Genomic DNA, 115,343 nt, shown 5'->3' on the forward strand with positions numbered 1-115,343 from the left:
TGCTTGCCCGCGCCGCATGCGCGTATGGCGCCGCGATCCGCTCCTTGTAGAAGCCTGATCGCGGTGGGACCAGTTACCCAGGGTCCATGGGGTGTGCCTCGCACACGTTGTCGGCCCACGAGGGGCAAGGTTGGCAAGCAGCGTTCTGCTGCGCTGATGGCGGTAGATCCGCTGTCACTGGCCGCCGTCACTGAGAAAACAGCGGCGCAGCCCATATAGCGCTTGGTTGCTAGCGCGTCGTCACTGGCAGCAGGCCGCCAGTAACGACGCGCGGTTTGCGCCGCGGACTAGGGCGGCGTATAGGACATGCACGCGGCGGCAGATCGCCGCGTGAGGTGGGGACGGTGCGTGAATGCGCACGATGTGACGCGCAGCTCCCTCGAGGGAAGGATGCGCAATATGGATGCAGCCTATCCAGGCTGATCGCGGGCTCGCTCAAAGGCGAAGCCAATCTAAAAACAAAGGTGGAGACTAAGGGCGCGTGACGAGCGCTACGCCTGGCGTGATGCCAAGTTGCGCGAAGGGCGATCCCTTCGCGTCGAAAAGCATATTGTCCTCCACCTGGCATCGCGCCGGCATCACCTACCTAAAATTCTCATCGATTTATTTGTCGGCGAAGCTAGCGAAGAATCGACGCCAAAAACCGGGCCCATTTCGGGTCGCACTTGCGCGGCAGTTGGAGGACAGTGCAGGCAGCACACAGCCAATGGAGGAAGACATGAAACGATCACCCCTGCCCCGCACCACACGAATGATCCGCCTGCCGGAAGTGATGGCGATCTGCGGGCTGTCGCGCAGCACCGTCTACGCCTACACCAAGCGCGGCGAATTCCCGGCGCGGGTTAAGATAACCAGGCACGCTTCGGCATGGGTTCGGGAAGAGGTGCTGGCCTGGGTAGAAAGCCGTATCCACGCCAGTCGCAGTTGTACCCCAACACCGGCAGAAAATCGTGAGACTGGGGTTTGACCGCTAAAAGAAGTTTGTTGGGGTATTTGTTGGGGTACAGACTTGTAAAAACAACAAAGGCCAGTCCGAAGACTGGCCTAAGCTGTTGATTCTATTGGTCGGGGCGAGAAGATTCGAACTTCCGACCCCTTGCACCCCATGCAAGTACGCTACCAGGCTGCGCTACGCCCCGACGAATTTGGAATTATAGCAGCGGCTTTAAGTATTTGTCATGTTTGCTTTCACCTTTGACGCAACATCCCCTTCCCTGCTCAGGAGTAAGATAAGCAATTCTGCTCGCCATCGAAAGCCTGCATGTCTTCCTCAGCCCTCAGCCAAGCCGCCGACCTCGTCAAACAGGCTGACGCCCTGATCATCGCCGCCGGCGCCGGCATGGGCGTCGATTCCGGCCTGCCCGATTTTCGCGGCAACGAAGGCTTCTGGCAGGTCTACCCCGCCCTCGGCCGCGCGCGCATGGAGTTTTCCAGCATCGCCACGCCCTACACCTTCCGCTCCGACCCAACGCTGGCATGGGGCTTCTACGGCCATCGCTTGCAGCTCTACCGCAACACCACGCCGCACGCCGGCTTCGCCCTGCTCAAGGCTTGGGGCGAAGGTATGGAGGCCGGCTACGGCGTCTTCACCAGCAACGTGGACGGTCACTTCCAACGCGCCGGCTTCGACACGCACCCCGTCCACGAATACCACGGCTCCATCCATCACCTGCAATGCATGGAGCCCTGCGGCCCGGATATCTGGAGCGCCGACAGCTTCGTCCCCGAAGTCGATACCGAAGCTTGCCGCCTGCTGAACGCGGCCCCGCTCTGCCCGCACTGCGGCGGCATGGCGCGGCCGAATATCCTGATGTTCGGCGATTGGGGATGGAACGAGCGCCGCACGGTGATGCAGGAGGCGCGCCTGCAATCCCTGCTGCAAACGGCGCAACGTCCGCTGGTGATCGAGTTGGGCGCGGGCGCGGTGGTCCCGTCGGTGCGCCACTTCGGTGACCGCGTGCTCCGCAATCACAACGGTCGCATGATACGGATTAATCCGCGCGAACCAGACGTCGCCAGCCCGCTCGATGTGGGCCTGGCGATGGGCGCCCTCGCCGCCTTGACGGCGATCGACGCCCTGCTATAAACGATTTATACCAATTTGACGGCGATGCCGGACAGGCCGTCCACCTTACCCACCAGCGTCTGACCGCGCACCACGGCGCCCACACCTTCAGGCGTTCCGCTGAAAATCAGGTCGCCCGGCGCCAGCGCGAACAGCGTGGACAAGTTGGCGATGGTCTCGCTGATCGACCAGATCAGATGGTCGATGGTGGCCGATTGCTTGGTCACGCCGTCCACTTCCAGCTGAATCGCGGCGCGGTTGATATCGCCCGCTTCTGCCGCGCGATGGATCAAGCCCACCGGCGCCGAGTAGTCAAAGGCCTTGCCGATTTCCCAAGGACGACCGGCGTCGCGCATTTTGAATTGCAGGTCGCGGCGCGTCATATCCAGCCCCACCGCGTAGCCGAAGATATGCCCGGCCGCGTCTTCCACCGCGATATTGCTGCCGCCCTTGCCGATGGCGACCACCAGTTCGCACTCGTAGTGCAGGTTACTGGTCACTTGAGGATACGGCAGGTCCAGCACCGCGCCAGGCGCCACGGGGATCACGGCTTGCGCGTCGTTCGGCTTACAGAAGAAAAACGGTGGTTCGCGGTCCGGGTCGAAGCCCATCTCGCGCGCGTGCGCCGCGTAGTTGCGGCCGACGCAGTAGACGCGGCGTACAGGGAACAGATCGGCGGTGCCGGCAACCGGCAGGCCAACGATGTCATGGGCGGGAATTACGTAGGATGTCATGATGCTCCGATAGGCTGGAATGGGAGATCGATCATGGTACAACAGCCTCCGCCCGCGTGCAGCGGACGGAAACAATACGAGACAAATCAGGTCATCAACAGCGCGCGCATGGCGACGCGGAAAGCATCCGCCAAACTGGCGCGGTCCATGTTCGGCCGATACAGCGCGCGTATCGCCAATCCATGGAAGTAGGAGATCAGCGTATCGAGACGACCATCCAGCAGCACGTCGTCCACCGGCAGATTGCGCTGCTCGCGCCCACGCTTGACCAGCGCGCGCAACTGCGCGCGCGAGACCTCTTCGTTTTCGCGCATCTTGGCGGCGATGACCGGATTGCGCGAGGCCTCAGCAAACATCTCCAGCGGCACACTCCATGGCTGCGGGTCGAGCGACTCGTCGATGTGGATGGGCGCATCTTCGAGTATCGCTTCCAACGGATCTTCGCGCGTCGCCAGGTCGCGCAACAGGCCCGATACATGCTCGGCCTCGCGGGCGACAAAGGCCAGGATGATGGCATCCTTGCCGTCGAAGTAATTGTAGATATGGCCTGCGCTCATGCCGGCCTGCTTGGATATCTCGGACATGCTCGCACCATGGAAGCCGCTGCGCGCAAAGCAGACGGCAGCCGCCTCCAGCACCTGGTTGCGCCGGTTCTGCGCGCGTTCCGGGTCGGTGCGTCGTTTTACGATGGGTGCGGTCATGGGGTCTTCCTTGGGTAACTGACTTGCCTGAGGCGGTACTGTGGCGAAGCGGACCATTTTTGTCAATTTATCAGGAGTCGAAGGCGGCGGGCGCGCAACACTCTGCGCCCGCCGCTCCGGCCACCTTAGCCGCGCTGCTGCGCGACTTCCGGCTGCCAGCCGCCGCCCAGCACCTTGTACAGCGTGACGGCGTTGCTGGATTTGCCCAGCCTCGCCGAGATCAGGCCCTGCTGCGCCGCATACAGCGCGCGCTGCGACACCAGCGCGTTCAGGTAGGAGTCCGCGCCCTTGCGGTAGCGCGCCTCGTGGATGCGGAAGCTCTTGTCGGCCGCATCGACCAGCGCCTGCTGCGAGGCGATGCGCTCATCCAGCGTGCCGCGCTGGGCCAGCGCATCGGCCACTTCGCGGAACGCCACCTGGATCGCCTTCTCATACTGTGCCACCGAGATGTCGCGATTGGCCTTGGCGATATTCAGGTTGGCGCGATTGACGCCGCCGTCGAAGATCGGCAAATTGATCTGAGGGATGAAGCTCCACGTCGACGATCCCGCCTTGAACAGGCCGGACAAATTGCTGCTTGCACTACCGCCCGAGGCCGTCAGCGAGATGCTGGGGAAGAAGGCGGCACGCGCCACGCCGATGTTTGCGTTGGCGGCGCGCAGCGCGCGTTCGGCTTCCTGCACATCGGGACGGGATTGCAGCAGGTCCGACGGCAGGCCGGCCGGAATCGCGGCCAGCTGGGTTACCGCATCCAGCTCGCCGGCCGGCAGCAAGTCCGCAGGCACGCCGCTGCCAACCAGCAGCGTCAGCGCGTTCTGGTCCAGCGCCACTTGCGCGGTGTAGACCGCCATGTCGCTACGCGCCGATTCCACGCTGGTCTGCGCTTCGTACATATCCACGCCGGACGTGACGCCGGAATCGAAGCGCTTCTTGCTCAGATCATAGGACGTCTGCTGGCTGCGCAGCGTTTCCGCCGCCAGCTTCAGGCGCTGCTGGTCGGCGATCAGCGTCAGGTAGGCGTTGGCCACTTCGGCCACCAGCGTAATCTGCTGCGCGCGGCGCGCTTCCTCGGTGCCGAGGTAGGTCTGCAAGCCGGCCTCCGACAGGTTCCGCACCTTGCCGAAGAAGTCCAGTTCATAGGACGCCATCGCCAACCCGCCGCTGTATTGGCGGTTGATGGCCGCCTCGCCGGTGCCGGTCATGGTCGAAGGCGTGCGCGATGCGCTCTGGCTGGCGTTGGCCGACAGCTTCGGCAGCAAGGCCGCGCTGTCGATGTTGTACTGCGCCTTGGCCTTCTCAATATTGAGAACAGAGACGCGCAGGTCGCGGTTGTTGGCCAGCGCCAGCGCGATCACCTTGCGCAGACGTTCGTCGGCAAAGTATTCGCGCCACTGGATTTCGGATACCGGCTTGGCGTCGGCCGCAGCTGCCGGCACGCCCTTGTAGGCATCGCCGGCAGGCCAGGCTTGCGCCACCGGTTGCGCCGGACGTTCGTACACCGGCGCCAGGCTGCAACCGGCTAACATCGCCAGCGCAGCAATGGTGAGTAAAGATTTTTTCATGATTAATGTGCCTCCACAACAGCGGCAGGAGCGACGGCCTTCTTGCTGAAGAAGCCGCGCACCAGTACAAAGAACACCGGCACAAAGAAGATGCCCAGGAAGGTAGCCGACAGCATCCCGCCCAACACGCCAACGCCGATGGCGTTCTGGCTACCGGAACCGGCGCCGCTGCTGATCGCCAGCGGCAGCACGCCGAGGCCGAAGGCGATGGACGTCATCAGAATCGGACGCAGTCGCAGACGCACGGCCTGCAGGGTCGCCTGTTTCAGCTCAACGCCCTGCTCCTGCAGCTCCTTCGCAAACTCGACGATCAGGATCGCGTTCTTCGCCGCCAGGCCAACCACGGTCAGCAAGCCGACCTGGAAGTACACATCGTTCGACAGCTTGAACACATACGTCGCCAGCACCGTGCCGATCACACCCAGCGGCACCACCAGCAGCACCGAGAACGGAATCGACCAGCTTTCATACAGCGCGGCCAGGCACAGGAACACGATCAGGATCGATATCGCATACAGCTGCGTGGTCTGCGAACCGGAGTCGCGTTCTTCCGTCGACAGGCCGGTCCATTCGAAGCCGATACCCGGCGGCAGCTTGGCCGCCATCTTTTCGATTTCCGCCATCGCGGCACCCGAGCTCTGGCCCGGCGCCGGCATGCCGAGGATCTCGGTCGACGGCAGGCCGTTGTAGCGCTCCAGGCGCGGCGACGCATAAATCCACTTGCCGGTCGAGAAGGCCGAGAAAGGCACCATCTCGCCGTCGGCATTGCGGACAAACCATTTACCCAGATCTTCCGGCGACATGCGCGAATCCGGCTGGCCCTGCATGTACACCTTCTTCACGCGGCCACGGTCGACGAAGTCGTTGACGTAGGCGCTACCCCAGGCGGTGCTCAGCACCTTGTTCACATCGGCGATGGACAAGCCCAGCGCGGTCGCCTTTTGCTGGTCGACGGTGATCTTGTACTGCGGCGTATCTTCCTGTCCGTTCGGACGGACCGCCATCAGCACCGGATTCTTGGACGCCATACCCAGCATCTGGTTACGCGCGGCCATCAGCGCTTCGTGGCCGACGCCGCCCTGATCCTGCAGCTGCAGGTCGAAGCCGCTGGCGTTACCCAGTTCCAGCACCGCAGGCGGCGCGAAGGCGAACACCATCGCATCCTTGATCTGCGAGAAGCTGCCCATGGCGCGGCCGACGATCGCCTTGACGCGCTGGTCGGCGCTCTTGCGCTCGGACCAGTCCTTCATGCGGACGAAGGCGATACCCGTGTTCTGGCCATTGCCGCTGAAGCTGAAGCCAGCCACCGCGAACACCGACGCCACCGAATCCTTCTCTTCGTTCAGGAAGTGCTGCTCGACTTTTTCGATCACCTTCAGCGTGCGCTGCTGGGTCGCGCCGGTCGGCAGCTGGATTTGCGAGAACAGCACGCCCTGGTCTTCCTCCGGCAGGAAGGAAGTCGGCAGGCGCACGAACACGAAGGCCAGCACCGCCAGCAGCAACGCGTACATGATCAGCGAACGTCCGCTACGGTTCAGCAGCGCGCCCACCCAGCCCTGGTACTTCAAGCTGCTGCGGTCGAAGCTGCGGTTGAACCAGCCGAAGAAGCCGGTGTTGATCGCCGTGTGGCCCTTGGCCACAGGCTTGAGCAGAGTCGCGCACAAGGCCGGCGTGAAGATCATCGCCACCAGCACCGACAGCACCATCGCCGAAACGATCGTGACCGAGAACTGGCGGTAGATCACGCCGGTGGAACCGCTGAAGAAGGCCATCGGCACGAACACCGCCGACAGCACCATCGCGATACCCACCAGCGCGCCGCTGATCTGGCCCATCGATTTGCGCGTCGCTTCGACCGGCGACAAGCCCTCTTCCGTCATCACGCGCTCGACGTTTTCCACCACCACGATGGCGTCATCGACCAGCAGGCCAATCGCCAGCACCACCGCGAACATGGTCAGCGTGTTGATCGAATAGCCCAGCGCCGACAGGATCGCGAAGGTCCCCAGCAGCACCACCGGCACCGCCATCGTCGGGATCAGCGTGGCGCGGAAGTTTTGCAGGAACAGGTACATCACCAGGAACACCAGGATCACCGCTTCCACCAGCGTCTTGACCACTTCCTCTATCGACAGCTTGACGAACGGCGTAGTATCGAAGGCGATCACCGCCTTCATCCCGGCCGGAAACTGCTTCTCCAGCGATGCGATCCGCGCCTTGACGGCGTTGGCGGTATCGAGCGCGTTGGCGCCGGTGGCCAGCTTGATGGCGACGCCGGTGGCGGCCTTGCCGTTGTAGCGGGCCAGCACGTTGTAGTTCTCGCTGCCCAGCTCCATGCGGGCCACGTCGCGCAGGTGCACGGTGGCGCCGCTGGCGGCGGTCTTCAGCAGGATCGCGCCGAACTGCTCGGCGGTCTGCAAGCGGCTCTGCGCCGATACGGTGGCGTTGAGCTGCTGGCCCGGCATGGCGGGCGCGCCGCCCAGTTCACCGGCCGAGACTTCGGTGTTCTGCGCGCTGATGGCGGCGGTGACGTCGGCCGGCGTCAGTTGATAGCTTTGCAGCTTGGCCGGATCGAGCCAGATGCGCATCGCGTACTGGGCGCCGAACAGCGTGACGTCGCCCACGCCTTCCACGCGGCTGAGCGGATCGATGACGTTGGCGGCCACGTAGTCGCCCAGGTCGGCCTGCTTCATGCTGCCGTCTTCGGACACGAAGCCCAGCACCATCATGAAGTTCTTGGTGGCCTTGGCCACCACTAGTCCTTGCTGAGTGACGATGGCCGGCAGCAGCGGCGTCGCCAGTTGCAGCTTGTTCTGCACCTGCACCTGGGCGATGTCCGGGTTGGTGCCGCTCTTGAAGGTCAGCGTGATGCCGATGCCGCCGGTGCCGTCGCTCGACGAGGACATGTAACGCAAGCCGTCGATGCCCTTCATCTTCTGTTCGATGACCTGGGTGACGGCGTCTTCCACCGTCTTGGCGGAGGCGCCTGGATACGAACCGCTGATCGAAATCGACGGCGGTGCAATGCTTGGATACTGCGCGACCGGCAGGCCGAGAATCGCGATCACGCCCGAAAGCATGATGACGATGGCGACGACCCACGCGAAGATCGGGCGGTCAATAAAGAAACGTGACATGGCTATGATCCTTTACTGGGCGCTCTTGGCGTTAGGCGGCATGGCGCCGCCAGCCGCCACGGCGGTGGCTGGCTTGGCGGCGTTGGCCGGTGCGCCCGGCTTCACCTTCTGCACGCCTTCGACGATCAGCAGGTCGCCCGCGTTCAGGCCGGACTTGACCAGCCACTTGTCGCCCATGGTGCCGCCGGTGACCAGCACGCGCTGTTCGACCTTGCCCTCCTTGTTCAGCACCAGCGCGGTCGCTTCGCCTTTGGCGTTGCGCGTCACGCCCTGCTGCGGCACGGCGATGGCCTGCTCGTTGACGCCCGATTCCACCACCGCGCGCACGAACATGCCAGGCAGCAGATCGTGCTTGGGGTTCGGGAACAGCGCGCGCAAGGTGACGTTGCCGGTGCCCGGATCGACCGTCACGTCGGAGAACTGCAACTTGCCGCTTTCCGCGTACTTGCTGCCGTCCGACAGCAGCAGCGTAACTTTGGCCTGGCCGCCGGCTTGCTTCAAGCCGCCGTTTTCCAGCTCGCGCTTCAGGCGCAGCAGGTCTTCGCTCGATTGCGTGACGTCGACGTAGATCGGGTCCAGCTGCTGCACGGTGGTCAGCGCGCCGGTCTGGTTCGCGGTCACCAGCGCACCCGGCGTCACGGCCGAGCGGCTGATACGGCCGCTGATCGGCGCGTCGACGTGGGTGTATTTCAGGTTGATGGCCGCCTGCTCCAGCGCGGCGGCGGCCGATTCCACGTCGGCCTTGGCCTGCTCGTTGGCGGCGACGGCGTCGTCGTAGTCCTGGCGGCTCACGCCTTCGATCGCCACCAGGTCCTTGTAGCGCGCCACTTTCGGGCCGCTGGTCATCAGGTTGGCTTTGGCCTTGGCCAGCGCCGCCTTGGCCGAGTTGTAGGCCGCCTGGTAGCTGGCCGCGTCGATCTGGTACAGCGCCACGCCGGCCTTGACGTCGGCGCCTTCGACAAACAGGCGTTTTTGTATCAGTCCGCTGACCTGTGGGCGCACTTCGGCCACCTGGAAGGCGGCGGTGCGGCCCGGCAGTTCGGTCGTGATATGCAGCGCTTCCGGCGCCACTTTAAAAACGCCCACTTCCGCCACCTGCATATGAGGTGCTTCGGTCGTGGATTTGGAGCAGCCGGCGACGAGCGCGGCTGCGGTGATCAGGGCTGCGGTCCTGCAGAAAAGAGCTTCCATGGTGGGACTTTCTGTATAAAAAATGTGCATAAGTACGTAGAATGAACGATCATTCTAATTAAGTCAAGCGCGCTTTTTGTCTATGGCACGGCAAAGCGTGGCGCGCGGTCGTGAATTTCTCTCGGGGAAAGAGGTGTGCGCCGCGCCCGGTGCTACAATGAATTTAATTTCTTTCGGACATCTTTTCTGGCCCGTGCCATGACCTCGCAGCCCACCCCACGCACGGCCCGGCCGCGCCTCACCACGCTGGTGACAGTGGGCGTGGCCGCGACGGTGCTGATGTCGGTGCTGTCGCTGCTGGTGCTGGTCGATCACTTCGCCATCGACTACGCCGAGCGCGAAGCGGGCCAGCGTTTGCAGCAGCTGTCCTGGCAGATGCGCGACTCGCTCAACCGCGTGGTGCAGAAGGCCACCGGCGACGTCCAGCTGTTGACCGAGCTGCCGCAGATCCGCGACGCCAAGTCCCCCGCCGAGATCCGCCAGGTGCTCGAAAGCCTGCAAAAAACCTTCCCCGACTACGCCTGGATCGGCCTGGCCAATCCCGACGGCAGCGTCTACGCCGCCACCCAGGGCCTGCTCGAAGGCCAGGACGTCAGCGGGCGCGCCTGGTTCAAGGGCGGCCGCGACAAACTCTATGCCGGCGATTTCCACCCCGCCACCCTGCTCGGCAAGAAGCTGCCATACAGCGCCGACCCATGGCGCTTCGTCGACGCGGCCGGCCCGGTGCGGCGTTCGGACGGCAGCTACCGCGGCGTGCTGTGCGTGCATATGAGCTGGAGCTGGGCGCGGCGCATGGTGCAGACCATCCTGGCGCCCGCCGACCAGCAATACTCGGCCGATATCTTCGTGGTGCGCGGCGACGGCACCGTCATGCTCGGCCCCAAAGGCACCGAGGAAAAGACCATCGACAGCACCAGCCTGGCGCTGTCGCAATCGGGCGTGCCGGGATCGCTGAAGGAAACCTGGGCAGATGGCCACAGCTACCTGACCGGCTTCTCCCGCACCGGCAACCTGAACGATCCCGCCACGCTGACCTGGTCGGTGCTGGTGCGCCAGTCCGAGGACGTGGCGCTGGCCGGCGCGCGCGCGCTGGAACGCCAGATCCTGCTGCTGGGCGCCATCCTCGGCGTCGCCATGGCGCTGGCGGCGTCGGCGGCGGCGCGCCGGCTCACCAGCCCGCTCAACGCGCTCAGCAAGAACATCGAACAACGCTCGGCCGCGCCGGCCGATACGCCGCCCGGCGCGCTGCCGCCGATCCCGCTGGTCGACAGCTTCCACGAGGCGCAAGTGCTGTCGCAGGCGCTGGCCGAGCTGGTGCACAACGAGCAGGACCACCTGGCCACGCTGCGCGGCATGAACGAGAAACTGGAATCGACCGTCGGCGAGCGCACCCGCGAGATCGCCCGCAAGGCGCTGCTGCTGGAACGCGCGCTGGCGCAGGAGCAAAGCACGCAGCTGCTGTTGCAGGAACGCGCGGCCGAGCTGCGCGCCATCCTCGACAACGCCCACGATGCCTTCATCGCCCTCGATCCGGGCGGCGTGGTGCTGGACTGGAACCGCCAGGCCGAGAAGCTGTTCGGCTGGAGCCGCGCCGAAGTGATCGGCCAGCCGCTGGCGGCGATGGTGTTGCCGCCGCTGCTGCGCCGCGCCTACGAACGCGACATGCGCCAGCTGGCCGACTGCGGCGCCGACACCGTGCTCAACCGCCGCATCGAACTGACCCTGTGCAACCGCGCCGGCCAGGAGCTGCCGGTGGAAGTGTCGCTGGCCTACGTGCCGCGCAGCAGCGGCCACCTGTTCATCGCCTTCCTGCACGACATCAGCGAACGCAAGTCGCTGTTCGAATCGATGGAGGCGATGGCGCTGCGCGACACGCTCACCGGCCTGCCCAACCGGCGCGCGCTGATGGCCGCGCTGACCGAGGCGATCCAGCGCGCCAGCCGCCTGCGCCACAGCTGCGCCGTGTTCTTCCTCGACCTCGACCGCTTCAAGCAGGTCAACGACCGCTTCGGCCACGAGGAAGGCGACGAGCTGCTGCGCCAGTTCGCCGCGCGGGTGCAGCACATCGTGCGCAAGACCGATACCGTGGGCCGCCTGGCGGGCGACGAATTCATCGTCATCCTGGAGAACCTGCACAGCGACAGCGCCGCGCAGGAGACCGCCGACAAACTGCGGCCGGCGCTGCAACAGCCGTTCCGCCTGAAGACCGCCACCGTCTCGCTGAGCGCCAGCATCGGCATCGCCATCCATCATCCGGACGACCCGCAGGACATCGAGATGCTGCTCAACCGCGCGGACCGCGCGATGTACCTCGACAAGCAGCGCAGCGCGCAGCAGCGCCTGCAGGGCTGAGCCGGCCGCGCACGTTTGCTATCGAAAATCCCGCTTCCTCCATTTCAGGTAGTATCAGCCGAACATCAGCCGCGCCCCTGCGACCGGGGCGCCAACTTTTCGGACTGGGCCCATGCAAGCACAGAACAGCGTTACTCATCTGTTTCTCTCGACCGGCGTACCCGGCCTGAATGAGGTGCTGGCCGGTGGCCTGACGCGCGACCGGCTGTACCTGGTCGAAGGCGAACCGGGCACGGGCAAGACCACGCTGGCGCTGCAGTTCCTCAACGAGGGCGTGCGCCAGGGCGAGCCGGTGCTCTACATCACGCTGGCCGAAACCGCGATCGAACTGCTGAGCGTGGCGCAGTCGCACGGCTGGACCATGGACGGCATCCATATCGAAGAGATCCTGCCCAACGAGGACGTGCTCGATCCCGAACAGCAGTACACCATCTTCCATCCGTCCGAAATCGAACTGGGCGCCACCATCCAGCGCATCGTCGCCGCCATCGAGCGCCACCAGCCGCGCCGCGTGGTGCTCGATTCGCTGTCGGAGCTGCAGCTGCTGGCGGAAAGCCCGCTGCGCTACCGGCGCCAGGTGCTCGCGCTCAAGCAGTACCTGAGTAGCCGCAGCTGCACCACCATCTTCCTCGACGACCGCACCGCCTTCAGCAGCGACTTGCAAGTGCGCAGCGTGGCGCACGCGGTGCTGACGCTGGAGCTGGCCGACCAGGCCTACGGCGCCGAGCGGCGCCGCCTGCGCGTGGTCAAGTACCGCGGCATCGCCTTCCGCGGCGGCGCCCACGACTACAAGATCATCAGCGGCGGGCTGCAGGTCTTCCCGCGCCTGGAGGCGGCCGCCAGCCGCGTGGTGAGCGAACGGCGCCAGTTGTCGAGCGGCCTGCCGGCGCTGGACCAGTTGATCGGCGGCGGCCTCGAAGAAGGCATGAGCACGCTGATCTCCGGTCCGCCGGGCACCGGCAAGTCCACGCTGGCGGCGCAGTTCGTGCACGCCGCCACCCAGCGCGGCGAGCCGTGCGCGATGTTCCTGTTCGAAGAGGCGCGCAACAATATGCTCAACCGCGCGGCCAGCGTTGGCATGCCGCTGGCCGAGGCCGTCGACCGCCAGCTGCTGACGATCCAGCAGATCGATCCGGCCGAGCTGGCGCCCGGCCAGTTCTCGCACGCGGTGATGCAGGTGGTCGAGCGCGGCGTGCGGGTGGTCGTCATCGACAGCCTGAACGGCTACCTGAACGCGGTGCCGGACGAGCGCTTCCTCACCGTCTACCTGCACGAGCTGCTCACCTACCTAGGCCAGCGCGGTGTGGTCAGCATCGTGGTCGGCGTCCAGCAGGGCATGCTGGGCAGCGGCATGACCACCGCCATCGACGCCAGCTACATCGCCGACAACGTCATCATGCTGCGCTACTTCGAAGCCCAGGGCGAGGTGCGGCAGGCGATCTCCGTGTTCAAGAAGCGCGGCAGCGCGCATGAGCGCACCATCCGCCGCTTCCAGATCGCCAAGGACGGCATCCACGTCGGCCCGGTATTGAACGACTTCCACGGCATCCTGACCGGCGTGCCCACCTACAACGGAACGCTGGCCGCCGGCGGCGCTCCGCCGGCCATCTGACGCCGATGGAAACGCGCATCCTGATCTACGCGCCCACCGGCCAGGACGCCACGCTGGCGGCCAAGGTGATGGCGATGGCGGCCATCAACAGCCACGTCTGCCGCACGCTGGCGGAGCTGGCGGCGCAGCTGGAATGCGGGGCGGGCGCGGTGCTGACGGTGGAGGAAGCGCTGGCGCCGGGCGGCTACAAGCTGCTGCAGGAGCACGTGGCGCGCCAGCCCGACTGGTCCGACCTGCCGATCATCCTGCTGACCCATCGCGGCGCCGATTCGCCGACGGTGCGCCAGGCCGTGGCCGGCCTGGGCAACCTGAACCTGATCGAGCGGCCGGTGCGCACGCTGACCCTGATCACCGCCGTGCACGCCACGCTGCGCGCGCGCAACAAGCAGTATCAGGTGCGCGAGGCGGCGCGCCGCAAGGATGAATTCCTCGCCAGCCTGGGCCACGAGCTGCGCAATCCGCTGGCGCCGATCCGCACCTCGGTCTCGCTGCTCACGCATATGTATCCGGACGCGCCGCCGGTGGCGCGCATCCGCGACATGGTGGAGCGCCAGGTGCGGCTGCTGACGCGGCTGGTCGACGACCTGCTGGACGTGGCCCGCATCACCAGCGGCAAGATCACCCTGCAACGCCAGCAGGTGAGCCTGGCCGCCGTGATGAACCATGTCGGCGAGCTGTGCCTGCAAGCGGCGGACGCCAAGCGCATCACCATCGGCTGGCAGCTGCCGGCCGAGGACGTCATGCTGGACGCCGACTATGCGCGCGTGGTGCAGATCATCGCCAACATCGTGTCGAACGCGGTCAAGTTCACGCCGCAGGGCGGCCAGGTGGCGGTCTGCGCGCAGTGCCATGGCGACGAGCTGCTGGTGACGGTGCGCGACAACGGCATCGGCCTCGACACCGAATCGATCGCGCGCATCTTCCGCATGTTCGAGCAGAGCAAGACCGTGGCCGGCCAGTTCTCCAGCGGCCTGGGCATAGGCCTGAGCCTGGCCCGCCGCTTCGCCGAGATGCACGGCGGCTCGGTGGAGGCCAGCAGCGCCGGGCCGGGACAGGGCAGCGAATTCGCGATCCGCCTGCCGGTGCTGGGCGGCGCCGCACGCGACCCGGTCACGCCGTCGGCCGCCGGCGCCGCCGACGGCCGCAAATTGCAGGTGCTGGTGGTGGACGACAACCAGGACGCCGCCGATTCGCTGGCGGCGCTGCTGGAGATCGACGGCTTCGACGCGCACGCGGTGTACGACGGCGCCAGCGCCATCGCCGCCAGCGCCGAACATCCGCCGGACCTGATCATCCTCGACCTCGGCATGCCCGGCATGGACGGCTACGAAACCGCGCGGGCGATCCGCCAGCGCCCCGGCGCCGACGGCATCCTGATGATCGCGCTGACCGGCTGGGGCCAGGGCGACGCCCGCCGCCGCTCCGGCGAAGCGGGCTTCGATCATCACCTGGTCAAGCCGGTGGAGCTGGACCAGATCGTGCGCCTGGCCGGCGCGCGCCAGAACCGCGAGCAGGTGCAGGCCGCTCGCTGAACTAACTGCGCTAAAAAGCTGCGCGTGCGCTCACTTCCAATCGCCGCGCAGTTCCAGCACGCGTTCCTGCAAGCCTTCCGGCGTCACGTCCTGCGGCGGCACCGGCACGCCGACCGCCAGCGCCAGCCGCGAACGCAGGCCGGTGCGGAAGGCGCGCTCGAACACATTGGCGCCGCTGCGGCTCAGCAGATGGCCCCACAGCCCGCGCAGCGCCATCGGGATCACCGGCACCTTGGTGCGCTCGACGATCTTGGACACGCCGCCCTTGAACTCGTTGATCTCGCCGGTGCTGGTCAGGCGGCCCTCCGGGAAGATGCACACCAGGTCGCCCTCGTGCAGCGCCTGGGCGATGTCGACATAGGCCTTCTCCATCAGCCACGGGTCTTCCTTGGCCGGCGCGATCGGGATCGCGCGCGCGGTGCGGAAGATCCAGCCCAGCAGCGGCAGCTTGAAGATGCGGTGGTCCATCACGAAGCGGATCGGCCGCGGGCTGGCCGCGCCGATGACGATGGCATCGACATAGCTGACGTGGTTACACACCAGCACCGCCGCGCCTTCGGCCGGAATGCGGTCGGCGTCGATCAGGCGCACGCGGTGCACGGTGTGGATCAGCATCCAGGCCAGGAAGCGCATCAGGAACTCCGGCACCAGCGAGAAGATGTAGACCGCCACCACCGCGTTCAGCGCGGCCGTCACCAGGAACAGCTGCGGAATGGTGAAGCCCTGTCCCAGCAGCACGATGGCCAGGCCGGCCGCCGCCACCATGAACAGCGCGTTGAGGATGTTCATGCCGGCGATGGTGCGCGACATGTGCGCGGGATCGCAGCGGGTCTGGATCAGCGCGAACAGCGGCACGATGAAGAAGCCGCCGAACATGCCGATCAACAGCACGTCGCACAGGATGCGCCACATGCCGTGTTGCAGCATGATGGCGAAGGCGTCCAGGTGCGGGCCGGCGGCCAGCGCGGCGGCGCCGGCGGAAAATCCCTGGCTGGAGAAATACAGGTCGGCGCCGAACACCGACAGGCCGATCGAGCCGAACGGCACCAGGCCGATCTCCACCTTGCGGCCGGACAGGCGCTCGCACAGCAGCGAGCCGCTGCCCACGCCCAGCGAGAACACCGTCAGCAGCAGCACGAACACGCTGTGGTCGCCGTGCAGGTAGTCCTTGGCGTAGACCGGGAACTGCGCCAGCACCAGCGCGCCGTAGAACCAGAACCACGAGTTGCCCAGCATGGACAGGAACACCACGCGGTTCTTGCGCGAGAAGTTGATGTTGCGGAACGATTCGCCGATGAAGTTCCAGCTCACCTTCAGTTCCGGCGCCGGGGCCGGGGCCAGCGGGATGCGATAGCTGGCGATCAGGCCGAGCAGCGCCACGGCGATGGTGGCGACGGCTTCGAAGGCGATGCCGTTGGGCTTTTGCACCACCAGCACCGCGCCCAGGATCTCGCCCAGCAGGATGCCGACAAACGTGCCCATCTCGGTCACGCCATTGCCGCCGATCAGTTCCTCGGGCTTGAGCTGCTGCGGCAGGTAGGCGTATTTGACGGGGCCGAACAGGGTCGAGTGGACGCCCATGCCGACCACGGCGGTGACCAGCAGCCACAAGGTGTGCGTCATCCAGCCGAGGCCGGCGATGCACATGATGGCCACTTCCAGCCATTTGACGAAGCGGGTCAGGCCGGACTTTTCGAACTTGTCGGCCAGCTGGCCGGCGGTGGCCGAGAACAGCACGTAGGGCAGAATGAACAGGCCGGGGATCAGGTTGGTGATCAGCGACGGCGACAGCGTGGTCCAGCTCATCGCGTCGAAGGTCAGCATCACCACCAGCGCGGTCTTGAACAGATTGTCATTGAACGCGCCGAGGAACTGGGTCCAGAAAAACGGCGCGAAGCGGCGTTGCGACAACAGGGAAAACTGATTGGGCTGGCTCATGTCTGCGGCATCCGTTCTGATGGGTGTTACGGAAAGGTTGAACGGATTATAACCCCATGCCGCCAGATCCAAACATGCCAATAAGCAACAAGCTAGCGCCAGATCAATCCAGCTCAGGACATGGACGCTGCCTGCGGAATGAAGATGGCGATGCGCGTGCCGGCGCCGATGGCGGTGCTGATGTCGATGCGGCCGTCGAACGCGGCCACCCGCTCGCGCATGCCGACGATGCCGATGCCGGGCGAGGCCAGCGCGGCGTCGTAGCCGCTGCCGTTGTCGGCGATCTCCATGCGCAGCCCTGCCCCGTCCAGCGACAGGCCCACCGTCACCTGCGTGGCGCGCGCGTGCTTGGCGATGTTGGACAAGGCTTCCTGCATGATGCGGTAGGCCGAGATGCCGATGCCGCTTTCCAGCTGCGCGAACTGTCCGTCCGCGCGGAAGGTGTAGCGGCAGCCGGCGTGCGCGCGGTCGTAATGGCGCACCATCTCCTCCACCGCGCCGTCCAAGCCCAGCATGTCCAGCACTTCGGGACGCAGGCGCCGCACCAGCGTGCGGCCGCTGTTGTAGAGACCCAGCGCCAGCTTGATGATGGACTGCGCGCGCTCGCGCACCTCGCCCGGCGCGCTGACGTCGACGATGCGCTGCGCCTCCAGCCGCGCCGCGATCAGCGTGGCGTTGAGTTCATCGTGAATCTCCAGCGCGATGGTCTTGCGCTCATCCTCGACGGCGGTGTTGACCTTGCGGATCAGGCGGCGCTTTTCCGCATCGGCCGCGCGCAACGCCTGCATCGACGCCTGCAACGATGCGTTCAAGCCGGTCGACAGCTGCCACGCCAGCAGCGCGCAGGCCAGCAGCCCAAGACTGGCCACCAGCAGTTCGACGTAGAAGCGGCGCGTCTGCTTGACCAGCAGCGCCGACGGCGACATCGTCACCCGCACATAGCCCATTGTCTCGACCGCCACGCTGCTGGCGCCGGCCGGTTTGTCCCTCAGATAGGGCTTGCCGTCGGCGGCCAGCATGGTCACGAACATCAACCGCTTGAGCACCGGCGCCTCGTAGTAGCGGGCGTCCGGCTGGCCCGGCGCATGCGCCGAGGCCTGCACCAGCTCATGCCGCTGCGCGTCCAGCACCTCGATGCGATAGATGCTGGCGTCCGAGCGCAGCAGGCCGTTGATGGTCAGCCGCAGGTCGTCGTAGCGGCCCGACAGCAGGCTGAATTCACTGCTCTCGGCCAGCACCTTGGCCACCAGCGGGCCGCGCTCGGCCATCTCCTCGCGCACCTCGGACAGCCGCGAATGGTAGGCGTACCAGACGAAGGTGCTGAACATATAGGCCAGCGGGATGACCGTGACGCACAGCAGCCGCGCACGCACGCTCCAGTGGCGCCAGAAATCCAGCCGCATCGCGAGCCGCATCCGCCTACGGCTCGATCAGGCCGTGCTTGACGGCCAGCCGCGTGATGTAGGCCGGCCGGTGCACGCCCAGTTTTTCCTTCACCGCCTGGCTGATGTTGCTGATGGTTTTGGTGGAGACGTCGAGCTTCTCGGCGATCTCCGCGTTGGTCAGGCCTTCGGCCATCAGCGTGAAGATCTCCAGCGCGCGCTCGTCCAGCTGCGACTGCGGCGACGCGTCGCCGCGCACCGACAGGTTGGCCAGCCGCTCAGCGATCTGCGGCAGGAAGTACAACTCGCCGTCGTGCGCGCGCCGCACCGCAGCCGCCAGGTCGGCCGGATCGCAGTCCTTGGTCATGAAGGCGCGGCCGCCGAGACGATAGGTTTCCTTGATCAGGCTGTCCTGGTCGAACTGGCTGAGGAAGACGATGGCGGCGTCCGGCGCCTGCACCAGGATCTGCTTGGCCACGTCCAGGCCGGTCAGCTGCTCGCCGAAGCGGATATCCAGCACCGCCACATCCGGCTTGAGCTGCAGGTACTGCTCCAGCGCCTCTTCCGGCGTGCGCGCCTGCCCCACCACGTGCAGCCCCTGCCCTTCGAGCGACATCGCGAAGCCTGTCATCACGATGGGATGATCGTCCGCCAGCAAGACCCGTATCTTCTTCACTACTACCTCCTGGAATATTTGCTACCCGATGGTGGAAGCATACCACACCATCGCCACGCAAAATATTCCCTGAATTTCCTTTTATTTTGCTATTGCATGGAATAGTATACTTCCAGTATATAGCAATTCATACCACCACAAAGGAGCAACTATGCATCAGAAAAAGAATCTCACCGGTCTCACCGTCGTGGCCCTGTTGCACGTGGCGTTGCTGGCGGCCTTCCTGCACGGCTCCAAGCTGACGGTGTTCCGGGTGAAGGAATCGGTGATCGACCTGACGCCGACCGTGCCCGTGCCGCCGCCACCGAAAGTGATGCCGCCCGACGTGCCGCTGCCCAAGCTGGCCCCGCCGGACATCTTCGTGCCGCAGGTGGAAACGCCGGTGCTGCCGTCCAACCCGCCGCCGGTGACGGCGCGGCCGCTGACGGACCAGCCGCCGTCGCAGCCGTCCCAGCCGGGGATCGCCGAGCCGGGCGCGAAAACGGTGGTGAAAGCGGCGCCGCAGCTAGTGGCGGCGGTGGTGGACGCCAAGGCCTGCGCCAAGCCTGACTATCCCAAGTCCGCGCTGCGCAACGGCGATACCGGCATCGTCACGCTGGCACTGCTGATCGGCACCGACGGCCGGGTGGCCGATTCGAAGGTGGAGAAATCCAGCGGCTTCCGGGAACTGGACCGCGCGGCCCAGACCGGCCTGGGTCTGTGCAAATTCAAGCCCGGCACCGTGGACGGCGTGCCGCAGCAATCCTGGACCAGGATGCAGTATGTGTGGAGCCTGGACGAGTAAGCCCGGAAGCGCCCGGGAGCGGGGCCGCTCCGGCAAAACCACGTACAATATCGGTCCCGCTCCACACGCCATGCCAACTGCCCGTGTCCAACCATTTTTCCCGCCTGCTGCTGGTCCTCTGCTCGCTGCTGCTGGGCCCTTGCGCCGTAGCCCAGGATGCGCCGCCTGCTCCGATACGCTTCCTGCTGACGTTCGACGACGGCCCGGCCGCCGCCGACAGCAACAATCCGACCGTGCATATCCTCGAAACGCTGGCCAGCAACCCGCTGCAGGACCACATCAAGGCGGTCTTCTTCACCCAGACCCGCGCCTGGCATGGCGGCGGCACGGCGGTCGGCCGCACCCTGATACGGCGCGAATACGACGAAGGCCATGTGGTCGCGCTGCACAGCGCCACCACCTTCCATTCGAACCACCGCCTCATGAGCCGCGCAGCGCTGGACGAATCGATGCAGCGCGGCGTCGACGACCTGATCGCCACCACCGGCGTCGCGCCAAAGCTGGTGCGACCGCCCTTCTGGGCCTACAACGCCGATACGCTGGAGTCCTACCACCAGCACGGCATGCGCATGCTGCTGACCGACCTCAGTGCCAATGACGGCAAGATCTACGGCGTCAACTTCAGCTGGCACAAGCGCTCCAATATGCTCACGCATCTGGCCGAAACCCGCAAACGCTGGGCCGCCGGCGCCATGCCATCGGTCGACGGCAGCACGCCGGTGGTGGTCACCTTCCACGACGTGAACACCTACACCTCGCGCCACATCCAGGAGTACCTGGAGATCCTGCTCGACGTCGCCCGTGAACTCGACGTGCCGCTGGCCGCCAAGCCGTTCTACGACGAGCGCGCGGAACTGGAGCGCGCGGCGCTGGCCCGCACCGTCGACGATGCCGGCACCGATCAACCCCTGCCGGGTCTATGGAATTGGCTGTGGCGATGACGGCAGCATAACGAGCTCCATCCGTGGCGGCGCCGCCAGCGGCAAGGCGCTGTACAACACCACCGACAATTCCTCGTGCGGCACATCGCGACGATGCGCATGCGCCGTCCCGCCCAGCTTGAAGCGCGCTTCCTTCCCGCTCCACAAACCGTAAAAGCCGGCCACGCGCTGCGCCTCATCCAACGCCTGCAAACGCGCCCACTGCGCCATCTCGTCCGCATCGAAAGCCTGCGCCGCCAATGCCGCCAGATCGCGCTGCGGATCGCGCATTTCGATATCCAGTCCCAGCGCCGTCTGCGCGCTCACGGCGCATGCCACCCAGCGGCCGCTGTGCGAGATGCTGAAGCCGGGTACACGGCCGCGTACCTTGGGCACCTTCAGCAAAGGCGCCCCGCCGGGGATGTCTTCCAGCTCGATATCGCGCGGCGCCACGCCCAGCAAGGAGCCCAGCGCCATGCGCAACAACACCCGACCCGCAACGAACTGACGTTGCCGCTGCGCGCGCACGAAGCGCCGGTAGCGCGCCATCTCGCTCGCCGACAACCAGTCCAGCAGATCGCCATCCGCCACGGCGTCGGCGTCGGTCATCCAGAGCGAGGCCGCGACGCTCATGCTACTTGACGTACCGTTTGAAAATCAGCGACGTGTTGATGCCGCCGAAAGCGAAATTATTCGACATCACATACTCGCATTCCAATCGACGGCCTTCGCCGGCGATGTAGTCCAGCGCCGCACACGCCGGATCGATCGCATCCAGATTGATGGTCGGCGCAAACCAGCCCTCGCGCATCATCTCGATGCTGATCCAGGCTTCCAGCGCGCCGCAGGCGCCAAGCGTGTGGCCCATGTAGCTCTTGAGGGAACTGATGGGCGTGGCGCCGCCGAACACCGCCAGCGTCGCCTGCGACTCGGCGATGTCGCCCTGGTGGGTGCCGGTGCCGTGCGCGTTGATGTAGCCGATATCCGACGGCTGCAACCCGGCGTCCTGCAAGGCCAACTGCATCGCCTTCTGCATGGTGGCCGCATTCGGCTGGGTGACATGGCAACCGTCGCTGTTGGTGCCGAAACCGACCAGCTCCGCGTGGATCACGGCGCCGCGCGCCTGCGCGTGATCCAGGTCTTCCAGGATCAGGCAGCCGGCGCCTTCGCCGATCACCAGGCCATCGCGGCCGCCGTCGAACGGCCTGGGCGTGGTGTGGCCGGCGTCGTTGCGGGTGCTGGTGGCGAACAGGGTGTCGAACACCGCCGCCTCGGTGGCGCACAGCTCCTCGGCGCCGCCGGCCACCATCGCCAGCTGCTTGCCGCCGCGGATAGCCTCGTAGGCGTAGCCTATGCCCTGGCTGCCGGAGGTGCAGGCGCTGGAGGTGGTGATCACGCGGCCGGTGATGCCGAAGAAGACGCCGATGTTCACCGGCGCCGTATGCGCCATCATCTTGATGTAGGTGGTGGCGTTGATGCCCTTGGTGGTGCGCTCCTCCATCATGCGGCCGAAGTCGCCGATGGCGCTCGGCGTGCCCGCCGACGAGCCGAAGGACACGCCCATGTCGCCGCCCTTGAGCAGCGGGTGCTCCAGCAGGCCGGCGTCGGCCAGCGCCAGTTCGCTGGCGCGCGTGGCCATCAGGGCGACGCGGCCCATGCTGCGGATCGCCTTGCGGTGATAGCGTTCGTTCAGTTCGAATGGCGCGGCCGGCGCGCCCAGGCGCGTGTTCAGGCCTTCGTAGTCCTCCCAGTCCGCCATGCGCACCACGGCGTTGCGGTACTGGCCCAGACGCTCGCGTATCGTGGCCCAGTCGTTGCCGATCGGGCTGATGCCGGCCATGCCGGTGACGGCGACGCGGCGGCTCATGCCAGGCCGCCGTTGACGGAGATGACCTGGCGCGTGATATAGCCCGCCTCTTCGCCGATCAGGAAGCTGACGGCCGCCGCCACCTCCTCCGGCTTGCCGACGCGGCGCGCCGGTATCATCTTCAGCGCTTCTTCCATCGGCACCTCGCTGGTCATGTCGGTTTCGATCAACCCCGGCGCCACGCAGTTGACGGTGATGGCGCGCTTGGCCAGTTCCAGCGCCAGCGCCTTGGTGGCGCCGATGATCCCGGCCTTGGCCGCGCTGTAGTTGACCTGGCCGCGATTGCCGATCAATCCGGACACCGACGCCAGCGTGACGATGCGGCCCGGCTTGCGGCGCTGGACCAGCGGCATCACCAGAGGATTGAGCACGTTGTAGAAGCCGTCCAGGTTCGTTTTCAACACGATGTCCCAGTCCTCGCCGGACATCGCCGGGAAGACGTTGTCGCGCGCGACGCCGGCGTTGCACACCACGCCGTAGTAGCAGCCATGCTGCTCGATGTCCGCTTCCAGCGCGGCGGCGGTGGCGGCGCGGTCGCCGATATCGAACTGCAGCACGCGCACCGCGCGGCCCATTTCGGCGATCTGCTGCGCGACCGCATCGGCCTCCGCGCGCTGGCTGCGGCAATGCAGCACCACGTCGTAGCCGTCGCGCGCGAGGCGCAGCGCAATCGCCTTACCGATGCCGCGCGACGATCCCGTCACCAGCACGCTCATGGACTTGTTCTGATTCATACTACGTTTCCATCTTCGAGAAATTGTTTGACATTAGCGGGCTGGTACACCGTCACCGTGGCCGTCGCCACGCCGCTTGCACCGCCGACGACATCGATGCGGCAGTCGAACGCACCCAGGCCGTTTTCGCCCTGCAGCACACGGTGCACGTGCACCCGCAGCACGCTGCCCGTGGCGAACAGCGGCACGCCGCAGGCATATTTGCGCGATCCGAGCAGCAAGCCCACCTTGACCGCCTCGCTGCGCTGCCAGGCCACCCAGCCGGCGTGCGCGGCGATCGCCTGCGCCATGTATTCGATGCCTACCCAGGCGCCGACGCCGCCCTCTCCCGCCAGCGTGCTGCCGGCGTGGATGGTCACCTCGGCGCAGAGGTTGTCGGTGTCGGCGCTCAGCACCCGGTCGAGCAGCAGCATCGTGCCGGAATGCGGCACCAGTTCGCGCACGTCCGGCATCGTCATGCGGTCCTCCCCAGCAGCAGCGCCGCATTGGAGCCGCCGAACGCGAATGAGCTGCTCAGCACATGGCGCAAGGGACGGCCCAGCGCCGCGCCGCGCGCCACCAGGTTCAGCGCCGGCAGCGCCGGATCGGCCATGCCGTCCCACAGGTGCGGCGGCAAGCGGCCTTGCGGATTATCGTCCTGCATGGCGAGCCAGCACAAGGCCGCCTCGATCGCGGCCGCCGCGCCCAGCGTGTGGCCGGTGAAGGGCTTGGTGGAACTGACCGCAACCTCGTGGCCGAACAAGGCCGCGATCGCGCCCGACTCCATCGCGTCGTTCTGGCGCGTCGCCGTGCCGTGCATGTTGATATAGTCGATCTGCGCCGCCGCCACGCCGCCGCGTTCCAGCGCCTGCGTCATCGCCAGCCGCGCGCCCACGCCGGCCGGATCGGGGGCCGACATGTGATGGCCGTCCGACGATTCGCCCCAGCCCAGCAAGGCGACTATGGCGGCATCAGCGCTCATCAGGAACAAAGCCGCGCCCTCCCCGATGTTGATGCCGTCGCGATTGGCGCTCATCGGATTGCACTGCGCCGCGCTGACCGACTCCAGCGCGGCGAAACCGGCCACCGTGAAGGCGCACAGCGAATCGACCCCGCCGGTCAGCACCGCGTCGCACAAGCCCATCTTGATCAGGCGCGCGGCGCCAGCCATGGCCTTGGCGCTCGACGAGCAGGCGCTGGAATGCACATAGGCCGGCCCGGCCAGGCCCAGCTCCCACGCCAGCATCTCGGCGAGCGATCCCATCTCCTGCTGGCCGTAGTCGAAGTCCTGCGGCAACGCGCCGCCGGCCGCATGGCCGGCCATGGCCCGTTCCGCCTCGCCTATGCCGGAAGTGCTGGTGCCGAGCACCACGCCGACGCGGCCGGCGCCGTAGCGCGCGACCGCCGCATCCACCTGGGGACGGATCTGCGCCAAGGCCGCCAAAGCCAGCGCGTTGTTGCGGCTGCGCTGGCGCTGCGGCAGATGCGCCACGGACGGCAGTTCCTCCTGCACGCGCCCCAGCGGCAGCTGGCGGCCGGGCGAAAAGCTATCGGTGGCCGCCAGCCCTGTCTCGCCCGCGTACAGGCGCGCCTTCACCTGCGCCGGGCTGTCGCCCAATGCGCAAACAATGCCGCAAGCGTTCAGATAAAATTTCAACATACGTCGGTCTCAGTCGGTAGGCGCCGCAAACTGTATTGTCAGCTTATAGTGATATCGTAAATTGTCCAGCACCACGGTGCCGCTCCAGCGCGGTGTGCCGCTGTAGGAGATCTGCATGATCGGTTGATCGTCCAGCAACAGCGTGCGGTGCGCGCCCTGCTCGGCAACGCGCCAGCCCGGCGGCAGCGCGGCGGCGATCGCCTCGGCCGGCCACAGGGTCAGCTGCATATCCTCCAGCACGTCCTCGGCGCGTACCTGCGACGGCAGCATCACGTGCCGCCACGAGGTCAGCTCCTTGCCGTCGTAATGCAGCGTCAGCACGCGCTGGCTAAACGCCAGGCCGACGACGTCGATCGCGTCCGGCTCCACTTGCAGTGCGACGTCGAGATCATCGGTGCGGCCATTGCGCTCGACCTTCAAGTGCTGCTGCACGCTGATCGAAGTGCCCAGCGCCGCCGGCGCCAGTTTCAGTCCCAGGCGGGCCTGCGGCGGCGTGGTGGCGCAGGCGGCCAGCAACAACGCTGCAAGCAAGGGCGCGCAGCGACGCATCAGCCTTGCGCGCATACCGCCTCCAGTGCCGCCAGGCGGCGCGACGTCTCCTTGACGAACGGATTGCTCAGGTCCCAGGCATAGCCGGCCAGGATGGCTGAAATCATGCGTTTCACTTCCGGCTGTTGATTCTCATGGAAGATGATGGTCTGGAAGCCGCCGGCATACCATGACTCGACAAAGGCGCGGAACGTATCCACCCCCTTGCGCAGCGGCGCGCCGAAGTCGGCTTGCCAATCCACCTGCTCGCCGGCGAACTGACGCTCCAGCACCGCGGCGGCCAGGCTGGCCGACTTGAAGGCGATGGTCACGCCCGACGAGAAGACCGGATCGAGGAACTCGCCCGCATTGCCCAGCAAGGCGTAGCCCTCGCCCCACAGCTTGTCGACGTTGGCCGAGTAGCCGACGATCTGGCGCGCCGGCGTATCCCACCTGGCATGGGCCAGCAACGCCGACAGCGACGGTTCCTCCGCCACGATCGCTTGCAGGCGCTCGGTGGCGCTGCCCTGGTAGCGATCGAGGAAGCTGGTCTCCGCCACCACGCCCAGCGAACAACGGCCGCCGGCAAACGGAATGGTCCAGAACCAGACGTCGCAATGCTGGGGATGCACGGTGACGCGTATCTTGGTGCGGTCGAAATCACCGCCGTGGATACCGTCTGCAATGTGCGTGAAGATCGCGCCGCGCACCGGGAAGTTGGACGGCGTTTCCAGTTTCAGGAGGCGCGGCAGGACGCGGCCAAAACCGCTGGCATCCAGTATGAAGCCGGCGCGAACCTGATACTGCTCGCCATCCGCCCGCTTGACAGTGACCAGGGCGGGAACTCCTTTCGTGCCCAGTTCGATATTCAGCACTTCATGACGATAGCGCACCTCGGCGCCGAAACGCTCCGCCTCCTTGGCCAGAATATGATCGAAGTCGGCGCGCTGCACCTGGTAGGTGGTGCCCCATCCGGCCGAATGCTTATCGCGGAAATCGAAATCGGTATAGCGGCCGTTGCGCATGAACGCCGCGCCGTTCTTGAACTGGAAGCCCGCTTCGACCACCGCCTGCAGCATGCCCGCCTGCTCCAGATAGGCCATGCTTTGCGGCAGCAGGCTCTCGCCGATGGAAAAGCGTGGGAACTGTTCGCGTTCGATCACCAGCACCTGGCGCCCCTGCTGGCGCAGCAGCGCGGCGGCCACCGAGCCTGCGGGGCCGGCGCCGACGATCAGGATTTCAACGGCTTCGATGTTCATTGCGTCAGTCATATGTGCTTTCGTTGGCGGAGCCAAAACAGGGAACAATCAACCAGACCAGCGCGGTCCCCAGCAGCATCGTCAGGCCGAACGCCTGCAACGCCGGTGTGGAACTCAGTCCCAGCAGACCGAAGGACAAAATCGTATTCGCCGCCGACATACCGACCGCCAGCCACGGCGTGCGGTCGCTGCGGTCGGGATGCTCTTGCATGAAGATGCCGTAGTCGACGCCAACGCCCAGCAGCAGCATCAGCGCCAGCACGTGGAACAGCTGGAGGTTTTGCGACGCCATGCCGAGCAGGGCCAGCGTGGCGATGCTGGCCAGCGCGGTCGGCGCCAGCACGCGCCAGGTGCGGCGGCGGTAGCGCGGGAACAGCAGCGCAAACACCACCACGTAGGCACCCAGCACCACCCAGCTCATATACTGGCGATAGCGGCCCAGCACCGACGAAATCTCGGCCACCTTGTCGACCCACTGCACGCCCTGCAATCCGTCGGCGGCCTGCAGCACCTGCGGCACGGCGGCGCCGGACAGGCCGCGCAAGGCGACGATGCTGGCGTAGACGCCTTTGACGTCGCCCAGCCAAAGATGGCGCCACGGCTCGCTGGCGGGGGTCTTCAGGAAATCGTCCAGCGTCAGCGGCGCTGCGGCGCTGCGCAAACCGGCGGCGGTGGCGGCCACCCATTGCGCGTCCTCGCCGGTTTGCGCGGCGATCGCGTGCAGCGGGCCGCCCGCTGCCAGCAGTTTTTCTTCGATCAGCTGGCGGCGTGCGGCCTGCGTGCGCGCGGACGGCACCCAGTTCGACATCGCCTGGTAGCCGGAGATGCGGTGCGTCGCCACCATCGGATCCAGCCGCGCCTTCAGCGTTTCTTCACGTTGCAGCACCATCTCGGCGGAATCGCCGCGTACCAGGAAATACTGCACCGGCGTCGGCGCGTCCAGCAGCTTGCTCAACTTGATCTGATCGGCGATCAGGTGCTTGGGCGGATTTTGCAGCAGGCGGATGTCGTCGTTGGCGCCCAGGCGGCTGACGCCATAGCCCGCCGCCAGCGCGAACGCCACAGTGGCCAGCAGCGTTGCGCGGTTCATGCGCAACAGCGGCCAGCGCTGCAAGGCCGCGCCATAGACACGTACCAGCGCCCCGCTCTTCAGCGTGCGGCCGCCGATCAGCGCCGGGAACCAGCACACCACCGTCAGCCACGCGAACACCAGGCCGAGCGCGGAAAACACCGCCATCTGGCGCAGGCCGGGGAACGGCGTCAACGCCAGTCCCATGTAGCCGATCACCGCCGCCAGCAAGGTCAGGCCCAGGCCCGGCAGCAGGCGTTTCAACAGCGCCGGCGACGCCAGCTTTTCATCGGCCGCGAGGCGGTTGCACAGGAAGTAGATGCCGTAGTCCTGCGCCACGCCGATCAGGCTCGCGCCGAACACCAACGTCATCAGGTGGACGCGGCCGAACAGCAGCCAGCACACCGACAGCGCGCCGAGGCAGCCGATGCCGATCGACAGCAGGATCAGCGAAATCGGCTTGAACGAATGGAAGGCAAACCACATCAGCAGCACGATGCCCAGCAGCGAGCCAATGCCGATGGTGGACACCTCGCCGCTGGCCTGGGCGCTGGCGTTGGCCGCGTGCAGGATCACGCCGGCCTGTATCAATTCAACTTGCGGCAGCGCCTTGCGGGCGGCGTCGCCGGCCTGCTTCAGCAACGGCAGCACGGTTTCCTGCGCCGTCATCGACAGCGCCGGCACTTTCAGCGTTAGCGGCAGCAGTACGTACTGGCGCTGCCCGTCGGCGACGTACAGGTGGCCGTCGCGCGGACGCACCGGCGTTTCCTGCGCGCGCTCCTGCAGCCAGCCAGCGAACAGGCCGAAGGGATCGTCGCGCCACGAGCCCAGGTTCGGGCCACCGAATGGGGCATACAGTTTTGCCAGCGCCGCTTCGAGCCAGAACTGCGGCGGCTGCGCGCGCAACTGCGCCTCCTGCTGCGCCGTCATGAGCGTCAATCGGTGGCGCTGGAACAGGGACAGCCAGTCGTTCTGGGTCTGTTCGTTGATCGGCGTCGCTTCGAATACGTCCGCGCGGGCGGCCAGCACGGCGCTGTAGGCATCCGCCGCGCGCTGAGCGTCCTGCCAGTCGTCCGCGCCGACCAGCACCACCAACCGCTGCTGCGCCGCATCGACCATATGGCTGAACGATTGCTGCAGCACGGGATCGCGCTCCTGCACCGGCAGCAGCGCCATGATGTCGGTATCCGGCGCGATGCGCTGCACCAGCCACAGATAGGCGTTATGCCCCAGCAGCAGGCAGACCACCAGGGCCCACAGCAGCGCGAGTTGGCGGGTACGGATCAAAACAGCGCCGCCTCTTCCTTGGTCATCGCGGCCTCACCGGCCTGGATCGCCGAGAACACGATGGTGGTGCGGTCGCCGGCGGCGTCGCCCATGACGATGGTCTTGACGTAGGCGCCGCCATCGAGCTTGATGGTGCCGATGGCCTTTTCCAGCCCCGGCTGGCGCGGCTTGAGCATGACGTTCCAGCTGTTGGCGTCAACCGTGCCGTCCACCTCGAACAGCGCCTCCAGCTGCCCCAGGTCGCCGGACAGCAGCGAGAACAGCACGTTGTTGATCATGCGGACGGTCGGTTCGGTCTTGGCGTCCAGGCGCATCGCCACGCGGTCGCCCTGGTAGTTGACAATCTCGTCGCGCGTCAGGCGCAGCGTGCTGGGGAAAGGCTGCAAGGTGCGCCACAACACGCCCTTGCCGGCGACCACGCAGAAACGGCCGTTGGCGGCCAGTGGCTTCTTCATGCCGGCCAGCTGCTTGCTCTGGTCGAAACGGCCGCACATCACCGGCGGCTTGGCCAGCATGGCCTGGATCTTCGCCACCGGAGCGGCGGCATGGGCCTGGCCCAGCGCAGCCAGCGCAACGGCCAGCAATATCGATTTCATGTTCGGCTTCATACAGGCTCTATCCCCAATTTTTCAAACAGCACGGGAGGCGACACGTAGCACATCTCCTTGGTGGCGATATCGACGGCGACCATGGTGGTGCTGGCCCGGGTCAAACGCTTGCCGGTGACGGCGTCGGTGATCAGGTAGTCGATCTTCAGGCGGTTTTCCCATTCGACGATGTCGGCGCGCAGCTTGAGCGTCTGGCCGAAGGTAGCCGAACCCACGTAGCGCAGCTGCATGTCGATCACCGGCCACGCGTAGCCGGATTCCTTCATCTGCGGATAGTTATAGCCTATCTTGTCCAGCAGCGCGCAGCGCACCACTTCCAGGTACTTGACGTAGCGGCCGTGCCAGACGATCTCCATCGGATCCAGGTCGAAGAACTGCACCTGCATCTCGACTTCCGCGAACCAACGGCTTTCCTTGTTAGCTCGGCGCATACAGGTCCCATGCCTTGGCGCGGATGCGTTCCAGCAGCAGGCGCAGGTCCGGTTCCAGCCGGCGGTCTTCCTCGACCGGCTTGATGTCGGCGCCCAGCGCTTCCTGCATCGCCGCCAGCGCGGCCTGCGGCTGCAGTTCCGGGTTGACCTGGCAACGCAGCCATACGCCCTGGCGCACGGTGATCAGCAGCGCGGCCACGACCTGCTCCGTCAGTTCCAGCACGCGCAGGCAGTCGCGCGCGGCGATGGTGCCCATGCTAACCTTGTCCTGGTTGTGGCACTCGGTCGAACGCGAAAACACCGAAGCGGGCATGGTCAGCTTGAGCGCTTCCGCCGTCCACGCCGAAGCGCTGATCTGCAAGGCCTTCAGGCCATGGTTGATCGGCGCGCGCGCGCCGGTGGCGCCGGACAGGTTGGCCGGCAGGCCGTGGTTGTAGCGGCTGTCGACCAGCAGCGCCATCTGGCGGTCCAGCAGGTCGGCCAGGTTGGCGACCGCGTTCTTCATGCCGTCCATCGCGAAAGCGATATGGCCGCCGTAGAAATGGCCGCCGTGAAGCACGCGCTCGTTGTCAGCGTCGATCAACGGATTGTCGTTGGCGCTATTGAGCTCGTTCTCGATCGAGGACCGGAAGAACGGCATCGCGTCGGCCAGCACGCCGATCACGTGCGGCGCGCAGCGGATCGAGTAGCGGTCCTGCAGGCGCTTGCCGTTGCGTTCCCACTGGTCGGTCGGTAGGTCGCTGCGCAGCCAGGCCGCCACCTGCTGCATGCCGCCATGCGGCTTGACCGAGAACAGCACCTCGTCGAAGTGATGGGCGTTGCCGTCCATCGCGAACGAGGCCATCGCCGTGATGCGGGTGCTCAGCCGGACCAGGTATTCGGCGCGGTCATAGGCCATGCAGGCCAGCGCGGTCATGACGGCGGTGCCGTTCATGATCGCCAGCCCTTCCTTCGGACGCAGGCGCAGCGGCGTGATGCCGGCTTCCTGCAAGGCCTGCGCGGCCGGCACCTGCACGCCGTCGCGCCACACTTCGCGTTCGCCGCACAGCACCGCCGCCAGGTAGGACAGCGGGGTCAGGTCGCCGCTGGCGCCGACCGAGCCTTCGGATGGAATCAGCGGCAGCAGGCCGGCGTCCAGCAGTCGTGTGATTTGCAGCAGCAGCTCGACGCTGACGCCGGAGTAGCCCTTGCTCAGCGACGCCAGGCGCGAAGCCAGGATGGCCCTGGTCTGCGCCGGCGTGAAGTACTCGCCCAGGCCGACGCCGTGGTAGGTGTACAGATGGTGCGGCAGCTCCGCAATCAGTTCCGGCGGCACCACCACGGTGCAGGAGTCGCCGTAGCCGGTGGTGACGCCGTAGACGGTGCCGTCCTCGCGCAGCAGGCGGTCGAGGAAGTCGGCGCCGCGTGCGATGGCGGCGCGGAAGTCCGGATCGTCCGACAGCGCGGCAATGGCCCGGCCTTGCGCGATGTCGACGATGTCTTCGATCGTCAGGCGGTCGCGGTCGAAGCGCACGGTACGCGGCGCGGAATTGAGTTGGGCTAGGTCAGCGAGGTGCATCGGATCGTTCCAGTTGGGCTAAGTGCCAGAAATCGTAAAAGTTAAACCACTGCAGCGGCGCGCGCAGGCAGTAGTGCTCCAGCCGCCGTGCGTAATCGCCGGCCAGTTGCTGGAATGCGGCGTCGCGGTCCTGGCGCGGAATGCGCACGGCATCGCGGAAGGCTTCAAAATACAGCGCCGAGCGGCGCCCCTGGCGAATCGAGAACAGCAGGAAGACCGGGCATTGCAGGAGGTTGGCCAGCACATACGGGCCGACCGGGAACGGCGCCGGCGCGCCCATGAAGTCGGCCAGCGCCACGCGCGGATTGTGCGAGACCGGGATGCGGTCGCCGGCGATCACCACAAATTCGCCGCGCACCACGCGCTCGGACAACAGCATCGCGGTGGCCGGTGACATCTCCGTCACCTGCAACAAATTCAGCTGACTCGCCGGGTTGAGGCGGGCCAGCATGTCGTTGAAGGCCTGCGCGTGCTTGGTGTGCACCAGCACCGTCAGTTTGATGTCGTGGCGCCGGCGCGACAGCACGCGGCACAGCTCCAGGTTGCCCAGGTGGGCGCAGATCACCAGCCCCCCCCGTCCCGCCGCCGCCGCGTCGACAATCAGGTCGCCGCCATGCACGTCTACCGTATCGAGCTTGAACAAGCCGCTCCACAGCAGCATCTTGTCGAGGATACTCTCGCCGAAGGCGGCGAAGTGGCGCAGCACACCCGGCGCCGCGGTTGAGGTATAGCTGGCCACGCGGCGCAAATACGCCTGCGAAGCGCGGCGCGGCCGCGGCTTGCTCAATACGTACCAACAAAGCACAGGATACAGCACCACGCGAAACGGCCAGCGGCCGAATACCCGGCAGATCCAGAACATCAAGCGCATGCCCGCCACGAAAGTGATCTCGTTGATGGAGGCCCAGTGCAAGCGGCGCGCGATCATCGGCCCTGCCTCTTGCGCGCCAGCAGGCGGGGAATGCGCGGCAACATGCCGAAGAACAGTTTGACATGCATCCACGTGATCAGCACATTGTCGCGCCACATGCGGAAGTGCGAAACGCCGTCCGCCGGATAGCGGACGCCGGTCGGCAGGTTCACCACTTGCAGGCCTTCCCAGAACAGCCGTACCAGGATGTCGGTATCGAAGTTCATGCGTGCGCCGATGGGGGTGCGAGCCGCCAGCGCATTGACCGCCGCCACCGGATAGACGCGGAAGCCGCACATCGAATCCCTGATGTCGAACGACAGGGTATTGATCCAGACCCAGATGTGGGTGGCGTAGCGTCCGTACAGGCGCACCTTCGGCACCGACTCGTCATAGACCGGATGGCCGGCGATGATGGCGTCCGGGTGTGCGGCGGCTTGCGCCAGGAACTTCGGCACGTCGCCGGTTTCGTGCTGGCCGTCGGCGTCGATTTGCAGCACATGCGTGTAGCCCAGTTCCGCCGCGCGGCGAAAGCCGCTCAGCACAGCGACGCCTTTGCCCTGGTTCTGCGCCAGGCGCACCAGCGTTACGGCGCCGGCATGCTGCTGCGCCAGCGCGTCCAGCACGGCGGCGCAGGCGGCGCCGCTGCCGTCGTCGACCAGGATGCATGGCGCTCCGTGGCGCAGCAGCCCGGCCAGTACTGCGCCGATCGCGTGTTCGTGGTCATAGACCGGCACCACGATGCAGGGTTTGAAGTCAGGCATCCGCCTCTCCCAGTATGACGCGGCCGCTGGCATGCTGCCCCGCATCGGATACATAGCGGAATTGCAGGCAGCCCTTGGCAATATCATGCAGCAGTTCCAGCTGCACCGGGGTCTCTGGCTGGATCACCTGCTGGAACTTGAGCGCATTGATGCCCTTGAACTGCGGCGGCAAGCCGAAATAATGGCGGCCGTAATGGATCGCCCAGTCCACCTGCACCACGCCCGGCAGGATGGGCGCAACGTCGAAGTGGCCATCGAAATACAGCAGGTTGGCCGGTGCGCTCACTTCCAGCAGCACGCGCTGCGGTTCGCGTTCCAGCTCGCGCAACTGCGGCAGGCGTGGCCGGCGGCCGGTCGCGCCGCCGTCGTCGCCGAGTAACGCCAGCAAGGCGGCCAGCGTGGTCTTGCCCTGGGCGTTGACCGGCATCTGATCCAGATAGCGCCAGCGGCGCGGCAGCGCCACGGCATCCACCACCGCAATCAGCACGGTGCGCAGGCGGGCGTTGAACGCGGGCTTGCCTTCGGCCTCCAGCAAAGCGCGGCCCGCCGGCGTCGGCAAGATGAACGCCGCCAGCCGCTGGCGTTCGCCGGCATCCGGCTCGCACAGGATCACGCGCGCCTCGGCCGCCATGCCGCAGGCCAGCAGCGCCGCCTCCATCGCGCTCAGCGAGATGCGTTTTTCCTCGATCTTGACGATGCGGTCGCTGCGCCCCAGCAGCAGGAAGCGTTGTTCGCCGATACGCGTGGCGCGGTCGGCCAGCGCCAGCCAGTTGTCGTCGGTCAGATGCGGCGACCGCACTTCCAGCGCGTCGTCCACAGCGCCAAGCCGCCACGCCACGGTGGGGAAAGGCAGCCAGGCATCGTCGGCCATGCCGCCGCGCTGGCGCCATGCGACGCCGCCCGTCTCCGAACTGCCATAGACCTCCACCGGCACGCGGCCCAGCAGAGCGCCGACGGCCAGCGCGGTTTCCGCCGCCAGCGGGCCGCCGGATGAAAATATCGCCCGCAACATGCGGGTCGCGCCGCGCCAGTCCAGATGCTCCGGCAAGCGCTTCAGGTGGGCCGGGCTGGCCACCAGCACGCACGGACCGGCGGCCATGCTCGCAGCCAGTTGTTCCGGATAGGAGATGCTCAGTGCATGGATCGCGCGGCCGGTACTGAGCGGCCAAAGGACCTTGAACAGCAGGCCGTAGATATGCTGATGCGAGACGGTCGCCAGCACAGCGGCGTCGCCGGCGACGGCGCCGAACAACACATCAAGGGTTTCGACCTCGCTCGCCAGCTGCGACAGTTTTTTAGGAATGGCTTGCGCCGCGCCGGTGCTGCCGGACGTGAACACGACCAGCGCCGGCAGGTCGGGCGGCAAGGAGCCGCCCATCTGCTCGGCGGAGGATTCGTCGCCCGCTTCGGCCGGCTGCATCGGCCGCAGCTCCGCCGGGAACTGGCCGAGGAAGCCGTCCACCGAAGCGCACAAGGCGGCGCAGCTGGCCTCCAGCGTATCGGCGCTCAGCCAAATGGTTTTGCCGGCATGCCAGGCGCCCAGCAAGGCCGCACCGAATTCCACGCTATCGTCCAGGTACAGGGCGAAATTGCTGCCCGCCTGGCCCCGCAGCAGCCCATGCCATGCACGCGCGCGCGCCAGCAGGCGGCCATTGCCGATGGCGGCGCCGTCACGCCAGCCGGCCACGCCGTCGACGGGCCGCGCCGCGATGGCCGCGTACAGGTTTTCGATCCGGTCAGACATGATGCAGACGCTTGAAACGCAGGCGCACCAGGTACTCGGCGCCGAACAGCAATGCCATCAATCCGTATGAGATCACACCGGTGTACAGCGACCATGCGGCCTCCGACATCCACAGCGCGGTAGCGAAAGCGATCATGCCGTTGATGACGAAGAAAACGCACCACACCTGCGTCACCTTGCGCATATAGGCTTGCGCCACCGGCGGGAAATCCTCGCCGCGCAGGCGCGCCATGCGCTCGACCGCCGACATCGGCGTCGCCAGGCTGTAGCCGAAGCCCGCCAGCAGCGCCGCATTGACCAGCACCGGATACAACTTCAACGGCAGCAGCAGATTGCTCCAGATCGCGCACGCCATCAGCACCAGCGCGCCCGCCGCCGACCAGCGCGCAACGCCGCTCAGCTTCAGCGCCGGCAGGCGCGTGGCCACGGCCAGCAGCAGCAGGCCGGCCAGCCAGCGCGGCTGCACCTGTCCGTGTCCGAGCCAGATCGCCAGCGGATACAACAGCGTCACCGCCACCGTCAGTATGGTCATCGGCATCGTACTTACGCCGCCGGCTCCGTCATGCCGGCCAGCGCATCAACCACGTCGCCGATGGTGCGGATGGTCTTGAACACCTCCGGCTGCAAGCGCTTGCCGGTCAGCTGCTTGAGCTTCACGGCCAGGTCGACCGCGTCGATGCTGTCGATATCCAGATCGGCGTAGAGGTTCGAATCCGCGCTCAGGTTTGCCTTATCGAGTTCAAACATCTCGACCAGCAGATCGATGACACAGGTCTGCAGCTGGTCTTTACTCATCTCGTTCAAAGCTATCATGTGCTGCCCCTTTTATTTCTTTCTGTGGCTATCGATCATCGCTGCCAGCGCCTGCACCGAGGCGAAATGGCGACGGGTGTCTTCCGAATCGGCGGACAGCGAAATCCCGTACTTCTTCTGCAAGGCCACGCCCAGTTCCAGCGCGTCGATCGAGTCCAGGCCCAGGCCTTCGACGAACAGCGGCGCCGCACTATCGATATCGGCCGGCGTGATGTCCTCCAGTTGCAGCACATCGATAATCAGTTCTTTCACTTCCAGTTCAAGCATGGCTTTGGCACTTCCCGGTAAAATAATTCTGTAAAAATTCAGTCAACTGACGCGCCGCCATCACGTTGCTGGCGGCTTCCTCGTTAAAGGCGGCGATCGCCAGGTCATCCTGGACGTCGATCCGTATCAGCACCCGGCGCGAAGGCACGCGCCACCATTTGTCCCCCTTGCCCAGCGTGGCCGGCTCGCAGCGGATCAGCACTGGCGTCATGTCGCGCGCACCACGCACCGCGATGTTGGCCGCGCCGCGCTTCATGCTGATCACGCCATTGCCCGGCGTGCGCGTCCCTTCCGGGAACACGATCAGGTTGTTGCCGCGCCGCAGAGAGGCGATGCAATCGTCCACCAGTTCCGGCCCGCCCTGGTTGCTGATATAGCCCGCCGCGCGCAGCGCCCCGCGCGTAAAGGGGTTATGCCACAACTCCCCCTTGACGATGCAATCGGCGTTCTTCACGAAAGCCATCAGGAACACAGTGTCGATCAGCGTCGGATGGTTGGCCAGTATCAGCAGGCCGCCCCGGTCCAGCTTCTCCATGCCGCGTATCTGGTAGCGCAGCACGCCCAACGCGCGCATCAAATCCACGTAAAAGCGGAACGCCCACCGTATCAGCGTGCGTGCCGCCGTCACGCGTGTTTCCGGCTTGCGTACGACCACGCCCAGCGCCGGGAACACCAGCCCTCCCAGCAGCAGTCCCCCTACGCCAAACACCAGGAAACTCAGGCCCGTGGCAACCACCCGCCAGTAGCGCGACAGCGTGGCCGTCAACCCGTCATGCATCGCGGCTCCAGCTCCAGCGCAAGCGTCCATCGCAGCGCTCCAGCCGCCGCGCGCCGCGCAACTGGAATCGCGCCACTTCCAGGCCGGCCGGCATGCCGGTCGAAGGCGGCTCGGCGCTCGCGGTCCAGCTCAGCGAAATCGCCTCCTCCGCCGCAGGCGTCAGCAACCACGCCCAGGCATACGGCTGCTCTTCACAATCCTGGAACGGCGCGAGCAATTCCGGCAGAGGACTATCGCAGGCCACCAGCAGCACCTGCGGTGCGCCGTCCGCCATCAGGCCGCAAGCCTCGATGACCGCATGCTCGATGCTGGCGGCGCCGGCGGCCAGCGCCAGTTGATTGGCGCGGTCGCTGCGGGCGATGCTCAGCAGCCCGGCGATGGCGTTATGCACCGACATGCTGAACGCCGTCGGCGACAAAGGCTCGCCGCGCGCCAGATCGCCCAGCAATTCCAGCGAACGCGCGGCCTCGCCGTGACGCGAGCAGAAGACCGTAGGGATATCGGTGCGGCCGTCGAGGCATTGATAGGCGACTTCCAGCGCCATCTTACCGAGAAAGCCGGCACGGCGGCGCAGCATCGCGGGCATCGCCTTGACGCCCGGCTCTGTCCCGGCCTGTATCGTAAATGGCGCCTGCGCCCACTGCTCCCAGGCTTCGGGCGCGACCAGTCCCGGCGCCCATTCGGCATGGCGGGAAATAGAAAAACTGACACCGTTCGTACGCATGTTGTTAAATAATCCAGGGCATTGAGATGAAAAGAAGGTGCGACCTCATGCTCACATGCCGCAGAAATGCCAGCCAACGTATTTTTGAAATTATAAACGACTGTTCTTGCCGCTAAGGCAAACAAGTGAACAGTGTGCAACTACTTTCTTGTTTATCTGCGCATTTTGCACAGTTAATAGCGAGAATTCTCTCCAAAGATCGCGTTTTTTGGCAGAAGAAAGCGGGGACGGCAGAATGAAGGAGTCTTGCAGGACTGTTGCAGATATGTCTCGCGGGAGGGCGCGAAAGCGGGGCAAGGCCCGGACGCGCCTTGGCGGCGGTCCGGGACGTTGACGGGGTCAGAACACCCAGAGTTTGTCGGCCGGCAGCTGCAGCCAGTACTTGCCCGCTTCCAGCTTGTACTTGGAATAGGCGCGCAAGCTCATTTCCGGTCCGCTCTCGCTCTTGAACAGGCACTCGAAGCGGTCGCCCAGGTACATGCAGGTCAGCAGCGGCAGCTCGATCGCATTCTCCACCGGCGTCGCGCTGACCTTCACTTCCTCCACGCGGATGATGGTCGACGGCTCGCCGCCGCCGGCGCCGCGCGCGGTGCCCTGCAACGGCGTGCCGCCGATATCGAGCATCACCCGGGCGCCGTCGCGCTGCACCACCTTGGCCGGCAGGCGGTTGTTACTGCCCATGAATTCGGCGGTGAACAGCGTGTCCGGCGTTTCGTACATGCTTTGCGGCGAGCCTTGCTGCTCGATCTTGCCGTTGTTGAGCAAGAGGATGCGGTCCGAGATCGCCATCGCCTCGGCCTGGTCGTGCGTGACCATCAGCGCCGACAGGCCCAGTCGCACGATCAGCTCACGCAGGAAGGCGCGCGCTTCTTCGCGCAGCTTGGCGTCCAGGTTGGACAGCGGCTCGTCCAGCAGGATCACCGGCGGGTTGTACACCAGCGCGCGCGCGATCGCCACGCGCTGCTGCTGGCCGCCCGACAGCTGGTGCGGGAAGCGCTCGGCCAGGTGGCCCAGGCCCAGGTTCTTCAACACGTCGCTGACTTTGTCCTTGATCTCGCTGCTGCCCATCTTGCGCAGTTTGAGGCCGTAGGCGACGTTGTCGAACACCGTCTTGTGCGGCCACAGCGCGTAGGACTGGAACACCAGGCCCAGGTTGCGGTGTTCGGCCGCCATTTCGAAGTTCTTCGCACCGTCGAACACATTGCGGTCGCCGATGGCGATGGTGCCCTGCTTCGGGCTTTCCAGTCCGGCCACCGCGCGCAGCAGCGTGGTCTTGCCGCTGCCCGAAGGGCCCAGCAGCGCCACAACTTCACCTTTTTGCAGGTGCATGGACACGCCCTTCAGAATCTGGTTGGCGTGGGCGCCGGTGCCGTAGTCCAGGTGCAGGTCGTTGACGGTCAGTTCGTTCATGATGAGGTCTCGTTTCATAATTTTTTATTAGTTGTGAAGCTTAACGCCAAAGCGCAGGGCCACGCCCAGGCCGATGGCCACCAGCGAAATATTGATGAACGATAGCGCCGCCACCAGGTCGGTGGAGCCGGTGGCCCACAGCGACACCAGCATCGCGCCTATCACCTCGGTGCCCGGCGACAGCAGGTACACGCCGGTCGAGTACTCGCGCTCGAAGATCAGGAACACCATCAGCCACGCGCCCAGCAGGCCGTATTTGACTAGCGGGATGGTGACGTCGCGCGTCACCTGGCCGCGCGATGCGCCGACCGCGCGCGCCGCCTCTTCCAGTTCCGGCCCCACTTGCAGCAGCGCGGTGGAAATCAAACGCATGCCGTAGGCCAGCCACACCACCGAATACGCCAGCCACAGGGCGAAGATGGTCGAGCGCACGGAGCGCAGCAGCGGTATCGCGTTCTCGCTCAGCCACAGCGCCACGCCGTTGTCCATGCCCTTCAACATGCCATCGAGCCAGCTAGGCACGAACAGGAACACCCACAGGAAGGACAGGCCGGCCAGCAGGCCAGGCACGGCGCGCGGCACCAGCACGCTGTAGTCCAGGAAGCGGGTGATGCCGTCCGGCTTGCGGTGCATGGCCAGCGCGATGGCGCAGTAGCAGATCACCGCGAAGGCGCCGCCGATCACGCCGATCAGGATGGTGTTGAGGATGCCGCGCATCAGCGCCGGCTGTTCCATGATCTCGCGGAAGTGCTGCAAGGTCAGCACGTCGCGCAGGTTGACGCCCTCGCCCCAGTACTGCACGAAGGAGCGCAGCACGATGCCCGACATCGGCATGATGATGGTGAACATCAGCCAGGCGAAGATCAGCGCGAAGGCCAGCCATTTCCATTTACCGAGCGGCATGGACTTCGAACGCGCGCCCTTGCCCTTGATCGAGACGAACTTGTTGGCAGACTTGAGCAGCCAGCGCTGTATCATCACCAGCGGCATCGTCACCATCACCAGGCAGACGGCTACTGCGGCCATCAGGTGATACGAAGGCGTGCCCAGTTTGTTGGTCAGCTTGTACAGATAGGTCGCCAGCACCAGGTGGCCTTCGGGATCGCCCAGCACCAGCACCAGGCCGAACACCTCGAAGCCGAGGAAGAACACCAGCACGGCGGCATAGGCCAGCGCCGGCGTGATCATCGGCAGCGAGACGTTGAACATCACCTGCAGCGGCGAGGCGCCCGCCACGCGGGCCGCTTCCTCGACATCGGAGCCCAGGCTTTTCAGCGCGGACGAAGCGTACAGGTAGACGTGCGGCACGTGCGTCAGGCCGGCGATCACCACGATGCTGGTGAAGGAGTAGATATTCCACGGGATGAAGCCGAGGATGTCCTTGGCCCACAACGAGTAGAAGCCCACTGGTCCCATCGAGACCACGTAGCCGAAGCCCATCACCATCGGCGACACGAAGATCGGCACCAGCAGCATCGGCGCGATGAAGCCGCGGCCCGGCAGGTCGGTGCGTATCATCAGGAAGGCCAGCATGCCGCCCAGCGGCACGGCGATGGCAGTCAGGCCGGCGGCCAGCAGGAAGGCGTTCTTGAACGCCACCGAGAAATCGGGATCGTCAAAGATGAAGCGGTAGGCGTCCAAGCCCAGCTCCTTGGCGGGCATGAAGAACGGCGCGTTCAAAAAGCTCTGGTAGAAGATCAGCAGCAGCGGCAGGAAGATGGCGATGGCGGCCAGCGTCACCACGACGCCGCGCGTCCAGTTGATGCTGCGCCGGCCGGAGCCTGGGAGAGTGAGAGTTTGCATAGTGATTCCGATGAGGCGGATGGGATGTTGCGGCCCGCACGCGGCGCTGCGAATGCGCGCGGCGTGCGGGCTGGCCTGTCAGCGATTACTTCTTGCCTGCGGTTTCTTTCCACTGCTTGAGGAAGGCCATGCGCTTGGCCGGCCCCAGGAATTGCAGCACGATAGGATGGACCGGCACCGGCTTGACGTTGTCCTTGCCGATCGTCTTGATCAGGTCCGCCGAGGTGGTCTCACCGGTGACGTCGGCGCGGATCGCGAACAGTTTTGAATCGTTGGCGATGATGACCTGGCCGCGGTGCGACAGCATGTAGTCCAGCCACAGCTTGGCGGCGTTGACGTTCTTGGCGGCCTTGTTGATGAACAGTACGCGCGACAGGATCAGCGTGTAATCCTTCGGCAGCACCACGCCGATCGACGGATCGGCCTTGGCGCGCACCAGCGCGTAGGAACCGAGCACGTTGTAGCCGATCAGGTTTTCGCCCGACGAGATACGCTCCATCATGGTGCCGGTCGACGACTGCACGCGCACCTTGGCTTCGCCGAAGGCGTTTTCCAGTTCCAGGAACTTCGGATTCTCGCGCGCATCCTGGGTCATGAACATGAAGCCGACGCCGGATTTCTCGATGTCGTAGGTGGTGACCTTGTCCTTGAATTTAGGCTGCGTTATCAGCTTGGCGAAATCGGCGTGCGTCTGCGGCACTTCCTTGGCGTCCACCAGGCGCTTGTTGTAGACGATAGCGGCCGGCTCGAAGGTGGTGCCGTAGGCCTGGTCGTCCCATACCGCCCAACCGGGGATCTTGGCCGCTTCGACCGATTTGTATTTGAGCGCGTAGCCGTCGGAGGCCAGGCGCATTTGCAGGTCCATCGCGGACGACCACATCGCGTCGGCGGTATTACCGCCGGCCGCCACTTCGGAGATGAAGCGGTTGTACACCTCGGTGGAATTCATGTCGTTGTATTCGACGGTGATGCCTGGGTACAGCGCGTTGAAATCCTTGATCAGCGGCTGGGTGGCCTTGCTGTCGGTGGCGCCGTAGATCACCAGCTTGCCCTCTTTCTTGGCGCCGTCAATGATCTTCTGGTAATCGGCAGGATAGCCGGCCGGCACCTGCGCGAAGGCCGGGGTGGCCAAACTCGCGGCAAACAGGGTGGCGCATGCAGCGGCCAAAGTGGTTTTCAACATCATGTTCGTCTCCGTCGTTTTATGTGTAGTGGTGATCAGCGCACCAGACCGAGTTCGGCGGCGCGCCTGCCGTAATCGTCCACGGCCTTTTTTACGTATGCTGCCAGCGCATCGCCGGTCAACCCAAACGGGAACAGACCCGACGCCGCGCGCATTTGCGCGAACTGCGGACTGGCCAGCACGCGGTCGAAGTTGGCGACCCAGTGCTGATAATCCGCGTCCGACACCTGTGGCCCCATCCAGACGCCCCGGATGATCGGCCACACCACGTCGATGCCCTGCTCGCGCGCCGTCGGCACATTCGCCAACACGCCCGGCAGGCGGTGCTCGGCCAGTATCGCCAGCACCCTGGTATTGCCGCCGGCCGCATACAGCGTCGCTTCGCTGGCGTCGCCGGATACCGCCTGCACCAGGTTGGCGTGCATGGCGGCGAAGGCTTCGCCACCGCCCTCCAGCGCCACGAAACGCAGCACCTTCGGATCGACGCCGGCGGTCTTGACCACCATCGCCATCTTCAGCCAGTCCTGGCTGCCGATGGTGCCGGAGACGCCGATCAGCACCTTCTCGGGATGATCCTTCAGCGCCGCCACCAGCTGGCCCAGCGTCTTGTAGGGCGAATCGGCGCGCACCGCGATCATGCCGTAGTCGGCGCCCAGCGCCGCCACCCAGCGTACATCGGAGGACTTGGCCTTGCCGAACTTGCCCTGCGCCAGATTGAGCAGCGAGCCGCCCGAAAAAGCCACCAGCGTGTTCGGTTCCGAGCGACGTTGCGACACCAGCGAATGCCAGGCCACCGCGCCGATCCCGCCCGGCAGATAGCTGATGTGCATATCCGACGGTGGCGGCTTCGGCGCCCCGCTCAAGCCCTGCAAACCCTTTTGCGCCAGCTTGCAAGTGAGGTCCATCGCACCGCCCGGTTTGGACGGCACGATGCACTCCAGGCTTGCAGCTTGCGCTGCCGCGCACAGTGAGAGCGCGGCAATCAAAGCCAGCAAAACTTTAGTCATCTTGGTAGGTATCTTAGAACGGTGAAGCTTTCAAAGCGCTTTCAGACCGCGGCATTTTTCACAAAATGCCGCGGTCCATTCTTTGGCTTAGAAGCGGTGCTGCATGCCGACGGTCAGGCCGTGCTGGCTGCTGCCGAAGCCGGCGTCGTCGCGCGACAGGCCGGTCAGCTGGCCGTTCTTGGCCTTGGCGTAGGCAGCCGACACATGCAGGTCGGTGCGTTTGGACAGTGCGTAGCGATAGCGCGCCACGTACATGGTTGGATCGGCGTCTTTGCCGGCGGCGACGTTCTTGACGTTGACGTGGTAGATCGCGCCGGTCAGCGTGGTCACGTCGTCGGTCTTGTAGGCGATACCGGCCCAGGTGGTGGTGGCGTCGACGTCGGCGGTGAGCGCCTTGCCGGCGACCAGTTTGTAGTCGCGCACCACGCCCCACAGTTTCAGCGGGCCGTCTTCATAGTTCACGCCCAGGTGCCAGACGGTGTTCTTGTCGCGCGCGCCGGTGGCTGGAACGGTGTTGCCGTTGTTGCGTTCCCAGGTGGCCATCAGGTTCGCAGGACCCAGCTTGTAGGTGCCGGCGAAGCCGACTTTGGCGCTGTCCTGCGCGCCGGTGGTCTGCTCGCCTGCCGCATAGTTGGCGGCGAACTTGAAGTCGCCCGCGGAGCCGGCGTACTTGATGATGTTGTCGTACTGGGTGGTGAAGCCGTATTTGCTAGGACCGGTCGCAGGACCCGAAGTCGCCCACGAGTAGTAAGGCGCAAAGCCCATCGGGTCGAACGCGATCACGGTGTCGTACACGCTGGTGAACGAACGGCCGATGACCACGCGGCCGAAGGCGCCTTCCAGGCCGACGGTGGCCTGGCGCTTGAACAGAACACCGTCCTGCGCGCCGGTATCCATCAGGATGCCGCCTTCCAGGTTGAAGACGGCTTTCAAGCCACCGCCCAGGTCCTCGGTGCCACGCAGGCCCCAACGCGAAGTGTTCATGCCGCCCGAGATAACGCTGGTCTGGCTGCCGCCAGTGGCCGACTTGTTGTTGGCCGTTTCAACGCCAACGTCCAGCAAACCGTAGACCTGCACGTTCGATTGGGCGTGAGCGGCGCCGCCAGCGGCTGCCGCGAGTGCCATGATAGCGAGGGTCAACGAGGTTTTTTTCATGTAGGTCTCCAGAGGGATATAGTTATTTGTGGCTGCTGATTTTTACAATCAGGCTGTCACTATAGGAGTCACTTCCTTTCAATTACCTTTCACTGCCATTTCGGTATGGATTCCTGTCGTCCATGCACCACAAATCAGGTAAGGGCTTCCCTTTTGGGGCCGCTGAGACCATGATTCTGGCCTTACACTGAACTTATTTCATATGGTTGGCAAGAATTTATGCGTATTCTGTTAGTTGAAGACCACACCGAGCTATCACATTGGCTGTCCAAAGCCCTGCGCGACGCCAACCTGACGGTGGAATGTGCCGACAACGGCGCCGATGCGGACGCCCTGCTGCACACCCAGGACTACGCGCTGCTGATCCTCGACCTGACCTTGCCGCGCATGGACGGCCTGGAAGTGCTCAAGCGCCTGCGCGCGCGCGGCGGGCCGCGCGGCCAGACTCCCGTGTTGATACTGACCGCGCGCGGCGGCCTGGAGGACCGCGTGCAGGGCCTGAACCTGGGCGCCGACGATTACCTGGCCAAGCCCTTCGAACTGGCCGAACTGGAAGCGCGCGTGAAGGCGCTGCTGCGCCGCAGCGTCGGCAACGAGGCGCTGGTGCACAGCTGCGGCGCGCTCAGTTTCGACACCGTCACCCGCATGTTCGCCTACGCCGGCGCCCCGCTGGCGCTAACGCCGCGCGAACACGCGGTGCTGGAGACGCTGATCACCCGCTCCGGCCGCGCCGTCTCCAAGGAGAAGCTGTTCGACGAAGTGTTCGCGCTGGCGGACGACGCCAACCTCGATGCGATCGAGCTGTATATCCACCGCGTGCGCAAGAAGCTCGACATCGCCGCGCCGGATGCCGCCGTCATCACCACGCTGCGCGGCATCGGCTACCTGCTGCAACCACGGCCCGCCGCCGCTCCGCCCCCTGCTCCGGCCGGCGGCGCCAAGGGCGGCTGACGTTGAGCGGGACCGGCCGCATGCCGCTGCTGGACAAGCTGGCGCGCCGCTTCGGACCGGGCGCGCAGCTGGGCAGCCTGCGCGGCCAGTTGCTGCGCTGGCTGCTGGGCCCCTTGCTGGTGCTGGTGGCGCTGAACACCCTGTCGGTCTACCACAACGCGCTGGACGCGGCCGACGTGGCCTACGACCGTTCGCTGCTCGCTTCCACGCGCGCGCTGGCGGAACGCGTCTCCATCGTCGACGGCAAGGTGGTGGCGGACGTGCCCTACGTGGCGCTGGACAGCTTCGAGACCGATACGCTGGGCCGCATCTACTACAAGGTCACCGGCATCACCGGCGAGACCGTGTCCGGCTACGCCGACCTGCCGCCGGTGCCGGCCAACGTGCCGCGCTCGGAGGCCTATCCGGCGCTGGTGCGCTTCTACCACGCCAACTACAACGGCCAGCCGGTGCGCATCGCCGCGCTGCTGCAACCGGTGTATGACGATTCGATGCGCGGCATCGCACTGATCCAGGTCGGCGAAACGCTGGAGGCGCGGCGCGGCCTGTCCAACCAGATCCTGCTCGACACGCTGATCTGGCAGGCCTTGCTGCTGCTGGCGGTGGCGCTGCTGGTGTGGTTCGCGGTGCGGCTGGTGCTGCAACCGCTGATGCGGCTGAAGATCGCGGTGGAGACGCGCAGCCTCAATGATTCGTCCGATGTCGATCCGACGTTGGTGCACAAGGAAGTGCGGCCGCTGGTGGCGGCGATGAACAGTTCGCGCTCGCGCCTGCAGATCCTGATCAGCAGCCAGCGCCGCTTCATCGCCGACGCCTCGCACCAGCTGCGCACCCCGCTGACGGTGCTGAAGACCCAGGCCGAACTGGCATTGCGCGAATGCGACCGTCCCGGCGCCGATCCGCAGGCCACGCGGGCGGCGCTGCGCGAGATCGTCCACAGCATCGCCGCCACCACCGATTCGACCGTCAACCTGGCCAACCGCCTGCTGACGTTGGCGCGCATCGAACATGGCGGCGACGCCGACGGCGCGGCGGCCCAGTCGGAGCCTGCCTCGCTGCGCGACATCGCGCGCCAGGTCGGGCTGGAGATGGCGATGGCGGCGGTGGCCAAGCAGATCGACCTGGCGCTGGAGGCGGACAGCGAATGCGTGGTCCAGGGCCAGGCCTTGCTGCTGCACGAAATGATCGCCAACCTGACCGACAACGCCTTGCACTACACGCCGCAGGGCGGCACGGTGACGCTGCGGGTGCGGCCCGGAACGAGTACGGGCACCGGCGGCGTGGTGCTGGAAGTGGAAGACAGCGGCCACGGCATCGCCGCCGCCGAGCGTGAACGGGTATTCGCGCCCTTCTACCGCGCCGCCGCGACACTGGAGCGCAATCCGGGCGGCGCCGGCCTGGGCCTGGCCATCGTGCGCGACATCGCCACCCTGCACGGCGCCAGCATCACGCTGGACGACGCCAGCGCCGGCCAAGGCCTGAAAGTCACGGTAGCCTTCCCCCGTACCTGACCCAGTCGCCGTGGCTGCGGTAAAATACGCACTACAACGTAGTGTGCGGGGCAAATCATGAGCGAGCAGGACATCCGCTGGCTGCAACGCCTGTCGAATTACCGGCGCGCGTTGGCGCAGCTGAAAAAATTCATCGACCACGGCGACCTGAACGAGCTTGAACAGCAAGGCCTGATCAAGGCGTTTGAGTTCACTCACGAGCTGGCGTGGAACGTCATGAAGGATTATTTTCACTATCAGGGCAACAGCAATATCAGCGGCTCCCGCGACGCCACGCGTGAGGCGTTTCAATATAACCTGCTCAGCGACGGCGAAACCTGGATGGGCATGATTAAAAGCCGCAACCAGTCGGCGCATACCTATAACAAGGAAACCGCCGACGAAATCGCTGGCCTGATATTGAAGCATTACTTCGTCCTGTTCACGGCGTTCGAACGGAAAATGACGGAGCTCGCCGATGTCGCCTGAACTGGAACCGCTGGTATTTGGATTGAAGGCCAGTGTTGTGAGCAGCATGGGTGCTGTTTTTTCTTTGCATCCCGAAGTCGAGCAAGCGATTCTGTATGGCTCGCGCGCCAAGGGCAATTTCAAGCGCGGCTCGGACATCGATCTGTGCCTGACCGGCGCTGGCCTGAACATGCCGCTGATGCTCAAGATAGAGAATCAGCTGGACGACCTGCTGCTGCCCTACAAAATAGATTTGTCGATCCGAGACAGGATCGACAACCCGGAACTACTGTCCCATATCGAAAGAGTGGGCGTGTCGTTCTATCACCGCAATAAGGAATAAGTACATGATCACCAAAGAAGACATGGTCGAGCTGTTTGCCGACATGAAGCAGAACGCACCGTGGGATATTTCGAAGCCGCTGTTGTGGGGCTATTTTTTCGCCGACACCACCAAGGCAAAACTGGAAGGCGTCTCGGCGCTGCTGAAGGCCCAAGGCTATCAGATCGTCGGCATCTACGACTCCAAGCCGGAGGCCAGCGTGCCTGCGCTGTGGTGGCTGCACGTTGAAAAAGTCGAGCACCACACCGCCGATACGCTGCACGTCCGCAACCAGGAGTTCTACAAGTTCGCCGAAGAGCACCAGCTCGAATCCTACGACGGCATGGACGTCGGTCCCGCCGCCTGATTACAGCAAGGCCGCCAGCGCCGGATGGTGCTTGGTGGCCTCGAACTCCGTCACCTGATAGCTGGCGATCCCGTTCTGCGCGAACGGGTCCTGTGCCAGCAAGCCGTCGAGCTCCGCGCGCGACAGGCGTCCACTCACGATAATCACACCGCCGTCGCGCGGGTTCTTCGGACCCGAGGCCAGAAACATCTCGCGTGCATACTGCTCGTCGAGAAAGGCGCGATGTGCGGCAAGGTGCACCTCTATTTCCGCCAACGGTTTCAGATAAGTCAGATTAACGATGTACATGTTCAGGAGGCCTCATTAGGAAACCTGGGCATCATATCACCGGGCCAGCGCTTGCTCGGCCTTCTCCAGGTTTTTCCGGTAGAAGGCGCCTCGGAAAGATCGGAGAGAGGCCCGTCACAGGCTCGGAAAGTAAGAAGCTGCCACTAGTACGAGCGCGTTTTGGGTCAAGTGGGCGACAGTCGTCATCCAATAGCTGACGGCCACTCCGTAGCTGCGGTAGCGCAGGTAAATAAACGAGAACATAGCCCCGGCGAACAGCGCAACCAGTCCGTGCGCAATACCGCCATTCAAGTAGTGGCCCAATGCCCACATAACAGAGCCTGTCGCTATGCAAAAGACCGGTTTTACGGAAAATCGTCTGAGCACTTCCTGCGGAAGTAACTGCCCCAATAAGGTTTCAAACAGCGGCGCCCATACCAGTGCCACCATGATTTGCATCCCAAGGCTGGCATTGAGAGCACCGGCTCCAGAGTTGGCGCCCCATTGGGCCAAGGGAAGAAAAACCTTGAGGGCCAAGAGAACCAGCATGGAGCAAGCAAACGAGACTCCGCCCCACATTACGCCACCGCTGACAATACTGAGATTGCTGGCAGCGAGACGCTTCACTTCGCCACCTGAAGCAGGACGTCGGCGTGATGGTGACCTGTAAACGCCGAGAACAGCTTTCCTCGCAAGCGCACCACGGTGCCAAGCCGGGGCTTCAGTTCCGCATACTGCGCCGCGTTGAGCACCAGCTGTATCTCCCGAACCGACGCAAAATCCGTCTCGTTGGAGCCGGCGCCGGAGACGGTACAGATGGCCGGGTCGAGGCTCAGGTAGTAGCCGGTCTCCGGCTCATCGCCATCCGCCACGCTCTCATAATTGGGACGACCCGGGAAGGTCGCCCTATGCAATTTTCCAGCCACCACCGTGGTGTCCACACCATACTTGAGACATTGAACAGGCGCTGCGCAAGCCGGTGCGGCCTGCACCGCCAACAGCCATGCCAGCGCAATCGCGGCACGCGTCATCACCGGGCCAGCGCCTGTTCGGCCTTCGCCAGGTTTTTCCGGTAGCCTTCCATCGACTGCGGACTCTTTTCGCTGGCAGTGCCCAGCGCGATCGCCTGCTGGAACTGCGCCTTGGCCTGCAAGGGCTGCTTCACTTCCAGCAGCAGCTCGCCGTAGCTGTCATGCGCATTGGCCGACGCCGGGAAGGTGTCGGCATTGAATTTCATGACCAGCGCCGCTAGCTGTGGCTGCTTGCGCTTGCCCAGCATCATGTAACCGACGCCGTTGATTTCGTTCTCGCCAAAGCGGCTTTCCTTCAGCGCGCTGTCGACCAGTTGCCCCGCTTCGCTGCCGCGCTGCGCTTGCAGCAAGACGACCGCGCGGTCCAAAGCGCGCAGCAGGTTTTCCTGTGCCAGCTTGTGGACACGGCGTTGATCTTGCGCCGTGGCGCCGGCAATCACCTGCTGGATGGCGCCGGCCACCAGCGCCGGTTCTTCCAGGTGGATGTTGTGCCCGCTATTGGCGGTGACGACATGGCTGCCGGACGAAAACTGCAGGAACAGTTGCTCGTGCAGCGAGCGCCACACAGCCACCGCCGGCACCGTGTGCATGAAGAATTCCGGCTGCTCGCGCACCATGGTCGAGGTCAGGACCACGGCCGGCACGTCGGGCAAACGCGGCGCCGGCTGCAGGCTGGCGGCGGTGAAGGCTTCGTCCACCAACTTGCTCTCCGCCTTCAAGGGCGCAGGCGTCAGCGAGTCGAGGTATTTCTGGTCTTGTGCAACCTTGGCGGCGTCAAGCTTCTTGAGCTCGGTGTCGAAACGTTCCATGCTGGGGTCGACAAACACCATGCCGGCCACCTGCTCCGGGTGGCGCTGGGCAAACAGGCGTATCAGATAGCCGCCGTAGGAATGGCCGACCAGGATGAACGGCGGCGACAGGTGCGCGGCCTCGATCAGTTGGTCCAGCTCCGCGCTGCTGCGTTGCGGCGTGCGCGGTTCGGGACGCGCATCGGATTTGCCGATCCCGGCACGCGAATAGAAAAACACCTTGGCCGACTTGGCGATTTCCGGCGCCACTTTCCGCCACACCGACAGGTCGCTGGCAAAGCCCGATTCGAAGATGACGGTGTAGGGGCCGCTGCCCGCGCTGGCCGCGTCAACGTGATAGGAACCGACATTGACGCCATCCTGGCCGGCGGCCACAGCGGACGCCATCACGCAAGCGGACATCAACGCCGCTGCGGCAAGTTTTCCGGAAAACAGCTGCTTCAATCGACGCTCCTTGTACGGGGTTTGCAAGCTTGGTTAATTTGCAAGTCTACCGTACATTGGATGCATCATCGAAACATTTAGCAGCGCCGGCAACAAGCCTAGCGCAGCGCCAGGCGCGTTGTGACAGCGCGCTGCTCCTCTTCCAGCTTGAACACGCTGACCACTTCCGCCAGATGCGCGGCCTGCTCCTGCAACGATCCCGCAGCGGCGGCCGCTTGCTCCACCAGCGCGGCGTTCTGCTGCGTGGTGCTGTCGATTTCCGTCACCGCCAGGTTGACCTGGGCGATGCCTTCGCTCTGTTCGTGGCTGGCGGCGACGATCTCGCCCATGATGCTGGTCACCTGCTCCACCGACGACACGATCTTGCTCATCGTGACGCCGGCCTCGTCGACCAGCACACTGCCGGCATCCACCTTCGCCACCGAATCGCCGATCAGTTCCTTGATCTCCTTGGCCGCGCTGGCCGAACGCTGCGCCAGGTTGCGCACCTCGGACGCCACCACCGCGAAGCCACGGCCCTGCTCGCCTGCACGGGCCGCCTCCACCGCCGCGTTCAAGGCCAGGATGTTGGTCTGGAAGGCGATGCCGTCGATCACGCCGATGATGTCGACAATCTTGCGCGAGCTGTCCTTGATCGACACCATAGTCTGCACCACGCGGCCCACCACCTCGCCGCCCTCGGTCGCATAACCGGAGGCCGACTGCACCAGCTGGTTGGCCTGCTTGGCGCTGTCGGCGTTCTGGGTCACGGTCGCCGTCAATTCCTCCATCGCGGACGCGGTCTCCTGCAGGCTGGACGCCTGCGCCTCGGTGCGCGACGACAGATCCAGATTGCCGCTGGCGATCTCGCTGGACGCCGTGGCGATGGTCTCCGTACTGTCGCGCACCTTGCGGATGGTGACGTTCAACGACGACACGAAACGATTGAAGCCATCGGCCAGCGCGCCGACCTCATCCTCGCTCTCGACCGTCATGCGGCGGCTCAAGTCGCCGTTGCCGTCGGCGATCTCGCCCAGCATGTGCGCGGCGCGCGCCACCGGCGCGGCGATCGCCCGGCTGACCAGGAACACCACGAACATGCCAAGGCCGCCGCCCACCAGGCCGCCCACCAGCGCCGACACCGTCACCGAACGCGTGACCGCGCCCAGCACTTCGGACTCCGGCACTTCGGCGATCACGTACATGTTCAACTCCGGCACGAACGACGACGCCACCAGGCGCTTGCCGCCCGGCGCCGAGTAGCTGGCGCTGGCGTAGGTCTGGCCGCCCAGCAGCTTGGTGGTCAACTCGGTGTTAAAGCCCGGCAGGTCCTTCATGAAATGCTGGCCGTCGGCCAGCGCGGTATCGCGATGCACGATCAGCATGCCGTTCGGCCGCACCAGATACACGAAGCCGGAGGCGCCGACCTTGTAGCTGCGGATGTTCTCCGCCAATTTATTGACCGACAGCCCCAGGCTGGCCACGCCGATCTTGCCGTCGCCGGTGTCGAAGCGGGTATTGATGAAGACGTTGTAGGTGGTGGCGCCCGGTTCCTTGTCCAGGTTCAGCGAATACGGCTTGCCGCTGGCCAGGAAGCTGTAGAACCACTGGTCGGCCGCGGCGCCCTTGTCCAGCGTGCGGCTGTAGCCTTTTTCGTCGAAATACTTGCCGGTGCTGCCGGACACCCACGACACTGCCGCCGCCTTCGCGGACTTGCGGATGCTGGCCGCGTAGGCGATCCAGGCCGGCAGGCCGCTGTCCGGCAAGCCGGCTTTCTCCCAGTCCAGCAGGAAGGTGTTGGCGCTGACCGATAGCGTGGCCGCCAGCGGCTCGCCGATCTGGCGCAGGATGTCGTTGCGGATTTCGCCCACCTCGGCCGGCAACTCCTGGTTCACTACACGGTCGCGGATGCTGTTGCCCGTCATGACCACGCTGAGCGTGGCCGAGACCACCAGGAACAGCAACAGGCAGGCCGCCATGCTGAGCATCAGTTTTTGCTGAATAGACAAACGGCGCAGTAGACTAGCCATGACACTCCCCAAAGGTTAAATCGGCACACATATATTTGCAAATCAGCGTAATCGAATAGTGTTGCCATGCGCAACCTAAAATTCCGCATCCGTGCCGAACAACAACGTAACCAATCGAACAGGCTGTAGGGCCGCTTTGGCCATATCATTCAGCCAATATAGAGACTATTTAACGACGATGCTTACGAAACTTTCGTTTCGCCAGCTGCTGCTGGGCGTCTTCCTGTTGATCGCCGTGCTGCTGAGCGCCGCTTCGCTGCACGCGCTGTGGACCCTCGACCGGCTCGCCACCCACAGCCGCGACAGCGGACGCCACGCCCTGGCACTGACCGAAAACACCCAACAACTGGCCGAGCGCAGCGTGGCGATGGCGCGCAGCGCGCGCCAGTTCCTGGTGCTGGACGATCCTGCCTTCCGCAAGCGCTACGCCGACGCCTGGCGCGAGGCGCGCACGGCGCTGGACGCGGTGGCGGCGGCCCTGCCCTACACCCCGCCCGGCACCTTCGAGCGCTGGCGCCACGCCGGCGAGCAGGCATGGGACATCCTGCAGGCGCCGGCGCGGCCGCGTTCCGGCGCGCGCCAGCAGGCGCTGGAAAAAGTGCTGGCGCCGCTGCCGTCGGTGAACGCCGAACTGGCCGACGAAGTCAAACAGGAAGTCGAACGCCGCAACAGCGAGCTGCTCAGCGAGCTGGACCAGCGGCGCGGCGTGCTGAAGGGGCAAGTGATGGCGTCCATCGTGCTGGCGGCGCTGCTGGCGGGCGGCTTCGGCCTGTGGCTGTCGCGGCCGCTGGCGCAGATCGAATCGGCCATCGACCGGCTGGGCGAGAACCGCTACGACCAGCCGATCGCCGTGCGCGGCCCCAGCGACTTGCAACACGTGGGCCAGCAGCTGAACTGGCTGCGCCAGCGGCTGTCGGACCTGGAGGCGGACAAGGCGCGCTTCCTGCGCCACATCTCGCATGAACTGAAGACGCCGCTGGCGGCGCTGCGCGAAGGTGTGGCCTTGCTGGAGGATGGCGTGGCCGGCGCGCTGTCGCCCAACCAGCGCGAGATCGCCGGCATCCTGAACCAGAACACGGCGGCGCTGCAATCGCAGATCGAGGCGCTGCTGCGCTACAACGCCGCCACTTTCGACGCCCATCATCTGCAACGCGAGCCGACCGACATGGCGGCGCTGCTGGCGCAGTCCATCGCCAGCCAGCGCCTGCAATGGCAGGCGGCCGGGCTGAGCGTCGCCATCGAAGGCCAGGCCGCGCCCATCGCCGTCGACGCCGACAAGCTGGCGGTCGCCGTCGGCAACCTGCTGTCGAACGCGCTGCGTTTCAGCCCGCCCGGCGGGCAGATCGTCTTCCGCCTCGCCCAGTCGGACGGCAAGCTGCTGCTCGATTGCATCGACCAGGGGCCGGGCGTGGCGCCGGCCGACGCGGCGCGCATCTTCGAACCGTTTTACCAGGGCTCGCGCCAGCCGGCCGGCGCGCGCCGGGGCAATGGCATCGGCCTGTCCATCGTCTACGAATACATCGCCGCCCACGGCGGCGCCTTGCAACTGCTGCCCTCGGACCAGGGCGCGCATTTCCGGATCGAACTGCCTTATGAAATATGACGTTGCCTCCCCCCTGCTGTTGCTGGCGCTCAGCCTGTCGCTGGCCGCCTGCACGCTGAGTTCGCCCCGACCGACGCTGCCGACGCCGGCCGAAGTGACGCTGCCGCCGCCGCCGGCCATCGTCGAACTGCCGCCGCCACCGCCGCCGGATGAAGTCGGGCCGCTGCTGAGCTACCACCAACAGCTGCGCAAGATGACGCAGGGTGACATGCTGAAGGAGTTGAGCGGCCTGGGCCTGCAACAGCGCAGCCCGCGCGTGGCGATCCAGATGGGCATGGTGCTGATGCTGACGCGCGGCAGCGGCGACCTGGCGCGCGCGCAGGCGCTGCTCGACAGCGTGGCCACCGCCACCGACACCGAGGCGCAGCCGTTCAAGGCACTGGCGCAGCTATTGTCCAGCAATTGCGCGGAGACGCGCCGCCTGGCCGAACATGCCGACAAGCTGGCCGTGCAACAAAAGGACAGCCTGCGCCGCATCGACCAGCTCAACGAGATGCTGGAAGGCTTGAAGACCATCGAGCGCACCTTGCCGGCCCGTCCAGCGCCGGGGCCGCAGGCGGTGATCAAATGAACGCGCCGGCCGAGGACCTGAAACCGCAGCGCGAACCCGGCGCGCAGACCCGCGCCGGCGACAACGGCGCGCCGCGCAGCGCCGCCGCCGGCCAGGGCGCCCATCTGCTGCTGGTGGACGACGATGCCGACCTGCTGCGCCTGCTGTCCATGCGCCTGAGCGCCAACGGCTACCGCGTGACGGCCGTCGGCAGCGCGGAGGCGGCGCTGGCGCGCATGGCGATCGAGCTGCCGCGCTTGGTCATCAGCGACATCCGCCTGCCGGACCGCGACGGCATGTCGCTGTTCCAGGAAATCCGCAGCGCCTGGCCGGCGCTGCCGGTGATCCTGCTGACCGCGCACGGCACCATCCCCGACGCGGTGGAGGCGACCACGCTGGGCGCCTACGCCTACCTGACCAAGCCGTTCGACGCCAAGACGCTGCTGGAGCGCATCGAGCAGGCGCTGAGTCTGTCCGCGCCGGAGGCCGGCCCCGTCAGCGGCGACCACGCCTGGCGTGCCGGCCTGATCAGCCGCAGCCAGTGCATGGACGAGCTGCTGGCGGAGGCCCGGCTGGTGGCCGCCTCCGACGCCAGCATCCTGATCCGCGGCGAAAGCGGCACCGGCAAGGAGCTGCTGGCCAACGCCATCCATCGCGCCAGCCGGCGCAGCAAGGCGCCCTTCATCGCCGTCAACTGCGGCGCGATACCCGAAGCCTTGCTGGAGTCCGAACTGTTCGGCCACGTCAAGGGCGCCTACACCGGCGCCGTGGCCAGCCGCGAAGGCTTGCTGCAGGCGGCCGACGGCGGCACGCTGTTCCTCGACGAGATAGGCGACATGCCGCTGCTGCTGCAAGTGAAGCTGCTGCGCGTGCTGCAGGAGCGTGTGGTGCGCCAGCTGGGTTCGGACGTGGCGCGACCGGTGGATGTGCGCATCCTGTCGGCCACCCACCGCGACCTCGACGTGGCGATGCAGGAAGGCCAGTTCCGCGAAGACCTGTACTACCGCCTCAACGTCATCACGCTGACCTTGCCGCCGCTGTCGCAACGGCGCGAGGACATCGCGCCGATGGCGACCCAGTTCCTGCAATCGCTAGCCGCCAAATACGGCAAGACGGTGCGCGGCTATGCGCCCGGCGCGCTGGAGGCGCTGACCACGGCCGCCTGGCCGGGCAATGTGCGGCAGCTGTACAACGTGGTCGAGCATGTGTGCGCGCTGGCGACCGCGCCGCTGGTGCCCTTGTCGCTGGTGCAGCGGGCGCTGCGGGTGCCGTCGCTGGAAGTGCTGAGCTACACCGAAGCCAAGCAGCGCTTCGAGCGCAATTACCTGGTGCAGCTGCTGAAACTCACAGATGGCAACGTGGCCGACGCCGCCCGCCTGGCCGAGCGCAACCGCACGGAGTTCTATCGCCTGCTGCAAAAATACGATCTGGACGCCAGCCTGTTTCGCGGCGACGCCGGCGCTGTCGCCGCCGAGCGACAGGAATAAACGCTTACATATCAATCACTTACGGAATGGCGGTGGAAGCTTGTCGCCATCTCCCGACAAAACCGGGGCAATATGGTCGGAAATGCCACGACCGATCCGGGCTCAACAGAAAAATCGCATTTAAGCGTTTGATTTTAAACAGTTTATTGGAGCTGGCACGGGGTTTGCAAAGGAGAGGATAACGTCACTGACGTTTCACCCTCAAACTTGAAAGAAGGAAGCAAATCATGATGACTACCAAACTGATCGCCCGCCTGCTGGTTGCCGCCACCCTGACCGCCGCTGCCGCCACCGGCACCGCATACGCCGCCGGCCAGACCGAAGCCGCGATGGCAGGCGCCGCCAAGACCGGCACTGCCACCAATGACGACGCCATCACCAGCAAGATCAAGGCTTCCCTGGCAGATCAAAAACAAATCGGCGTAACCACCACCGACGGCGTGGTTGTGCTGAGCGGCTCCGTAGCGAGCACCGATATCGGCACCAAAGCCATCCAGGTCGCATCGGCCGTGCCGGGCGTGAAAGAAGTGAAAAGCGAACTGACCGTCGCTTCGAAGTAAGCAGTAGCAGTAACCCTGAGTTAATAGGAGTAAGTCTTTACCGGACAGCGTGCGTAGACGCTGCCCGGTTTTTTTCGTCCGTACGGCGGGGGTCAAGTCTGACATTCGGACACGAGCTCTGCCGTAACTCGCGCTACGGCAGAGCTCGTGTCCGAATGTCAGACTTGACCCCCGCTTTAAAATCAGCTCAGGTTTTCCAGGCGGATCTTGGTGACGTTGCCGCACACGGTGGCCAGGCCTTCGATCTTGGCGATGGCCGACATGACGTTCTTCTCCTGCGTCTGGTGCGTCAGGAAGATGATGTCGGTACGGGTTTCGCCGTCCGCCGGTTCCTTCTGCATCATGGCGTCGATCGAGATGGTGGCGTCGGCCAGGATGCGGGTCAGGTCGGCCAGCACACCCGGCTGGTCGCTGACGTTCATGCGCAGATAGTAGCTGGTGGTAATTTCCGACATCGGCAGGATCTCGATATCGGTCATCGCGTTCGGCTGGAAGGCCAGGTGCGGCACGCGGTGCTCGGCATCGGCGGTGGCCAGGCGGGTGATGTCGACCAGGTCGGCGATCACCGCCGACGCGGTCGGCTCGGAACCGGCGCCCTTGCCGTAGTACAGCGTGGCGCCGACGGCGTCGCCATGCACCAGCACGGCGTTCATCGCGCCTTCGACGTTGGCGATCAGGCGCTTGGCCGGGATCAAGGTCGGGTGCACGCGCAGCTCCACGCCTTCCACGCCGTTGACCTTGGCGCGCTTGGCGATGCCCAGCAGCTTGATGCGGTAGCCCAGCTGCTCGGCGTAGCGGATGTCGATGGCGTTCAGCTTGGAGATGCCCTCGACGTGCGCCTTGTCGAACTGCACCGGAATGCCGAAGGCGATCGCCGACATGATGGTGGCCTTGTGCGCCGCGTCCACGCCTTCGATGTCGAAGGTCGGGTCGGCTTCGGCGTAGCCCAGCTCCTGCGCCTGCTTGAGCACGGTGGCGAAGTCCAGGCCCTTGTCGCGCATCTCGGACAGGATGAAGTTGGTGGTGCCGTTGATGATGCCGGCCAGCCATTCGATGCGGTTGGCGGTCAGGCCTTCGCGCAGCGCCTTGATGATGGGGATGCCGCCGGCCACCGCCGCCTCGAACGCCACCATCACGCCCTTGGCTTGCGCCGCGGCGAAAATCTCGTTGCCGTGCACGGCCAGCAGCGCCTTGTTGGCGGTGACCACGTGCTTGCCGTTGGCGATGGCTTGCAGCACCAGCTCCCTAGCCTGGTCGTAGCCGCCGATCAGCTCGACGACGATGTCGACTTCCGGATCGTTGACGATGTCGAACGGGCTGGCCACCACCTTGACCTTGCCGCCGGTGCGCAGCTTGGCGCGCTCCAGGTTGCGGGCCGAGACGGCGACGATTTCGATGCCGCGGCCGGCGCGGCGGCGGATTTCTTCCTGATTGCGCAACAACACGTCGAACGTGCCGCCACCGACGTTACCGACGCCGAGCAAACCTACTTTAATGGGTTTCATATAAATCGTTTCTATTGTTTGTTAGAAGCTGGCGCCGTGACGTTTCCGGTAGCCTTCCATGAACTTGGCGATACGGCCGAAGGCTTCGATCATATCGTCCGAATTCGGCAGGAACACGACCCGGAAGTGATCCGGCGCGATCCAGTTGAAGCCGCTGCCCTGGACGATCAGCACTTTGGTTTCGGCCAGCAGCTCGTAGGCGAATTGCTGGTCGTCCGCGATCGGGTAGATCTTCGGATCGAGGCGTGGGAACATGTACAGCGCAGCTTTCGGCTTGACGCAAGTTACGCCTGGAATATCGGTGAGCAGCTTGTAGGCCAGGTCGCGCTGCTTGAGCAGGCGCCCGCCCGGCCCCACCAGGTCGTGGATCGACTGGTAGCCGCCGAGCGCGGTCTGGATCGCAAACTGGCCCGGCGCGTTGGCGCACAGGCGCATCGAGGCCAGCATGTTCAGGCCCTCGATGTAATCTTTCGCATGGTCTTTCTGGCCCGACACCACCATCCAGCCGGCGCGGTAGCCGCAGGCGCGGTAGTTCTTCGACAGGCCGTTGAAGGTGACGAACAGCACGTCATCCGCCAGCGAGGCGATCGAGACGTGCTCGGCGCCGTCGTACAGCACCTTGTCGTAGATTTCGTCGGCGTAGATGATCAGCTGGTGCTGGCGCGCCAGTTCGATGATCTGCAGCAGCAGCTCGACCGGGTACAGCGCGCCGGTCGGATTGTTCGGGTTGATGACGACGATGGCGCGCGTGTTGGAGTTGATCTTGCGGCGCATGTCCTCAATATCCGGGAACCAGTCCTGCATCTCGTCGCACACATAGTGCACCGGCGTGCCGCCCGACAGCGACACCGCCGCGGTCCACAACGGATAGTCGGGCGCAGGCACCAGCACTTCGTCGCCGGTGTTGAGCAGCGCGTTCATCGACATGACGATCAGCTCGGACGCGCCGTTGCCAAGATAGACATCCTCGATGCTCACGCCGGGAATATTCTTGCTCTGGGTGTAATGCACCACGGCCTTGCGCGGCGCGAACATGCCCTTGGAATCGGTGTAGCCCGCAGCATTGTGCAGGTTGATTTTCATGTCCTGGACGATTTCATCCGGCGGATCGAAACCGAACACGGCGAGGTTGCCGATATTCAACTTCGTGATCTTATGGCCTTCTTCCTCCATCTGCCGGGCTTTTTCCGGCACCGGGCCGCGGATCTCGTAGCAGACTTCCGCTAATTTGTTCGATTTTTGAATCGGTCGCAAAATAAAATCCTGTCTTGGTGAGGCAAACCGCTCAGGACTGCCAAAATACCCCGGCGGCCCTTGCTGCAATGCGAAAAGATCCATTCTGCCGAAAGCATCCCATTTAATCAACCTGTAAGGGGTGGAAAGCGCAGGATCACCCCGGAAAAACGCTACAATGGCGCTTCTTTTGCCGACTAAACACACGATTTCTGTCATGAAGCTCCACGCCAGCGATACTCAAAAATACCAGACTGTTACCGGTTACGATGAAACCGGCGTCGAAATCAACGCCCAGCGCTACAACTACAGCCTGATCGTGCTGCCGGAAATCCCGCCGCGCGCCTGGGACGCCCCCACCTTCGAATCTATTACCGCAGAGCATTTCGACACCATCGGCGCCGACAGCCCGGACGTGGTCATCCTCGGCACCGGCGCCAAACAGCGCTTCATCCACCCACGCCTGACCGCCGCGCTGACCATGCGCCGCATCGGCGTCGAATGCATGGACAGCCAGGCCGCCTGCCGCACCTACAACATTCTGATGGGCGAAGGCCGCAAGGTCACGCTCGCCTTAGTTATTGACAATTCGATCGACCACAACGAGGGCAACCCCGCCTGATGAACGACCTGTACAACTCCAAGAAAATCGTCTGGTCGCTGCTGGCCGCGTTCATCATCGTCTGGCTGTATGTGCTGGGCGTGCGCACGCTGGTGCCGCCCGACGAGGGCCGCTACGCCGAAATGGCGCGCGAAATGTTCACCACCGGCGACTGGATCACCACCCGCCTGAACGGCATCAAGTATTTTGAAAAGCCGCCGCTGCAAACCTGGATGAACGCGGCCTCGTTTGCCGTGTTCGGCCTGGGCGAATGGCAGGCACGGCTGTGGACCGGCCTGTGCGGCCTGGGCGGCGTGATCCTGACCGGCTACGCGGGCAACCGCGTGTTCGGCGCGCGCGCCGGCTTCTACGCCGCGCTGGCGCTCGGTTCCAGCCTGTTCTGGGTGGCTTCCGGCCAGATCGATTCGCTGGACATGAGCCTGTCGGGCATGATGACCATCGTGCTGTGCGCGGTCATGATCGCCCAGCGCGACGGCGCCTCCGACGGCGAACGCCGCAACTGGATGCTGGTCTGCTGGGCCGGCATGGCGCTGGCGGTGCTGGCCAAGGGCCTGATCGGCCTGGTGCTGCCGGGCGCGGTGCTGGTGTTGTACTCGGCGCTGTCGGGCGATATCGCCATCTGGAAGCGCCTGCACCTGGGCAAGGGCCTGCTGCTGTTCTTCGCCGTCGCCACGCCGTGGTTCGTGCTGGTGGCGCAGCGCAATCCCGAACAGCCCTACTTCTTCTTCGTGCACGAGCACTGGGAACGCTTCTTCCTGAAGACCCACCATCGCGAAGGCGCGTGGTACTACTTCTTCGTGATGCTGGTGCCCGGCATCGTGCCGTGGCTGGGCTTGCTGCCGCAGGCGCTGTGGGGCGCCGTGCGCCGCGAGCGCAACGGCGTGTTCCAGCCCAAGCTGCTGCTGCTGATCTGGGCCGTGTTCATTTTCTTCTTCTTCAGCTATTCCAGCTCCAAGCTGCCCGGCTACATCCTGCCGATCTTCCCGGCGCTGGCCCTGCTGATCGCCGTCAACCTGGAAAACGCCTCGCGCCGCAGCCGCATGATCGCCGCCGGCCTACTGGTGCTGATCGGCGTTGCCGGCGTTGCCGCCGTGCCGCAGATGGTCACCATGGCGGTGCGCCACCCCGAGGAAACCGCGCTGCTGGAAGCCTACCAGCCGTGGGTGCTGATGGCCGGCATCGTCGCCGCAGCCGGCGGCGCGTTGGCGCTGCTGCATGCGCGCCACCTGCGCCGCGACCTGACAGTGCTCACCATGGCCGTGGCCGGCTTCGTCGCCACCCAGCTGATCCTGACCGGCTTCGAGCCGTATGGCAAAATGCGCGCCGGTAAAGCGATCGCGCTGAAGATCCTGCCGGAGCTCAAGCCCGACACCAAGGTCTATTCGGTCAGCACCTACGAACAGTCGATGACCTTCTACCTGCAGCGCACCGTGGTGCTGGTCGACTACTGGGACGAGTTCACCTTCGGCCTGCGCCAGCAGCCGGAGCTGTCTATCCCGACGGTCGATGAGTTCGTGGTGCAGTGGAATGAACACATCAAGCAAGGCGTGAAAGTACTGGCCATCCTCAGCCCGGAGAAATATGAAGAGCTGAAGGACGATGGCCTGGCCATGCGCGTGGTGGCCGAAGATACGCGCCGCGTGGTCGTGGCCAACCTGTAACTTATTAAAAAAACACATGAATATCGCAACTTTCGGTTTTATCGTTTTTGGCGTGCTGTTGAACGCCATCGCCCAGCTGCTGCTCAAGGCCGGCGCCAAGAACGTCGGCGAGATCCACCTGACGCTGAACAACCTGTTCTCGGTCGGCCTCAAGGTGGCGATGCAGCTGCCCATCATCGGCGGCCTGACCTGCTACGTGCTGTCGGTGGTGCTGTGGATCATCGCGCTGTCGCGGGTGGACGTGTCGATCGCCTATCCGATGCTGTCGCTCGGCTACGTGGTCACCGCCGTCGGCGCCTGGTACCTGTTCGGCGAAGCGCTGACGGTGCAGCGCCTGGTCGCCATCGGCATCATCCTGGTGGGCGTCGCCTTGCTGGCGCGTACCTGACGAACAATTTAGAATGCGGCCATAAGCCAAAAACAACGAGAGCGACCTACCCAATGACCTCCGCCTTACCTTTCTTGCCTTTTTCGAAACCTACGATCGATGAGGCGACCATCGCCGCCGTCAGCGACGTGCTGCGTTCCGGCTGGATCACCAGCGGCCCCAAAGTGGCCGCCTTCGAAGCCCAAATGTCCGAATACTTTGGCGGCCGCCCTGTGCGCACCTTCAATTCCGGCACCTGCACGATGGAGATCGCACTGCGCATCGCCGGCATCGGCGCCGGCGACGAAGTCATCACCACCTCGATCTCGTGGGTCGCCACGGCCAACGTCATCATCGAAGTGGGCGCCACGCCGGTGTTCGCCGATATCGACCCGGTCACCCGCAATATCGACCTGGACAAAGTGGAAGCCGCGATCACCCCGCGCACCAAGGCCATCATCCCGGTCTACCTGTCCGGCCTGCCCGTCGACATGGACCGCCTGTACGCCATCGCCAAGAAACACAATCTGCGCGTGATCGAAGACGCGGCGCAGGCGTTCGGCTCCGAATGGAACGGCAAGCGCATCGGCTCGTTCGGCGACTTCGTCTCGTTCAGCTTCCAGGCCAACAAGAACATCACCACCGGCGAAGGCGGCGCGCTGGTGCTGAACAACCTGGAAGAAGCCAAGCTGGCCGAGAAGTACCGCCTGCAGGGCGTGACCCGCAGCGGCGTCGACGGCATCGATGTCGATGTCCTCGGCGGCAAGTACAACATGAGCGACATCATGGCCGCCATCGGCCTGGGCCAGTTCGCCAATATCGACAACATCACCGCGCACCGCCGCAACCTGGCGCGCCATTACTACCAGGCTTTCGGCCCGGATTTCGAAGCGCAGTCCGGCGCCCAGCTGCCGCTGCAGGCCTTCGACACCAGCAATTACCACCTGTTCCAGATCGTGCTGCCGGATAACGGCCCGACCACCCGCGCCGACTTCATGCGCGCGATGCAGGAGCGGTTCAACGTCGGCACCGGTTACCACTACGCGCCTATCCACCTGTTCACCATGTACCGCGAGCGCGGCTTCAAGGAGGGCATGTTCCCCGTGTCGGAAAAAATCGGCCGCCTGACCGTGACCCTGCCGATGTTCTATGCCATGACCACGGCCGATGTCGACCGTGCCGTCGCCGCCGTGAAAGCGATTTTGATCAAATGAGCGTGTCGTTGATGAAACCAGAAATTACCGTCGTCATTCCCATCTACAACGAGCAGGCCGGCCTGCAGTCCTTGTTCGACCGCCTGTATCCGGCGCTCGACAAGCTCGGCACGACCTACGAGATCGTGTTCGTCAACGACGGCAGCCGCGACAACTCGGTCTCCATCCTGGCCGAGCAGTTCCGCCTGCGTCCCGACGTCACCCGCGTGGTGCTGTTCAACGGCAACTACGGCCAGCACATGGCGATCCTGGCGGGCTTCGAAGCCTCGCGCGGCGACATCATGATCACGCTCGACGCCGACCTGCAAAACCCGCCCGAGGAAATCGGCAACCTGGTGGCCAAGATCCGCGAAGGCTACGACTACGTCGGTTCGATCCGCCGCAAACGCCAGGATTCGGCGTGGCGCACCTACGCGTCCAAGGCCATGAACCAGCTGCGCGAAAAGATCACCAACATCAAGATCACCGACCAGGGCAATATGCTGCGCGCCTACGGCCGCAATGTGATCGACCTGGTCAACCAGTGCGGCGAGGTCAACACCTTCGTGCCGGCGCTGGCCTACCGCTTCTCGCGCAAGCCGACCGAGATCATCGTCGAGCACGAAGAACGCTCGGCCGGCGAATCGAAGTACTCCTTGTACAGCCTGATCCGCCTGAATTTCGACCTGGTCACCGGCTTCTCGCTGGTGCCGCTGCAATTCTTCTCGATGTTCGGCATCCTGCTGTCGCTGGCCTCGGGCCTGCTGGTGTTCGTGCTGCTGGTGCGCCGCCTGTTCCTGGGCGCGGAAGCGGAAGGCCTGTTCACGCTGTTCGCGATCGCCTTCTTCTTCATGGGGACCATCCTGTTCGGCATCGGCCTGCTGGGCGAATACGTGGGCCGCATCTTCCAACAGGTGCGCGCGCGCCCTCGCTACGTGGTACAAACGATACTGGAACAAAAACCCGGCCAGTCGCTCGACGCGCCGGCCGGTGTGGAAAAACGTACCGTAGGCCGAGGCCATGACTGATTTCAACAAACCGCAACGCGCCGTCGTCTTCGGCTACCACAACGTCGGCGTGCGCTGCCTGAAGGTGCTGCTGGCCGGCGGCGTCGATGTCGCGCTGGTGGTCACGCACGAGGACAGCGCCAGCGAAAACATCTGGTTCGAATCGGTGATTTCGCTGTGCCAGGCCGAGGGCATTCCCTACATCACGCCGGCCGACGCCAGGTCGCCCGAGCTGCTGGACCAGGTCAAGGCGATCAACCCGGACCTGATGTTCAGCTTCTACTACCGCAACATGCTGCCGGCCGAGCTGCTGGCGGTGGCGCCGGCGTTCAATATGCACGGCTCGCTGCTGCCGGAATTCCGCGGCCGCGCGCCGGTCAACTGGGCGGTGCTGCACGGCGCCACCGTCACCGGCGCCACCCTGCACGAGATGACCGTCAAGCCGGACGCCGGCGCCATTGTGGCGCAGATGGAAGTGCCTGTGCTGCCGGACGACACCGCCTTCGAAGTATTCGGCAAGGTCACCGTGGCGGCAGAGCAGGCGCTGTGGATGGTGCTGCCGTCGCTGCTGGACGGCACGGCGCCGCGCACCAAGAACGACCTCAGCAAGGGCGGCTACTTCGGCGGCCGCAAACCCGAGGACGGCCGCATCAACTGGCTGCTGCCGGCCCAGGATGTGTACAACCTGCACCGCGCCGTGGCCCCGCCCTACCCCGGCGCCTTCACCGATATCGGCGGTGTACGATATGTGCTGCAACGGGCCCGATTGTCTGGCAATTTCGGCAATGTTGTATCGCTAAGTTTGCCACCGGGCTTGACAGTAGTGGATAATTGCATCTTTGGCGTGTGCGGCGATGGCCGCATGCTGACGATTTCCGCCTTGACGGCCGACGGGGAACCCGTAACGGCTGAGCAGTTGCAATCCCGCCTGGCGGAGCTGTCCGCTGGCGGACAATGAACATTACCTGGGTAACTATCACATGAAAAAAGTCCTCATCCTCGGCGTCAACGGCTTCATCGGCCATCACCTGTCGAAGCGCATCCTGGAAACGACCGACTGGCATGTCTACGGCATGGACATGAGCACCGACCGCATCACCGACGTGCTGGAGAACGAGGCCTACAAGTCGCGCATGCACTTCTTCGAAGGCGACATCACCATCAACAAGGAATGGGTCGAGTACCACGTCAAGAAATGCGACGTGATCCTGCCGCTGGTCGCCATTGCGACGCCATCGACCTACGTCAAAGCGCCGCTGCGCGTGTTCGAACTGGACTTCGAGGCCAACCTGCCTATCGTCCGTTCGGCCGCCAAGTACGGCAAGCACCTGGTGTTCCCGTCGACCTCGGAAGTGTATGGCATGTGCCACGACGACGAGTTCGACCCTGAGAACTCCGAGCTGGTCTGCGGCCCGATCAACAAGCCGCGCTGGATCTACTCCAACGCCAAGCAGCTGATGGACCGCGTGATCTGGGGCTACGGCATGGAAGGCCTGAACTTCACGCTGTTCCGTCCATTCAACTGGATCGGCGCCGGCCTGGATTCGATCCACACGCCGAAAGAAGGCTCGTCGCGCGTGGTGACGCAGTTCTTCGGCCACATCGTCCGTGGCGAGAACATCTCGCTGGTCGACGGCGGCGCGCAGAAGCGCGCGTTCACCGACATCGACGACGGCATCGACGCGCTGATGAAGATCATCGACAACAAGGACGGCGCTGCTTCGGGCAAGATCTACAACATCGGCAACCCGGTCAACAACTACTCGATCCGCGAACTAGCCGGCATGATGCTGAAGCTGGCCGAGCAGTATCCTGAGTACGCCACCGGCGCCAAGCAGGTCAAGATCGTCGAGACCACGTCGGGCGCCTACTACGGCACCGGCTACCAGGACGTGCAGAACCGCGTACCGAAGATCACCAACACCTGCGAAGAGCTGAACTGGAAACCGACCACCACCATGGCTGACGCGCTGAAGAAAATCTTCGACGCCTACCGTGGCCAGGTGGCCGAAGCACAAAAACTGATGGACTAAGATTTGACCGAGACTTTGCAACCGCAAGCGCCGCTGATGGTGTTGAAGATTGATGTCGACACCTACCGCGGCACCCGTGAAGGCACCATGAACCTGGTGACCATGCTGAAGGCGCACCAGGCCCAGGCTACTTTCCTGTTTTCGCTGGGACCGGATCACACCGGCTGGGCGCTGCGCCGCGCGCTGCGTCCGGGCTTCTTCAGCAAAGTCTCGCGCACGTCCGTGGTCGAGCATTACGGCATCAAGACGCTGATGTACGGCACCCTGCTGCCGGGACCGGACATCGGCAAGGATTGCGCCGGCGAGATGCGCTCCGTGCGCGACGCCGGCTTCGAATGCGGCATCCACACCTGGGACCACGTGCTGTGGCAGGACAACGTCGCCAAGCGCGACGGCGGCTGGTCCACCAAGATGATGCGCAAGGCCACCGCCCGCTTCTCGCAGGTGTTCGGCACCGCGCCGCGCACCCACGGCGCGGCCGGCTGGCAGATGAACAACGCCGCCTTCGCCGAACACGACACCGCCGGTTACGCCTACGCTTCCGACGGCCGCTGCGTGCTCAACGAGAACGGCACCTTGGCCAATCCGGCCGACGGTCCGCACCGCTTGTCCGACGGCGACAAAGTGCTGTCCCACATCCAGCTGCCGACCACGCTGCCGACGCTGGATGAGCTGCTGGGCCGCGAGATCGACGGCGTCACCATCGGCACCGGCAACATCGCCGCCTTCCTGCTCAAGCTGACCGCCGGCGCCACGCGCGACCATGTATATACTTTGCATTCTGAACTTGAAGGGCAAAAACTCGCCCCCATATTCGAGCAGTTATTGGCCGGATGGAAGGCGCAAGGTTACCAACTGGCGTCGATGGCCGATTACCATCAGAAGGTCCAGCATCAGACCATGCCGGTTTGCCCGATCACCTGGGGCGAGCTGCCGGGTCGTTCGGGACAGCTGATCGTACAGGGTGCTGCCCGTTCTTAATGCCTACCGTTCAGGAGACTGCCTGTGGCTGATAGCCCAACCGTTGTAACCGATTTCTCCGCCGCCATGACCAGCGGCCAGACCTTCCAGCTGTCGGGCCGCCCGGCGCGCCATACCGTGCTGTTCTTCTACCCCAAGGACAACACCCCGGGCTGCACCACCGAAAACATGGCTTTCCGCGACCTGCACGAGCAATTCCAGGCCGCCGGCGCCGAAATCTACGGCATCAGCCGCGATAGCCTGCGCTCGCACGAAAGCTTCAAGACCAAGCTGGGCCTGCCTTTCGAACTGATTTCCGACCCCGACGAAGCGGTCTGCCTGCAGTTTGGCGTCATGAAGATGAAGCAAATGTATGGCAAGACGGTGCGCGGCATCGAACGCAGTACGTTTGTGATTGACGCTAATGGTCAATTGGTGAAAGAATGGAGAGGCGTGAAGGTAGCGGGTCACGTCGATGAAGTGCTGGAATTTGTAGCGCGTCAGGCTTAGTTACAGGATGCGCGTTGCAGCTTCCAGAGTTGCTCAACCGAACCAAGCGTATCCAGTCATTTTGAGTCATCACTGTCATTCACACCACCACCCTACATGGTGGCCAGCCGGCCACCACGCGGTACTTTCTCCGGGCATGATGAGCGCCCGTCGGCAGTCTTTAAACCCTGTTTTACCCAGCATCCACCCCATCCGGTCCCAACGTTTCCCACACCAGGAAGCGTGCTGCGCCTATGGGCGGATTCCTCCAGATATTCTTCAAATGAGATCCTGATGCCACTGCCAAAATTACCTAGTAAGCCAGCGACTTTACTTCTGGCGAAAGATTATCCAAAAGCGACAGGGCCGCGCCCAGTTCCCGCTATCGCAGCGGTGGCTGAAGTCGCGCCCGCGCCGAAGAAAGCGGCGCCTGTCAAAGCAGTGCCTGTAGCAAAAGCCAAAGCAGCCCCCCCAAAAACCACCACCAAGTCGCAAGCCGTGGCGGCCGTACTGAAGGCCGCCCCTGCCGTACTGAAGAACGCCGCCGCCGGCATCGCGCCAGCCGCGGCCAAGCCGGTCGCCAAGGCCAAGCCAGTCCCTGCCGCGCGCGGCAAGGTCACGCCGATCACCGCCGAGGCGCCGCACCCGGCCAAGCACAAGCCGCATGAAGTGGCGATCAAGTCGTCGACCAGCCGTCACGCCGACCAGACCGGCACCACCAAGCTGTTCGTGCTCGACACCAACGTGCTGATGCACGATCCATCGTCGCTGTTCCGCTTTGAAGAGCACGACGTCTACCTGCCGATGATGACGCTGGAAGAGCTGGACAACCACAAGAAGGGCATGACCGAGGTGGCGCGCAACGCCCGCCAGGTGTCGCGCACTTTGGATGCGCTGGTGTCCAACACCGACGACGACGCCATCGAGAACGGCATCCCGCTGTCCAAGCTGGGCAACAAGGACGCCAAGGGTCGCCTGTACTTCCAGACGCGCCTGCAAACGGCCGACCTGCCGGTCGGGCTGCCGGTCGGCAAGGCCGACAACCAGATCCTGTCCGTGGTCCGCTCGCTGGAAGCGGAACAGGAAGGCCGTCCGGTGGTGCTGGTGTCGAAGGACATCAACATGCGCATCAAGGCGCGCGCGCTGGGCCTGCCGGCCGAGGACTACTTCAACGACCACGTGCTGGAAGACACCGACCTGCTGTACTCGGGCATCGTCCAGCTGCCGGACGATTTCTGGACCAAGCACGGCAAGGACCTCGAATCCTGGCAGGAAAATAAAAACGGCCAGAGCGCGACGTTCTATCGCGTCACCGGTCCGTTCGTGCCGTCGCTGCTGGTCAACCAGTTCATCTTCCTGGAGCCTAAGAATGGCGAAACGCCGTTCTACGGCCAGGTCAAGCAGATCAACGGCAAGACCGCCGTGCTGCAGACCTTGCGCGACTTCAGCCACAACAAGAACAATGTGTGGGGTGTCACCGCCCGCAACCGCGAGCAGAACTTCGCCTTGAACTTGCTGATGAATCCGGAATGCGACTTCGTCACCCTGCTGGGCCAGGCCGGTACCGGCAAGACCCTGCTGGCGCTGGCCGCTGGCCTGGCGCAAGTGCTGGAAACCAAGCTCTACAACGAAATCATCGTCACCCGCGTGACGGTGCCGGTCGGTGAAGACATCGGTTTCCTGCCGGGTACAGAAGAAGAGAAGATGTCGCCATGGATGGGGGCGTTCGACGACAACCTGGAAGTGCTCAACAAGTCCGATTCGGACGGTGGCGAATGGGGCCGCGCGGCGACGCAGGACCTGATCCGCTCGCGCATCAAGATCAAGTCGCTCAACTTCATGCGCGGCCGCACCTTCGTCAACAAGTTCCTGATCATCGACGAAGCGCAGAACTTGACGCCTAAGCAGGTCAAGACGCTGGTCACGCGTGCCGGTCCGGGCACCAAGATTCTTTGCCTGGGCAATATCGCGCAGATCGACACGCCTTACCTGACCGAAGGGTCGAGCGGCCTGACGTATGTGGTGGATCGCTTCAAGGGATGGTCGCACAGCGGTCACGTGACCCTGGCGCGCGGAGAACGTTCACGCCTGGCTGACCACGCCAGCGACGTTTTGTAAATGTAGTAGAATAAACCCGTACCTGTTAGCCCCGCCCGCAGCAATGCCGGCGGGGCTTCTTTTTTCTATCAGGCTTTGTTGTTGCGGCGACGGGCGTAGCCGCCTACCAGCGCCAGGCCGCCCAGCAGCATGGCATAGGTTTCAGGTTCCGGCACCGGTGCCAGCGTGCTGGAGTTGAAGCTCTGGAAAGTACCGTTGGCGGCAGCGTACTGCACCTGCTGGCCGCCATCGCAGCAGCCTTCCAGGCCGTAGATGGTCAGCTTGTGGTTGCCGGCCGACAGGGCCTGGTTGTTGATCAGGAACGAGCCGTTGGCGGTGTTGTAGTCGTAGTTCCACCACATGTCGTTGGTGTTCAGCGCGACGGCCTGGCCATCCAGGAACACGGCGCCGCCGCGGCCGAAGTCGACACCGGCGCGGAACGAGTAGGTACCGGCGGCGCTCAGGCCGAAATCGATGGTGGACTTGAAGGCGATGTTGGTCGTGCCGGCGCCGAAGATCGAATTATTGGAGACGTTGTCGTAGCTGCTCAGGACGGTCGAGTGGCCGCCGGTGACTGCGGCGTCAACCACGGTGCTGTAGTCCAGCGCGGTTGCCAATGGGCCAGCGCTGGAGCTGCCGGTCTGGAAAGTGATGACGGCGGCGTTGGAGCTGCCAATGGCGGCCAAGGCGAGTGCGACTGCGGCGAACTTGATGGTTTTCATGTTGATCCTGTTGAGAGGTTGAGATAGACAAATCGAAAAGCAAGCCAGGCACAAGGATTGGGAGCCAGGAGGGAGATTGCATTTAAGCAAATTAAGATGTACTTAAGAATTATTTAAATAGTATCGTAACTGAATTTTGATGTCAATCTTTAATGCATTGCACAATATAGACGGCGTCAGCCACGAAAGTGCTTGAAACCGGCAGCATCCTGTATGACACTAGACACTGCAAGTCGTTGATTTCGCCAGACTTTCGGACCACAGCCGAGGTAAGACCATGGACATCCCTATCCTGATCCGAAAAAAAGGCAACACCAAGTATGGCGTCACCGTGCCGGACATCCCCGGCTGCGTTACCACCGGCGAGACGGTGGACAAGGCCATGAGCAACGCCACCAAGGCCATCTACGGCCACGTCGGCCAGCTGGTCGAGCAAGGCAAGGCTTTTGAAATCAAACCCTCCGAAGTGGAATTCCTCTCCCGCGAGCCGGACTATGCCGGCGGCATCTGGGCGCTGGTCAGCCTGGACCTGGCCAAGCTGAACGATCCGCCCGAAGACTGAGTTAGCTGTTCCCGGCCGTCCTACGACGACGCCACAGTGTGCGCGCCAACCACCAGATCAAAGCAAGTATCAACGACCACGGCAGCAGGTATGCCAGGCCCGTCAGCGTGCTGGCGATGCCACTGGACAAATTGCCATTGAAGTCGGACAGCGCGCGCTGGATCGGGCTCCAGAACGACAAGCGGCTCCCCGACTGGATATGGATATCGAGCAGGTCGAGATTGATGCGCGCCATCAGATGTGCGTTCTCGCCGCTGGCTTGCTCCAGTTCAGCCTGAACGCTGGCCTGCTCCCTGGCGAGTTTGATCAGCGCATCGGCATCAATGCCGGGCTTGCGTTCCAGCTCGGTCAAACGCTGCTGGTAGGCGCGCAGCATCTCGAGACGTTTTGTACTGTCCGACACCGGCCGCGCCAAGTCCTCCACGCTGGTTTCCTGCCGTGCCAGTTCGCCGCCGGCGGAGGCCAGCACCAGCAGCTTGTCTATTCCCGCAGGCTTGGCGCGCATGCGCAGGAAGGCCTCCTCACGGCGTCCGCCTTCCAGACTGGACTTGAGCAACGTGCAGCCGTTTTCCCGATCCGCCTGACAGGCCGACGTCAACTTATCAAGCAAAAGCTTGATCTGGTTTTCCCCGGTATCGATGGTCACCGCATGCTGATAAGCCAGGAATTTGTCGCGTCCCTGCGCAGTGCCCGCCGCCATCGGCGCTGAACCATCCGTCGCTTGCGGACGGCTGCAACCAGCAAGCGTCATCACAACAACCAAACTCAGCAACCTGACCATAGCGAAGGTTTCCTTGGAAATATTGGATATTCTGCAATGCTAACATTTCCCACGGCAATGGCTGCCCATCACCCCACCTATACTTGCTCATTTCACGCAGGCATTGCGCTATTTGGGAGCGAACTTATCCAGGCCACCTATCCTAGCGTTAATTGACAACCCAAACTGGCGGCGGCACTATGAAGGTCCCAAAAGCGACTTCTATCGTCAACGCTCGCATTCTCTACGACCAGAATAATTTTTCTGACTTGGTTATTTGGCGGCTACCGAATCCGGCCCGGGCTTCACATCACCCGTTCAAATATCGGCTGGCCTATGTGGTGCAGAACAGATGCGTAGTCCGCTATGACAACGAAGTTGGCAAAGGCGACCATCGCCACTACGAATCGGCAGAAACCCCATATCACTTCCATACACTTAGTCAACTTCTAATGGATTTTCAAAATGACATAGCGAGGTGGAATCGTGAAAACAGTTACCCTTGAAATCCTTTCGTCACAAGAAGCGATGGCCGATCTCGTTAAGCAGTGCGAGTCCGGTTCTCCAGCTACGACAGCCCGGATCATATTTACCTCGCAAGAATTGCTCAGGAATGTCTTGACGCCAGTACGCTGGGAAATATTGAAGACACTATGCGGCTCCAGTCATATCAGCGTGGCGGATATAGCGATGCGTCTCGGTCGCCCCGAGTCCTCAGTCCAAGCCGACATCGATGCATTGATACTCGCAGGTGTAATCGATCGTGCGAAAAACGGAGGCGTCATTTTCCCCTACGATGAAGTAATCCTTGACCTTCCCACGGCTGGAAGGGCTACAGTATGAGCATTGAAACAGTTTAAGGAGTACGACGATGTATCAGCTGCAAGTGGAAAACATGAGCTGCGGCCATTGCGTGGGCGCGGTGACCAAGGCGGTGCAGGCGGTCGATGCGGCCGCAAAAGTCGAGATCGACCTGGCCGGCAAGACCGTCAGGATAGACAGTGCCAGCGCCCTGGCGCCATTGAAATCGGCCATCGCCGATGCGGGCTACCCCGTCACCAGCGCGGCCTGATTATTTGTCCAGCTCCGGATAGCGGCGGAAGATGCAGTCTTCATTGAACGCTATCCGCCGCTTCGATTTGACATAGGCGGCGATATTGGGCCGCAGCGCCACCTTGTCGCGCAAGGCGACCAGCGCCGGATACGACGGCTCCAGCCGCGCCATCGTTTTCGGGAATGCATAGCGCAAGCCCTCGATCAACTGGAACAGCGACAGGTCCACATACGTCAGCCGCGAACCAACCGCGTAACCGCCCCGCCCCGGATTGCGCGCCACCACGCCCTCGAAGTAGTCGAGGAACTTCGGTATCCGCTCCTCGCGGAAGCTCTTGGCGCGCGCCTTCGCTTCCTTCTTCTGCTCCTCGTAGTACTTGCTGACCGCGATCGGATGATGCGTGTCGTGCACCTCGTTGACGATGTCGGCGATGGTCAGTTGCAGCTGGTTGGCCCACAGCCGCCCCGCCTCCGCGCGCGGCGCCAGGCCATGACGGGCGCCGAGGTACATCAGGATATTGGCCGTCTGCCCGATCAGCAGCTCGCCCGCACCCAGCACTGGCGGCGCGAACGATGGATGGTCGACCTGCTCGCCATCGAGGCAGGATAGCAGCGCCGGCATGCCCTGCTTTTGCCGCGCCACGTCCACGTAAGGCGCTGCCGCTTCCTCCAGCGCCAGCCGCACGAATTCACCGCGGCCTTGCAGGCCGTCCCAGTAGTAGAGTTGGTAGGGTGTCGTCATGCCAAGATAGTAGCATTGACAACGACTGGACTGCGCCCGGAACGATATTCAGTACACGGTTATAATCGACCGTTAAGCTCACCACTTCCGACACCTCATGACGCCAGTCCCGCCACTTGAAATCCACATCGTCCTGATGGTCGCCGCCGCTGGTCTCATGGCCGGCGTGCAGAATGCACTGGCCGGAGGCGGCTCGTTCATCACCTTCCCGGCGCTGCTGCTGGCCGGCCTGAATCCGCTGGCCGCCAACATGACCTCCACCATCGCGCTATTCCCCAGCCAGATCACCTCCGCCTACGCCGGCCGCAACCTGGCCGGCGATGTCGGACCGCTGACGTTCAGGCAGATGCTGATCATCAGCGCCATCGGCGGCATCTTCGGCGCCATCCTGCTATTGAACACGCCGCCGTCGTTCTTCGCGCGGCTGGTGCCGTGGCTGGTGCTGTTCGCCACCAGCGTGTTCGCGTGGGGCAGCTTCCGCAAGAAACCGCTGCACGCGGCCGGCAGCATGCCGCGCTGGACGCTGGTGCTGGTGCAAAGCTGCATCGCCGTCTACGGCGGCTACTTCGGCGGCGGCATCGGCTTCCTGATGCTGGCCGCGCTGACCATCGCCGGCCAGCAGGTGCGCACCGCCGCCGCCACCAAGAACGTGCTGGCGATGGCGATGAACGCCGCCGCCACGCTGATCTTCGCCACCTCCAGCCTGATCAGCTGGCCGGCCGCGCTGGCATTGTGCGCGGGAGGCATCGCCGGCGGCTTGTGCGGCGGATGGCTGGTTCACCGCCTGCCGGAAAAGGTCATGCGCGGCTTCGTCGTGATCGTCGGCGCCGTGCTGACCATCTGGATGTTCGTCAGAACGTAGCCTTCAACGTCAGCCGCAAGGTGCGCGGCTCCACCGGATGGTAGTGGATGTCGTTGACGCCTTCGGCCGGTTCGCCCTGCAAGCGCGAAGGATAGTAGTAGTCCACGTCGCTGGCCTTGCGGTCGAACAGGTTGAAGGCATCCAGCGACACCGCCCAGCGCCGGTCGATCTTGTAGCCCACCCGCGCATACGCAATCGCCGTCGTCGCCGAACGCTGGCTGTTATCCTCGATCAGCGGACGCGGACCGAAGTAGCGCATCTGGAACGCGCCGGACCACGGACCGATATCGGTGATGGTCGCGCCGAACGAAGCCACCTTGCCGATCGCCCCCGGAATGTAGTCGCCCACGTCGTCATGCTCGGTGTAGTGCGCGCGCGAGTAAGCCAGGTCCAGGTCGAACAACAGCCATGGCGTGGCGATGTAGTGGTTGTTCCATTCGATGCCGGAACGGTAGCTGCCGCGACTGGCCGCCGTATCGCCGGCGTCGCCTGAGAACACCAGCTCGGACGCCGAACGCAGCTTCCACAAAGCCATCGAACTTTGCAGGCCGGGGACGATCTCCGTGCGCGCGCCCAGTTCCGCGCCGCGCGTCTTGACCAGCGGCGTGACCGGGTCGATAGGCTCGCGTTCCTTCGGCGTCAGGTGCACCGTGGTGCCGCGCGCGTCGTTGCTGTGGAAGCCTTCTCCGTAGTTGATGAAGAATTCCGTCTTGGCCCAGGGCCCCAGCACCACCGACATCTTCGGCGACGTCATGCCCTCGCCGACCTTGCCCGTATTCTCGGCGATATTGCTGCTCACATCGAAGCGGTAACGGTCATAGCGCACACCGGCCGTGGTGCGCAGCCACTCGCGCCACTGCACCGTGTTCTCGAAGTAGACCGAGGCATTCGCCTCCTTGACCTTCGACTCCGTGATGACGCCGGTGATCTGCCGCTTGACGGTGCTGTACAGCGCCAGCGGCGACAGGTAGTCGTAACGTCCCTGCACGCCCACCTTGTTGTTCACTTCCAGCCCGCCCCACTTGCCGAACCAGGTCTGCGCCACGTCGAAGCCCGTCATGCGGCGCTTCTCGGTCTGGCGCGACTGGTCGCCGTTGACCGGGTCGTCGAGGAAGTAGGTGAAGTCGTTGTACAGGTCCAGGCTCGATTGCACCACGTAGGCATTGGCCTGCAACAGCGTGTCGCTGGTGCGCTTGCGCAGCGTGGCGGACAGGCTGTAACGCGAGGTGATGCCGCCGTCGCTGGTGTCGATGGCGCCGTAGGGACTGATCTCGCCGCTCTGCACCGCGCGCAGCGGGATCTGGTTGCTGGCATACCAGCCGCCCTTGTAAAACATGCCGGTGACGCTGAACTGGTTGTCGCTGCCGCCCTGGCTGTAGCGCAGCACGCCCAGGCTTTTGTGGAAGGCTTCCGGGCTGACCCACGGCCCGTTGTTGTGGCCCAGCTCCGCACCGTAGACCAGGTTGCCCTCGCCCAGCGGCGTCGAACCGGTCAAGTTGGCGCGGTAGTACTGGTGCCCGCCGGCCGTGACGCTGGCGGTGTTTTCCTTCAGCTTGTTCGCCAGTCCCAGGTGCGCCGCGCCGGCGGAGGCGAAGTCGCCTTCGTCCGCGTAGTACGGGCCTTTTTTGTAGTTGATGCGGTCCACCAGTTCCGGCATCAGGAAATTCAGGTCGGTGTAGCCCTGGCCGTGCGCGTGGGTGCGCATATTGACCGGCATGCCGTCGATGAAGGTTGCGAAGTCGGTGCCGTGATCGAGGTTGAAGCCGCGCAGGAAGTACTGGTTGGCCTTGCCGTCGCCGCTGTGCTGCGTGACGATCACACCCGGCACGAACTCCAGCAGCTCGCCGGGCCGCAGCGCCGGACGATTGGCGATCAACTCCGCCGTCACCGAACCCTGGCTGGCGGCGCTGGACGTGCCGACGCCGTTGTCGTAGTGGCCGCGCACCTCAACCGCCGCCATGGTGGGCGCGGCGCCGCTGGACTCCTCGTCGGCATGCGATGCAAGCGGTAGAACGGCCGCCAGCGCGACGATGGATTTGACGATCATAGGTACTCCTTCAGCTTACTCAATTTATTGCGGCGGCCGATGTAGCCGGCGCCGATCAGCGCGGCGGCCAGCGCCAGCAGCGCCAGCGTGCCGACGGTCTTCTGCACCGGCGTCAGGTTGGCCAAGGTTTGCATTTCAAAGCCATTGACCTTGGCGTCGGCAGCGTCGGCCTTGGCCTTCGGCGCCGGCTCGGCGGGTTTGTTCTTCGCGTGCGCAGGCACGGGCGGCGGCAGTTCCTGCGCCTTGGCCTGCAATGCCTGCAAGTCCGCCACCGCGTTCTGCATGGCGGCGTCGGTCTGCTGTTGCGTGGCCGACGGCGCGGGAGGCTGCGCGGACGGCGCCGCGCCACCGGCACGACCGGCGGCCGCCGCACCGCGCGCGACCGCCGCGTTGGTGCCCACGTTAGGCACGAACTGGCCGCTGAACTGAGGCGCGATCTTCATCGTCGCCTTGCTGCACGAATCGGCGCTGCACGACACGCCGGCATCCTTGATCGCCTGTGCGTTTTGCTGCGTCAGTTTTTCGCGCACCGCGTCGCTCGGCTTCCAGTAGCCACGTTCGATCGCGCTCAGCATGCGGTCGGTGATGGCCTGGAAGGCGCGCAGGTTGCCGCTGCTGGCGAAGCGCTCGCGCACCTTCAGGCCGTGGCGGTCTTCCACATAGGTGTCGTACATGCGCTGCCATTTGCCGCCGTCCACCACTTCCGGCACGGTGACCTGCCAGGCCCACAGGTAGTCGACCACGCGGTTGATGTAGCGCGCGCCGGAATAGCCTTCCTTCAGCATGCTGTCGGCCCAGCGCGGGTTCAGGTAGCGGGCCTGCATCTCCTGGCCCATGTACTGCTCCAGCGTCTTGTGGCCCGGCTTGCGCGGGTTGGACAGGTCGCTGACCATCACCTCCGGCGTCTTGCCGTCCACGCTGCGGATCGCCATCGCGGTGCCGCCCAGGTACTGGAAGAAGTCGTCGTTGTCCAAGGTAGCGAACAGATTGCTGGAGCGGCTGTGCAGCGCGATCTTGCTGCCGCTGATGGCCTGCTTGAACAATTCGCGGCGCTGGACGGGATCGGCCTTGTCGTCGCCCCAGTAGCCGGCGCCGAACGGATGGCTCATGCGGTTGATGAACACGTCCGCCACTTCCTTCTCGTTCTGCCATGCGTTGGTCAGCGGGATCAACTTCTCGATCTGCGTGCCGTAGGCGCCGCTCGGCAGGCCGAAGATGCGGACCGACGCCATGCGCTGCGCCTCTTCGGCGGAGATGCCGCTGGCCTGCAAGGCGGCGACGGTCTTGCGGCTGTGCGCCTGCATGACGTTGCCGTCTTCGCCGGGGCCGTTGTCATCCTGTTTCTGCGCCAGCTGCGCCGCCTGGTCCATCAACGTCAGCAGGTTGCCGAACAGGTCGCGGAACAGGCCAGACGAGATCAGCGTCACGTCCACGCGCGGACGACCCAGCTGCTTGCGCGTCAGCGCTTCCACACCGGTCACGCGGCCACGCTCGTCCCACGTCGGACGCACGCCCATCAGCGCCATCGCCTGCGCTTCCATGATGCCTTCGTGACGCGAAGTCTCGACGCCCCACAGGTTCATGCTCAACTTGTCGGGCCAGGCGCCATGGCGCTTGCGGTAATCCTCCGCCAGCTGCTGCGCCAGTTTGTAGCCGGCTTCGTAGGTGGTCTTGCTCGGGATGCGCGATGGATCGAGGCCAAAGAAGTTGCGGCCGGTCGGCAGCGCATCCGGATTGCGTACCAGGTCGGCGCTGGCGCCGGTCGGGATGTAGCGGCCGGACAGCGCCTGCATCAAGCGCTCCAGTTCCAGCCCGGCGCTGCGTTCGATATCGCTTTCCAGCTGGGCGATGCGTTTGGTCTTCTGCTCCGCCGTCGACGTGGTGTCGAGGCTGACCACGGCGCGCGCGGTGGCGTTGCGCAGCTCCGGCTTCGGCGCCACGCCGAAGGTGTGCAGGCCGAACGGCGTCAGCTTGCTGCCGGTGTCGTCCAGGTATTCCTCCAGCGCTTCCATGTCGGCTTCGGTTTTGAGCTCGGTCTTCTTCATGTCCTTCAACACGCCGCTCTTGGCCGCCAGGCGGTTGATCGCCGTCAGGTGGCTGCGCGCCAGCAGCGGGCTTTTTTGCTCGGCCACGCGGTAGTCGTTCAGCAGCGCGCCCAGCTCGCGCAGGTCGGGATTGAGGCCGGCCACGTCGAACGGTGGCGTCATGTGGTCGATGATGACGGCCATGCCGCGGCGCTTGGCCTGTATGCCCTCGCCCACGTCGTCCATCACATACGGATAGATGTTGGGCATGGCGCCGATCAGCGCCTCGGTCGGATCGCTTTCCGACAGGCCGGCTTCTTTACCGGTCAACCACTCCTGCGTGCCGTGGGTGCCGATGTGCATGACGGCGTTGGCCTGGAAGCCCTTTTGCAGCCACAGGTAGAACGCGATGTATTCGTGCGACGGCGGCATGCTGACTTCATTGTGCAGCTTCTCCAGGTTCTGCTCCCATGCGCGGCCGGGCTGCGGCGCCATCAGCACGTTGCCGAAGCGGCGCGCCGGATAGACGAAGAACGGCTCACCCTTGGCGTTGCGCCACAGGACGGGCGCGTTCTCCGGCTTGCCCCAGGATTTCTCGATAGCCGCGCGCAACGGCTGCGCCAGCGTGGCGAACCACTTCTGGTAATCGGCCAGCGGCACCAGCAGCGCCTGGCCGCTTTCGGCCAGGTGCTTCAGGCCCGCCATGTAGTCGCCCTTGGACTTGCCCGGGTAATTGCCCCACTGCTGGATCTCGCCTTGCAGCTCTTCCTGCGATGGCGGCAGCGCCGTGCCGGTCTGGTAGCCTTCCTGCTTCAGGCGCTGGACGATCTGCCACAGGCTCTCCGGCAGCACGTTCAGGTAGGCCGCGCCGATGGTCTCCGAACCATGCGGATAGTTAAAGTACAGCATGGCGATGCGCTTGTCGCCGTTGGCCTTCTGGCGCAAGGCCAGCCAGCTGGCGACGCGCTCGTTGAGGCGCTCGATGCGCTCCGGGATCGGCGTCTCCTCCACGTAGGCCAGGCCGGTCTGCGCATCGCTGATGCGTTCGCGGCTGGCGACCACGGTCGGCTGGATCAGGCCCGCCACTTCGGCGCCGGCCAGCTGCCAGGTGCGCTCGATGATATCGAGGCCGATCTTCGATTCCTGCCACTGCGCCAGCGACTGCTGGCTCAAGGTGATGGCGTTGATCGCCGGGACGCCGATCTTGTCCAGCAGCGCGCCGGTATTGGCGGTGCCGCCCACCTTCATGCCCAGCGCGACGATCAGCTCAACGCGGCTCTTGCCGTTTTCGTCCAGCAGGAAGCGCAGCGGCACGTCGTAGGGATAGCCGAACACCGGCAGCACGTTGTAGCCGCTCGCTTCCAGCCGCGCGACGATGGCTGCCAGCGGCAGCGTTTGTCCCGCCACCAGGCTTGCGCGGTAGAACGGCACCGCGATCCACGGTGCGCCGGCCTTGTAGTTGGCGTAGCCTTGCAGGTACTGCTCGTAGCTGCTCGATGTGCGGTTGGCCGCCACGTCGTACAGGCCCACTTCCGGCATCGCATGCACCGGCGCGACCGCCAGCCTTGAACCGAAGTGGTTGCGCAGGATGTAGCGCAGCAGGTTGCCCATGTTCTCCACGCCGCCTTCGCTGTGGTAGGACTGTATGGTTTTATCGTCGCGCACACCCTGCTCGCGCAGGCTGTCGTCGATGGCGCCGCCGACCGCGAACACCGGACGGCGCGCCTTTTGCAGCGCCAGCAGCTCGGCGCTCAAACCCGTCATGGCCTGGCGTCCCTTGGCGTTGATGACCACCACATCGGCGCTGGTCAGCGCGGTGCGGTCGGCCGGCGTCATGCCGTTGGCGGGGATGATGCGCACCGCGACGTTCAGCTCTTTCAACTCGGCCTGCAGGCCGCGCACCGCCAGCACGGCGGGACGGGACTCGATATCGCCCAGCATCAGCGCCAGCGTGCGCGGCGCCTGCGCCGAATGCACATAGCCGCCGATGCACAAAGACGCCAGCAACAACAGCAGCGCCCACAGTTTGTTATTCCGGTACATAGACGACCTTCCCATCCGGCAGTTGATATGCGGTGCCCAGGCGTTTGCCGGAGCCCGACAGCGGCTTGTCACTGACTTTGCTCACCTTGATTTCGGCGCCCTTCTTGGTCAGCACCTCGACGTGGCCGTCGGCGCTTTTCTTGGCGATGGTGACTTCGGAGTTCGGATCCAGCAGGTCCATCATGTTCCAGGCCGAGAACAGCGCCAGCATCATGGCGACGATGAAGACGATGCTGGCGTCGAACAGGTTGGCGACGCCGGCCAGCGGGTCTTCGTTATGCTCGCCGATGCGGCTGTAGCGGTGGCGGTTCATATAGCGCATCTCAGGCTCCCGCGCGCACCAGGTGCGGCTTGTGGTCTTGCGCCGCGAGGTGGGATTCGGCGGCGTAGGCGATCTCGGTCAGGTCGCTGCGCAGCCAGTGTTCGCGCACCAGGCTCAGTACATAGGCGCTGACGCTGCACGCCAGGCCGACCACCGTGGCGGTGAAGGCGGTGGTCATCGACTCGGCCATCTTCGGCAGGTTGCCCTGCGCGAGGCCGGCCAGCGAGATCCCCATCGGGATCAGGGTGCCCATCAGCCCCAGCGCCGGGCCGACGCGCACCACGAAGCGCACACCGTCCAGGCGGCGCACGCCGTTGACGTCGGCGCGCTGCACCAGCCGTTCGAGGCGGGCGTCCAGTCCCGGCTCGCCTTCCTGCGCGGTCAGCACGGCGGCCATCTCCTGCTTGGCGGTGGCGACCAGCACGCGCACGCCGCGGCGGCGCTCCAGCCATTCGGCGCCGAAGGTGCCGAAGCACACCAGCATATGCAGCACCAGCGCTGCGATCCCCAGCAGCACGGGCAGGTACAAAACGGTGGAAATGGAATACAGCAGTGTCTCGATGGAGTGCACGGCCGCGTCGGTGGGCAGGTTAAACATGGGCTGGTCCTGTAGGCAGAGAGGGAAAATCGGGGCGCAGGCGTACGCGAACGGCGCGTGCGCAAGGCACGGCCGCCAGTCGGCAAAGCCGTGGCGCGCAAAATCGATGCATAGATGTAGATCGCAACAGATGCAAGCCGCTCACTTCCCCGTGAGCGGATTGAACAGAAATGCCTGGGCATTTCCACCTGTCCTGGCCGGTATCCGGGCTGGCAAGCGACACCGCCTGACCTTCCCATGCGACTGCACAGTGGTTTGAAGAGGCGGATTTGTCGTCAACGACGACGCTTGTTTACCGTTGCGGGGGCAGCACATGTTGGCTGGCGTGGCCAGCTCCATGTTTCCCGTTTAACTGCGCGTCTGGACAGACGCGCGGGCACCAAAACCGGGCGATTATACTTTACCCGGCAAGAGTTTGGAGAATTGGGCAGTCGGGGCGATGATCGCCGTGGCAGCAGCCGGCCAGCGTTTGCAGGGTGTCGCGCATTTCGGTCAGCTCGGCGATGCGCTGGTTCAGCTCCGCCACGTGGCCCAAGGCGATGGTCTTGACGTCGGCGCTGGCGCGCTCCTTGTCCTGCCACAGCGACAGCAGGTCGCGGATCTGGTCCAGCGAAAAACCCAGCGACCGTCCGCGCTTGACGAAGCGCAGCGCGTGCAGGTCGTTGTCGCCGTAGATGCGGTAGCCGGCGTCGCTGCGCTTGCCCGGCGGGATCAGGGCGATGCTTTCGTAGTAGCGGATCATCTTGGCCGAGACGCCGCTGGCGGCCGCCGCTTGTCCGATGTTCATGCTTGTCCTTTCAAATGGTCCGGCTTCCAGCGGCGCAGCAGCAAGGCGTTGCTGATCACGCTGACGGAGCTGAGCGCCATCGCGGCGCCGGCAACCATGGGGTTGAGCAGGCCGAAGGCGGCCAGCGGTATGCCGACCAGGTTGTAGATAAAGGCCCAGAACAGGTTCTGGCGTATTTTGCTGTAGCTGCGGCGCGAGATCGAAATGGCGGCGGCCACCAGCGCCGGATCGCCGCGCATCAGCGTGATGCCAGCGGCGTGCATGGCGACGTCGGTCCCGCTGGACATGGCGATGCCGACATCGGCGGCGGCCAGCGCGGGGGCGTCGTTGATGCCGTCGCCGACCATGGCGATGCAGGCGCCGCCGGTCTTCAGGCCGGCGACGGTGGCCGCTTTGTCGGCGGGGAGCATGTTGGCGATGATGCGGCCTATGCCCAGCTCCTTGCCGACGGCGTCGGCGCTGCCCTGGTTGTCGCCGGTGAGCAGGATGGTCTGGATGTGCATCGCCTTCAGCGCTTGCAGTGCGGCGCGGGCTTGCGGCTTGATGCGGTCGCCGAAGGCCAGCAGGCCCAGTAGCTGCGCCGGCTGCGGTGCGTTTGAAGCGGCCAGCCAGGATATCGTCAGGCCTTGCTGTTCCAGTTCCGCGGCGCGGGCGCTCAGCGCATCGAGCGCCACGCCCTTCTCCTGCATCAGCCGCGTGCTGCCCAGGACCAGGCGCGCGCCGTCGACGATGGCCGCCACGCCGCGACCCGGCAAGGCGGTGACGCCGGTGGCGCTTGGCGCGGCGCCGGTGGCGGAGCGCGCGGCGGCGGCTTCGGTGACTGCGCGGGCCAGCGCATGCTCGCTGCCGCGCTGGATGGCGGCGGCCAGTTGCAGCAGCCGTCCTTCATCGATGCCGACCGGTTCCAGCGCCGCCAGCGACGGCTTGCCCTCGGTGAGCGTGCCGGTCTTGTCGAATGCCACGGTGGTGATGCGGTGCGCCAGTTCCAGCGCTTCCGCATCCTTGATCAGTATTCCGTAGCGCGCCGCCACGCCGGTGCCGGCCATGATCGCGGCCGGCGTCGCCAGTCCCAGCGCGCATGGACAGGCGATCACCATCACCGCCACCGCATTGATGATGGCCCGCTCGGCATCGCCGCTCGCCAGCCACCAGCCGGCGAAGGTCGCCACCGCCAGCACCAGCACCACCGGCACGAACACCGCGCTGACGCGGTCCACCAGATGCTGCACCGGCGCCTTGGCCGCCTGCGCATCCTCCACCAGGCGGATGATGCGCGCCAGCGTGCTCTCCGCGCCCACCGCCGTCACCCGCACCAGCAGCAGGCCTTCGCCGTTGATGGCGCCACCGGTCACATGGTCGCCGGCGTGGCGCGCCACGGGCAGGCTTTCGCCGGTGATGAGTGCCTCGTCGACATGGCTGGCGCCCTCCACCACTTCCCCGTCCGCCGCCACCCGCTCGCCGGGCCGCACCACCACCAGCTCACTCTGACGCACATCGGCGATCGGCACTTCGATATCCTGCGCGCCGCGCCGCACCCGCGCCGACTCCGGCCGCAGCACCTGCAAGGCGCGGATGGCGGACGTGGTCTGGCGCTTGGCGCGCGCCTCCAGCCATTTGCCCAGCAAGATCAAGGTGATCACCACGGCCGACGCTTCGAAATACAGATGCGGCATGGCGGACGTCGACGCCAGCAGCTGATAGACGCTCAGGCCATACGCGGCGCTGGTGCCCAGCGCCACCAGCAGATCCATATTGCCGCTGCGGGCGCGCAGCGCCAGCCAGCCGGCGCGATAGAAGCGGGCGCCGAGCCAGAACTGCACCGGCGTCGCCAGCAGCCATTGCAGGCGGCCATCCAGCATCCAGTGCACGCCGGCCAGTTCCAGCAGCATCGGCAACAGCAGGGGGAGCGACAGCAAGGCCGCCAGCAGCACCGCGCGGCCGCCGCCCGGTCCCGCCAGCGCGTGATGGGCAGGCGCAGCGGACAGCGGCAACTCGGGCGTGGCCTGGTAGCCGGCCTTGTCGACCGCCTGCACCAGCGCCGCCACGTCGAGCGGCCGCGCCGATTCCACCCGCGCCGATTCGGTCGCCAGGTTGACGCTGACCTTGTCCACGCCCGGCACGGCCGCCAGCACGCGCTCGACGCGGCCCACGCAGGAAGCGCAGCTCATGCCCTCGATTTTGATCGACAGTGTTACGGGAATAGCGGAAGTGGACATGACCTACCCAATGGACGACTCGATGACAGTAGCATCAAGTATCCCACGATGGGAAGGTCAAGTCATTTCTACAGGCGCGCCAGGCTTCAACGCACTTCGCAATCGACGGTGTTCGACTTGCCAGGGCCGGTGCTGGACGACGGGCCGGTGCTCTGGCTGAACGCCGGCGGCGGCGTGAACGGGATGCCCGGATTGGCCGGCAGGATAATCGGCGGCGTCTTGAAGCTTGGCGTGTAGCCGAACTGGCCGGAGCTGTAGTTGGCCGTGCCGGCCGGGTTGGTCACATGGATCAAGCCGTCGAGCACCTGCACGTACAGGCCCGGCGCGCGCGCAGCGGTCGGCGACGGCAGCGTCAACTGCGCCAGCATCAGCGGCTGCACCGGTGCGGCCAGCTGGTCCAGTGCGGCGGTGCTGGCCAGGTTGTAGGCCAGGCGCGAGGCCACCGCCTCCTCGCTCGGTTCGACGATGTCGGCGATGAAGGTGGTGCCGCGAATGCCGATGGTGGCGCTCGGCGTCTTCATGGCGAACTTTTCCTTGTTGCGCTTGCCCAGCAGGCCGGTGACCGAGCGCAGGCCGCCCTTGACCAGGTTGAACGAGGCGCTGTCGGCGTCGGGCTTGCCGGCGTCGTAGCTGAAGTCCTCGACCTTGAAGGTGGTGCCCGGCTTGAGCGTGATCTCGCTGTTGTCGATGAATTTCACCATGGCGTAGGTGTTCTTCTCGGTCACCAGCGTGTCGCCGCTCTCGACTTCGGAGCGCATCGACAGGATGCGCACCACGCCGCCGGCCTTCTTGGCCAGCAGCGGCCCGCTCAGCTGCACAATGGTGCCGGCCACTTGCGCGGCCCAGCCCGCGCTGGCCATGCCGCACAGCGCCAGCAACAGCAAGCCCTTGAACAGGGCCCGGACGACGATGGAGTTATTTGGCTGTGGCATTTTCATTTCCAGTACATTTCAGGGTGGACCGCACGCGGTCAGTACGCCAGTCCCAGACGCAGGTGCAGGCGGCTGGCGTTGTCGCGGCCGGTCGCGCCGGCGCGGACCACGTGGCCGAAATCGAGTTGCAGGTTGACGTAGGTGGACAGCACGAAGCGCGCGCCGACGCCGGTGCTGGCGATGGTGGTGCTGGTCAGCTCCTCGGGCAGCGCGTGGTTACGCTTGGCATAAGCGGTGTCGTAAAAGGCCAGCAGGCGGCAATTCCAGCCGGCGTGAGTGCACAGGTTGGGCGTGTAGGCTTCCAGGTTGACGCCTACGCCGGAGTCGTTGGAAATCTCGCGCTCGATGAAGCCGCGCACCGAGGTCGCGCCGCCGGCGCCGAATTGTTCGCCGGGGATCAGCGCATCGCTGCTGTACTGGCCGTTGAGGATGGCGCGCAGCTGCCAATCGTTGGCCAATGCGCGGGTCAGGCTGCCGGCCACGCGCAGCATGGTGTAGTCGGCCTTGGCGCCGGCGCGGGCCAGCGTGAAGGCCGCCTGGTCGCCCTTGGCGCCGCCGGAGATATTGCGCAGCAAGGTCAGCTGGCCGCTCACTTCGCCCTGCTTGATCGGCAGCGTGCCCTGGTAGCTGATGCTCAGCGGATGGACCGTCACATCGTTGCCCAGTTGTCCGCCCTGCGGCTGGTCCAGCACCTGCACATTGTTCTTGAAGGCCTTGTAGTCGACGCCGTAACTGAGTTTGGACTCCAGCTCGCCGCGCTTGGCCAGGCTCTGGTTGTAGCGCGCGCCGTACACCGCGCCCTTGCCGCTGACGGCCAGGTTGACCGCGCCGGCCGAGACGGTGCCGGAATCGACGTTGGAATAGCTGGCGAAGAAGTCCAGCGAGTCTCCCAGCGCGTACAGCGGGATATGGTAGCCGGCGCCGTACACCTTGACCCGGCCCGGTTCCTCGGCCGAGGTGGTGTACTGCAGAGAGGCCAGATGGTCGCGGTTGAACAGGTTGGCGTTTTGCAGGATGAAGCCGAGGTGGGTCTTGCCGGTCTGCTTGGTGCCGGTGTTGTCGGCGTTGACCATGGCCTTCCAGATGGACTGGTCCTTGACGTCCAGCACGGCGTCGACTTCGTCGTCTTTTTCGCCGCTTTGCAGCTTGAGGGTGACTTCCTTGGCGGGACTCTCGTTGCCCTGCTTCAGGTTGGCCGAGACCGCCTTCAGGTCAGGCGTGCGGCCCTCCTGCAAGGCGGGCAGGCTGCGGCGGATATTGTTCTCGTCGAAGTACAGATTGTTCTTCACGCTGATGCGGCCGATGCGCGTTTCCACCACCCGCAGTATCACCACGCCGCGGTTGAGCTCCTGCTCCGGCAGTTCGATCGTCACCACGTTGTAGCCGCGCTCGTGGTAGACCGCCTCCAGCGCTTCCAGCGCGCGTTGGACGTCGCCGAAATCGCGCTCCTTGCCGACGAATTTGGCCAGCAGCGCATCGACCTCCGCCGGCTGCAACAGGGTGTTGCCCTTGACCTCGAAACGGGAAATCTCGAAACGGATGGCGGTATTATCGTCCGTCGACGGCGCCGCCCAGGCCGAAGTCACGGCGGCGGCAAGAAGGGAACCTGCTAGTAGGCGCGTTAAGCTATATCTCATGGGTTCGCTCGTAGTATGGGTCGCGTGTCATTTTGCCGCGCTCTTCCGATGCTAGCATAGCCCTTATATACAATGCCTATTTGAAAGATTGAAATTGATAGGTGCTGCGCCCGAGTGTTGGATTTCAGCTCACAAACGGGGCCGTGACACCAACGGCCCCGTGCTGCCCAGCGCGGCATCAGTTGCAATACATCTTCTTGGTCGGCTCGTTTTTACTGGCGGTCAGTTCGACCTTGCCGCTGGACTTATCCTTATCATCGGGCACTTTGTCATCCGGTTTGGTCGAGCCACCGCTGCTGCCAGTCCCGCTGGATGCGGTGCTGGCTTCCGGCGGCGTAGAGACCAGCGGCGCCTTGACGGTGCCGCCCTGAACCTGGGTGACCGTATTGATGATGTTGACCGTGGAGTTCAACGCCTGTGCCACCGGCGTCGTTGTCTGGTTGGCGGCCGCAGCAGCGGCAGCATCGGCGGCGGCCTTGGCGGCGGCTGCTGCATCGGCCGCAGCCTTGGCGGCGGCATCGGCGGCAGCCTTGGCGGCGGCGTCGGTGGCGGCCTTGGCGGCGGCGTCGGCGGCAGCCTTGGCGGCGGCGTCGGCGGCGGCCTTGGTGGCGGCATCGGCATTGGCGGCGTCGGCGGCAGCCTTGGCGGCGGCGTCCGCAGCGGCCTTGGCGGCGGCGTCGGCGGCGGCCTGGGCAGCGGCGGTGGCGGCATCGGCGGCAGCCTTGGCGGCCGCATCGGCGGCGGCCTGGGCGGCCTTGGCGGCGGCATCGGCGGCAGCCTTGGCGGCCGCATCGGCGGCGGCCTTGGCGGCAGCGTCGGCGGCGGCGGCCTTGGCGGCGGCATCGGCGGCGGCGGCCTCGGCGGCAGCCTTGGCGGCGGCGTCGGCGGCGGCCTTGGCGGCAGCGTCGGCGGCGGCCTTGGCGGCGGCATCGGCCACGGCCTTGGCGGCGGCGGCGTCGGCCGCAGCCTTGGCGGCGGCGGCGGCCTTGGCGGCGGCATCGGCAGCGGCAGCGGTCCCGCTGCCGGAGTCTATGCTCGGCAGCGTGCCGCTGCCCAGGGTGACCGACGAGGCATTCACCGAGCCGAAAGGAGCGGCCAGCGCCACATGGGCGCCGTTGCTGTTGATGGTGGTGGCGCTGCCGACGCTGATGTTGCCGTTGGTGGCGACCGCCGAGATGCTGCCGGTCGGCGAGGTCACGTTCAACAGGCCGCCCAGCACGATGTTATTGGTCGCGACCATGTTGATCGAGTTGGCCGCGTTCAGTTGCGATCCGCCCTGCAAGGTGATGTCGGTGCTGGCCGACAGCGCGATGTCGTTGCCGATCAGGCTGTCGCTGATGGTGATCGGGCTGTGCGCGGTGATCGACACCCCGCCGTTGGTGGCGTGGATGGTGCCGCCGGTATGGATGCCGCCGTGGTTGTCGATGACGATGTTGCCGTTGCTGGTGCTCAGCATACCCAGCGCCAGCTCGCCGCTGCTGACGGTGTTGTTGAGCAGGAGGTTGCCCGAGCCGTTGTAGGCGGAGAACGCGCCGACATGGTTGCCGCTGTTGGTCAGCGTGATGCCGTTGTAGGCCGTCGCGTGCAGGCTGTCGCTCACCAGCGCGCCGGTCTGCGTGATCGCGCCGCCGCCCTCGCCGGCGCTGAGGGTGATGCCGTTTTGTGCCCGCACGGCGCCGACCGCGATGTTGCCGCCGCTGTAGACGTTGAGCGAGCCGCTCATGTCGATGCTGCCGTTGGTTTGCGTCAGGTTGTTGACGGTCAGGTTGGCGGCGCTGGCGGTGCCGCTCAACACGCCACTGGTCAGCATCAGGTTGGTGGCCTCCATGGCGCCGTTCAGCACCAGGCTGCCGCCGTTCAGATTGAGCGTGGCGCCGGTCAGATAGGACTTGCCGCCGGTGCCGCTGACGGTCAGCGCGCCGCCGGTCAGCGCCAGCTGGGTGCCGCTGCCGACCGCCATGGTCGCCAGCGTGGTGTTGCCGGCGCTGGCGTCGTAGGTGATGGTGCCGGCGCCGCTGCCAATGGCGGCGGCCAGCACGTTGGCGCCGTCCGGCGCGATGCCGTCGACCCAATTGCCGGCGGCGCTCCACAAGCCGCCGCCGCTGCCGCTCCAGGTCGATACCGGACGCGCGGTGATGGTGCCGCGGATGCCGCCGCTCAGCGTATAGTTGTTGGCGTCGGCACCGCTCTTGTTGAGTGAGCCGCTGCTGATGTTGACGGTTTTGTTGACGCCGGCATTCTTGTCGGCATAGCTGAGGGTGGCGCCTTCGTTGATGAACAGCGATACCGAGTCGAGCGGGCCTTCCGGCGCGCTCAGCAGGCCGACCAGCGTGGCGCCGGTCAGCGTGGCGCCGGAGCTGTTGTTGTACTCGCGGCTGGCCAGGTTCACCGTCAACTGGGCCTGGTTGATCGTGCCGGTGCCGCTGACGCCGCCATCGAGCACGTAATTATTGTGCGGGTTGTTGGTCAGCGTCGGGCTGGTGAAGCTGACGGTCTTGCCGGAGCCGGCGTTCTTGTTGGTAAAGCTCAAGGTGCCGCTGATGCCGGGGGTGTCGCCGTTCACCGTGTTGGTGTAGTTGATGCCGTAGGTGCCGTCGGACGTGCCCTGTACCAGCTCGACCCGGCTATTGTAGGTCTTGCTGGCGTCGACCACCGCGGCGGTGATGTGGCGCTGCGCGATGGTCAGCGTGGTCGAGGGGTCGTAGATCACGTCGTACTTGGTCGAATACAGGCCGTCGAGCTTGTGGATGCCGGCGTTCAGGCCGTCGTCGTAGGCCAGCGTGCCGTAGAGGCCGGCCGGCGCGCTGAACGCCTGCGAGTAGGTGTACGGGATACCGTCATACACCTTGCTGTCGCCGCCGCCGGTGACGGTAATCGGTATCAGGAACCCCCTCAGCAGCGGCGTCGTCTGGCCTTCATACATGCGCCACACCGACGAACCGCCGTCGAAGTCGAAATCGGTGAAGTTCGCTTGCTGCTTCATCTGCGTCGCGCTCAGGCCGACCGCGCCGGCGCTGTCGCTGGCAGCGCCGGTGGTCAGGAAGTAGCCGCCCGTCACCGTGCCGCCGTTGGCGCCGTCGCCGACCAGGGCGTCAACCACGACGCTGGTGTTGGATTTGACGTCGCCGCTGCTGTACGCGGCGTTGATGCTGCCGTACATCCCGTTGCCGCCCAGCAGGCCGCCGGTGCTGCCGGTGCTGTCGGCCGTCTTGCCGGTCACATTGCCCTGCACATAGGAGTTGCTGATGGCGCCGTTGGAATAGCCCGCCAGTCCGCCGACGTTCGAGCCATTGCCGATCACGTTGCCCTCGATCGCCACGCCGCTGACGGCGCCGCTGCCCATCTGGATGGTACCCACCAATGCACCGGTGTTGTTATGGCCCTCGACCGAGGCGCCGGTCAGCTTGACATCCTGTATCGTCCCCGAGCCCAGGATGGCGAACAGGCCGACCTGGTTGGTGGCCGGGCGGCTAATGTAGAGGCCGCTGATGGTCTTGTGGTTGCCGTCGAAGGTGCCGGAATAGGCGTAATCGATGCCACCGATCGGCTTGAAGCCGGCGTAGACAGCGCTGCCGTTGTTGTTCCAGTGCGCCGTCTGGCTGGCGTCGATATCGTTGTCGAGCACGTAGGAATAGCCAGCGGACAACGATCCTATCCCCTGCAGGCCGTAGACATCGACCAGGTGGAAAGGCGTGCTGCTGGCGCCGTCGCCGCTGGCGGCGCGCACGAAGCTGCCGCCGGCGATACGGAAATCGGTGGCACAGAAGCTCGGCAGGGTGCCTATTTGCGACCAGTTGCCGGATTGCAGGTTGAAGATGCCGTTGGTGGTCACGCTGTCGGTGGCGGTAATGCTGCTCTCGGTGCCCGCGTGCAGCGTCAGGCCGCCGGTGCTGACTGCCGCTTGCAGCGCGATGCTGCCGGTGGCCGTCAGGCTCAGGCTGTTGGTGCGGGTCAGCGGCGCGCTAACGACGATGTTGCCGGCCGAGACCGCGTTGTTATCGATGGTCAGCGTGTTGCCGCTGATGCTGGCCAGGTCGGCGCTGGTCAGCGTCAACGTGCTGCTGGGGCCGCTTGAGGCGCCGATGTCGATGGCGTTGATCGATCCCAGGCTGACCGAATCGCTGTTGAGCGTGCCGCCCGCCAGGATCATCTTGCCGGCGTACAGGTTGATGCCGGAGCTGGAGGCGATGCTGCCGGCATTGGTGATACTGTAGAGTCCGCTTGGACGGGTGATCAGGCTGATCACGCCGGTGCTATTGACGGCCGCGCCGGAACCGACAGCGATGTTGCCGCCCTGGCTGTACAGGGTCAGCGTGCCGGCGTTCTGCCCGCCCGTCAGGTCCAGGTTGCCGACCACCGTCAGGTTGCCGGTGTTGCTGCCAATGCCGCCGCCGTTGGCGGCGTCGCCGATGCTCAGCCAGCCGTTGACCGGCAGCTGCACGCCGGCCAGCTCGGCCTGGCTCAGGCCCAGCACGCCGGCGCCGTCGGTGGCGCCGACGCCGACTTGAATACTGGTGCTATCGGACATGGGCGTCAGCCGCACGCCGTGTTGGGTGATCGTGGAGAAGGTGCCGTTCAACGCCATATTGTCCGCTTGCACGACGATATTGCCGCCGGAGGAACCCACTGCAACACCGTTGTTGAAGGTCGCCACGCCGTTGGTCTTGGTCGAGGTCAGCGTCATGTTGCCGGCGCTGCTGACGTTGCCGCTGACCGTGAGGTCGCCATTGTAGGCCGTGGCCGTCAGGGTGCCGCCGGCGCTGCTGGCGCCGAGATTGGCGTTGACCGCCGTCAGCGTGATATTGCCGGCGGTCGCTTGCAGCGACGCCGTGCCGCCGATGGTGTTGCTATTATTATCGAGCGAGATGTCGGTAGCCGCCAACGCATTGAGATTATGGAGCGTGAGCGCAGCGGTCGGTTCGGTGACCTGGGTGATGTTACGGCCCGACGTCAACACCAGGTTGCCGTCGCTGCCAGTGATGTGGGCCTTCAGGAGGATGTCGCGATCGGCGGTCAGCGACAGGGTCCGGCTTGAGGGCAGCAGGACTTCGCTCAGCACCGAGATATCGCCGCCGCTGCTGCCGTGCACGTTACCCGTGCTGACCGTCACGTCGTTGGCCAGCAGCGCCGTGTGCAACACGCCAGTCAACAGCAGCGAGTCCTGCACGGTGAGCGACTCGAGGAAGGTCCCGCCGCCCGCCACCAGATTGAGGTTGCCTACCGAATTGGGCACGCCGGACACGCTGCTGTTGTCGGCGATATACACATCGCTAGGATCAAGCAGCAGCTTGCCGGTCGCGCCCTTGGGCGCGCGGGTATCGACCGCGCCCTGCATGTCGAGGTAGTGGCCGGACGTTTCGACGAAGCCGCCGTTGCCGCCGGCCGCGCCGCCGCGCGCGGAAATGCTGCCGAACATCTGCGTGGCCTGGTCGCTCCAGACGATCACCTTGCCGCCATTGCCGTTGTCCGTGGCGTCGGCCTTGATGACGCTGTCCTTGCCCACATACGCCTGCTGGGCGTTCTGCACCGCCGGGTTCTTGCCCTGGTAGTCGCCGCCGACCAGCACCGTGCCGCCGCCGGCCCCGCCACTGGCGTCGACCACGGCGTTGCCGGTCAGGCCGACCAGCGGGCCCAGCACTTGAATCTCGCCGCCGGTGTTCAGGTTGCTGCCGGTGGCGGTGGTGGTGCTGCCCGCCTCCACCAGCGTGGTGCCGCTGGATTTCAGGATGATCTGGCCGTTGACGCCGCGCACCGCGCTGTTGGCGTTGATGCCGCCGCGCTGGCTGACCAGCGCGCCATACACGCCGACCCGTCCGCCCTGCGCCACGATCTGCCCCAGGTTCAACGCCTGGTCGGCCGGCGCCGACACCACCACCTGCACATTCGGATCCCTGGAATCGAACAGTTGCACGCTGTGACCCGCCGCCAGCACCACATCTCCATTGGGCGCCGAGATCACGCCGCTGTTTTCCACCGCCGGCGCGACCAGGAAGATCTGGCCGCCGGCCGGCGTGGTGATCGTGCCGGCATTGCTGACCTTGCCCGCCGCGGCATCGCCGCTGAAGTTGTTTTTGCCGGCCAGGAAGTCGGCGTTCGAGATCGCCAGGCTGGAGGCCACCAGGCCGTTCACATCCACCCGCGAGCCGGCGCCGAAGATCACGCCGTTCGGATTGATCAGGAACACCTTGCCGTTCGATTGCAGCGAGCCCAGGATCTGGGTCGGGCTTTGGCCGGTGATGCGGTTCAGCACCTTGCTGTCCGCGCTCTGCTGGATGAAGCGGGTGATCTCGTCCGACGCCACCGAGAAACTTTGCCAGTTGATGATGGTGTTGGGCGTGTTGGTGATCGAGTAGGTCTTGCCCTGCAGGTTGAAGCTGGCCTGCCCCGCCACCACGGTCGGGCTGACCGGCGCGGCGTGGGCGCCGGTGTAACAGGCGGCCACCAGCACGGCGATCAGTTTGCGGCGCAGCGGCGCGGTATGTGCGCGGCGTTGTGGGAAGCGGCTGGTCTCGGCTTTCATAACGGCATCCTCTATCCGGTGTGGATCTGGACTCGCGCGCCCCGGTGCGCCGCGAGTCGGTTACTCAGAATTGTTGGTGGTTCGAAGGGCTTAAAGCACTTGAAAAAAGCATATCCATCAGGAAACTAATATTCCTCTCAGTGTAGCCCTCTTTGTTCAGGCCGCCACTTTTTTTTCCTGTCTGGAGGAGAGTTTTTTCCCTGCCTGTGGCTAGATTGCGCTATTTCGTTTCAAACGTGGTGACGCCGTCCCAGTCCGCGCCGGGAGGATGAGCTCGGTAGTATGCGATGCGCTCAGTATATAGGGAATACAGGCTGCGGTCAGGCAATAATGCCTTCAATTCAACAATTATAGTCATTGCTTGATCCCACTGTTGCGCGCGCACGGCAGCGAGCGCCAAATGCCAGCGCTCCAGCTCGCTGCGGGTGGCCGGATCGAGGTCTTTTTCCAGAGCTATCGGTTCGAAAATCGCCACCGGTTCGTTCTTGCCCTTGACCCGCACCAGGTCCAGCTCGCGGTAGGCGTACTCCGGCGCGGCGGCGCGCGTGGCCTCGCCGACCGTGATGCCGACCCCGTACACCTTGGTGATGCCTTCCAGCCGCGAGCCCAGGTTCACGGCGTCGCCCATGACGGTGTAGGCGCGGCGGATTTTCGAGCCCATGTCGCCCACGTGCATCAGGCCGGAATTGAGGCCGATGCCGATCTTCAGCGGCGGCCAGCCGCGCGCGATGAAGTCGTCGTTGAGGCGGTGGGCGGAAGCCTGCATCAGCAGCGAGGTGGCGACCGCGCGGCTGGCGTGGTCGGCAAACGCCACCGGCGCGCCCCAGAAGGCCATGACGGCGTCGCCGATGTACTTGTCCAGGGTGCCGCGGTGGCTGTCGCGGATATCTTCCGACATCGCCGTCAGGTACAGGTTGATGTATTCGCGCAGCTGCTTGGGCGTCAGCCCTTCGGAGATGGTGGTGAAGCCGCGCACGTCGACGAACAGCACGGTCAGCTCGCGGCTTTCGCCGTCCATATTGTATTTTTCGGGATCGTCGGCCATCTCGGCCACCAGCTCGGGCGCCACGTATTCGCCGAAGCGCGACACCAGCGCCTGCCCTTTCCTGACCTCGAAGAAATAGCCCCAGGCCACGTTGAGCACGAACACGGCGGCGATCACGATCAGCTGCATCGCCAGGTTGTAGATCAGGTCGAGCGAGGCGTATTCGTAATAGTTCAGGCCGAAGCTGGCGGCCAGCACCAGCACGCCCAGCAGGATGGAGCGCAGCGGCGACAGCGCGGCCAGCGCAAAGCTGAGCAGCAGGCCGATCGCCAGGATCTGTCCGGCCTCGATGACGAACGCCAGGTAGGAGCGCGACTTGAACCGGTTGTCGAGGATGGACTTGATGATGTTGGCGTGGATTTCCACCCCCGGATATTCGGCCTTGACCGGCGTGGCGCGCAAGTCGACCAGGCCGGGCGCGGTGGTGCCGATCAGCACGGCCGTTCCTTTCAGCAGCTCAACCGGCGCGCGCCCGGTCAGCACGTCGGCCGCCGACACGTAGCGGAAGGCGCCGCCGGCCGGGCCGCCGGTGCCGCGGAACTGCACCACCGTGGTCATCGCCTCGCCGACCGGGATCACGCGCTGCTTGCGCTCCGGCAGCAGGATGGTCAGGGCGTCGTAGCCGCCGCTGTCGAGCTGGTTCTGCGACAGCTGGTCCACTGACTCCGTCAGCAGCGGCTTGATCGCCAGCGCGCCCAGGTACAGCCCGGCCGTGGCCACCGACAGCGAAGGATAATATTTGTCGCCGACCTGCTGGATCAGGTAGGCCGAGCGGACGATGCCGTCCGGGTCGGTGGAGACGGAAAAACTGCCGCCGCCGGCCGCCGCCCGTTGCAGCACCGGCACGTTGGCCTCGTAGCCGGGGGCGTTGTAGGCGGTCAGTTCGCGGCCGTTCAAGTCCTGCTCGGTGAACAGCGGCTTGGGCAGCTCGCCCTTGACCTGGTCCGGCGACAGGTTGAAGCCCAGGATCACCGGCTGCCCGGCCAGCGCGCTGGCGAACAGGCCGTCGTAGTCCAGCGCGGGCTTGAGCTCGGCGAGCTTTTGCTTGAGCGCCGGCACGTCGCTCAACTCCTTGTTGGACAGTTTCTCCAGCACGCCGTAGCCGGAACTGGTGTCCGGCTCGGGGAAGGAAATATCGTAGCCGACCGCCTTGACCTGGTAGTGGCCGGTCAGCTGCGAGATCAGCCGGGCCTGGATATTGCGGCTCCACGGGAAGCGGCCGAACTCAGTCAGCGCCTTGCCGTCGATGTCGACGATGACGATGCGCGGATCCAGCGCCGGCGCCTCCAGCTTCATGCGCTCGCCGGCCAGCAGGTTGTCGAAGCGGGCCACGGCCTCGCTCTCCCAGATATTGAGCGTGTACAGCACGCCGGCCGTCGTGATGAGCACGCCCAGCAGCCAGCGCGGGCCGTACTTCAACAGGGTCTTGGTCCACTTGGCGGGGATCAGGCGCACGCGCGCTCCTTCCGGGGGTTAGGGCGTGTAACCGGGGATCTTGGCTTCGTCGATGTCGTCGATCTGTTTTTCGTCCATGTTCTTGAGGGCGAACACCAGATAGATCTTGCTGCGGATGAAGATATCGAACAGGTCGGGATCGATGTGGCCGTTGAGCGAGAAGTTGCCGAGGATGCGCAAGGACTCCGACAGCATCTTGCCTTTTTTGTAAGGCCGATCCTTGGCGGTCAGCGCCTCGAAGATGTCGGCGATCGCCATCACCCGCGCCTGGATCGACATCTGCTCCTTGGTCAACCCGCGCGGATAGCCCTTGCCGTCCATGCGCTCGTGGTGGCCGCCGGCATACTCAGGCACGTTCTTCAGGTGCTTGGGCCACGGCAGCGCCTCCAGCATGCGGATCGACATCGAGATGTGGTTGTTGATGACCTTGCGCTCGGCGTCGGTCAGCGTGCCGAACTTGATGGTCAGGTTCATCAGCTCGTCGGCGCTGAAGAATTCCTGCTCGACGCCGTCCACGCCGACCCAGCGGCGCTGGCTGATCTGGCGCACGCGCTCCTGGTCCTCCGCCTTCATGCCCTCGCCGCCGATGTTGGCGACGCGGATGAAATCGCGCTCCTCGCGCAGCGTGGCCTGCAGCTGCGCCAGTTCTGCATCGATGGCGCCGTGGTCGCCGCCGGCCAGCTTGCGCCGCAGCGCATCGATCTCGGCATCGCGCAGCAGCACTTCGAAGCGGGTGTCGATGACGGCGATGCGGTCGAAAATGGTTTCCAGCTTGGTGGCCTTGTCGACCACGTGCACCGGCGTGGTGATCTTGCCGCAGTCGTGCAGCAGGCCGGCCAGCCACAGTTCCTTGCGGTCCTGCTCGGTCATGCGGAAATCGGCCAGCGGGCCGGTTTCGGTGCTGTGCACGGCTTCGGCCAGCATCATCGTCAGTTCCGGCACGAACTGGCAGTGGCGGCCGGTGTACGGCGATTTTTCATCGATGCCGATGTTGATCAGGTTGACCAGGGATTCCAGCAGCTCTTCCAGCTGGGCGATCAGGCGCTGGTGGGTCAGCGCCACGGCGGCCTGCGCCGCCAGCGCCTCGATGAAGCGCTGGTCGGTCTGGCTGAAGGCGCGGATGGCGCCGGTGTCGCTGTCCTTGGCATTGATCAGTTGCAGCACGCCGACCAGCTCGCCCTCGTGGTCGCTCATCGGCACCGTCAGGAACGATTGCGAATGGTATTTGCGCAGCTGGTCGAACTTGACCATGCCGGAGAAATTGAACACGTCCGCCTTGTAGACGTCCTCGATGTTGACCGACAGGCCGAAGTGCGCGGCGTAGGCCGCCACCGAGGCCAGGTTTTTCTCGCCGTTCTCGTCGAACAGGGGCACGCCGGGCGCCGTAATCGGCTCGCCATTGATCCCGCCTTGATGTGTCTTAAGGGTGTCGTTGATCAGTATGGTGAAATCGAGGGAGCGCTTGTCTTCGCTGGGACGGTACAGGGTGCCGCCGTCGGCGTTGGTCATGCTTTTCGCAACGATCAGGATACGCTCCAGCAGCGTATCGGTGTCGTGGCTGCTGCCCAGCTGGACGCTCAGTTCCGTCAGCTGGTCGAGCCGCTGTGAGATCTGCGTTTGATTCAACTCTTGCATGGTTGTTTTTTCAATACCTGTAGTATGGGCTTGCGCTAGCCGCCAGACGCTCAGGCGCACTTTCGAAGTGTATCTCTCACACAAGCTGTTGTACACCGGCAAATGCTCCACGACACAAAATTAGCGCAGGCAGTGTCGGGTTTTTCCCTGTTGCCGAGAAAAAAAGCTATCATCGACCAGAGTATCTGGCAAAAAAAGAACAGGGATTGCGTATGAAATTTATTTTTTGGGGAGTGCGCGGTTCCATTCCCTCCCCCGGCCCGCGCACCGCGCGCTATGGCGGCAACACCACGTGCATCGAAGTACGCACCGACGACGACACCCTGATCGTCATCGACGGCGGCACCGGCATCTTTTCGCTGGCCCAATCCCTGTTGCAAAACAAAAGAACGCCGGTCCACGCCAACATCTTCATCACCCACAGCCACTGGGACCACATCCACGGCCTGCCCTTCTTCACGCCGCTGTTCGTGCGCGACAGCCGCGTGCGGCTGCATGGCGTGACCGACCCGGTGACCGGCAACGGCATCGAGCACGTGATGGGCGTACAGTTGCAAAACAGCTATTTCCCGGTCAGCGAAACGCAGATGGACGCCACCATCGAATACCGGACCCTGACCATCGGCGAAGCCATCCAGGTCGGCGACGCCACCGTGCACAACGTGGTGATGAACCACCCGGTGACCGATCTCGGCTACCGCATCGAATGCAACGGCAAGTCGGTGTTCTTCACCGGCGACCACGAGCCGCACTACAACATCCATCCAGCCGGCCACCCGGAGCACGCCGCCTACCAGCAATGGATGGCCGAGCGCAACGCCGCGATCGACGCCACGGTGCAGGGGGTCGACGCGCTGATCGTCGACTGTTCCTACACCCGCGAGGAATATCCGGCCAAGCAAGGCTGGGGCCACGGCACCTTCGATTCGGCCTTCTCCATGGCGCTGCGCACCGGCGCCAAAGCGCTATACTGCACCCATCATGAACCGACCCGCAGTGACGACGAACTCGAAGCCGTGTTCGCCGATGTGATGGCGCGCCACGCGCCGCTGCTGGGCGATCTGAAGGTCTTCCTCGCGTATGAAGGCATGGAAGTTCTACTGACCTAGCGAAAGCGATCATGAACGACGCCGGCACCCCCAGTCCACAGCACAGCGATGTCGACCTGCGGCTGGCGTTTTTCCAGAAGCTGCAAACGGTCACCACCAAGATCCACGCCACCAGCAACCTGGACGAGATCATGCTCGACCTGGGCATGGAATTCTGCGACCTGTTCAACTGCGACCGCTTCACGCTGTACGCGATGGACCATGAAAAAGACTACATCGTCTCCAAGGTCAAGACCGGGCTCACCTCATTTCGCGACCTCAAGCTGGCGGTCACGCCGGCCTCGATCGCCGGCTACGTCGCGCTGACCCGCCGGACCATCAACCTCGCCGACGTCTACGACCAGGCCGAGCTGGCGCGCTACTCGCCCGAGCTGCGCTTCCAGCAGGGCGTGGACCAGCGCACCGGCTACCGCACCAAGCAGATGCTGGTGGCGCCGCTGATCGCGGTGCAGTCGCGCGAGCTGCTGGGCGTGGTCCAGTTCATCAACAACCGCGACCGCGCGCCCTTCTCTTCCATTGCCGAGGACGGCGTCAAGGAGCTGTGCGAGACCCTGTCGGTGGCCTTCAGCCAACGCCTGAAGCCGCCACAAATGGTACGCACCAAATATGACGGGCTGGTGACGGACGCGGTGCTGTCGGCGCCCGAGCTGGAGCTGGCCACGCGCTCGGCCCGCAAGAAGGACCACGATATCGAGGATGTGCTGATCGACGAGTTCCAGGTCAAGCTGGCGGCCATCGGCGCCTCGCTGGAGCGGCACTTCGGCGTGCCGTACGAGCACTTCAGGGCGGACCGCGTCAAGCCGGTCGAGCTGCTGCGTAACCTGAAGCGCCAGTACATCGAGGAATCCGGCTGGATGCCGCTGGAGGACAACAAGGACGGCATGCTGGTGGTGGCGCTGGACCCGGAGCGGGTGGCCAACACCCACATCGTCAACCAGATCTTCCCCAAGGCCAAGCCGGTGTTCCGCGTCACCAGCAACCGCGAGTTCCGGATGATGATCGAGCACTTCTTCGGCGCCGCCGGCGACAGCGGCAGCGTCGGCGAACTGCTGTCGGGCATGGACGACGACGACGGCGACAGCGAAGGCGGCTCGGCGGAAGTGTCGGAAGCGGTCGAGAACGAGCTGGTCAAGCTGCTCAACAAGATCATCGTCGACGCCTACCGCCAGGGCGTGTCGGACATCCACATCGAACCGCTGCCCGGCAAGGGCAAGACCGGCATCCGCTTCCGCAAGGACGGCACGCTGGTGCCCTACATCGAAATCCCGGCCTCCTACCGCAGCGCGCTGGTGGCGCGGGTCAAGATCATGTGCGACCTCGACATCTCCGAGCGCCGCAAGCCGCAGGACGGCAAGATCAAGTTCAAGAAATACGGCCCGCTGGACATCGAGCTGCGGGTGGCGACCATCCCCTCGGCCGGCGGCGTCGAGGACATCGTCATGCGCATCCTGGCGGCCGGCGAACCGATCCCGCTCGACAAGCTGGGCGTGCTGCCGTTCAACCTGGAACGGCTGCGCGCCACCATCGAGAAACCGTATGGCCTGTTTTTCGTCTGCGGCCCGACCGGCTCCGGCAAGACCACCACGCTGCACTCGGTGCTGAACTACCTGAACACGCCGGACACCAAGATCTGGACCGCCGAGGACCCGGTCGAGATCACCCAGAAAGGCCTGCGCCAGGTGCAGGTCAACCGCAAGGCTGGGCTGGACTTCGCCACCGTGATGCGGGCCTTCCTGCGCGCCGATCCGGACATCATCATGGTCGGCGAGATGCGCGACAAGGAAACCGTCGGCATGGGCATCGAGGCCTCGTTGACGGGCCACCTGGTGTTCGCCACGCTGCACACCAACAGCGCGCCGGAATCCATCGTACGGCTGCTGGACATGGGCATGGACCCGTTCAACTTCGCCGACGCGCTGCTGGGCATCCTGGCGCAGCGGCTGGCCAAGCGCCTGTGCGGCAACTGCAAGCAGGCTTACCAGCCGAGCGAGGCCGAACTGGATCTGCTGCTGACGGAATTCTGCGAGGAGCTGCTCAGCACCGAGAGCTTCATCAAGGACCGCGCCGCCGGCCGCGCCGCCGTGCTGGCCGGCTGGCGCCAGCGCTACGCCAGGGACGGCAAGTTCACGCTGTACCGCGCGCTCGGCTGCGACGAGTGCAACAAGGGCTACAAGGGCCGCGTCGGCCTGCACGAGCTGATGATAGGCAGCGACAAGGTCAAGAAGCTGCTACAGGAACACGCCCGCGTCGCCCAGCTGCTGGCGGCCGCGCTGGAAGACGGCATGCTGACCCTGAAGATGGACGGCATCGAGAAAGTCCTGCTGGGTATCACCGATATCAAGATGGTGCGGGCGGTCTGCATCAAGTAGCTGCCCACACCATCATTGACGCCGGTTACACCCGGCGCGCCTCCAGCGTGGCCGCCAGGTGCAGTTGCGGTCGCTGAACCTGGGTCCAACCGCTATCCGCCTCGACCGCGCCGGCGCCGTCATTGAAGGCCGCCATGGTCTGCACCAGATGGTTCAGGCTGCTCTGCCCTTGGGCATCGGCCGCCACGGCCGCCAGCGCGGCGGGGCCGCCTATGGTGCCTTGCACCGCTTGCTGCACGGCCGAGTTGAAGCGCAAACTGACGCCGGCCAGGTCTCCGCTTCGGCCATCCTTCCAATGGAAGCTGCTGTCGGCCAGGATCGTGTTGCCGTGATCGGTCTGGCCGACGTTGGCGGCGTCCAAATCGATCGAGGCAATGCCCAGTTGGTCCAGCGTGTACAACTGTCCCGGCTGGAACTGGCCGCGGCCTTCCGTATCGATCCATACCCGCAGTTCGCCCCACAGCGCGTTGCCGCCATCGAGCGTGCCGCCTTGTCCCGCCAGCTCGCGCAGTGCGTCAAAACCGCCGACCAGCTGGCTGTCGCTGCCGATGGTGGCGGCATGCGACGGATCGTAGACCAGGAAGCCCTCGCCCGGCGTGGCCCAGCCGGTCGCCACGGTGTGGCCGCTGTTTTGCATATCGAAATAGGCTTGCGACTCGCTCAGGTTGGCGGTGCCGACCCGCTGCCCCTGCAGGTTGAGGATCAGCGGATCGTCGCCGTCGCCCTCGCCCCAGCCGCCTGGATCGGGCAGGACAAAGGGCGGCGTGTACGGCGGCGGCGTGTAGGGAATCTCCGGCGGCTGCGGCGGCGGTGTGTAGATCGGCGGCGGCGTGTAGCTCGGCACATCCGGCAAGTCCGGCGTCGACGGTTCGGTATCCGGCGGCTCCGGCGTCACCGGCGTCGATGGCGTGGTCGGCGGCGTCACCACCGGCGGCGGCTCCACCACCGGCGGCGGTGGCGGCGGCGGCGTGTCCACCGTCGGCAACACGTGTCCGGTCTGGTTGCCGTTCGCATCGAAAGTGTCTTGCCAGGTCTGCTTGCCGCCGTCGTCGAAATACGTCTTGCTGCTCGGCTGCGCGCCGGCGTTGCCGAACAGGTCTTGCTCGATTTCGTGGCCGGACGCGTTGAACAGGTCGTGCTCGGTTTCCTTGCCCTGGCCGTTGAACACGTCCTTGCTGGTTTCATGGCCGCTGGTGTCGTAGTTGTCCTGCCAGCTCTTGACGCCGTTGCCGTCGAAATGGGTTTCCTGCTCGCGCGAGAAATTGCCCGAGCCACGGCACAGCGTGTCGTCGGTCAGGTGCCCGGTCACCGGATCAAAAGTCTCGAACTCCAGCTCGCCGTTGGCGGTGACGCCGTTCTCGGAAGTTTCGCGTCCCTGGCCGTCGAAGAATTTATTGCGCGTCAGCGTACCGTCGAACACCTGCTCTTCGTTGAGCTTGCCAGTGGCGTCGTACAGGTCGCGCTGGGTTTCCTTGCCCGCCGCGTTGAACTCGTCCTTGCTGGTTTCATGGTGGCTGGCGTCATAGTTGTCGCGCGAGGTTTCATGGCCGCCGGTGTCGAAATTATCCTGGTAGGTTTCGTGCCCCGCGGCGTCGTAGTGCTCGAAGGCGTACGGGCTGTGCGTGCCAGGCGTGTACAGCAGGTCGCCGGTCTCGTGGCCGTTGGCGTCGTAGAGTTCGCGCCGGATCTCGTGACCGTCGGTGTCGAAATTGTCGCTCGCGCTTTCATGGCCGTTGGCGTCGAAGATCTCGCGGCGGAATTCCTTGCCGTCGCCACCGAAGTCGTCCTGGGTGGTGCGGTGGCCGCTGGCGTCGAAATGCTCGAACAGGGTCGGGGTTTTAACGCCCGGCGCGTATTGCAGGTCACCGGTTTCATGTCCGCCGCCGTCGTAGAAGTCGCGCCGCACGTCCTTGCCGTCGCTGTTGAAGCTGTCGCGCGAGAGCTCATGGCCGTCCGCGTCAAACGCGTCGCGCGTGACTTCGTGGCCGTTGGCGTCGAAGTTTTCCTGCGACACCTTGTGACCGCCGCCGTCGAAATGCTCGAACGCGGATGGCGTATGCGAACCGGGCGTGTAGACCAGTTCCGACGACACGTGGCCGGTCGGATCATACAGGTCGCGCTCGGTTTCCTGACCGGCGCCGTTGAAGATATCGCTGGAGATGCGGTGGCCGCCGGCGTCGTAGGTCTGCCGCGCCATTTCCTTGCCGTCGGTATCGAGGCGGTCTTCGTAAGCCTCGTGCCCGGGGCTGTCGAAGTGCTTGACGGTATAGCCGCCGCCGAACACCACCTGGTCGGTTTCCTGGCCGGCCGCATTGAACAGGTCGCGGCTGGTCTCGGTGGCGCTGGCGTCGAAGTTGTCCTGCGACGTCAGGCGGCCGCTGGCGTCGAAATGCTTGAACGCCACCGGGGTGGTGATGCCGCTGGCGAAGTCGTACTCGTCGGTGATCCGGCCCGAGGTGTCCAGCAGCTTGCGATCGGTCTCACGGCCGTCGACATTGAAGTCGCTGTGCAGCGTCTCGTGGCCGAGGGCGTCGAAGCTGTCGCGCGAGACTTCATGGCCGCGCACGTCAAAGTTGTCCTGGCTGGTCTCATGGCCGCTCGCATCGAGGTGCTGGTCAGCGTTGGGGATGGTCGAACCGGTCGGATACAACAGGCGGTCGGTCTGCTGGCCGGCGGCGTTGTACAGCTCGCGTTCGATTTCCTGGCCGGCCGCGTTGAAGCGGTTCTGGGCCGTCTCGTGGCCGTTGGCGTCGTAGTTGTCGCGCGTGGTTTCCTTGCCGCCGGCGTCGAAATTGCTCTGGTAGACGGTGTGGCCGCTGGCGTCGAAATGCTTGTCGAGGCTGGCGTTGGCCGATCCGGGCGTGTACAGCATCTGGTCGGTCTGCTTGCCGTCGCCGCCGAACAGGTCGCGCTCGGTCTCCTGGCCGCTGGCGTTGAAATTGTCTTTCGACGTCTCGTGGCCCGCCGCGTCGAAGTTGTCGCGGGTGACTTCCTTGCCGTTGGTGTCGAAATGGTGGTCGACGTTCGGCGTGGCCGAGCCCGGCGTGTACAGCATCTGGTCGATCTGCTTGCCGTCGCCGCCAAACAAGTCGCGCTCGGTTTCCTGGCCGGCCGCGTTGAAATTGTCGCGCGCGTTCTCGTGGCCGTTGGCGTCGAAATGGTGGTCGACGTTCGGCGTGCTCGCACCCGGCGTGTACAGGGCCTGGTCGGTCTGCTGGCCGGCCTTGTTGAACAGGTCGCGTTCGGTTTCCTGGCCGGCCGGGTTGAACAGATCCTTGGAGCCGCGCACGCCGTCGGTGTCGTAATTGTCTTGCCAGGTTTCGTGGCCGGTGGCGTCGAAGTGCTTGTCGATCGCCGGCGTCGAGACGCCCGGCGTGTACAGCAGCTGCTCGGTTTCCTTGCCGCTGGTGTCGAAGATGTCGCGCTTGGTTTCCTGGCCGGCGGCGTTGAAGTTGTCGCGCGTGTTTTCCTTGCCGTTGGCGTCGAAGTTGTTGCGGAAGGTTTCCGCCCCGGTCAGGTCGTAGTTGTCGCGCGAGACTTCCTTGCCGGCCGTGTTGAAATTGTCGGCGCTCAGCTTGTGGCCGGCCGCGTCGAAGTTTTCCTGCGCGATTTCCTGGCCGGCGGTATTGAAATCGTAGCGGCTGACCTTCTGGCCGGCCGGGTTGTAATTGTCCTGGTTGATCTCATGGCCGCCGGTGTCGAAATGCTGGGCCACATACGGCATGCTGGCGCCGGCGTTGTACAGGTCGCGCTCGACTTGCTGGCCTGCAGTATTGAAGCCGTCGCGTTCGGTCTCCTGGCCGGCCGGGTTGAAGTTGTCGCGGATGATTTCATGGCCGGCGGCGTCGAAGCTGTTGCGGGTGGTTTCCTTGCCGGTGGCGGCGTTGAAATTGTCGCGCGTGACTTCCTGGCCCGCCGCGTTGAAATTGTCGCGGAAGACTTCCTTGCCGTTGGCGTCGAAATTATCCTTGCTCGCTTCGCGGCCCTGGCCGTCGAAGTTGTCCTGGCTGGTTTCGTGGCCCTGGCCGTCGAAGTTTTGCTGGGCCACGCGGTTGCCGGCCGCGTTGACATAGTTCTTGGCCTCGCTGGAGACCTGGCCGTTGTCGTAGTTCTTGACGTCGTCCACCTTGCTGCCGTCGCCGCCCACCGTTTCGACGGTGATCTGGTCGGCCTTGCCGTCGGCGTTGTTGTCGAGCGTGGTGGTCACCGTGTTGACCTTGCCGTCCTTGGACACGGTCACCACGTCGGACTGCTGCACGCCGTTGGCGTCGTTCTTCTTCAGGTCGTCGGTCTTGACGCCTTTCCCATCGGTCTGCGTCGTCTCATCGCTGATCACGTGGCCGTCGTCGGCGATCTGCGTGGTTTCGTCGACGCCTTGTGCGGACACGGGCGCGGTACGCACGCTGGTGGAGCCGTCGGGGCCGTTGCCGCCGGTGCGGGTGAAGGTGCTGACCGTGCCATCAGCCGCGTTCTTGATGGTGCAGGTGCCGGTGTCGCCGCCTTTCAGGCCTGCGGCCACCAGTTGCCGATCAATCGCCATGGTCGACAGCGGCGTCGAAGTCGGCACCTTCTCGCTGTTGCGGTCCAAGCCCAGCGCCGCGTAGTCCACCGTAAAGGTATGGCCGGCCTCGCTGCTGCACAGGTTGTTCAACACGGTCGCACTGTAATATTGGGCATAGCTGAGCGCGTTATTCGTGCCGATGGACGGATTGGACAGCGCCTGATTGTGCGCCGCCGCGCTGATGTTGGCGTCGGTGTACAGCAGCATGCCGTGGGCGTCGACCGAAAAGCCCGGATTGAGTAACGCGCCGGTGTAGAATTTGTAGCTGTAACCTGACTCCAGCACCAGCCCGAGGAGCTTCTGGCGCGACAAGGCGTCGCCGCCATTGTCGGCCACCGCGTGGCTGACGACATCGTTCCATCCGCGCAGGTTGGCAAGCGCTTCGTCGTTCAGATGATTGGTCAGATAGCTTTGCACGGTGCTGGTCAGGTTCTGTACCGACTGCGGTGTGTTACTGTTCCAGCTGCTGATGCTGCTGGAGGCCGACGCGTACAGGGCCGTGTCCCGTTGGGCAACGCCGGCGGCATTGTCCACGTGGGCGCCCTCATGCCCCAGCACAAAGGTCAGGTCGACGGTGGAATACCTGCTCAGGAAGTCGCGCGTGACGACGATGTTTTTGCTCCCGGGATCGAAATAGGCCCCGGCGCCGGCGCCGTCATTGGCCGCGCCAAACAATAAACCGCGCAGGCTGCCGCTCTGCGCCTGGCCGTTCAGTTGATCGGCCAGCGCGGGCGTGCTCGCGATGGCACTGTAGAGCTTCAGGTATTGCGGATCGCTTTCGCCGCCCACACGGCCGGCAAAGTTGCTCAACATGGTTTGCAATCTCGGGGAAATAGCCAAGTTTTTTTCCATTCAAAGTGGATTAAAGGGGGGCAACACCGGCGGTCAGCTTGCCGGGTCGCGGTTGACGCCGCCAAATCGCAGCGCATGCACGCACTTGCCGCCAAAGTACAAGTGCAGGGAATTACCGTTCTTGCTGAATTGATCGAACACCGAGATGTGGCGGTCGCTGAAACCCAGGGTCCAGCCGAGTTGCAGGATCCGCTGGCGCGCCGTGTCGACATCGACGCATTGCGGGGCGGGGCCGGGGAAATTCTCCGGATACCACTTGAAGTCGACAAAGGAGTGCGCGCCGTACTCGACCAGGGCGACGGTCATATACCAGTCAGTATCGCGCTCCAGCAGATACTGCATGTAGCCGGGCGCGACCTCGGTGGCGTGGGCCATCGGCACCCCCAGTTCGCGCTCCAGGCGGGCGCGCGTGACATAGCCGTCATGCTCGCTCAGCAAGCGGTCCAGCTTGCTCCAGAATGCCGCCGCCGAAAACGGCGGCTGCTGCCACGGCGCCGGCGCGGCGGCCGGTACCGGGCCCGCTTGGCCGAGCGCCGGACTGAGCAGGCCCAGCGCCAGTGTCAGCCCCAGCCCGGCCCGGCCAGCCGCGCCCGCCACGCGGCGGGTGCGCCGCGCGAAGGCGCTGATATGTTTCGTTCCAATCATGGGTCGCTCCTGATCTCGTTCGTTGTTGAGCAAATAAAGCCGGCCAGCCGCGCGCTTCAGCGTTCCCGCAGCGCGTCGCGGCGGTAGCGCTGCAGCGGCGCCAGGAAATATTCGATGATGCGGCGCTGCTCGGTCTTGATCTCCACCGTCGCGGCCATGCCGGACGCCAGCGCGACGGCGCGGCCGTCGGCCTGGATGGCGCGGGCGCCGAGCCGGATGCGGGCCGGGTAGACCAGACCCAGCTTGTCGTCCTTGACGGCGTCCTGCGACAGCGACAGCACGGTGCCGGGCAAGGTGCCGTAGTGGGTATAGGGAAAAGCGTCGAGCTTGACCTCGGCGCCCTGCCCCGCCCGCACGAAGCCGATGTCCTGGTTCAGCACCTGCACCTCGACCTCCAGCGCCGCCTCGTCCGGCACCAGCACCAGCAGTTCCTGCGCCGGCGTGACCACCCCGCCCACCGTGTGGATCGCCAGTTGCTGCACCGTGCCGGCCACCGGCGCCAGCAGGCGCGTCTGCCGCTGGGTTTGCTGGGCCTTGGCGACGTCGCCGCTCAGTTGCGCCAGCGCCTGCTGGGCCTGGGTCAACGCGTCCAGCTGCTCGCGCCGGAACTGCGCCACCGCCGTTTCGATGTTCTGCCGTTGCTCCTGCAGGCCAGCCTCCAGTTCGCGCGCGACGCCCTGCTGGGTCGCCAGTTCCTGCTCCTGCTGAATGCGGCCCAGCTCCTTTTCCTGCACCGCATGGCGCGACACGTAGTTTTGCGCCAGCAGCGCCCGGAAGTCGGCTTCCTGGGTGCGTGCCAGCGGCACGATCTGCTGCAGCGCGGCGACCTTGGCGCGTACCGTCTGCAGTTCCTGTCCGCGCTTTTGCAGTTCCGCCCGCATCGCCAGCAGCCGGCTGCCGTATTCCGCATACAGGCCATCGGCCATGCGCTGCGCGCTGTCGCGGCGCGCCGCCGCCAGGCCGTCCAGCGGCGCCAGCCGCGGCGGCCTGCCCTGAGCCTGGGCGTCCAGCAGCGCCTGCGCGCGCGCCGCCGCCAGTTGGGCGTCGGCGCGCGCCGCGCCGGACTTGCCCAGCTCGGCGTCGACCTGGGTAGCGTCCAGCTCCACCAGCAGTTGTCCGGCGTTCACGTGCTGGCCGTTGTCGACCAGGATGCGGCGCACGATGGCCGCTTCCAACGGCTGGATCACCTTGCTTTTGCCGGCGGCCACCAGCTTGCCCTGGGAGACCGCGACCACGTCCAGCCGCCCCACCACGGACCATCCCAGCGCGATGGTGAACAAGGCCATCAACGCCCACATCAGCGCCCGGCCGGCCGGCGACGCCGGCGTCTCGAGCACCTCCAGCGCGGCCGGCAGGAACGCCAGTTCGTCGCGCGTGCGCGCAACCGACGGCGCGGCCTGCCGCTGCTGCGCCAGCGCGGCGCCGGCGATGTCGCGCCATAGGCGCAGCGTCTCAAGCAGCATGGCGGTATCCGGTCTGGTGCTGCCACAGCGCGGCGTAGCGGCCCCGGCGCTGCAGCAATTCGTCGTGCGTGCCCTGCTCGACGATCTCGCCTTTGTCGATGGTGATGATGCGTCCGGCTCCGCGCACGGCCGACAGCCGGTGGGCGATGATGAACACGGTGCGGCCGCGGCAAATCATCTGCATATTGCGTTGGATGACCGCTTCCGATTCGGCGTCCAGCGCCGAGGTGGCTTCATCGAAGATCAGGATTTTCGGATCGGTGGCCAGGGCGCGGGCGATCGCGATGCGCTGGCGCTGGCCGCCGGACAGGCCGGTGCCGCGCTCGCCCAGTTCGGTGTCGTAGCCATGCGGGAGTTCCAGGATGAAATCGTGGGCGCCGGCCAGGCGCGCCGATGCCACCACCTGTTCGAACGCCATGCCGGGCGCGGCGAAGGCGATGTTGTCGCGCACCGTGCCCTTGAACAGCATATTTTCCTGCAGCACCGTGCCGATCTGGCGCCGCAGCGCGGCCGGATCGAGCAGCGCCAGGTCCATGCCGTCGATCAGCACGCGGCCGCGCTCGGGCGCGTACAGCCGTTGAATCAGTTTGGTCACCGTGCTCTTGCCGGAGCCGGACGGGCCGACGATGCCGATCACCATGCCCGGCTGCACCGTCAGCGACAGGCCGCGCAGCACTTCCGGCGCCCCCGGCTGGTAGCGGAACACCACTTGGTCGAACACCACCTGTCCTTGCAGCGCCGGCAGCGCGGCCCGGCCGGCGCCGGACGCCGACTCGACCGGGTTGTCGAGAATGTCGCCCAGGCGCGCCATCGACAGCCGCACCTGCTGGAAGTCTTGCCACAGCTGCGCCAGCCTGAGCACCGGCGCGCTGACATGCCCGGCCAACATGTTGAAGGCGATCAGTTCGCCCACCGTCAGGCTGCCATCGATCACCATTTTGGCCCCAAACCACAGCAAGGCCGCCGTGCTCACCTTGCTGATCAGCGCCGCCGCCTGGTTGGCGGCGCTGGCCAGGTTGGCGGCGCGAAACGCCACCGTCACATAAGCGGCCAGCTGGTTTTCCCATTTGCGCTGCATCAGCGGTTCGACCGCCATCGACTTGATGGTTTCGACACCGGTGATCGCTTCGACCAGGAAGGACTGGTTTTCCGCACTGCGGCGAAACTTGTCGTCCAGCCTGCGCTTGAGCGTGGGCGTGACCGTCAGCGACAACGCCACATAGCACGGCAGCGAGACCAGGGTGACCAGGGTCAGCAAGCCCGAATACGACAACATGACCAGCAGGAAAACCAGGGTGAACAGCAAGTCCATGGCGACCGTCAGCGCGTTGCCGGTCAGGAAGCTGCGGATGTTTTCCAGTTCGCGCACGCGCGCCACGCTGTCGCCGACGCGGCGTGCCTGGAAATACGCCAACGGCAAGCCCAGCAGATGACGGAACAGCCGGCTGCCCAGCTCGACGTCGACCCGGTTGGTGGTATGGCTGAACACATAGCTGCGCAAGCCGCCCAGCAGCGATTCAAAGATGGAAATGGTCAGCAGGCCGAACACCAGCACATCCAGCGTGGACATGGACTTGTGCACCAGCACCTTGTCGATGACCACCTGCATGAACAGCGGCGAGACCAGGCCGAACAGCTGCAGGAACAGGGATCCGGCCAGCACCTCCATGAACTGGCGCCGGTACTTGACGATCGCGGGGATGAACCAGGACAGGTTGAATCGGCTGCCGCCTTGCGCCAGCGTGGCGCGCGAGGCCAGCAGGATGACGCGGCCGGAGCTCGTGGCCGGCAAGTCTGCCAGCGGGCAGGTGTAGGTGCGGCGGGCGGCCGCATCATGCAACAGCGCCTCCCCGCCGGCCAGCTTCAACAGCACCAGGAAGCGGCCGTCGCGCCCCTCGACAATGGCGGGCAAGGGCAGTTGCGGCCAGCGCGCCGGCGCCGGCCGCAGCAGGCGAACCTTCAGGCCCAGGCGGGATGCCAGCCGGACCAGAGTCAAGGCGTCGACCGGACCGTCGCAAGCGGCATGATGACGCAGCGTGCCGGCGTCGGCGGCGACGCCGGCCAGTCCGGCAACGGCCACCAGGGCATCGATGCCGCTGTCGCTCGGCGCGGCGGGAGAAGCAAGAGTATCGGATAAAGTCATATTTCAGGCAAAGCAAGGGCCAGGCCGAACGCCGGAGCGTATGGCTGCGTAATCATCGAATCGGGAATAGGAACGCGGGAATTACTTAAACAGCAAATATTTCATTTAAATATTATTGTATTTAAGAAAATTCACAACGTCTATACCAAAAGCAACCGTTGCCCTTTAGATAGCTTGCAAGAAAATATAAGTCCTTGATTTAAAATCTTATTCTTTCATGAGCATGAATTTAGATTAACACCTCTAATCCCATCCTCAGGCCGCCCGCGTCGGGTGACGGCGCTCGGCTAGCGCGCGCAATCGGGCCAGCACCATGCCTAGGTTGCAGGCGCGACCGGCCAGCAAGGCATCGACCAGCTGGGTCGCCATTTCCAGCGCCGGCTCCACCGTATGCTGCATCGTGTATGGCAGCACCAGCCGGTAGCGTCCGTGCATGCGCGGCACCACGCCGACAAAGGCGACGGTGACCTCGTTGGACACCAGCCGGCGCAGTTCGATCGCCACCTGCTGCACCGCCTGCACCAGATAAGGTACCTCGCAGCCGGCCCCGGTGCGCTTGCCCACCAGGTTGCGCAGACGGTGGACGCCGGGCAACAGCGCTTGCAGGCGCTGCTGGAACGAGGCCAGCGCGCCCGGCGTGGTGGGCGCGCTGGCGTCCAATTCCAGGATGCTCAGCAAACATGGCTGGGTGGTGTAGCGATTGTCGCCGGGAAGATAACGCTGGTCGGTGATACGCATGGTCTGCAATGCTCCCTTTAAAATTCAGGCAATATTGTGACAACGTTCACGCATGCGCGGAAGCAGCGCACGGGCCTTGCCCGTGTAAGACAGCGCCGACAGCTAACGCGCGCTTAAGCGGCCCGTGTTAAACACTCACGGCAGCTGCTTCTCAAAGCAGACCGCCAGCGGATTGCCGATGTACTTGCCGTAGTTGGCGATGCGGCGGTAGCCGCGCGCTTCGTAGAAATCGACGGCGCGGCGATTGACCAGGCGCGTCTCCAGCCACAGCGCCTGGTAGCCCAGTGATACGGCCTCGTCCTCCAGGAAACGCAGCACCGCGCTGCCGACGCCGCTGGTGCCGTGGCGCGCGTACATGCGCTTGATCTCGGCCACGCCCGGCTCCAGCGGCCGCAGCGCGCCGCAGCCCAGCGCCAGGCCGGCGCCGTCGCGCGCCACCACGAAGCAGCCCGCCGGGCCGACCACGTCGTCAATGTCGAAGGAGGAGCGGCCGCTGTCGCCGGTGATCGCTTCCAGCGCGGTCGACAACTCCTCCATCAACAACAGGGAGTCGCGGGCGGTGGGATCTTCAGTCTGGAGTTGGATGTCGGTGTCCATAGTGGACAAATTATTGCACAGTACAGATCACCAGTTCAGGATCGGCGTTGATGCGCACCGGAATCCGGCTGCAACCCACGCCACGACTAACGATCAGCTCGCCATTGCCGGCCACCGGGAAGCGTCCATAATGAAAGGGACGCGACAGCGGACCGGCCGGCAACACCAGCGGCGTGCCGTCGCGCAGCGCGATCTGGCCGCCGTGCGTGTGGCCGGCGAAGGCGACGTCGAAGCGCCGGCCGGCCAGCTTCAGCAAGCCGTCCGGCGCATGCATCAGCAGCACGCGCACGGCGCTGTCGGCGACGCCGGCGAACGTCGCGGCGCCGTCGGGTTCGCCGGCCCAGGGATCGTCCATGCCGCAGATCGAGACATGGCCGAACGGCGCCGGCAAGGCTTGCGCGCGGTTGACCAGCATCTGCACGCCGGCCGCCTCGAAGCGTCGGCAGATCTCGCCGTCGTCGGTGGACAGGTCGTGATTGCCCAGCACGGCAAACTTGCCCAGCGGCGGACGGCAGGCCGCCAACAGCGGGCACAGCACGGCGACATTGGCCGCCGGGCCGGACACGTAGTCGCCGCCCGTCAGCAGCACGTCCGGCTGTTCGGCGGCGATGCTGGCGAACAGATCGTTGAAGATGCCGGCGTGGGTCGGCGGGCCGGCATGGAAATCGGAGGCAAACGCGATCTTGAGCGGACGCGGCAGGCGCTGGCCATGCGCCAGCGTGATCGTGTGGCGGGTCACGCCGAGCCGGCCATGCAAGCGGCTGTGGTAGCTCAGCGCGCTCACCACGCCCCCCATCAGGACGACATTCAACAACGCTTCCAACTTGCTCCGGTGCGGTGAAAAATGCTTGCTGCGGGGAACTTTCATGGGAAGGCGATCAAACGGTAAAGAGGCGGCATGATAGCCTATTTGGGACGCCTCGGGCCGGCGGTGACCGGATTACAGGCTGCGGCTGGCGCGCTGCGCCGAACACCGCAGCGCCGCGTTCAGCGCTTCGGTAAACTCGTCCAGGTTCAGCGGCTTGGTCAGGTAGTACATGAAGCCTTCCTGCCGGCTGCGCGCGACATCGTGCGACATCGCATTGGCCGACAGCGCGATGACCGGAATGTCCTGCGTGGCCGGATCGGCGCTTAGCAGCTGCATCGCTTCGTTGCCGCTCATGCCGGGCAGGTTGATGTCCATCAGGATCACGTCCGGCTGCTGCTCGCGCGCCAGCCGCAGGCCGGTGGTGGCTTCGGTGGCGCTCAACAGTTTGAGGTCGCCGCGAAAGCCGATCAACTCCCGCACCAGCAACAAGTTGGCCGGATTGTCTTCCACGTACAGCAGGGTGCGCTGCCCGGCCCCGGCGACCGCCAGCAAGTCCACCGGCATGATCTGACTGAAGCCGGTGACCACGCGCAGCGCCGCAGCCGCCTTCAGCTCGATCCAGAACACGCTGCCGACGCCGACCGTGCTGCTGACGCCGATGGTCCCGCCCATCATTTCCACCAGGCGCCGGGTCATCACCAGCCCGATGCCGGTGCCCTCCTCGTTCGACGCTTCGCGCCCCAGCCGGTTGAAGGGCTGGAACAGTTGGGCAAGCTGGGCCGGCGTGAGGCCCTCGCCGCCGTCCTGGATCGCGATCCGGGTGCGCTCGGGCGACAGGGCGACGCAGGTCACGCTGACCAGCCCGCCCTTGCGGTTGTACTTGACCGCATTGCTCAGCAGGTTGAGCAGCACCTGCTTCAGGCGCGTGTGGTCGGCCTGCACATACATGCCGGGGTCGAGCACGAAGCGCAGGCGCAGGTCGCGGTTGTCGGCCAGCGGGCCGATCATCTGCTGGCAGCTGGTCATGACCTCGTCCAGTTCGACCGCCTCCACCGACAGCGACAGCGTGCCCGACTCGACCTTGGCCAGGTCCAGCACTTCGTTGATCAGCACCAGCAGATGCTTGCCGGCCTTGAGGATGTGCTGGATGAATTCGCGCCGCTTCTCCGGCGTCACCGGCATCTTGTCCGCCACCAGGATCTGCGCGAAGCCGAGGATGGCGTTGAGCGGCGTGCGCAGTTCGTGGCTCATATTGGCCAGGAAAGTCGACTTGGCCTGGTTGGCCTGCTCGGCGTTGATCTGCGCGCGCCGCAGCTCGGCCACGAACTGCTTGCGCTCGCTGATATCGGCCAGCACCACCACCGACTGCCGCACGCCATGCACTTCGAAATCGTTCATCGCCAGCTCCAGCGGCAGCTGGCGGCCGTCGCGGTGCAAGCCTTCGACCTCGCCGTCGCGAATGAAGGCATGTTCGCTGTCGGCCGCCAGTTCCGGTATCAGCAGCGAGATGTGGCGTCCCACCACGTCCGCCGCGGTGTAGCCGAACACCCGCTCCAGCGCCGGGTTGGCGCTGATCACCACGCCGGCGGCGTCGGTGGTGAGCACGCAATCGGCGATGTTGTGCACCACCGCGCGGATTTCCTCTTCCTTGAAATGCAGCTCGTCCAGCGCTTGCGCGTACTGCGTGGCGCGCTGCTCGTTTTGCAGGTTGAGGCGTTGCAGGTCGGCGCTGCGCTGCAGCGCCTGCTCATGGGACACCACCAGGCGGGCAAACAGCTTGTTGCTCTCCAATAGCAGCACGATCAGCACGCAACTGGCGGCAAACAGGCCATAGATGCGGCCGGCGTACCAGCCGACGTCGTAGCGGCCGGCGTTGAGCACCGCCGACAAGCCGATGTCGCACAGCCAGGCCCCCATCACCACGCCCAGCCACAGGTCCAGCAGCGAGCGGCTGGAATAGCGCCACAACACCGCGAGCGCGGCCAGGCTGGCGCCCCAGGTGCCGGCCAGCACGATGCGGCCGGCCAGCGTGTAATGGCCCGACACCAGGATGGGCGGCAGCAAGTCGTGGCCGACCGTGGCCAGCACGGTAAAGGCGGCGGCGGCCAGCAGCGCCGCGGCGATCGCCCACAGCGAGGCCAGCCGGGACGGCGCCGGGTCGTGGCGCCGCTGGCGTTCGCGATGGCCCAGCAGCGCGTAGGCCGCCACACAGACGGGGAAGCCGCCGTGCCAGAACACATACAGCCAGGCCGTGGCCTGGCTATGCCCGCCCAGCCAGCCGCTGGGCGAGAACACCCCCGGGAAGGTCAGCATGTGCGGCACGGTCAGCAGGGCGGTGAACAGGTAGCCGCCGGCTAGCACTAGCAGCGATCTCGAGCGCAGGGTGCTGAAGTGCCCGAACAGCATCACGGCGGTAATCAGGTCGTTGAGCAGCAGGCTCGATTCGT

General features: G+C 65.0%; 94 protein-coding genes, 1 tRNA gene and 1 riboswitch (1 of these 96 running past the window's edge). Of the genes, 33 read left to right on the top strand and 62 right to left on the bottom strand.

Annotated elements, in window-relative coordinates:
* Positions 1–481: 481 nt before the first annotated feature.
* Positions 482–967, top strand: a complete 486-nt coding sequence (locus D0T21_RS32410) for an AlpA family transcriptional regulator (RefSeq protein WP_229211467.1) — start codon at positions 482–484, stop codon at positions 965–967.
* 95 nt (positions 968–1,062) lie between these two features.
* On the opposite strand, the gene D0T21_RS13320 is transcribed toward D0T21_RS32410, so the two are convergent.
* Positions 1,063–1,139, bottom strand: a tRNA-Pro gene (locus D0T21_RS13320).
* 122 nt (positions 1,140–1,261) lie between these two features.
* Between D0T21_RS13320 and D0T21_RS13325 the strand changes: the two genes are divergently transcribed.
* A complete protein-coding gene (locus tag D0T21_RS13325; RefSeq protein WP_116990076.1) occupies positions 1,262–2,086 on the top strand; it encodes a Sir2 family NAD-dependent protein deacetylase in 825 nt (274 codons plus the stop codon).
* 5 nt (positions 2,087–2,091) lie between these two features.
* Here the strand turns inward: D0T21_RS13325 and D0T21_RS13330 are convergent, their stop codons facing one another.
* The 5 genes from D0T21_RS13330 to D0T21_RS13350 form a co-directional block, all read right to left on the bottom strand.
* Positions 2,092–2,799 (bottom strand): fumarylacetoacetate hydrolase family protein, encoded by a 708-nt coding sequence (locus D0T21_RS13330; protein WP_116990077.1) that lies wholly within the window; start codon positions 2,797–2,799, stop codon positions 2,092–2,094.
* 86 nt (positions 2,800–2,885) lie between these two features.
* Positions 2,886–3,500 (bottom strand): TetR/AcrR family transcriptional regulator, encoded by a 615-nt coding sequence (locus D0T21_RS13335; RefSeq protein WP_116990078.1) that lies wholly within the window; start codon positions 3,498–3,500, stop codon positions 2,886–2,888.
* 125 nt (positions 3,501–3,625) lie between these two features.
* Positions 3,626–5,062, bottom strand: a complete 1,437-nt coding sequence (gene adeC / locus D0T21_RS13340; protein ID WP_116990079.1) for an AdeC/AdeK/OprM family multidrug efflux complex outer membrane factor — start codon at positions 5,060–5,062, stop codon at positions 3,626–3,628.
* 2 nt (positions 5,063–5,064) lie between these two features.
* A complete protein-coding gene (locus tag D0T21_RS13345; RefSeq protein ID WP_116990080.1) occupies positions 5,065–8,199 on the bottom strand; it encodes an efflux RND transporter permease subunit in 3,135 nt (1,044 codons plus the stop codon).
* A gap of 12 nt (positions 8,200–8,211) precedes the next feature.
* Complete coding sequence (locus tag D0T21_RS13350; RefSeq protein WP_116990081.1) at positions 8,212–9,390, bottom strand: efflux RND transporter periplasmic adaptor subunit; 1,179 nt, start codon at positions 9,388–9,390, stop codon at positions 8,212–8,214.
* A gap of 198 nt (positions 9,391–9,588) precedes the next feature.
* Between D0T21_RS13350 and D0T21_RS13355 the strand changes: the two genes are divergently transcribed.
* The 3 genes from D0T21_RS13355 to D0T21_RS13365 all read left to right on the top strand — a co-directional run bounded on the left by D0T21_RS13355 (position 9,589) and on the right by D0T21_RS13365 (position 14,886).
* Positions 9,589–11,742, top strand: a complete 2,154-nt coding sequence (locus tag D0T21_RS13355) for a diguanylate cyclase domain-containing protein (RefSeq protein WP_229211468.1) — start codon at positions 9,589–9,591, stop codon at positions 11,740–11,742.
* Positions 11,743–11,854: 112 nt separating this feature from the next.
* The gene (locus tag D0T21_RS13360; RefSeq protein WP_116990082.1) at positions 11,855–13,354 is read left to right on the top strand and encodes an ATPase domain-containing protein; all 1,500 of its coding nucleotides are present in this window, start codon (positions 11,855–11,857) and stop codon (positions 13,352–13,354) included.
* Positions 13,355–13,359: 5 nt separating this feature from the next.
* Entirely contained in the window at positions 13,360–14,886 is a 1,527-nt protein-coding gene (locus tag D0T21_RS13365) for an ATP-binding protein (RefSeq protein ID WP_116990083.1), read from the top strand.
* 30 nt (positions 14,887–14,916) lie between these two features.
* Here D0T21_RS13365 and D0T21_RS13370 read toward each other — a convergent pair whose 3' ends face one another.
* From D0T21_RS13370 to D0T21_RS13380, 3 genes are all read right to left on the bottom strand, one after another.
* Positions 14,917–16,824: an MFS transporter gene (locus D0T21_RS13370; protein ID WP_116990084.1), complete on the bottom strand. Its 1,908-nt coding sequence runs from the start codon at positions 16,822–16,824 to the stop codon at positions 14,917–14,919.
* Positions 16,825–16,937: 113 nt separating this feature from the next.
* Entirely contained in the window at positions 16,938–18,239 is a 1,302-nt protein-coding gene (locus D0T21_RS13375; RefSeq protein ID WP_229211469.1) for an ATP-binding protein, read from the bottom strand.
* A gap of 4 nt (positions 18,240–18,243) precedes the next feature.
* Entirely contained in the window at positions 18,244–18,882 is a 639-nt protein-coding gene (locus D0T21_RS13380; RefSeq protein WP_116990086.1) for a response regulator transcription factor, read from the bottom strand.
* A gap of 151 nt (positions 18,883–19,033) precedes the next feature.
* Here D0T21_RS13380 and D0T21_RS13385 point away from each other — a divergent pair, with 151 nt between their 5' ends.
* On the top strand, positions 19,034–19,666 hold the full coding sequence (locus tag D0T21_RS13385; protein ID WP_116990087.1) for an energy transducer TonB: 633 nt from the start codon (positions 19,034–19,036) through the stop codon (positions 19,664–19,666).
* 83 nt (positions 19,667–19,749) lie between these two features.
* Positions 19,750–20,607 carry a polysaccharide deacetylase family protein gene (locus D0T21_RS13390; RefSeq protein WP_229211470.1) on the top strand — a complete coding sequence of 286 codons (858 nt, stop codon included), beginning with the start codon at positions 19,750–19,752 and terminating at the stop codon, positions 20,605–20,607.
* On the opposite strand, the gene D0T21_RS13395 is transcribed toward D0T21_RS13390, so the two are convergent.
* The 24 genes from D0T21_RS13395 to D0T21_RS13510 form a co-directional block, all read right to left on the bottom strand.
* A complete protein-coding gene (locus D0T21_RS13395; protein ID WP_116990088.1) occupies positions 20,584–21,219 on the bottom strand; it encodes a 4'-phosphopantetheinyl transferase superfamily protein in 636 nt (211 codons plus the stop codon). The genes D0T21_RS13390 and D0T21_RS13395 overlap by 24 nt on opposite strands.
* A 1-nt stretch (position 21,220) precedes the next feature.
* A complete protein-coding gene (locus tag D0T21_RS13400) occupies positions 21,221–22,453 on the bottom strand; it encodes a beta-ketoacyl-ACP synthase (RefSeq protein ID WP_116990089.1) in 1,233 nt (410 codons plus the stop codon).
* Complete coding sequence (gene fabG / locus D0T21_RS13405; RefSeq protein ID WP_116990090.1) at positions 22,450–23,187, bottom strand: 3-oxoacyl-ACP reductase FabG; 738 nt, start codon at positions 23,185–23,187, stop codon at positions 22,450–22,452. The genes D0T21_RS13400 and fabG overlap by 4 nt, the downstream gene beginning before the upstream one ends.
* Positions 23,184–23,645 carry a hotdog family protein gene (locus tag D0T21_RS13410; RefSeq protein WP_116990091.1) on the bottom strand — a complete coding sequence of 154 codons (462 nt, stop codon included), beginning with the start codon at positions 23,643–23,645 and terminating at the stop codon, positions 23,184–23,186. The genes fabG and D0T21_RS13410 overlap by 4 nt, the downstream gene beginning before the upstream one ends.
* Positions 23,642–24,826 (bottom strand): beta-ketoacyl-ACP synthase, encoded by a 1,185-nt coding sequence (locus tag D0T21_RS13415; RefSeq protein ID WP_116990092.1) that lies wholly within the window; start codon positions 24,824–24,826, stop codon positions 23,642–23,644. Before D0T21_RS13415 ends, D0T21_RS13410 begins: the two co-directional genes overlap by 4 nt.
* Before the next feature lie 9 nt (positions 24,827–24,835).
* A complete protein-coding gene (locus tag D0T21_RS13420; RefSeq protein WP_116990093.1) occupies positions 24,836–25,390 on the bottom strand; it encodes a DUF3261 domain-containing protein in 555 nt (184 codons plus the stop codon).
* On the bottom strand, positions 25,375–26,613 hold the full coding sequence (locus D0T21_RS13425) for an NAD(P)/FAD-dependent oxidoreductase (protein WP_116990094.1): 1,239 nt from the start codon (positions 26,611–26,613) through the stop codon (positions 25,375–25,377). Before D0T21_RS13425 ends, D0T21_RS13420 begins: the two co-directional genes overlap by 16 nt.
* Positions 26,614–26,617: 4 nt before the next feature.
* Positions 26,618–28,969 carry an MMPL family transporter gene (locus D0T21_RS13430; protein WP_116990095.1) on the bottom strand — a complete coding sequence of 784 codons (2,352 nt, stop codon included), beginning with the start codon at positions 28,967–28,969 and terminating at the stop codon, positions 26,618–26,620.
* The gene (locus D0T21_RS13435) at positions 28,966–29,565 is read right to left on the bottom strand and encodes an outer membrane lipoprotein carrier protein LolA (RefSeq protein WP_229211472.1); all 600 of its coding nucleotides are present in this window, start codon (positions 29,563–29,565) and stop codon (positions 28,966–28,968) included. Before D0T21_RS13435 ends, D0T21_RS13430 begins: the two co-directional genes overlap by 4 nt.
* Positions 29,566–29,573: 8 nt before the next feature.
* Complete coding sequence (locus tag D0T21_RS13440) at positions 29,574–30,008, bottom strand: thioesterase family protein (RefSeq protein ID WP_116990097.1); 435 nt, start codon at positions 30,006–30,008, stop codon at positions 29,574–29,576.
* Positions 29,995–31,566 carry a histidine ammonia-lyase gene (gene hutH / locus D0T21_RS13445; RefSeq protein ID WP_116990098.1) on the bottom strand — a complete coding sequence of 524 codons (1,572 nt, stop codon included), beginning with the start codon at positions 31,564–31,566 and terminating at the stop codon, positions 29,995–29,997. Before hutH ends, D0T21_RS13440 begins: the two co-directional genes overlap by 14 nt.
* Positions 31,553–32,494 (bottom strand): acyltransferase, encoded by a 942-nt coding sequence (locus D0T21_RS13450; protein WP_116994421.1) that lies wholly within the window; start codon positions 32,492–32,494, stop codon positions 31,553–31,555. Before D0T21_RS13450 ends, hutH begins: the two co-directional genes overlap by 14 nt.
* Positions 32,491–33,240 (bottom strand): glycosyltransferase family 2 protein, encoded by a 750-nt coding sequence (locus tag D0T21_RS13455; protein ID WP_116990100.1) that lies wholly within the window; start codon positions 33,238–33,240, stop codon positions 32,491–32,493. The genes D0T21_RS13450 and D0T21_RS13455 overlap by 4 nt, the downstream gene beginning before the upstream one ends.
* A complete protein-coding gene (locus tag D0T21_RS13460; protein WP_116990101.1) occupies positions 33,233–34,984 on the bottom strand; it encodes an AMP-binding protein in 1,752 nt (583 codons plus the stop codon). The genes D0T21_RS13455 and D0T21_RS13460 overlap by 8 nt, the downstream gene beginning before the upstream one ends.
* Positions 34,977–35,522, bottom strand: coding sequence for a hypothetical protein (locus tag D0T21_RS13465; protein ID WP_116990102.1), 546 nt, complete (start codon positions 35,520–35,522; stop codon positions 34,977–34,979). The genes D0T21_RS13460 and D0T21_RS13465 overlap by 8 nt, the downstream gene beginning before the upstream one ends.
* Positions 35,523–35,527: 5 nt before the next feature.
* Positions 35,528–35,797 carry an acyl carrier protein gene (locus D0T21_RS13470; protein ID WP_229211473.1) on the bottom strand — a complete coding sequence of 90 codons (270 nt, stop codon included), beginning with the start codon at positions 35,795–35,797 and terminating at the stop codon, positions 35,528–35,530.
* A 12-nt stretch (positions 35,798–35,809) separates the two neighbouring features.
* A complete protein-coding gene (locus tag D0T21_RS13475; RefSeq protein ID WP_043481206.1) occupies positions 35,810–36,064 on the bottom strand; it encodes a phosphopantetheine-binding protein in 255 nt (84 codons plus the stop codon).
* Positions 36,057–36,842 carry a 1-acyl-sn-glycerol-3-phosphate acyltransferase gene (locus D0T21_RS13480; RefSeq protein WP_116990104.1) on the bottom strand — a complete coding sequence of 262 codons (786 nt, stop codon included), beginning with the start codon at positions 36,840–36,842 and terminating at the stop codon, positions 36,057–36,059. The genes D0T21_RS13475 and D0T21_RS13480 overlap by 8 nt, the downstream gene beginning before the upstream one ends.
* On the bottom strand, positions 36,835–37,566 hold the full coding sequence (locus D0T21_RS13485; RefSeq protein ID WP_116990105.1) for a beta-ketoacyl synthase chain length factor: 732 nt from the start codon (positions 37,564–37,566) through the stop codon (positions 36,835–36,837). Before D0T21_RS13485 ends, D0T21_RS13480 begins: the two co-directional genes overlap by 8 nt.
* 339 nt (positions 37,567–37,905) lie before the next feature.
* Complete coding sequence (locus D0T21_RS13490) at positions 37,906–38,976, bottom strand: ABC transporter ATP-binding protein (protein WP_116990106.1); 1,071 nt, start codon at positions 38,974–38,976, stop codon at positions 37,906–37,908.
* 27 nt (positions 38,977–39,003) lie between these two features.
* Complete coding sequence (locus D0T21_RS13495; protein ID WP_116990107.1) at positions 39,004–40,779, bottom strand: iron ABC transporter permease; 1,776 nt, start codon at positions 40,777–40,779, stop codon at positions 39,004–39,006.
* A gap of 85 nt (positions 40,780–40,864) precedes the next feature.
* A complete protein-coding gene (locus tag D0T21_RS13500; protein WP_116990108.1) occupies positions 40,865–41,965 on the bottom strand; it encodes an ABC transporter substrate-binding protein in 1,101 nt (366 codons plus the stop codon).
* A 32-nt stretch (positions 41,966–41,997) separates the two neighbouring features.
* A complete protein-coding gene (locus tag D0T21_RS13505) occupies positions 41,998–42,969 on the bottom strand; it encodes a tripartite tricarboxylate transporter substrate binding protein (protein ID WP_116990109.1) in 972 nt (323 codons plus the stop codon).
* 87 nt (positions 42,970–43,056) lie between these two features.
* Positions 43,057–44,124 (bottom strand): porin, encoded by a 1,068-nt coding sequence (locus D0T21_RS13510; RefSeq protein WP_116990110.1) that lies wholly within the window; start codon positions 44,122–44,124, stop codon positions 43,057–43,059.
* A gap of 219 nt (positions 44,125–44,343) precedes the next feature.
* Here D0T21_RS13510 and D0T21_RS13515 point away from each other — a divergent pair, with 219 nt between their 5' ends.
* Genes D0T21_RS13515 through D0T21_RS13535 form a run of 5 tightly spaced genes read left to right on the top strand, consistent with a single transcriptional unit; the run spans position 44,344 to position 47,722 of the window.
* Entirely contained in the window at positions 44,344–45,075 is a 732-nt protein-coding gene (locus D0T21_RS13515) for a response regulator (protein ID WP_116990111.1), read from the top strand.
* A gap of 20 nt (positions 45,076–45,095) precedes the next feature.
* Positions 45,096–46,586 (top strand): sensor histidine kinase, encoded by a 1,491-nt coding sequence (locus tag D0T21_RS13520; protein WP_116990653.1) that lies wholly within the window; start codon positions 45,096–45,098, stop codon positions 46,584–46,586.
* Between the two features lie 57 nt (positions 46,587–46,643).
* Positions 46,644–47,054, top strand: coding sequence for a nucleotidyltransferase substrate binding protein (locus D0T21_RS13525; RefSeq protein WP_116990112.1), 411 nt, complete (start codon positions 46,644–46,646; stop codon positions 47,052–47,054).
* The gene (locus tag D0T21_RS13530; RefSeq protein ID WP_116990113.1) at positions 47,044–47,376 is read left to right on the top strand and encodes a nucleotidyltransferase domain-containing protein; all 333 of its coding nucleotides are present in this window, start codon (positions 47,044–47,046) and stop codon (positions 47,374–47,376) included. Before D0T21_RS13525 ends, D0T21_RS13530 begins: the two co-directional genes overlap by 11 nt.
* A 4-nt stretch (positions 47,377–47,380) precedes the next feature.
* Positions 47,381–47,722 (top strand): ribonuclease E inhibitor RraB, encoded by a 342-nt coding sequence (locus D0T21_RS13535; RefSeq protein WP_116990114.1) that lies wholly within the window; start codon positions 47,381–47,383, stop codon positions 47,720–47,722.
* On the opposite strand, the gene D0T21_RS13540 is transcribed toward D0T21_RS13535, so the two are convergent.
* The 5 genes from D0T21_RS13540 to D0T21_RS13560 all read right to left on the bottom strand — a co-directional run bounded on the left by D0T21_RS13540 (position 47,723) and on the right by D0T21_RS13560 (position 52,282).
* Positions 47,723–48,010, bottom strand: coding sequence for a YciI family protein (locus D0T21_RS13540; protein WP_116990115.1), 288 nt, complete (start codon positions 48,008–48,010; stop codon positions 47,723–47,725). It lies immediately after the preceding gene.
* A 114-nt stretch (positions 48,011–48,124) separates the two neighbouring features.
* Positions 48,125–48,616, bottom strand: coding sequence for a type II CAAX prenyl endopeptidase Rce1 family protein (locus tag D0T21_RS13545; RefSeq protein ID WP_116990116.1), 492 nt, complete (start codon positions 48,614–48,616; stop codon positions 48,125–48,127).
* Complete coding sequence (locus D0T21_RS13550) at positions 48,613–49,020, bottom strand: DUF4431 domain-containing protein (protein WP_116990117.1); 408 nt, start codon at positions 49,018–49,020, stop codon at positions 48,613–48,615. Before D0T21_RS13550 ends, D0T21_RS13545 begins: the two co-directional genes overlap by 4 nt.
* Complete coding sequence (locus D0T21_RS13555; RefSeq protein WP_116990118.1) at positions 49,020–50,273, bottom strand: alpha/beta fold hydrolase; 1,254 nt, start codon at positions 50,271–50,273, stop codon at positions 49,020–49,022. Before D0T21_RS13555 ends, D0T21_RS13550 begins: the two co-directional genes overlap by 1 nt.
* A gap of 98 nt (positions 50,274–50,371) precedes the next feature.
* On the bottom strand, positions 50,372–52,282 hold the full coding sequence (locus tag D0T21_RS13560; protein WP_116990119.1) for a methyl-accepting chemotaxis protein: 1,911 nt from the start codon (positions 52,280–52,282) through the stop codon (positions 50,372–50,374).
* A gap of 178 nt (positions 52,283–52,460) precedes the next feature.
* Between D0T21_RS13560 and D0T21_RS13565 the strand changes: the two genes are divergently transcribed.
* From D0T21_RS13565 to D0T21_RS13580, 4 genes are all read left to right on the top strand, one after another.
* Positions 52,461–53,885 carry a HAMP domain-containing sensor histidine kinase gene (locus D0T21_RS13565; protein ID WP_116990120.1) on the top strand — a complete coding sequence of 475 codons (1,425 nt, stop codon included), beginning with the start codon at positions 52,461–52,463 and terminating at the stop codon, positions 53,883–53,885.
* Positions 53,875–54,456, top strand: coding sequence for a hypothetical protein (locus D0T21_RS13570; RefSeq protein WP_116990121.1), 582 nt, complete (start codon positions 53,875–53,877; stop codon positions 54,454–54,456). Before D0T21_RS13565 ends, D0T21_RS13570 begins: the two co-directional genes overlap by 11 nt.
* Entirely contained in the window at positions 54,453–55,922 is a 1,470-nt protein-coding gene (locus D0T21_RS13575; RefSeq protein WP_301546336.1) for a sigma 54-interacting transcriptional regulator, read from the top strand. The genes D0T21_RS13570 and D0T21_RS13575 overlap by 4 nt, the downstream gene beginning before the upstream one ends.
* 227 nt (positions 55,923–56,149) lie before the next feature.
* A complete protein-coding gene (locus tag D0T21_RS13580; RefSeq protein ID WP_116990122.1) occupies positions 56,150–56,482 on the top strand; it encodes a BON domain-containing protein in 333 nt (110 codons plus the stop codon).
* A gap of 182 nt (positions 56,483–56,664) precedes the next feature.
* Here the strand turns inward: D0T21_RS13580 and D0T21_RS13585 are convergent, their stop codons facing one another.
* Both D0T21_RS13585 and D0T21_RS13590 read right to left on the bottom strand, forming a co-directional pair.
* Positions 56,665–57,987, bottom strand: a complete 1,323-nt coding sequence (locus tag D0T21_RS13585) for a homoserine dehydrogenase (RefSeq protein ID WP_116990123.1) — start codon at positions 57,985–57,987, stop codon at positions 56,665–56,667.
* 21 nt (positions 57,988–58,008) lie between these two features.
* Complete coding sequence (locus tag D0T21_RS13590) at positions 58,009–59,241, bottom strand: pyridoxal phosphate-dependent aminotransferase (protein WP_116990124.1); 1,233 nt, start codon at positions 59,239–59,241, stop codon at positions 58,009–58,011.
* A gap of 196 nt (positions 59,242–59,437) precedes the next feature.
* Here D0T21_RS13590 and D0T21_RS13595 point away from each other — a divergent pair, with 196 nt between their 5' ends.
* From D0T21_RS13595 to D0T21_RS13640, 10 genes are all read left to right on the top strand, one after another.
* Entirely contained in the window at positions 59,438–59,842 is a 405-nt protein-coding gene (locus tag D0T21_RS13595; protein WP_116990125.1) for an Mth938-like domain-containing protein, read from the top strand.
* A complete protein-coding gene (locus tag D0T21_RS13600) occupies positions 59,842–61,503 on the top strand; it encodes a glycosyltransferase family 39 protein (protein WP_116990126.1) in 1,662 nt (553 codons plus the stop codon). The genes D0T21_RS13595 and D0T21_RS13600 overlap by 1 nt, the downstream gene beginning before the upstream one ends.
* A gap of 16 nt (positions 61,504–61,519) precedes the next feature.
* Complete coding sequence (locus tag D0T21_RS13605; protein WP_116990127.1) at positions 61,520–61,891, top strand: SMR family transporter; 372 nt, start codon at positions 61,520–61,522, stop codon at positions 61,889–61,891.
* A gap of 53 nt (positions 61,892–61,944) precedes the next feature.
* Positions 61,945–63,084, top strand: coding sequence for a DegT/DnrJ/EryC1/StrS aminotransferase family protein (locus D0T21_RS13610; protein WP_116990128.1), 1,140 nt, complete (start codon positions 61,945–61,947; stop codon positions 63,082–63,084).
* Between the two features lie 11 nt (positions 63,085–63,095).
* A complete protein-coding gene (locus D0T21_RS13615; RefSeq protein WP_116990655.1) occupies positions 63,096–64,091 on the top strand; it encodes a glycosyltransferase in 996 nt (331 codons plus the stop codon).
* On the top strand, positions 64,084–65,028 hold the full coding sequence (locus D0T21_RS13620) for a formyltransferase (protein WP_116990129.1): 945 nt from the start codon (positions 64,084–64,086) through the stop codon (positions 65,026–65,028). The genes D0T21_RS13615 and D0T21_RS13620 overlap by 8 nt, the downstream gene beginning before the upstream one ends.
* 22 nt (positions 65,029–65,050) lie before the next feature.
* The gene (locus D0T21_RS13625; protein WP_116990130.1) at positions 65,051–66,103 is read left to right on the top strand and encodes a bifunctional UDP-4-keto-pentose/UDP-xylose synthase; all 1,053 of its coding nucleotides are present in this window, start codon (positions 65,051–65,053) and stop codon (positions 66,101–66,103) included.
* A gap of 36 nt (positions 66,104–66,139) precedes the next feature.
* Complete coding sequence (locus tag D0T21_RS13630; RefSeq protein WP_116990656.1) at positions 66,140–67,084, top strand: polysaccharide deacetylase family protein; 945 nt, start codon at positions 66,140–66,142, stop codon at positions 67,082–67,084.
* 24 nt (positions 67,085–67,108) lie between these two features.
* Entirely contained in the window at positions 67,109–67,573 is a 465-nt protein-coding gene (locus D0T21_RS13635; RefSeq protein ID WP_116990131.1) for a peroxiredoxin, read from the top strand.
* A 273-nt stretch (positions 67,574–67,846) separates the two neighbouring features.
* A complete protein-coding gene (locus D0T21_RS13640) occupies positions 67,847–69,670 on the top strand; it encodes a PhoH family protein (RefSeq protein ID WP_116990132.1) in 1,824 nt (607 codons plus the stop codon).
* A 68-nt stretch (positions 69,671–69,738) separates the two neighbouring features.
* Here D0T21_RS13640 and D0T21_RS13645 read toward each other — a convergent pair whose 3' ends face one another.
* A complete protein-coding gene (locus D0T21_RS13645) occupies positions 69,739–70,371 on the bottom strand; it encodes a CCXG family PEP-CTERM protein (RefSeq protein WP_116990133.1) in 633 nt (210 codons plus the stop codon).
* A gap of 277 nt (positions 70,372–70,648) precedes the next feature.
* Here D0T21_RS13645 and D0T21_RS13650 point away from each other — a divergent pair, with 277 nt between their 5' ends.
* Positions 70,649–70,933, top strand: coding sequence for a type II toxin-antitoxin system HicB family antitoxin (locus D0T21_RS13650; RefSeq protein WP_116990134.1), 285 nt, complete (start codon positions 70,649–70,651; stop codon positions 70,931–70,933).
* Position 70,934: 1 nt separating this feature from the next.
* On the opposite strand, the gene D0T21_RS13655 is transcribed toward D0T21_RS13650, so the two are convergent.
* Positions 70,935–71,714, bottom strand: coding sequence for a DUF4349 domain-containing protein (locus tag D0T21_RS13655; RefSeq protein ID WP_116990135.1), 780 nt, complete (start codon positions 71,712–71,714; stop codon positions 70,935–70,937).
* 179 nt (positions 71,715–71,893) lie between these two features.
* On the opposite strand from D0T21_RS13655, the gene D0T21_RS32415 reads away from it, so the two are divergent.
* From D0T21_RS32415 to D0T21_RS13670, 3 genes are read left to right on the top strand one after another with little or no spacing between them, the layout of a single operon-like run.
* On the top strand, positions 71,894–72,199 hold the full coding sequence (locus tag D0T21_RS32415; RefSeq protein WP_116990136.1) for a DUF6516 family protein: 306 nt from the start codon (positions 71,894–71,896) through the stop codon (positions 72,197–72,199).
* A complete protein-coding gene (locus D0T21_RS13665; RefSeq protein WP_147328103.1) occupies positions 72,180–72,536 on the top strand; it encodes a DNA-binding protein in 357 nt (118 codons plus the stop codon). The genes D0T21_RS32415 and D0T21_RS13665 overlap by 20 nt, the downstream gene beginning before the upstream one ends.
* Before the next feature lie 28 nt (positions 72,537–72,564).
* Positions 72,565–72,765: a heavy-metal-associated domain-containing protein gene (locus D0T21_RS13670; protein ID WP_116990137.1), complete on the top strand. Its 201-nt coding sequence runs from the start codon at positions 72,565–72,567 to the stop codon at positions 72,763–72,765.
* On the opposite strand, the gene D0T21_RS13675 is transcribed toward D0T21_RS13670, so the two are convergent.
* Positions 72,766–73,488 carry a glutathione S-transferase gene (locus tag D0T21_RS13675; RefSeq protein ID WP_116990138.1) on the bottom strand — a complete coding sequence of 241 codons (723 nt, stop codon included), beginning with the start codon at positions 73,486–73,488 and terminating at the stop codon, positions 72,766–72,768.
* A 97-nt stretch (positions 73,489–73,585) separates the two neighbouring features.
* Between D0T21_RS13675 and D0T21_RS13680 the strand changes: the two genes are divergently transcribed.
* Positions 73,586–74,350, top strand: a complete 765-nt coding sequence (locus tag D0T21_RS13680; protein WP_116990139.1) for a sulfite exporter TauE/SafE family protein — start codon at positions 73,586–73,588, stop codon at positions 74,348–74,350.
* On the opposite strand, the gene D0T21_RS13685 is transcribed toward D0T21_RS13680, so the two are convergent.
* The 11 genes from D0T21_RS13685 to D0T21_RS13740 form a co-directional block, all read right to left on the bottom strand.
* The gene (locus D0T21_RS13685) at positions 74,340–76,397 is read right to left on the bottom strand and encodes a TonB-dependent receptor (protein WP_116994424.1); all 2,058 of its coding nucleotides are present in this window, start codon (positions 76,395–76,397) and stop codon (positions 74,340–74,342) included. The genes D0T21_RS13680 and D0T21_RS13685 overlap by 11 nt on opposite strands.
* On the bottom strand, positions 76,394–80,464 hold the full coding sequence (locus tag D0T21_RS13690) for a cobaltochelatase subunit CobN (protein ID WP_116990141.1): 4,071 nt from the start codon (positions 80,462–80,464) through the stop codon (positions 76,394–76,396). The genes D0T21_RS13685 and D0T21_RS13690 overlap by 4 nt, the downstream gene beginning before the upstream one ends.
* Positions 80,451–80,786, bottom strand: a complete 336-nt coding sequence (locus tag D0T21_RS13695; RefSeq protein WP_116990142.1) for a DUF2149 domain-containing protein — start codon at positions 80,784–80,786, stop codon at positions 80,451–80,453. Before D0T21_RS13695 ends, D0T21_RS13690 begins: the two co-directional genes overlap by 14 nt.
* A 1-nt stretch (position 80,787) precedes the next feature.
* The gene (locus tag D0T21_RS13700; RefSeq protein ID WP_116990143.1) at positions 80,788–81,384 is read right to left on the bottom strand and encodes a MotA/TolQ/ExbB proton channel family protein; all 597 of its coding nucleotides are present in this window, start codon (positions 81,382–81,384) and stop codon (positions 80,788–80,790) included.
* A 177-nt stretch (positions 81,385–81,561) separates the two neighbouring features.
* A riboswitch (cobalamin riboswitch) is annotated at positions 81,562–81,783 on the bottom strand.
* A gap of 1 nt (position 81,784) precedes the next feature.
* A complete protein-coding gene (gene cueR, locus D0T21_RS13705) occupies positions 81,785–82,171 on the bottom strand; it encodes a Cu(I)-responsive transcriptional regulator (protein WP_116990144.1) in 387 nt (128 codons plus the stop codon).
* On the bottom strand, positions 82,168–84,387 hold the full coding sequence (locus tag D0T21_RS13710) for a cation-translocating P-type ATPase (protein ID WP_116990145.1): 2,220 nt from the start codon (positions 84,385–84,387) through the stop codon (positions 82,168–82,170). Before D0T21_RS13710 ends, cueR begins: the two co-directional genes overlap by 4 nt.
* Positions 84,388–84,473: 86 nt before the next feature.
* Positions 84,474–85,319 carry a FecR domain-containing protein gene (locus tag D0T21_RS13715; protein ID WP_229211474.1) on the bottom strand — a complete coding sequence of 282 codons (846 nt, stop codon included), beginning with the start codon at positions 85,317–85,319 and terminating at the stop codon, positions 84,474–84,476.
* 38 nt (positions 85,320–85,357) lie between these two features.
* Positions 85,358–86,956, bottom strand: a complete 1,599-nt coding sequence (locus tag D0T21_RS13720; protein WP_116990147.1) for a ShlB/FhaC/HecB family hemolysin secretion/activation protein — start codon at positions 86,954–86,956, stop codon at positions 85,358–85,360.
* Between the two features lie 178 nt (positions 86,957–87,134).
* On the bottom strand, positions 87,135–93,476 hold the full coding sequence (locus D0T21_RS32070; protein ID WP_158568007.1) for a filamentous hemagglutinin N-terminal domain-containing protein: 6,342 nt from the start codon (positions 93,474–93,476) through the stop codon (positions 87,135–87,137).
* 220 nt (positions 93,477–93,696) lie between these two features.
* The gene (locus D0T21_RS13735; RefSeq protein ID WP_116990148.1) at positions 93,697–95,976 is read right to left on the bottom strand and encodes a CHASE2 domain-containing protein; all 2,280 of its coding nucleotides are present in this window, start codon (positions 95,974–95,976) and stop codon (positions 93,697–93,699) included.
* 18 nt (positions 95,977–95,994) lie between these two features.
* Positions 95,995–97,611, bottom strand: a complete 1,617-nt coding sequence (locus tag D0T21_RS13740) for an HD family phosphohydrolase (RefSeq protein ID WP_116990149.1) — start codon at positions 97,609–97,611, stop codon at positions 95,995–95,997.
* A 212-nt stretch (positions 97,612–97,823) separates the two neighbouring features.
* On the opposite strand from D0T21_RS13740, the gene D0T21_RS13745 reads away from it, so the two are divergent.
* Positions 97,824–98,720 carry an MBL fold metallo-hydrolase gene (locus tag D0T21_RS13745; RefSeq protein ID WP_116990150.1) on the top strand — a complete coding sequence of 299 codons (897 nt, stop codon included), beginning with the start codon at positions 97,824–97,826 and terminating at the stop codon, positions 98,718–98,720.
* An 11-nt stretch (positions 98,721–98,731) separates the two neighbouring features.
* Positions 98,732–101,089: an ATPase, T2SS/T4P/T4SS family gene (locus D0T21_RS13750; RefSeq protein ID WP_116990151.1), complete on the top strand. Its 2,358-nt coding sequence runs from the start codon at positions 98,732–98,734 to the stop codon at positions 101,087–101,089.
* 25 nt (positions 101,090–101,114) lie between these two features.
* Here the strand turns inward: D0T21_RS13750 and D0T21_RS13755 are convergent, their stop codons facing one another.
* The 8 genes from D0T21_RS13755 to D0T21_RS13795 form a co-directional block, all read right to left on the bottom strand.
* Entirely contained in the window at positions 101,115–106,463 is a 5,349-nt protein-coding gene (locus D0T21_RS13755; protein ID WP_116990152.1) for a hypothetical protein, read from the bottom strand.
* A 72-nt stretch (positions 106,464–106,535) separates the two neighbouring features.
* Positions 106,536–107,147 (bottom strand): hypothetical protein, encoded by a 612-nt coding sequence (locus tag D0T21_RS13760; RefSeq protein ID WP_158568008.1) that lies wholly within the window; start codon positions 107,145–107,147, stop codon positions 106,536–106,538.
* Between the two features lie 56 nt (positions 107,148–107,203).
* Positions 107,204–108,610: an HlyD family type I secretion periplasmic adaptor subunit gene (locus tag D0T21_RS13770; protein ID WP_116990155.1), complete on the bottom strand. Its 1,407-nt coding sequence runs from the start codon at positions 108,608–108,610 to the stop codon at positions 107,204–107,206.
* Positions 108,600–110,753 carry a type I secretion system permease/ATPase gene (locus D0T21_RS13775; RefSeq protein ID WP_116990156.1) on the bottom strand — a complete coding sequence of 718 codons (2,154 nt, stop codon included), beginning with the start codon at positions 110,751–110,753 and terminating at the stop codon, positions 108,600–108,602. Before D0T21_RS13775 ends, D0T21_RS13770 begins: the two co-directional genes overlap by 11 nt.
* 255 nt (positions 110,754–111,008) lie before the next feature.
* Positions 111,009–111,491: a hypothetical protein gene (locus D0T21_RS13780; RefSeq protein WP_116990657.1), complete on the bottom strand. Its 483-nt coding sequence runs from the start codon at positions 111,489–111,491 to the stop codon at positions 111,009–111,011.
* A gap of 135 nt (positions 111,492–111,626) precedes the next feature.
* Complete coding sequence (locus tag D0T21_RS13785) at positions 111,627–112,088, bottom strand: GNAT family N-acetyltransferase (RefSeq protein WP_116990157.1); 462 nt, start codon at positions 112,086–112,088, stop codon at positions 111,627–111,629.
* A gap of 10 nt (positions 112,089–112,098) precedes the next feature.
* Positions 112,099–112,899, bottom strand: coding sequence for a metallophosphoesterase (locus D0T21_RS13790; RefSeq protein ID WP_229211475.1), 801 nt, complete (start codon positions 112,897–112,899; stop codon positions 112,099–112,101).
* A 129-nt stretch (positions 112,900–113,028) separates the two neighbouring features.
* Positions 113,029–115,343, bottom strand: the 3' portion of a protein-coding gene (locus tag D0T21_RS13795) for an MASE4 domain-containing protein (RefSeq protein WP_116990159.1). 172 nt of this gene lie beyond the right edge of the window; only the last 2,315 of its 2,487 coding nucleotides appear in the window; its start codon lies beyond the right edge, outside the window; the stop codon is at positions 113,029–113,031.

Origin of the sequence: Duganella sp. BJB476, assembly GCF_003416895.1 — a bacterium.
In the GTDB taxonomy this organism is placed as follows: Bacteria; Pseudomonadota; Gammaproteobacteria; order Burkholderiales; family Burkholderiaceae_D; genus Rugamonas.

What these genes read in the sequence shown, in the direction of transcription:
- D0T21_RS13325 (WP_116990076.1), top strand. Translation starts at nt 1,262, where the DNA reads ATGTCTTCCTCAGCCCTCAGCCAAGCCGCCGACCTCGTCAAACAGGCT.
- D0T21_RS13330 (WP_116990077.1), bottom strand. Translation starts at nt 2,799, where the DNA reads ATGACATCCTACGTAATTCCCGCCCATGACATCGTTGGCCTGCCGGTT.
- D0T21_RS13335 (WP_116990078.1), bottom strand. Translation starts at nt 3,500, where the DNA reads ATGACCGCACCCATCGTAAAACGACGCACCGACCCGGAACGCGCGCAG.
- adeC (WP_116990079.1), bottom strand. Translation starts at nt 5,062, where the DNA reads ATGAAAAAATCTTTACTCACCATTGCTGCGCTGGCGATGTTAGCCGGT.
- D0T21_RS13345 (WP_116990080.1), bottom strand. Translation starts at nt 8,199, where the DNA reads ATGTCACGTTTCTTTATTGACCGCCCGATCTTCGCGTGGGTCGTCGCC.
- D0T21_RS13350 (WP_116990081.1), bottom strand. Translation starts at nt 9,390, where the DNA reads ATGGAAGCTCTTTTCTGCAGGACCGCAGCCCTGATCACCGCAGCCGCG.
- D0T21_RS13355 (WP_229211468.1), top strand. Translation starts at nt 9,589, where the DNA reads ATGACCTCGCAGCCCACCCCACGCACGGCCCGGCCGCGCCTCACCACG.
- D0T21_RS13360 (WP_116990082.1), top strand. Translation starts at nt 11,855, where the DNA reads ATGCAAGCACAGAACAGCGTTACTCATCTGTTTCTCTCGACCGGCGTA.
- D0T21_RS13365 (WP_116990083.1), top strand. Translation starts at nt 13,360, where the DNA reads ATGGAAACGCGCATCCTGATCTACGCGCCCACCGGCCAGGACGCCACG.
- D0T21_RS13370 (WP_116990084.1), bottom strand. Translation starts at nt 16,824, where the DNA reads ATGAGCCAGCCCAATCAGTTTTCCCTGTTGTCGCAACGCCGCTTCGCG.
- D0T21_RS13375 (WP_229211469.1), bottom strand. Translation starts at nt 18,239, where the DNA reads ATGCGGCTCGCGATGCGGCTGGATTTCTGGCGCCACTGGAGCGTGCGT.
- D0T21_RS13385 (WP_116990087.1), top strand. Translation starts at nt 19,034, where the DNA reads ATGCATCAGAAAAAGAATCTCACCGGTCTCACCGTCGTGGCCCTGTTG.
- D0T21_RS13395 (WP_116990088.1), bottom strand. Translation starts at nt 21,219, where the DNA reads ATGAGCGTCGCGGCCTCGCTCTGGATGACCGACGCCGACGCCGTGGCG.
- D0T21_RS13400 (WP_116990089.1), bottom strand. Translation starts at nt 22,453, where the DNA reads ATGAGCCGCCGCGTCGCCGTCACCGGCATGGCCGGCATCAGCCCGATC.
- fabG (WP_116990090.1), bottom strand. Translation starts at nt 23,187, where the DNA reads ATGAATCAGAACAAGTCCATGAGCGTGCTGGTGACGGGATCGTCGCGC.
- D0T21_RS13410 (WP_116990091.1), bottom strand. Translation starts at nt 23,645, where the DNA reads ATGACGATGCCGGACGTGCGCGAACTGGTGCCGCATTCCGGCACGATG.
- D0T21_RS13415 (WP_116990092.1), bottom strand. Translation starts at nt 24,826, where the DNA reads ATGTTGAAATTTTATCTGAACGCTTGCGGCATTGTTTGCGCATTGGGC.
- D0T21_RS13420 (WP_116990093.1), bottom strand. Translation starts at nt 25,390, where the DNA reads ATGCGCGCAAGGCTGATGCGTCGCTGCGCGCCCTTGCTTGCAGCGTTG.
- D0T21_RS13425 (WP_116990094.1), bottom strand. Translation starts at nt 26,613, where the DNA reads ATGAACATCGAAGCCGTTGAAATCCTGATCGTCGGCGCCGGCCCCGCA.
- D0T21_RS13435 (WP_229211472.1), bottom strand. Translation starts at nt 29,565, where the DNA reads ATGAAATCGATATTGCTGGCCGTTGCGCTGGCTGCGCTGGGCCAGGCC.
- D0T21_RS13440 (WP_116990097.1), bottom strand. Translation starts at nt 30,008, where the DNA reads ATGCGCCGAGCTAACAAGGAAAGCCGTTGGTTCGCGGAAGTCGAGATG.
- hutH (WP_116990098.1), bottom strand. Translation starts at nt 31,566, where the DNA reads ATGCACCTCGCTGACCTAGCCCAACTCAATTCCGCGCCGCGTACCGTG.
- D0T21_RS13450 (WP_116994421.1), bottom strand. Translation starts at nt 32,494, where the DNA reads ATGATCGCGCGCCGCTTGCACTGGGCCTCCATCAACGAGATCACTTTC.
- D0T21_RS13455 (WP_116990100.1), bottom strand. Translation starts at nt 33,240, where the DNA reads ATGCCTGACTTCAAACCCTGCATCGTGGTGCCGGTCTATGACCACGAA.
- D0T21_RS13460 (WP_116990101.1), bottom strand. Translation starts at nt 34,984, where the DNA reads ATGTCTGACCGGATCGAAAACCTGTACGCGGCCATCGCGGCGCGGCCC.
- D0T21_RS13465 (WP_116990102.1), bottom strand. Translation starts at nt 35,522, where the DNA reads ATGCCGATGACCATACTGACGGTGGCGGTGACGCTGTTGTATCCGCTG.
- D0T21_RS13470 (WP_229211473.1), bottom strand. Translation starts at nt 35,797, where the DNA reads ATGATAGCTTTGAACGAGATGAGTAAAGACCAGCTGCAGACCTGTGTC.
- D0T21_RS13475 (WP_043481206.1), bottom strand. Translation starts at nt 36,064, where the DNA reads ATGCTTGAACTGGAAGTGAAAGAACTGATTATCGATGTGCTGCAACTG.
- D0T21_RS13480 (WP_116990104.1), bottom strand. Translation starts at nt 36,842, where the DNA reads ATGCATGACGGGTTGACGGCCACGCTGTCGCGCTACTGGCGGGTGGTT.
- D0T21_RS13485 (WP_116990105.1), bottom strand. Translation starts at nt 37,566, where the DNA reads ATGCGTACGAACGGTGTCAGTTTTTCTATTTCCCGCCATGCCGAATGG.
- D0T21_RS13490 (WP_116990106.1), bottom strand. Translation starts at nt 38,976, where the DNA reads ATGAACGAACTGACCGTCAACGACCTGCACCTGGACTACGGCACCGGC.
- D0T21_RS13495 (WP_116990107.1), bottom strand. Translation starts at nt 40,779, where the DNA reads ATGCAAACTCTCACTCTCCCAGGCTCCGGCCGGCGCAGCATCAACTGG.
- D0T21_RS13500 (WP_116990108.1), bottom strand. Translation starts at nt 41,965, where the DNA reads ATGATGTTGAAAACCACTTTGGCCGCTGCATGCGCCACCCTGTTTGCC.
- D0T21_RS13505 (WP_116990109.1), bottom strand. Translation starts at nt 42,969, where the DNA reads ATGACTAAAGTTTTGCTGGCTTTGATTGCCGCGCTCTCACTGTGCGCG.
- D0T21_RS13510 (WP_116990110.1), bottom strand. Translation starts at nt 44,124, where the DNA reads ATGAAAAAAACCTCGTTGACCCTCGCTATCATGGCACTCGCGGCAGCC.
- D0T21_RS13515 (WP_116990111.1), top strand. Translation starts at nt 44,344, where the DNA reads ATGCGTATTCTGTTAGTTGAAGACCACACCGAGCTATCACATTGGCTG.
- D0T21_RS13520 (WP_116990653.1), top strand. Translation starts at nt 45,096, where the DNA reads ATGCCGCTGCTGGACAAGCTGGCGCGCCGCTTCGGACCGGGCGCGCAG.
- D0T21_RS13525 (WP_116990112.1), top strand. Translation starts at nt 46,644, where the DNA reads ATGAGCGAGCAGGACATCCGCTGGCTGCAACGCCTGTCGAATTACCGG.
- D0T21_RS13530 (WP_116990113.1), top strand. Translation starts at nt 47,044, where the DNA reads ATGTCGCCTGAACTGGAACCGCTGGTATTTGGATTGAAGGCCAGTGTT.
- D0T21_RS13535 (WP_116990114.1), top strand. Translation starts at nt 47,381, where the DNA reads ATGATCACCAAAGAAGACATGGTCGAGCTGTTTGCCGACATGAAGCAG.
- D0T21_RS13540 (WP_116990115.1), bottom strand. Translation starts at nt 48,010, where the DNA reads ATGTACATCGTTAATCTGACTTATCTGAAACCGTTGGCGGAAATAGAG.
- D0T21_RS13550 (WP_116990117.1), bottom strand. Translation starts at nt 49,020, where the DNA reads ATGACGCGTGCCGCGATTGCGCTGGCATGGCTGTTGGCGGTGCAGGCC.
- D0T21_RS13560 (WP_116990119.1), bottom strand. Translation starts at nt 52,282, where the DNA reads ATGGCTAGTCTACTGCGCCGTTTGTCTATTCAGCAAAAACTGATGCTC.
- D0T21_RS13565 (WP_116990120.1), top strand. Translation starts at nt 52,461, where the DNA reads ATGCTTACGAAACTTTCGTTTCGCCAGCTGCTGCTGGGCGTCTTCCTG.
- D0T21_RS13570 (WP_116990121.1), top strand. Translation starts at nt 53,875, where the DNA reads ATGAAATATGACGTTGCCTCCCCCCTGCTGTTGCTGGCGCTCAGCCTG.
- D0T21_RS13575 (WP_301546336.1), top strand. Translation starts at nt 54,453, where the DNA reads ATGAACGCGCCGGCCGAGGACCTGAAACCGCAGCGCGAACCCGGCGCG.
- D0T21_RS13580 (WP_116990122.1), top strand. Translation starts at nt 56,150, where the DNA reads ATGATGACTACCAAACTGATCGCCCGCCTGCTGGTTGCCGCCACCCTG.
- D0T21_RS13585 (WP_116990123.1), bottom strand. Translation starts at nt 57,987, where the DNA reads ATGAAACCCATTAAAGTAGGTTTGCTCGGCGTCGGTAACGTCGGTGGC.
- D0T21_RS13595 (WP_116990125.1), top strand. Translation starts at nt 59,438, where the DNA reads ATGAAGCTCCACGCCAGCGATACTCAAAAATACCAGACTGTTACCGGT.
- D0T21_RS13600 (WP_116990126.1), top strand. Translation starts at nt 59,842, where the DNA reads ATGAACGACCTGTACAACTCCAAGAAAATCGTCTGGTCGCTGCTGGCC.
- D0T21_RS13605 (WP_116990127.1), top strand. Translation starts at nt 61,520, where the DNA reads ATGAATATCGCAACTTTCGGTTTTATCGTTTTTGGCGTGCTGTTGAAC.
- D0T21_RS13610 (WP_116990128.1), top strand. Translation starts at nt 61,945, where the DNA reads ATGACCTCCGCCTTACCTTTCTTGCCTTTTTCGAAACCTACGATCGAT.
- D0T21_RS13615 (WP_116990655.1), top strand. Translation starts at nt 63,096, where the DNA reads ATGAAACCAGAAATTACCGTCGTCATTCCCATCTACAACGAGCAGGCC.
- D0T21_RS13620 (WP_116990129.1), top strand. Translation starts at nt 64,084, where the DNA reads ATGACTGATTTCAACAAACCGCAACGCGCCGTCGTCTTCGGCTACCAC.
- D0T21_RS13625 (WP_116990130.1), top strand. Translation starts at nt 65,051, where the DNA reads ATGAAAAAAGTCCTCATCCTCGGCGTCAACGGCTTCATCGGCCATCAC.
- D0T21_RS13630 (WP_116990656.1), top strand. Translation starts at nt 66,140, where the DNA reads ATGGTGTTGAAGATTGATGTCGACACCTACCGCGGCACCCGTGAAGGC.
- D0T21_RS13640 (WP_116990132.1), top strand. Translation starts at nt 67,847, where the DNA reads ATGCCACTGCCAAAATTACCTAGTAAGCCAGCGACTTTACTTCTGGCG.
- D0T21_RS13645 (WP_116990133.1), bottom strand. Translation starts at nt 70,371, where the DNA reads ATGAAAACCATCAAGTTCGCCGCAGTCGCACTCGCCTTGGCCGCCATT.
- D0T21_RS13650 (WP_116990134.1), top strand. Translation starts at nt 70,649, where the DNA reads ATGGACATCCCTATCCTGATCCGAAAAAAAGGCAACACCAAGTATGGC.
- D0T21_RS13655 (WP_116990135.1), bottom strand. Translation starts at nt 71,714, where the DNA reads ATGGTCAGGTTGCTGAGTTTGGTTGTTGTGATGACGCTTGCTGGTTGC.
- D0T21_RS32415 (WP_116990136.1), top strand. Translation starts at nt 71,894, where the DNA reads ATGAAGGTCCCAAAAGCGACTTCTATCGTCAACGCTCGCATTCTCTAC.
- D0T21_RS13670 (WP_116990137.1), top strand. Translation starts at nt 72,565, where the DNA reads ATGTATCAGCTGCAAGTGGAAAACATGAGCTGCGGCCATTGCGTGGGC.
- D0T21_RS13675 (WP_116990138.1), bottom strand. Translation starts at nt 73,488, where the DNA reads ATGACGACACCCTACCAACTCTACTACTGGGACGGCCTGCAAGGCCGC.
- D0T21_RS13680 (WP_116990139.1), top strand. Translation starts at nt 73,586, where the DNA reads ATGACGCCAGTCCCGCCACTTGAAATCCACATCGTCCTGATGGTCGCC.
- D0T21_RS13685 (WP_116994424.1), bottom strand. Translation starts at nt 76,397, where the DNA reads ATGATCGTCAAATCCATCGTCGCGCTGGCGGCCGTTCTACCGCTTGCA.
- D0T21_RS13690 (WP_116990141.1), bottom strand. Translation starts at nt 80,464, where the DNA reads ATGTACCGGAATAACAAACTGTGGGCGCTGCTGTTGTTGCTGGCGTCT.
- D0T21_RS13695 (WP_116990142.1), bottom strand. Translation starts at nt 80,786, where the DNA reads ATGCGCTATATGAACCGCCACCGCTACAGCCGCATCGGCGAGCATAAC.
- D0T21_RS13700 (WP_116990143.1), bottom strand. Translation starts at nt 81,384, where the DNA reads ATGTTTAACCTGCCCACCGACGCGGCCGTGCACTCCATCGAGACACTG.
- cueR (WP_116990144.1), bottom strand. Translation starts at nt 82,171, where the DNA reads ATGAACATCGGACAAGCGGCGGCCGCCAGCGGCGTCTCGGCCAAGATG.
- D0T21_RS13710 (WP_116990145.1), bottom strand. Translation starts at nt 84,387, where the DNA reads ATGTCCACTTCCGCTATTCCCGTAACACTGTCGATCAAAATCGAGGGC.
- D0T21_RS13715 (WP_229211474.1), bottom strand. Translation starts at nt 85,319, where the DNA reads ATGCCACAGCCAAATAACTCCATCGTCGTCCGGGCCCTGTTCAAGGGC.
- D0T21_RS13720 (WP_116990147.1), bottom strand. Translation starts at nt 86,956, where the DNA reads ATGAGATATAGCTTAACGCGCCTACTAGCAGGTTCCCTTCTTGCCGCC.
- D0T21_RS32070 (WP_158568007.1), bottom strand. Translation starts at nt 93,476, where the DNA reads ATGAAAGCCGAGACCAGCCGCTTCCCACAACGCCGCGCACATACCGCG.
- D0T21_RS13740 (WP_116990149.1), bottom strand. Translation starts at nt 97,611, where the DNA reads ATGCAAGAGTTGAATCAAACGCAGATCTCACAGCGGCTCGACCAGCTG.
- D0T21_RS13745 (WP_116990150.1), top strand. Translation starts at nt 97,824, where the DNA reads ATGAAATTTATTTTTTGGGGAGTGCGCGGTTCCATTCCCTCCCCCGGC.
- D0T21_RS13750 (WP_116990151.1), top strand. Translation starts at nt 98,732, where the DNA reads ATGAACGACGCCGGCACCCCCAGTCCACAGCACAGCGATGTCGACCTG.
- D0T21_RS13755 (WP_116990152.1), bottom strand. Translation starts at nt 106,463, where the DNA reads ATGTTGAGCAACTTTGCCGGCCGTGTGGGCGGCGAAAGCGATCCGCAA.
- D0T21_RS13760 (WP_158568008.1), bottom strand. Translation starts at nt 107,147, where the DNA reads ATGATTGGAACGAAACATATCAGCGCCTTCGCGCGGCGCACCCGCCGC.
- D0T21_RS13770 (WP_116990155.1), bottom strand. Translation starts at nt 108,610, where the DNA reads ATGCTGCTTGAGACGCTGCGCCTATGGCGCGACATCGCCGGCGCCGCG.
- D0T21_RS13775 (WP_116990156.1), bottom strand. Translation starts at nt 110,753, where the DNA reads ATGACTTTATCCGATACTCTTGCTTCTCCCGCCGCGCCGAGCGACAGC.
- D0T21_RS13780 (WP_116990657.1), bottom strand. Translation starts at nt 111,491, where the DNA reads ATGCGTATCACCGACCAGCGTTATCTTCCCGGCGACAATCGCTACACC.
- D0T21_RS13785 (WP_116990157.1), bottom strand. Translation starts at nt 112,088, where the DNA reads ATGGACACCGACATCCAACTCCAGACTGAAGATCCCACCGCCCGCGAC.